The organism is Blastomonas sp. RAC04, assembly GCF_001713435.1.
Taxonomy (GTDB): Bacteria; Pseudomonadota; Alphaproteobacteria; order Sphingomonadales; family Sphingomonadaceae; genus Blastomonas; species Blastomonas fulva.
The window spans coordinates 839644-952096 of record NZ_CP016460.1 but is presented as its reverse complement, the minus strand read 5'-3'; the positions used below and the strand labels follow the sequence as shown (position 1 = coordinate 952096).

116 protein-coding genes, 2 tRNA genes and 2 other RNA genes (2 of these 120 running past the window's edge) are annotated in these 112453 nt (G+C 63.4%); 45 read left to right on the top strand and 75 right to left on the bottom strand.

Annotation, left to right across the window (positions count from 1 at the left end):
- The 7 genes from BSY18_RS05640 to BSY18_RS05610 form a co-directional block, all read right to left on the bottom strand.
- Positions 1-42, bottom strand: partial view of a YbaB/EbfC family nucleoid-associated protein gene (locus BSY18_RS05640; RefSeq protein WP_069049935.1) — the 5' portion only. Its footprint begins 294 nt before the window's first position; the window shows 42 of its 336 coding nt (coding positions 1-42); its start codon is at positions 40-42; its stop codon lies off the left edge, out of view.
- The gene (locus BSY18_RS05635) at positions 39-1880 is read right to left on the bottom strand and encodes a DNA polymerase III subunit gamma/tau (protein ID WP_069049934.1); all 1842 of its coding nucleotides are present in this window, start codon (positions 1878-1880) and stop codon (positions 39-41) included. The genes BSY18_RS05640 and BSY18_RS05635 overlap by 4 nt, the downstream gene beginning before the upstream one ends.
- A 94-nt stretch (positions 1881-1974) precedes the next feature.
- An RNA gene (ffs, locus tag BSY18_RS05630) (signal recognition particle sRNA small type) lies at positions 1975-2070 on the bottom strand.
- Between the two features lie 54 nt (positions 2071-2124).
- Entirely contained in the window at positions 2125-3003 is an 879-nt protein-coding gene (bla, locus tag BSY18_RS05625) for a class A beta-lactamase (RefSeq protein ID WP_069049933.1), read from the bottom strand.
- Positions 3003-3338: a 2Fe-2S iron-sulfur cluster-binding protein gene (locus tag BSY18_RS05620; protein ID WP_054132950.1), complete on the bottom strand. Its 336-nt coding sequence runs from the start codon at positions 3336-3338 to the stop codon at positions 3003-3005. The genes bla and BSY18_RS05620 overlap by 1 nt, the downstream gene beginning before the upstream one ends.
- Before the next feature lie 3 nt (positions 3339-3341).
- Entirely contained in the window at positions 3342-4496 is a 1155-nt protein-coding gene (locus BSY18_RS05615; RefSeq protein ID WP_069051726.1) for a cysteine desulfurase family protein, read from the bottom strand.
- Positions 4496-5581, bottom strand: coding sequence for a cysteine desulfurase family protein (locus BSY18_RS05610; protein ID WP_069051727.1), 1086 nt, complete (start codon positions 5579-5581; stop codon positions 4496-4498). The genes BSY18_RS05615 and BSY18_RS05610 overlap by 1 nt, the downstream gene beginning before the upstream one ends.
- A gap of 191 nt (positions 5582-5772) precedes the next feature.
- Between BSY18_RS05610 and BSY18_RS05605 the strand changes: the two genes are divergently transcribed.
- On the top strand, positions 5773-6429 hold the full coding sequence (locus BSY18_RS05605; RefSeq protein ID WP_054132952.1) for an alpha/beta hydrolase: 657 nt from the start codon (positions 5773-5775) through the stop codon (positions 6427-6429).
- 37 nt (positions 6430-6466) lie between these two features.
- On the opposite strand, the gene BSY18_RS05600 is transcribed toward BSY18_RS05605, so the two are convergent.
- From BSY18_RS05600 to maiA, 4 genes are all read right to left on the bottom strand, one after another.
- Positions 6467-7474, bottom strand: coding sequence for a fumarylacetoacetate hydrolase family protein (locus tag BSY18_RS05600; protein WP_069049932.1), 1008 nt, complete (start codon positions 7472-7474; stop codon positions 6467-6469).
- A 106-nt stretch (positions 7475-7580) separates the two neighbouring features.
- On the bottom strand, positions 7581-8033 hold the full coding sequence (locus BSY18_RS05595; RefSeq protein ID WP_069049931.1) for a MarR family winged helix-turn-helix transcriptional regulator: 453 nt from the start codon (positions 8031-8033) through the stop codon (positions 7581-7583).
- A gap of 13 nt (positions 8034-8046) precedes the next feature.
- Positions 8047-10155 carry a TonB-dependent receptor gene (locus BSY18_RS05590; protein WP_171900180.1) on the bottom strand — a complete coding sequence of 703 codons (2109 nt, stop codon included), beginning with the start codon at positions 10153-10155 and terminating at the stop codon, positions 8047-8049.
- Positions 10152-10784, bottom strand: coding sequence for a maleylacetoacetate isomerase (gene maiA / locus BSY18_RS05585; protein ID WP_069049930.1), 633 nt, complete (start codon positions 10782-10784; stop codon positions 10152-10154). The genes BSY18_RS05590 and maiA overlap by 4 nt, the downstream gene beginning before the upstream one ends.
- Before the next feature lie 94 nt (positions 10785-10878).
- On the opposite strand from maiA, the gene BSY18_RS05580 reads away from it, so the two are divergent.
- The 14 genes from BSY18_RS05580 (at position 10879) to BSY18_RS05515 (ending at position 24918) form a co-directional block, all read left to right on the top strand.
- A complete protein-coding gene (locus BSY18_RS05580; RefSeq protein ID WP_054132956.1) occupies positions 10879-11472 on the top strand; it encodes a TIGR04282 family arsenosugar biosynthesis glycosyltransferase in 594 nt (197 codons plus the stop codon).
- Entirely contained in the window at positions 11469-12191 is a 723-nt protein-coding gene (locus tag BSY18_RS05575; RefSeq protein WP_054132957.1) for a glycosyltransferase, read from the top strand. The genes BSY18_RS05580 and BSY18_RS05575 overlap by 4 nt, the downstream gene beginning before the upstream one ends.
- A gap of 156 nt (positions 12192-12347) precedes the next feature.
- Positions 12348-12575, top strand: coding sequence for a hypothetical protein (locus BSY18_RS05570; RefSeq protein ID WP_054132958.1), 228 nt, complete (start codon positions 12348-12350; stop codon positions 12573-12575).
- 264 nt (positions 12576-12839) lie between these two features.
- Positions 12840-14141, top strand: a complete 1302-nt coding sequence (gene wecC, locus BSY18_RS05565; protein WP_069049929.1) for a UDP-N-acetyl-D-mannosamine dehydrogenase — start codon at positions 12840-12842, stop codon at positions 14139-14141.
- An 18-nt stretch (positions 14142-14159) separates the two neighbouring features.
- Complete coding sequence (locus tag BSY18_RS05560; protein ID WP_069049928.1) at positions 14160-15158, top strand: NAD-dependent epimerase/dehydratase family protein; 999 nt, start codon at positions 14160-14162, stop codon at positions 15156-15158.
- Between the two features lie 72 nt (positions 15159-15230).
- A complete protein-coding gene (locus BSY18_RS05555; protein WP_054132961.1) occupies positions 15231-15533 on the top strand; it encodes a putative quinol monooxygenase in 303 nt (100 codons plus the stop codon).
- Positions 15534-15593: 60 nt separating this feature from the next.
- Positions 15594-16136 carry an ATP-dependent protease subunit HslV gene (gene hslV / locus BSY18_RS05550; RefSeq protein WP_054133223.1) on the top strand — a complete coding sequence of 181 codons (543 nt, stop codon included), beginning with the start codon at positions 15594-15596 and terminating at the stop codon, positions 16134-16136.
- Positions 16137-16154: 18 nt separating this feature from the next.
- Positions 16155-17264, top strand: coding sequence for an FAD-dependent oxidoreductase (locus BSY18_RS05545; protein ID WP_069051724.1), 1110 nt, complete (start codon positions 16155-16157; stop codon positions 17262-17264).
- A gap of 60 nt (positions 17265-17324) precedes the next feature.
- Positions 17325-18626, top strand: a complete 1302-nt coding sequence (hslU, locus tag BSY18_RS05540) for an ATP-dependent protease ATPase subunit HslU (RefSeq protein WP_054132962.1) — start codon at positions 17325-17327, stop codon at positions 18624-18626.
- A 161-nt stretch (positions 18627-18787) separates the two neighbouring features.
- Entirely contained in the window at positions 18788-20404 is a 1617-nt protein-coding gene (locus tag BSY18_RS05535; RefSeq protein ID WP_162892608.1) for a methyl-accepting chemotaxis protein, read from the top strand.
- 168 nt (positions 20405-20572) lie between these two features.
- On the top strand, positions 20573-21958 hold the full coding sequence (locus BSY18_RS05530) for a M48 family metalloprotease (protein ID WP_069051723.1): 1386 nt from the start codon (positions 20573-20575) through the stop codon (positions 21956-21958).
- Between the two features lie 98 nt (positions 21959-22056).
- Entirely contained in the window at positions 22057-22839 is a 783-nt protein-coding gene (locus BSY18_RS05525) for a DsbA family protein (protein ID WP_082382018.1), read from the top strand.
- A 6-nt stretch (positions 22840-22845) separates the two neighbouring features.
- Positions 22846-23874 (top strand): M48 family metallopeptidase, encoded by a 1029-nt coding sequence (locus tag BSY18_RS05520; RefSeq protein ID WP_083231324.1) that lies wholly within the window; start codon positions 22846-22848, stop codon positions 23872-23874.
- A gap of 147 nt (positions 23875-24021) precedes the next feature.
- Positions 24022-24918 carry an OmpA family protein gene (locus tag BSY18_RS05515; RefSeq protein WP_069049926.1) on the top strand — a complete coding sequence of 299 codons (897 nt, stop codon included), beginning with the start codon at positions 24022-24024 and terminating at the stop codon, positions 24916-24918.
- Between the two features lie 106 nt (positions 24919-25024).
- Here BSY18_RS05515 and BSY18_RS05510 read toward each other — a convergent pair whose 3' ends face one another.
- The gene (locus BSY18_RS05510) at positions 25025-25633 is read right to left on the bottom strand and encodes an HD domain-containing protein (protein ID WP_069049925.1); all 609 of its coding nucleotides are present in this window, start codon (positions 25631-25633) and stop codon (positions 25025-25027) included.
- 104 nt (positions 25634-25737) lie between these two features.
- On the opposite strand from BSY18_RS05510, the gene BSY18_RS05505 reads away from it, so the two are divergent.
- Genes BSY18_RS05505 through BSY18_RS05495 form a run of 3 tightly spaced genes read left to right on the top strand, consistent with a single transcriptional unit; the run spans position 25738 to position 28009 of the window.
- On the top strand, positions 25738-26835 hold the full coding sequence (locus tag BSY18_RS05505) for a sensor histidine kinase (protein WP_054132968.1): 1098 nt from the start codon (positions 25738-25740) through the stop codon (positions 26833-26835).
- Positions 26832-27638, top strand: a complete 807-nt coding sequence (locus BSY18_RS05500; protein WP_054132969.1) for a LytR/AlgR family response regulator transcription factor — start codon at positions 26832-26834, stop codon at positions 27636-27638. Before BSY18_RS05505 ends, BSY18_RS05500 begins: the two co-directional genes overlap by 4 nt.
- A 2-nt stretch (positions 27639-27640) precedes the next feature.
- Entirely contained in the window at positions 27641-28009 is a 369-nt protein-coding gene (locus tag BSY18_RS05495; RefSeq protein ID WP_069049924.1) for a bleomycin resistance protein, read from the top strand.
- A gap of 33 nt (positions 28010-28042) precedes the next feature.
- Here BSY18_RS05495 and BSY18_RS05490 read toward each other — a convergent pair whose 3' ends face one another.
- Positions 28043-28498 (bottom strand): nucleoside deaminase, encoded by a 456-nt coding sequence (locus BSY18_RS05490; RefSeq protein ID WP_069051721.1) that lies wholly within the window; start codon positions 28496-28498, stop codon positions 28043-28045.
- A gap of 150 nt (positions 28499-28648) precedes the next feature.
- On the opposite strand from BSY18_RS05490, the gene rpmB reads away from it, so the two are divergent.
- Together rpmB and BSY18_RS05480 are read left to right on the top strand one after the other, a co-directional pair.
- Positions 28649-28930 carry a 50S ribosomal protein L28 gene (gene rpmB, locus BSY18_RS05485; protein WP_054132971.1) on the top strand — a complete coding sequence of 94 codons (282 nt, stop codon included), beginning with the start codon at positions 28649-28651 and terminating at the stop codon, positions 28928-28930.
- Between the two features lie 53 nt (positions 28931-28983).
- Entirely contained in the window at positions 28984-29400 is a 417-nt protein-coding gene (locus BSY18_RS05480) for a Rid family hydrolase (RefSeq protein ID WP_171900179.1), read from the top strand.
- Here BSY18_RS05480 and BSY18_RS05475 read toward each other — a convergent pair.
- Entirely contained in the window at positions 29369-30370 is a 1002-nt protein-coding gene (locus tag BSY18_RS05475; RefSeq protein ID WP_069049922.1) for an esterase-like activity of phytase family protein, read from the bottom strand. The two genes, BSY18_RS05480 and BSY18_RS05475, sit on opposite strands and share 32 nt — an antisense overlap.
- 58 nt (positions 30371-30428) lie before the next feature.
- Positions 30429-32303 (bottom strand): ABC transporter transmembrane domain-containing protein, encoded by a 1875-nt coding sequence (locus BSY18_RS05470; protein ID WP_257785061.1) that lies wholly within the window; start codon positions 32301-32303, stop codon positions 30429-30431.
- Between the two features lie 273 nt (positions 32304-32576).
- On the opposite strand from BSY18_RS05470, the gene BSY18_RS05465 reads away from it, so the two are divergent.
- Positions 32577-33797, top strand: a complete 1221-nt coding sequence (locus tag BSY18_RS05465) for a polyhydroxyalkanoate depolymerase (protein ID WP_069049921.1) — start codon at positions 32577-32579, stop codon at positions 33795-33797.
- Positions 33798-33866: 69 nt separating this feature from the next.
- Positions 33867-34838, top strand: coding sequence for a dipeptide epimerase (locus BSY18_RS05460; protein ID WP_069049920.1), 972 nt, complete (start codon positions 33867-33869; stop codon positions 34836-34838).
- A gap of 63 nt (positions 34839-34901) precedes the next feature.
- On the opposite strand, the gene BSY18_RS05455 is transcribed toward BSY18_RS05460, so the two are convergent.
- The 6 genes from BSY18_RS05455 to BSY18_RS21235 all read right to left on the bottom strand — a co-directional run bounded on the left by BSY18_RS05455 (position 34902) and on the right by BSY18_RS21235 (position 40153).
- A complete protein-coding gene (locus tag BSY18_RS05455) occupies positions 34902-35402 on the bottom strand; it encodes a pyridoxamine 5'-phosphate oxidase family protein (protein ID WP_054132976.1) in 501 nt (166 codons plus the stop codon).
- A gap of 143 nt (positions 35403-35545) precedes the next feature.
- Positions 35546-36721 carry an acetyl-CoA C-acyltransferase gene (locus BSY18_RS05450; protein ID WP_054132977.1) on the bottom strand — a complete coding sequence of 392 codons (1176 nt, stop codon included), beginning with the start codon at positions 36719-36721 and terminating at the stop codon, positions 35546-35548.
- Between the two features lie 51 nt (positions 36722-36772).
- Positions 36773-37231: a MaoC family dehydratase gene (locus tag BSY18_RS05445; RefSeq protein WP_054132978.1), complete on the bottom strand. Its 459-nt coding sequence runs from the start codon at positions 37229-37231 to the stop codon at positions 36773-36775.
- Between the two features lie 191 nt (positions 37232-37422).
- A complete protein-coding gene (locus tag BSY18_RS05440) occupies positions 37423-38598 on the bottom strand; it encodes a mechanosensitive ion channel family protein (RefSeq protein ID WP_069049919.1) in 1176 nt (391 codons plus the stop codon).
- 27 nt (positions 38599-38625) lie between these two features.
- Positions 38626-39987 (bottom strand): putative O-glycosylation ligase, exosortase A system-associated, encoded by a 1362-nt coding sequence (locus BSY18_RS05435; RefSeq protein ID WP_054132980.1) that lies wholly within the window; start codon positions 39985-39987, stop codon positions 38626-38628.
- Positions 39980-40153, bottom strand: a complete 174-nt coding sequence (locus BSY18_RS21235) for a hypothetical protein (protein WP_156317878.1) — start codon at positions 40151-40153, stop codon at positions 39980-39982. Before BSY18_RS21235 ends, BSY18_RS05435 begins: the two co-directional genes overlap by 8 nt.
- A 122-nt stretch (positions 40154-40275) precedes the next feature.
- Between BSY18_RS21235 and BSY18_RS05430 the strand changes: the two genes are divergently transcribed.
- Together BSY18_RS05430 and BSY18_RS05425 are read left to right on the top strand one after the other, a co-directional pair.
- On the top strand, positions 40276-41523 hold the full coding sequence (locus BSY18_RS05430) for a TIGR04063 family PEP-CTERM/XrtA system glycosyltransferase (protein ID WP_069049918.1): 1248 nt from the start codon (positions 40276-40278) through the stop codon (positions 41521-41523).
- A gap of 28 nt (positions 41524-41551) precedes the next feature.
- Complete coding sequence (locus tag BSY18_RS05425; protein WP_069049917.1) at positions 41552-42874, top strand: hypothetical protein; 1323 nt, start codon at positions 41552-41554, stop codon at positions 42872-42874.
- Between the two features lie 82 nt (positions 42875-42956).
- Here the strand turns inward: BSY18_RS05425 and BSY18_RS05420 are convergent, their stop codons facing one another.
- The 4 genes from BSY18_RS05420 to BSY18_RS05405 all read right to left on the bottom strand — a co-directional run bounded on the left by BSY18_RS05420 (position 42957) and on the right by BSY18_RS05405 (position 45703).
- Complete coding sequence (locus BSY18_RS05420) at positions 42957-43397, bottom strand: ExbD/TolR family protein (RefSeq protein WP_054132983.1); 441 nt, start codon at positions 43395-43397, stop codon at positions 42957-42959.
- 55 nt (positions 43398-43452) lie between these two features.
- Positions 43453-43983, bottom strand: a complete 531-nt coding sequence (locus BSY18_RS05415) for an ExbD/TolR family protein (RefSeq protein WP_054132984.1) — start codon at positions 43981-43983, stop codon at positions 43453-43455.
- Positions 43984-44172: 189 nt separating this feature from the next.
- Entirely contained in the window at positions 44173-44943 is a 771-nt protein-coding gene (locus BSY18_RS05410) for a MotA/TolQ/ExbB proton channel family protein (protein ID WP_069049916.1), read from the bottom strand.
- Between the two features lie 97 nt (positions 44944-45040).
- On the bottom strand, positions 45041-45703 hold the full coding sequence (locus tag BSY18_RS05405; RefSeq protein ID WP_054132986.1) for an energy transducer TonB: 663 nt from the start codon (positions 45701-45703) through the stop codon (positions 45041-45043).
- Positions 45704-46011: 308 nt separating this feature from the next.
- Here BSY18_RS05405 and BSY18_RS05400 point away from each other — a divergent pair, with 308 nt between their 5' ends.
- Positions 46012-46842, top strand: a complete 831-nt coding sequence (locus BSY18_RS05400; protein WP_236823455.1) for a hypothetical protein — start codon at positions 46012-46014, stop codon at positions 46840-46842.
- A 33-nt stretch (positions 46843-46875) separates the two neighbouring features.
- Here the strand turns inward: BSY18_RS05400 and BSY18_RS05395 are convergent, their stop codons facing one another.
- Positions 46876-48942: a S9 family peptidase gene (locus BSY18_RS05395; protein ID WP_069049915.1), complete on the bottom strand. Its 2067-nt coding sequence runs from the start codon at positions 48940-48942 to the stop codon at positions 46876-46878.
- A 64-nt stretch (positions 48943-49006) separates the two neighbouring features.
- On the opposite strand from BSY18_RS05395, the gene BSY18_RS21230 reads away from it, so the two are divergent.
- The 4 genes from BSY18_RS21230 (at position 49007) to BSY18_RS05380 (ending at position 54422) form a co-directional block, all read left to right on the top strand.
- Positions 49007-49180, top strand: a complete 174-nt coding sequence (locus BSY18_RS21230; RefSeq protein ID WP_171900178.1) for a hypothetical protein — start codon at positions 49007-49009, stop codon at positions 49178-49180.
- On the top strand, positions 49167-50951 hold the full coding sequence (locus BSY18_RS05390) for an aminopeptidase P family protein (RefSeq protein WP_069051718.1): 1785 nt from the start codon (positions 49167-49169) through the stop codon (positions 50949-50951). The genes BSY18_RS21230 and BSY18_RS05390 overlap by 14 nt, the downstream gene beginning before the upstream one ends.
- Positions 50952-51200: 249 nt before the next feature.
- On the top strand, positions 51201-53807 hold the full coding sequence (locus tag BSY18_RS05385) for a TonB-dependent receptor (RefSeq protein ID WP_069049914.1): 2607 nt from the start codon (positions 51201-51203) through the stop codon (positions 53805-53807).
- 147 nt (positions 53808-53954) lie between these two features.
- Positions 53955-54422 carry an acyl-CoA thioesterase gene (locus tag BSY18_RS05380; RefSeq protein ID WP_069049913.1) on the top strand — a complete coding sequence of 156 codons (468 nt, stop codon included), beginning with the start codon at positions 53955-53957 and terminating at the stop codon, positions 54420-54422.
- Between the two features lie 73 nt (positions 54423-54495).
- On the opposite strand, the gene BSY18_RS05375 is transcribed toward BSY18_RS05380, so the two are convergent.
- From BSY18_RS05375 to BSY18_RS05365, 3 genes are all read right to left on the bottom strand, one after another.
- Complete coding sequence (locus BSY18_RS05375) at positions 54496-55119, bottom strand: FKBP-type peptidyl-prolyl cis-trans isomerase (RefSeq protein WP_054132990.1); 624 nt, start codon at positions 55117-55119, stop codon at positions 54496-54498.
- A gap of 133 nt (positions 55120-55252) precedes the next feature.
- Complete coding sequence (rpsU, locus tag BSY18_RS05370) at positions 55253-55459, bottom strand: 30S ribosomal protein S21 (protein WP_007688176.1); 207 nt, start codon at positions 55457-55459, stop codon at positions 55253-55255.
- Between the two features lie 187 nt (positions 55460-55646).
- Complete coding sequence (locus BSY18_RS05365; protein WP_069049912.1) at positions 55647-56297, bottom strand: SOS response-associated peptidase; 651 nt, start codon at positions 56295-56297, stop codon at positions 55647-55649.
- 30 nt (positions 56298-56327) lie between these two features.
- On the opposite strand from BSY18_RS05365, the gene BSY18_RS05360 reads away from it, so the two are divergent.
- Together BSY18_RS05360 and BSY18_RS05355 are read left to right on the top strand one after the other, a co-directional pair.
- On the top strand, positions 56328-57089 hold the full coding sequence (locus BSY18_RS05360) for a class II aldolase/adducin family protein (RefSeq protein WP_069049911.1): 762 nt from the start codon (positions 56328-56330) through the stop codon (positions 57087-57089).
- 59 nt (positions 57090-57148) lie between these two features.
- A complete protein-coding gene (locus BSY18_RS05355) occupies positions 57149-57688 on the top strand; it encodes a (2Fe-2S)-binding protein (RefSeq protein WP_069049910.1) in 540 nt (179 codons plus the stop codon).
- Between the two features lie 16 nt (positions 57689-57704).
- On the opposite strand, the gene dnaJ is transcribed toward BSY18_RS05355, so the two are convergent.
- Both dnaJ and dnaK read right to left on the bottom strand, forming a co-directional pair.
- On the bottom strand, positions 57705-58838 hold the full coding sequence (dnaJ, locus tag BSY18_RS05350; protein WP_069049909.1) for a molecular chaperone DnaJ: 1134 nt from the start codon (positions 58836-58838) through the stop codon (positions 57705-57707).
- A gap of 114 nt (positions 58839-58952) precedes the next feature.
- Positions 58953-60854, bottom strand: a complete 1902-nt coding sequence (gene dnaK, locus BSY18_RS05345; RefSeq protein ID WP_069049908.1) for a molecular chaperone DnaK — start codon at positions 60852-60854, stop codon at positions 58953-58955.
- Positions 60855-60956: 102 nt separating this feature from the next.
- Here dnaK and BSY18_RS05340 point away from each other — a divergent pair, with 102 nt between their 5' ends.
- On the top strand, positions 60957-61517 hold the full coding sequence (locus BSY18_RS05340) for a copper chaperone PCu(A)C (protein WP_083231321.1): 561 nt from the start codon (positions 60957-60959) through the stop codon (positions 61515-61517).
- Positions 61517-61984, top strand: coding sequence for a vgr related protein (locus tag BSY18_RS05335; protein ID WP_069049907.1), 468 nt, complete (start codon positions 61517-61519; stop codon positions 61982-61984). The genes BSY18_RS05340 and BSY18_RS05335 overlap by 1 nt, the downstream gene beginning before the upstream one ends.
- 105 nt (positions 61985-62089) lie before the next feature.
- On the opposite strand, the gene grpE is transcribed toward BSY18_RS05335, so the two are convergent.
- The 4 genes from grpE to BSY18_RS05315 all read right to left on the bottom strand — a co-directional run bounded on the left by grpE (position 62090) and on the right by BSY18_RS05315 (position 66040).
- The gene (gene grpE / locus BSY18_RS05330; protein WP_082382026.1) at positions 62090-62716 is read right to left on the bottom strand and encodes a nucleotide exchange factor GrpE; all 627 of its coding nucleotides are present in this window, start codon (positions 62714-62716) and stop codon (positions 62090-62092) included.
- The gene (hrcA, locus tag BSY18_RS05325; protein WP_054132998.1) at positions 62713-63753 is read right to left on the bottom strand and encodes a heat-inducible transcriptional repressor HrcA; all 1041 of its coding nucleotides are present in this window, start codon (positions 63751-63753) and stop codon (positions 62713-62715) included. Before hrcA ends, grpE begins: the two co-directional genes overlap by 4 nt.
- A 66-nt stretch (positions 63754-63819) precedes the next feature.
- Positions 63820-64725 (bottom strand): winged helix DNA-binding protein, encoded by a 906-nt coding sequence (locus BSY18_RS05320; protein ID WP_069049906.1) that lies wholly within the window; start codon positions 64723-64725, stop codon positions 63820-63822.
- A 25-nt stretch (positions 64726-64750) separates the two neighbouring features.
- Entirely contained in the window at positions 64751-66040 is a 1290-nt protein-coding gene (locus tag BSY18_RS05315) for an adenylosuccinate synthase (RefSeq protein ID WP_069049905.1), read from the bottom strand.
- Positions 66041-66234: 194 nt separating this feature from the next.
- Between BSY18_RS05315 and BSY18_RS05310 the strand changes: the two genes are divergently transcribed.
- Positions 66235-67269, top strand: a complete 1035-nt coding sequence (locus BSY18_RS05310) for an alpha/beta hydrolase (RefSeq protein ID WP_171900177.1) — start codon at positions 66235-66237, stop codon at positions 67267-67269.
- 12 nt (positions 67270-67281) lie between these two features.
- Here BSY18_RS05310 and BSY18_RS05305 read toward each other — a convergent pair whose 3' ends face one another.
- The 23 genes from BSY18_RS05305 to ndhC all read right to left on the bottom strand — a co-directional run bounded on the left by BSY18_RS05305 (position 67282) and on the right by ndhC (position 88240).
- Entirely contained in the window at positions 67282-68406 is a 1125-nt protein-coding gene (locus BSY18_RS05305; protein WP_054133002.1) for an ATP phosphoribosyltransferase regulatory subunit, read from the bottom strand.
- 77 nt (positions 68407-68483) lie between these two features.
- Positions 68484-68990, bottom strand: a complete 507-nt coding sequence (locus tag BSY18_RS05300) for a hemerythrin domain-containing protein (protein ID WP_150126214.1) — start codon at positions 68988-68990, stop codon at positions 68484-68486.
- A gap of 146 nt (positions 68991-69136) precedes the next feature.
- Positions 69137-69346 (bottom strand): cold-shock protein, encoded by a 210-nt coding sequence (locus BSY18_RS05295; RefSeq protein WP_017671033.1) that lies wholly within the window; start codon positions 69344-69346, stop codon positions 69137-69139.
- 178 nt (positions 69347-69524) lie between these two features.
- Positions 69525-69692, bottom strand: a complete 168-nt coding sequence (locus BSY18_RS21225; protein ID WP_156317882.1) for a hypothetical protein — start codon at positions 69690-69692, stop codon at positions 69525-69527.
- Between the two features lie 169 nt (positions 69693-69861).
- Positions 69862-70140, bottom strand: a complete 279-nt coding sequence (locus BSY18_RS05290; protein WP_069049903.1) for a DUF1467 family protein — start codon at positions 70138-70140, stop codon at positions 69862-69864.
- 37 nt (positions 70141-70177) lie between these two features.
- Positions 70178-71863, bottom strand: a complete 1686-nt coding sequence (locus BSY18_RS05285) for a ribonuclease J (RefSeq protein WP_054133005.1) — start codon at positions 71861-71863, stop codon at positions 70178-70180.
- Between the two features lie 4 nt (positions 71864-71867).
- Positions 71868-72644 (bottom strand): type III pantothenate kinase, encoded by a 777-nt coding sequence (locus tag BSY18_RS05280; RefSeq protein WP_054133006.1) that lies wholly within the window; start codon positions 72642-72644, stop codon positions 71868-71870.
- A gap of 31 nt (positions 72645-72675) precedes the next feature.
- Positions 72676-73368, bottom strand: a complete 693-nt coding sequence (locus BSY18_RS05275) for a biotin--[acetyl-CoA-carboxylase] ligase (RefSeq protein ID WP_257785066.1) — start codon at positions 73366-73368, stop codon at positions 72676-72678.
- 14 nt (positions 73369-73382) lie between these two features.
- Positions 73383-74846 (bottom strand): NADH-quinone oxidoreductase subunit NuoN, encoded by a 1464-nt coding sequence (gene nuoN, locus BSY18_RS05270; protein WP_069049901.1) that lies wholly within the window; start codon positions 74844-74846, stop codon positions 73383-73385.
- Complete coding sequence (locus BSY18_RS05265) at positions 74846-76387, bottom strand: NADH-quinone oxidoreductase subunit M (RefSeq protein WP_069049900.1); 1542 nt, start codon at positions 76385-76387, stop codon at positions 74846-74848. The genes nuoN and BSY18_RS05265 overlap by 1 nt, the downstream gene beginning before the upstream one ends.
- A 1-nt stretch (position 76388) precedes the next feature.
- A complete protein-coding gene (gene nuoL / locus BSY18_RS05260; protein ID WP_069049899.1) occupies positions 76389-78386 on the bottom strand; it encodes an NADH-quinone oxidoreductase subunit L in 1998 nt (665 codons plus the stop codon).
- A gap of 4 nt (positions 78387-78390) precedes the next feature.
- Entirely contained in the window at positions 78391-78696 is a 306-nt protein-coding gene (nuoK, locus tag BSY18_RS05255; protein ID WP_054133011.1) for an NADH-quinone oxidoreductase subunit NuoK, read from the bottom strand.
- Positions 78693-79307, bottom strand: coding sequence for an NADH-quinone oxidoreductase subunit J (locus tag BSY18_RS05250; protein WP_054133012.1), 615 nt, complete (start codon positions 79305-79307; stop codon positions 78693-78695). The genes nuoK and BSY18_RS05250 overlap by 4 nt, the downstream gene beginning before the upstream one ends.
- A gap of 107 nt (positions 79308-79414) precedes the next feature.
- A complete protein-coding gene (nuoI, locus tag BSY18_RS05245; RefSeq protein WP_054133013.1) occupies positions 79415-79894 on the bottom strand; it encodes an NADH-quinone oxidoreductase subunit NuoI in 480 nt (159 codons plus the stop codon).
- Positions 79895-79899: 5 nt separating this feature from the next.
- Complete coding sequence (gene nuoH, locus BSY18_RS05240; protein ID WP_054133014.1) at positions 79900-80943, bottom strand: NADH-quinone oxidoreductase subunit NuoH; 1044 nt, start codon at positions 80941-80943, stop codon at positions 79900-79902.
- Entirely contained in the window at positions 80940-82958 is a 2019-nt protein-coding gene (gene nuoG / locus BSY18_RS05235) for an NADH-quinone oxidoreductase subunit NuoG (protein ID WP_069049898.1), read from the bottom strand. Before nuoG ends, nuoH begins: the two co-directional genes overlap by 4 nt.
- Before the next feature lie 2 nt (positions 82959-82960).
- On the bottom strand, positions 82961-84268 hold the full coding sequence (nuoF, locus tag BSY18_RS05230; RefSeq protein ID WP_069051715.1) for an NADH-quinone oxidoreductase subunit NuoF: 1308 nt from the start codon (positions 84266-84268) through the stop codon (positions 82961-82963).
- Entirely contained in the window at positions 84268-84936 is a 669-nt protein-coding gene (gene nuoE / locus BSY18_RS05225; protein WP_069049897.1) for an NADH-quinone oxidoreductase subunit NuoE, read from the bottom strand. The genes nuoF and nuoE overlap by 1 nt, the downstream gene beginning before the upstream one ends.
- Positions 84936-85259 carry a nuclear transport factor 2 family protein gene (locus tag BSY18_RS05220; protein ID WP_069051714.1) on the bottom strand — a complete coding sequence of 108 codons (324 nt, stop codon included), beginning with the start codon at positions 85257-85259 and terminating at the stop codon, positions 84936-84938. The genes nuoE and BSY18_RS05220 overlap by 1 nt, the downstream gene beginning before the upstream one ends.
- Positions 85260-85267: 8 nt before the next feature.
- Positions 85268-86506, bottom strand: coding sequence for an NADH-quinone oxidoreductase subunit D (locus BSY18_RS05215; protein ID WP_236823453.1), 1239 nt, complete (start codon positions 86504-86506; stop codon positions 85268-85270).
- The gene (locus tag BSY18_RS05210) at positions 86503-87258 is read right to left on the bottom strand and encodes an NADH-quinone oxidoreductase subunit C (protein WP_069049896.1); all 756 of its coding nucleotides are present in this window, start codon (positions 87256-87258) and stop codon (positions 86503-86505) included. Before BSY18_RS05210 ends, BSY18_RS05215 begins: the two co-directional genes overlap by 4 nt.
- 50 nt (positions 87259-87308) lie before the next feature.
- Entirely contained in the window at positions 87309-87884 is a 576-nt protein-coding gene (locus BSY18_RS05205) for a NuoB/complex I 20 kDa subunit family protein (protein ID WP_369814809.1), read from the bottom strand.
- Positions 87875-88240: an NADH-quinone oxidoreductase subunit A gene (ndhC, locus tag BSY18_RS05200; protein ID WP_054133019.1), complete on the bottom strand. Its 366-nt coding sequence runs from the start codon at positions 88238-88240 to the stop codon at positions 87875-87877. The genes BSY18_RS05205 and ndhC overlap by 10 nt, the downstream gene beginning before the upstream one ends.
- A 214-nt stretch (positions 88241-88454) precedes the next feature.
- On the opposite strand from ndhC, the gene BSY18_RS05195 reads away from it, so the two are divergent.
- Positions 88455-88940 (top strand): YbjN domain-containing protein, encoded by a 486-nt coding sequence (locus BSY18_RS05195; protein WP_069049895.1) that lies wholly within the window; start codon positions 88455-88457, stop codon positions 88938-88940.
- Positions 88941-88964: 24 nt separating this feature from the next.
- Here BSY18_RS05195 and BSY18_RS05190 read toward each other — a convergent pair whose 3' ends face one another.
- The 7 genes from BSY18_RS05190 to tkt all read right to left on the bottom strand — a co-directional run bounded on the left by BSY18_RS05190 (position 88965) and on the right by tkt (position 96612).
- Positions 88965-89783, bottom strand: a complete 819-nt coding sequence (locus BSY18_RS05190; RefSeq protein ID WP_069049894.1) for an inositol monophosphatase family protein — start codon at positions 89781-89783, stop codon at positions 88965-88967.
- 15 nt (positions 89784-89798) lie between these two features.
- Positions 89799-90362 carry an elongation factor P gene (efp, locus tag BSY18_RS05185; RefSeq protein WP_054133022.1) on the bottom strand — a complete coding sequence of 188 codons (564 nt, stop codon included), beginning with the start codon at positions 90360-90362 and terminating at the stop codon, positions 89799-89801.
- A gap of 419 nt (positions 90363-90781) precedes the next feature.
- Positions 90782-91423, bottom strand: coding sequence for a thiamine phosphate synthase (gene thiE / locus BSY18_RS05180; RefSeq protein ID WP_069049893.1), 642 nt, complete (start codon positions 91421-91423; stop codon positions 90782-90784).
- Positions 91420-92319, bottom strand: coding sequence for a fructose bisphosphate aldolase (locus BSY18_RS05175; protein WP_069049892.1), 900 nt, complete (start codon positions 92317-92319; stop codon positions 91420-91422). Before BSY18_RS05175 ends, thiE begins: the two co-directional genes overlap by 4 nt.
- Before the next feature lie 54 nt (positions 92320-92373).
- On the bottom strand, positions 92374-93564 hold the full coding sequence (locus BSY18_RS05170; RefSeq protein ID WP_069049891.1) for a phosphoglycerate kinase: 1191 nt from the start codon (positions 93562-93564) through the stop codon (positions 92374-92376).
- Positions 93565-93593: 29 nt separating this feature from the next.
- Positions 93594-94601: a type I glyceraldehyde-3-phosphate dehydrogenase gene (gap, locus tag BSY18_RS05165; protein WP_069049890.1), complete on the bottom strand. Its 1008-nt coding sequence runs from the start codon at positions 94599-94601 to the stop codon at positions 93594-93596.
- Between the two features lie 37 nt (positions 94602-94638).
- Complete coding sequence (tkt, locus tag BSY18_RS05160) at positions 94639-96612, bottom strand: transketolase (RefSeq protein ID WP_069049889.1); 1974 nt, start codon at positions 96610-96612, stop codon at positions 94639-94641.
- A 196-nt stretch (positions 96613-96808) separates the two neighbouring features.
- Between tkt and BSY18_RS05155 the strand changes: the two genes are divergently transcribed.
- From BSY18_RS05155 to BSY18_RS05135, 5 genes are all read left to right on the top strand, one after another.
- On the top strand, positions 96809-97015 hold the full coding sequence (locus tag BSY18_RS05155; RefSeq protein ID WP_054133028.1) for a hypothetical protein: 207 nt from the start codon (positions 96809-96811) through the stop codon (positions 97013-97015).
- A 5-nt stretch (positions 97016-97020) separates the two neighbouring features.
- Positions 97021-97395, top strand: coding sequence for a cell division protein ZapA (zapA, locus tag BSY18_RS05150; RefSeq protein WP_069049888.1), 375 nt, complete (start codon positions 97021-97023; stop codon positions 97393-97395).
- 7 nt (positions 97396-97402) lie between these two features.
- Positions 97403-97559: non-coding RNA, 6S RNA (ssrS, locus tag BSY18_RS05145), on the top strand.
- Positions 97560-97645: 86 nt separating this feature from the next.
- On the top strand, positions 97646-98239 hold the full coding sequence (locus BSY18_RS05140; RefSeq protein WP_150126212.1) for a 5-formyltetrahydrofolate cyclo-ligase: 594 nt from the start codon (positions 97646-97648) through the stop codon (positions 98237-98239).
- Positions 98236-98445, top strand: coding sequence for a DUF2842 domain-containing protein (locus tag BSY18_RS05135; RefSeq protein ID WP_054133031.1), 210 nt, complete (start codon positions 98236-98238; stop codon positions 98443-98445). The genes BSY18_RS05140 and BSY18_RS05135 overlap by 4 nt, the downstream gene beginning before the upstream one ends.
- A 71-nt stretch (positions 98446-98516) precedes the next feature.
- Here the strand turns inward: BSY18_RS05135 and BSY18_RS05130 are convergent.
- Positions 98517-98593, bottom strand: a tRNA-Asp gene (locus BSY18_RS05130).
- A 54-nt stretch (positions 98594-98647) separates the two neighbouring features.
- A complete protein-coding gene (locus tag BSY18_RS05125; protein WP_069049887.1) occupies positions 98648-99817 on the bottom strand; it encodes an AI-2E family transporter in 1170 nt (389 codons plus the stop codon).
- A gap of 191 nt (positions 99818-100008) precedes the next feature.
- On the opposite strand from BSY18_RS05125, the gene BSY18_RS05120 reads away from it, so the two are divergent.
- Complete coding sequence (locus BSY18_RS05120) at positions 100009-100473, top strand: hypothetical protein (protein ID WP_054133033.1); 465 nt, start codon at positions 100009-100011, stop codon at positions 100471-100473.
- A 143-nt stretch (positions 100474-100616) separates the two neighbouring features.
- On the opposite strand, the gene BSY18_RS05115 is transcribed toward BSY18_RS05120, so the two are convergent.
- The 4 genes from BSY18_RS05115 to thyA all read right to left on the bottom strand — a co-directional run bounded on the left by BSY18_RS05115 (position 100617) and on the right by thyA (position 105332).
- Entirely contained in the window at positions 100617-101906 is a 1290-nt protein-coding gene (locus tag BSY18_RS05115; protein ID WP_069049886.1) for a dihydrolipoamide acetyltransferase family protein, read from the bottom strand.
- A gap of 6 nt (positions 101907-101912) precedes the next feature.
- Positions 101913-102917: an alpha-ketoacid dehydrogenase subunit beta gene (locus tag BSY18_RS05110; protein ID WP_069051712.1), complete on the bottom strand. Its 1005-nt coding sequence runs from the start codon at positions 102915-102917 to the stop codon at positions 101913-101915.
- Between the two features lie 38 nt (positions 102918-102955).
- Positions 102956-104230 carry a 3-methyl-2-oxobutanoate dehydrogenase (2-methylpropanoyl-transferring) subunit alpha gene (locus BSY18_RS05105; RefSeq protein ID WP_069049885.1) on the bottom strand — a complete coding sequence of 425 codons (1275 nt, stop codon included), beginning with the start codon at positions 104228-104230 and terminating at the stop codon, positions 102956-102958.
- A gap of 130 nt (positions 104231-104360) precedes the next feature.
- A complete protein-coding gene (gene thyA / locus BSY18_RS05100) occupies positions 104361-105332 on the bottom strand; it encodes a thymidylate synthase (protein ID WP_069049884.1) in 972 nt (323 codons plus the stop codon).
- Between the two features lie 143 nt (positions 105333-105475).
- Here thyA and BSY18_RS05095 point away from each other — a divergent pair.
- A tRNA-Pro gene (locus tag BSY18_RS05095) sits at positions 105476-105552 on the top strand.
- Positions 105553-106061: 509 nt separating this feature from the next.
- Positions 106062-107270 carry an alkyl sulfatase dimerization domain-containing protein gene (locus BSY18_RS05090; RefSeq protein WP_171900176.1) on the top strand — a complete coding sequence of 403 codons (1209 nt, stop codon included), beginning with the start codon at positions 106062-106064 and terminating at the stop codon, positions 107268-107270.
- Between the two features lie 5 nt (positions 107271-107275).
- On the opposite strand, the gene BSY18_RS05085 is transcribed toward BSY18_RS05090, so the two are convergent.
- The 4 genes from BSY18_RS05085 to BSY18_RS05075 all read right to left on the bottom strand — a co-directional run bounded on the left by BSY18_RS05085 (position 107276) and on the right by BSY18_RS05075 (position 110788).
- Positions 107276-108214, bottom strand: a complete 939-nt coding sequence (locus tag BSY18_RS05085; protein WP_083231317.1) for a helix-turn-helix domain-containing protein — start codon at positions 108212-108214, stop codon at positions 107276-107278.
- A 420-nt stretch (positions 108215-108634) separates the two neighbouring features.
- Positions 108635-109462: an NAD(P)-dependent oxidoreductase gene (locus tag BSY18_RS05080; protein WP_069051709.1), complete on the bottom strand. Its 828-nt coding sequence runs from the start codon at positions 109460-109462 to the stop codon at positions 108635-108637.
- A gap of 29 nt (positions 109463-109491) precedes the next feature.
- The gene (locus tag BSY18_RS21555) at positions 109492-109623 is read right to left on the bottom strand and encodes a hypothetical protein (RefSeq protein ID WP_257785060.1); all 132 of its coding nucleotides are present in this window, start codon (positions 109621-109623) and stop codon (positions 109492-109494) included.
- Between the two features lies 1 nt (position 109624).
- Positions 109625-110788, bottom strand: coding sequence for a sulfotransferase family protein (locus BSY18_RS05075; RefSeq protein ID WP_069049883.1), 1164 nt, complete (start codon positions 110786-110788; stop codon positions 109625-109627).
- A gap of 423 nt (positions 110789-111211) precedes the next feature.
- Between BSY18_RS05075 and BSY18_RS05070 the strand changes: the two genes are divergently transcribed.
- Together BSY18_RS05070 and BSY18_RS05065 are read left to right on the top strand one after the other, a co-directional pair.
- Positions 111212-112216 carry a zinc-dependent alcohol dehydrogenase gene (locus BSY18_RS05070; protein ID WP_171900175.1) on the top strand — a complete coding sequence of 335 codons (1005 nt, stop codon included), beginning with the start codon at positions 111212-111214 and terminating at the stop codon, positions 112214-112216.
- A 115-nt stretch (positions 112217-112331) separates the two neighbouring features.
- A protein-coding gene (locus BSY18_RS05065) for an SDR family NAD(P)-dependent oxidoreductase (protein ID WP_069049882.1) crosses the window boundary here: on the top strand, positions 112332-112453 show its start. The gene runs 670 nt beyond the window's last position; the window shows 122 of its 792 coding nt (coding positions 1-122); its start codon is at positions 112332-112334; its stop codon lies beyond the right edge, outside the window.

Genomic DNA, 112453 nt, shown 5'->3' with positions numbered 1-112453 from the left:
GGCTTCCTGCGCGGCAGCCATCATTTCTTCCATGCTTTTCATGCCTTGGCACTCCGTGTTGGCAGGTTATCGTCCTCATGTGGGGAGATTTCCGCCGCAGTCCAGTCAATTTCCGCATCGGGAAAGGCGGATTGTGTCGCCTTTACCAGCGGATGATTGAGAATTTCATCGCGCATCGCGTCCTGGCTATGCTTTTCCTGCTCGGCGAGACTGGGTAGCGCATCGCCAGCGCCGCGCTCGACCTGCCAGCGCCGCCCGGTGATCTCGGCCAACGCCTCGCGCAGCAGCGGGACATAGTCGTCACGCCCTGTCGCGGACTGATAGGTCAGCGTGTCGGAACCGATCTCGACCGGGCGCATATCGGTCCGCACCTGCCCCGCGAGCAGCAAGCGCCCGGCATTGTCGAGCAGATCGACGATGTCACCAATGGTGCGGATTTCGCCGGGAGTTCTGATCGGCTGGGGCTCGGGCCGAGCAACCGGCTCGCCATAGTCGGCCATGTCCCAGGGCGGCGCGCCATCGGGAGCCGGTGGTGCTTCGGCCTGCGGACGCGAAGGTTCGGGCGAAGGGGCCGTCGGCGCATCGGCCTGCGGCGCCTCTACCATCCTGCGCGCAAGCGTGCCCGGATCGGGCAGCGTCGCGGCATAGAGCGCGCGCAGCAATGCCATTTCGCATGCCTCGCGCGGCACTGGCGCCTGCTCGATCTCGTCGTGCCCCTTGAGCAGCAGTTGCCACAGCCGGTGCAGGCTCGCATGGCCAAGCTTGCCCGCCCAGTCGGCAAGTGCCGCGCGGTCTTCCTCGCCGTGCACGGTGCGCACCCTGCCGGCAGATTTCTGCAGCGTGATCGCGTGCACCATCGCCAGCAACCCGCGCATTACCGCGACAGGATCGACACCCAACCCGTGCTGCGCGTCCAGATCAGCGAGCATCGCATCGGCATCGCCCGCGATCAGATGCGCAAACAGCCGCCGCATCGACCCACGATCCGACAGGCCGAGCATCGAGCGCACCTGCTCCGCGCGCACCATCGCGGCGCCTGCAACATCGCTGTGCCCGCCAAGATCGGCATGCGCGATCGCCTGGTCGAGGATCGAGAGACCATCGCGCACCGACCCCTCGGCGGCATCGGCGATCATCGCCAGCGCATCGGGCTCGGCGACCACGGCTTCCTTGACGCAGATTTCGGCGAAATGGCTGGCGAGCAGCTCGGACGGAATGCGTTTGAGGTCGAATCGCTGGCAGCGTGACAGCACCGTAATCGGCACCTTGTTGACCTCGGTGGTCGCAAACAGGAACTTCACGTGCGGCGGTGGCTCCTCCAGCGTCTTGAGCAAGCCGTTCCACGCCTGTTTCGACAGCATGTGTGCTTCGTCGATGATGTACATCTTGTAGCGCGCCGACACGGCGGCATAACGCACCGCCTCGGTGATCTCGCGGACGTCGTCGATGCCGGTGTGGCTCGCAGCATCCATCTCGATGATGTCGATATGGCGCCCTTCGGCGATGGCGACGCACGGTTCGCACACGCCGCACGGCGCGATCGTCGGGCCGCCCTGCCCGTCCGGTCCGATGCAATTGAGCGCCTTGGCGATCAGTCGCGCAGTCGAGGTCTTGCCCACCCCGCGCACCCCGGTCATCAGGAAAGCATGCGCCAGCCGCTCGCGGCGGATGGCGTTGCCCAGTGTCTGGACCATGGCGTCCTGGCCGATCAATTCGGCAAAGGTCTGGGGGCGGTATTTGCGCGCCAGCACGCGATAGGCCTGGCCAGTGGCGGGCGCTGGAGCAGGCGCCGGAACGGGCGGCATGTCCAGCCCAAGGCCGGGCATCAGGGCTTCGTCGTCGGTGTCGCTGTCCGTATCTGGCTGCGGGGAATCATGCATGGCACGTGATTAGCCGCTGCTGCGCAGGGATGGAAACGAATCCACGCGGCTGTTCAAAAACCGCAAGGCCGCTTGGCGCGCTAAGGATGAAAGAATGGTAGGAGCCGGACGACCCGCGGCGAAAATCGTTGTGGCTGCTTCCTTCCGGACCTGACCAGATTGGCGACGGCTACGTCCGCCCGACTCCCAGGCCGCATATGGCGACAAGTTGCGGGGAAAGCAAGAACCGCTGAACAGTCCGCGTTCAACGCAGCGCAGGCAGCACCGCACGGGTAGCATCGGCGATGATTGCGCTGGCAGCATCGCCTTTGACCGCGGGCCGGTCGAGATAGACCGCGAGCGTATAGCGCATGCCGGTCTCGGCAGTGAAGACCGCAACGTCGTTGAACGCATTGCCGCAGCTGCCGGTCTTGTCGCCCGCGCTCCAGCCCTGGGGCAATCCGCCGCGAATGCGCTTGAGCCCGGTTGTTGTGTTCTCCGTCCAGCGATACAGCAGCCGCTGCTGGCCGACCGGCATGGCGTTGCCGACCACCAGCGAGCGGGTGGTTTCGGCCATCGCGGCGGGCGTGGTCGTGTCGCGCGGATCACCGAGCGCGTTTTCGTTGAGCTCGGGCTCGCGCCGATCCAGCCGGGTGACGCTGTCGCGCTTGCCGCGAAGCCATGCGGTAAAGCTCTGCGGCCCACCAAGCCGGTCGAGAAGCAGGTTGGCGGCGGTGTTGTCGCTGAGCGAGACGGCAGCCGAGGCAGCCCCTTCAACAGTCACCGCTTCGGGCGGGGTTTTGGCACGCTGCGCTTCGACATAGGGGGAATAGACCACCATGTCGGAGTCGGTCACCGGCAGCGGGTCCGCCATCGACAATCTGCCTTTGTGCGCGTTTTCCAGCACCATCGCGGCGAGCGGCAGCTTGAAGGTCGAGCACATCGCAAAGCGTTCGTCGGCGCGGTGCCCCGCGAGCTGATGACCGTCCGGGCCCACCAGCGCGACACCCAGCCTGCCGCCGCTGCGCGCCTCTATCGCGGCGAGTTCGCGCGCGATCGCGGGATCGGTTGTAGGCTCGGGCGCAGTGGTGGCGCAGCCACTCAGCAGCGCTGCAGTCCCAAGGATAAGCGCACGGCCGATCATCACATGCCCTGCATGTCATAGCTTTCCGCCGGAACGCGGCAGGTCAGGCTCTGCCACTCGTCGCGCAGGAAAATCTGGCACGACAGCCGCGAGGTGCGGGTGACGGCGACAGCAAGATCCAGCATGTCCTCTTCCATCTCGACCGGCTCGGGCAGCTTGGCGAAATCGGCGGCATCGATGATCAGATGGCAGGTCGAACAGGCCATCTGGCCTTCGCAGGTGCCTTCCAGCGGCAGGCCATGCGCCTGCGCGACATCGAGCAACCGGTCGCCATCCTGGGCCTGCACCGTCTGACGGCTCTTGCCGTCGGCGCTGATGAACGTCACCTCGATCATGGATTACCCTGTATGGCTGCCAAGCTGGCTGGTGGTCGCAGAATTGATCAGATGCGCGGCGCGCTCGATTTCGTCAACCGTGGTATAGCGGCCAAAGCCAAGTCGGATCGACGAACGGACCTTTTCCGTCGGCAGGCCCAATGCGGTAAGCACATGGCTGGGCCGACCCGAGCCGCTGGCACAGGCCGAGCCTGCCGAAAAGGCTACGTCGCGCACGTCGGACAGCAACCGCGACACATCCAGCCCGTCGCGCCGCAGGTTGAGATTGCCGGCATAACGCTGGTCGAGCGAACCATTGACCTGCCAGCCGGCAAAATGGCGCAACGCCGCCTGCTGCAGGGCAGCGAGATGCTCTGCATCGTCCTGCTGGCGGGTCGCGGCGACCTTGGCGGCGGCGCCGAACCCGGCGCACAGTGCCGGCGACAGCGTGCCTGAACGCAGCCCCTGCTCCTGCCCGCCGCCATGGATCAGCGGCTCGATTGCGACGCCGTCGCGCAGCCACAGCGCCCCGATGCCCTTGGGGCCATGGATCTTGTGGGCGCTGATCGCGATCATGTCCGCAGATTGCGGCAACGCGACGCGGCCATAGCCCTGCACCGCATCGCACAGGAACAGCGCGCCTGCTGCGTGCGCGAGGTCAGCCAGCGCCGCGACCGGCTGGATCACCCCGATCTCGTTGTTCACCAGCATCGTTGCTACGATCGCGGTGTCGCCATCGATGGCCGCACGCGCCTGGTCGAGATCGACCAGCCCATCCGTGCCCACTGGGAGGATGTGCAGACGAAAGCCCTGCGTCTCCAGCCAAAGGCAGGTGTCGATCACCGCAGCGTGCTCGGTGGCGATGGTGACGATCTTGCGACGCGGCGCCTGACCCGCCAGCACGCCACGCAAGCCCATGTTGAGCGCTTCGGTCGCGCCGCCTGTAAACACCACCCGCCCGCCGGTCGGCATCAGCGCGGCGATATCCCCGCGCGCCACTTCGACCGCGGCTGCGGCCTTGCGTCCGACGGCGTGCGAACTGTGCGGATTGGCCCAGCCGGTGGGCCCGGTGAGGTCACCCAGCCAGGGCTGCATCGCCGCGAGAGCTTCGGGCGCTAGCGGCGTGGTCGCCTGATAATCGAGATAGATCGGCGCGTTTCCTGCCACGGCGCCCGCCATCACGATCGCACTCGCTCCGCCATCGCGCGCCACAGTTCGATGAAGCGATAGACGTGTGCGCGGGTGGTCGAAGGGCCAAAGCTCACCCGCACCACCTCCCCTGCTGCCTTTTCATCCCAGCCCATCGCGGTCAGCACCGCGCTGGTCTTGAGCGTGCCCGAGGAACACGCGCTGCCTGCCGAGACCGCAACCCCGGCGAGATCGAACTGGATCAGCTGCGCATTGGCCTGCACGCCGGGCATGCGATAGCTGCCGATCGTGGGAAGCCGCTGCGCGCCCTCGGCAACCACCTCGCCGCCCGCACCGCGGATGGCGCTTTCGAGCTGGTGGCGCAGATCGGCCGCGCGGTCGATCCAGTTGCGCGACACCGAGAGCGCCGCTGCGAAGCCCAGCGCTGCTGGAACGTTTTCGGTGCCGCTGCGATAGCCCTTTTCCTGCCCGCCTGACGGGTTGAGCACGCCAGGATCACGCAGCAGCAGCGCGCCAATCCCCGGTGGTCCGCCCAGCTTGTGCGCGGAAATGACGATCATGTCGGCATCGGCCAGCGGTATCTTGCCAGCGCTTTGCGAGCAATCGCACAGCACCGGTGCCCTGGCCTCGCGGGCCATGGCGGTCACCGCCTCGACGTCCTGCATCACCCCGGTTTCGCTGTTAACCGACTGCACGATCACCAGCGGTCGTTTCGCGCCGGCATCCAGCGCGCGTTGCAGGCTGGCCAGCACCAGCCGCCCATCCAGATCGACCGCCAACCGCAGCACCGTGCGCGTGTCCGGCGCACGATCGGCGATACGCTGGACGGCGTCGTGCTCGGTCGGCGAGATGACCCAGCCATCGGTCTTGCTGGCCTGCATCGCGAGCGCGATGGCCTCGCTGGCGCCGCTGGTCAGGATGACCTCGCCATCCCAGCCCAGGGCCTCGGCGATGCGCGCGCGCGCGGCCTCCAGCGCAGCGCGGGCGGCGCGTCCATCGGCATGCGGCGACGACGGATTGGCCCAGCTTTCCAGCCCTGCCGCCATCGCGGCGCGCGCCTCAGCCAGCACCGGCGTGGTTGCCGCATGATCAAGATAGATGCGCGGGTCGGCCATGATGCGGGTCAGACTGAGCTTGGGTTGCGACGGTTCATCGCGTTCATCTAGCCGCACCCTGCCGCATTGCCACGCATTTTGTTGCTTTTTGGGGGCCCGATTGCGTATAGCCCCTGTTCCTTGGCGCGCCGCCAGCCACATCAGGCGGCACCCCGCCTGTCATCTGCAGAACTCCGAAAGTCCCACAAAATATGCCCGCTGTCATCTTTCCCGGTCCCGAAGGCCGCCTTGAGGGCCGCTTCAGCCCCGCTCCCCGCCCCCGTGCCCCGGTCGCGATGATTTTACATCCGCACCCGCAGGGTGGCGGCACGATGAACGACCGGATCACCCAGGCGCTCTACAAGACCTTCGTTCGGCGCGGCTTTGCGACCTTGCGCTTCAACTTCCGCGGCGTCGGCCGCAGCCAGGGCACGTTCGACAACGGCATCGGCGAACTGTCCGATGCAGCTGCCGCGCTCGACTGGGTGCAGAGCTTCCATCCCGAAGCGCAGACAACCTGGGTTGCAGGCTTCAGCTTCGGCGCGCTGATCGGCATGCAATTGCTGATGCGCCGTCCGGAGATCCGCGGCTTCATCTCGGTCGCGCCGCCCGCCAACATGTATGACTTCAGCTTCCTCGCCCCCTGCCCCGCCTCGGGCATCATCGTGCAGGGCGCCGCCGATACGGTGGTCACCCCCGGCGCGGTGCAGAAGCTGGTCGACAAATTGCGCACCCAGAAGCACATCACCATTCATCACGACGAGATCGGCCGCGCCAACCACTTCTTCGAGCATGAGCTCGACGATCTGATGCACTCGGTCGACAATTATCTTGACATGCGGCTGGCCCCGGATTCGCCGATCCGCTGATCGCGAACCGGCGGCAATCTTAAGCTTTTTGGCGCGATCAGCCGACCTTCACAGTCTGCTCGATCGCGCCGAAGATGGTGTGCTCGCGGTCGTCGTGCACATCGATTCGCACGACATCGCCATGCTTGAGGAACGGCGTGGTCATTTCACCCGTGCTGATCTTCTCGACCATGCGCACTTCGGCAAGGCAGCTGTAACCCAGGCCGCCATCGGCTACTGGGCGTCCCGGTCCGCCATCGGCATCGCGGTTTGAGACCGTGCCAGATCCGATGATCGATCCTGCGCGCACCCGCCGGGTCTTGGCGAGATGCGCGATCAGCACGCCGAAATCGAAGGTGCAGTCGTCCGAGGCGACAGCGCGGCCAAAGGGCTTGCCGTTGAGATCGACCATAAGCGTGCGGTGCAGCTTGCCGTCCTGCCAGTAATCGCCCAGCGCATCGGGGGTCACGAAAACCGGCGAGAACGCGCTGGCGGGCTTGGACTGGACGAACCCGAAGCCCTTGGCGAGCTCATCGGGGATCAGATTGCGCAGCGACACATCGTTGACCAGCCCGATCAGCCGGATGTGGCCGCGCGCTTCTTCAGGCGTGACGCCCTGCGGCACATCGCCGGTGACGACTACGATCTCGGCCTCGAGATCGCATCCCCAGGCTTCGTCCTTGAGCTGGATGTCGTCGCGCGCACCCAAGAAATCGTCCGATCCGCCCTGGTACATCAGCGGGTCGGTCCAGAAGCTTTCGGGCAGCTCCGCACCGCGCGCTTTGCGGACCAGTTCGACATGGTTCACATAGGCCGAGCCATCCGCCCATTGATAGGCGCGCGGCAGCGGCGCTGCGGCATCATGCTCGTGGAAGCGCTCGCGCGGGATCGCGGCATGCTCAAGATCACGCGCCAGAACCTCGAGATAAGGCGCCATGCGGTCCCAGTCGTCGAGCGCCGCCTGCAAGGTCGGGACCAGGTGGCTGGCATCGGCGTACCAGGCGAGATCGTTCGAGACCACGACCAGACGGCCGTCGCGGCCGCTCTTGAGGGATGCGAGCTTCATGGGTTCGGCTTCCTTTCAGGAAAGTGGTTCCTTGCGGTCTGACGCGCCGGAATATTGCGCAGCATAGTATCATTTGAAACCGGAGTGCAAGATCATTCCGGGTCGGTCAATCATGCGCCAGCGAGTCCGCCTGGGTCAGCAGCTTTCCCAGCATTCTGGAAAACTGCGTCTGTTCCTGCGGGTCGAGCACCTGGATGACCTGAGTCTCCATTTGCAGCGCCAGCGGCATGATTTCGGCATACAGCGCCCTGCCGGTATCGGTCAGCGCGAGATGATGCGACCGGCCGTCGCTCATGTTGGGGGCACGCTGGATCAGCGCGCGCTCGCCCAGAGCCTTGGTCGCGCGGTTGACCGCCACCTTGTCCATGCGGGTGGCTGCCACCAGCTCGCGCTGGGTGGCCTCGCCGACATCGCCGAGCACCGCCATCACGCGCCATTCTGCGATCTTCAGCCCGAAGCGGCTGCGATACTCGCGCGCGATCAGATCGCTGATCGCATTCGAGGTGATCGAGATGCGATAGGGCATGAATTCGGCAAGGCGGGTCATGGTTTCGGTCATCGGGTCACCGACGCTATTCAATGTCCAGTTTCACGCCAAGCCAAATCGTGCGGGGCATGCCGCGTTCGATGATCCCGGGCCCGCTGATCGCCGCCTGGACCGTTGCATCGAACAGGTTTTCGCCGCGCAGTTCGACCAGCAGGTTGCGGCTGATCCGCAACGCCGCGCGCGCATCCAGTGTCAGCGCATCATCGAGCGCCAGCAGGCCGAGGTCATCCTCGAACTGCGAACCGACATAGCGCGCGGTCAGGTTGACGCCGCTGTCGTTGCCTTGCGGGAACCATCCGACCGAGCCGGTGGCGAAATGCCGGGGTACCTGTGCGGGACGCAGGCCGTCGATCGCCGCCTGGCCGGGCCCGGCGCGGACCTCGGCGTCGACATAGCTGTAGGCGGCGGCGAAGTTGAAATCGCCGACATCGGCGCGCGCCTCGATCTCGATGCCCCTCGCCTCGACCGCATCAAGATTCTGCCGCTGGTTGAAGCTGCCCGCCGCCGAGACGAAGCCGACGCCGGGAAAGGTGCCAGGCCCGCGCGCCAGCGTCACATTGGCGATGGCATTGTCCAGCCGGTTCCAGAAAACGGTAGCGCCCAGTTGAAGCGTAAAAATCTCCCAGTCGAGCCCGAGTTCCACCCCCTGCAGCCGTTCCGGCGCCAGCGCGGCATTGGCCGCAGTGGCGTCAGCCCCGACACGGAAGGGCCGGTAAAGCTCGTTCAGCGTCGGCAGCCGCCAGCCGAGATAGCCAGCGCCGCGCAGCGTCAGCAGCGAGGCCGCATCCCAGGCAAATCCCAGCCGCCCGGTGCCTTCCCAGCCGCTGCGGTTGGCAAAATCGGTGGTGGTGAGCGGCGCGCCGGTGGCGAGCACGGTCTCGCGCAGCCGCCCGTCGGTGAGCGTCCAGCGGTCGACCCTGCCGCCACCGGTGAGCAGCAGATCGGGCGATGACTGCCAGCTCGCCTCGGCGAACGCGCCGAAGGTGTCGCTCGCGCCGCCTGCGCGCCGGAGCCGGGTAGGGTTGCCTGCGACATAGGTGAACAGCTCGCGGGTCTCCCCGGTCGTGCGCCGCCATTCTCCGCCCAGCCGAAGCTCGGCGCCCTCGCCGATCGATGGACGGATTTCGATCCGTGCGCCCAGCCCGGTGGAGGGTACGTTGAACTGGTCAAGCGTCTGGGTCGCGGCAGCCCGGTCCGCGCTGATCGCCGCGAAGCTGCTCGCAAAGCTCCGCATCTGAACATAGGCCAGCGCCGACCACGGCAGCGTACCCCGCCCGACAAGACGTACGCTGGCATCGGCGCCGTCATTGCTGTTGTCGCTGAAGGCGAAGCCGCGTTCGCGCTGATCGGTGAAGGCGCGCGCACTCGCCTGGAGCTCGGTATCGGCATCGATCGGCGCGACGAAGCGCAGGTTGATCCCGGCCTGTTCATAGGGCGCTGCCCTGTCCACCAGGCCGCGTTGCCGCGCGATCGTCGGGACGAATCCATCGCCGCGGGCATATTGCGCCGAGATCGAAAGGCCGCCTGCGCCGAGCGATTGCGACGTTCCGACGCTGGCCTCGATCGAGTTGCGGCTGCCATAGGCAAGGTCACCATAAACGTTCGACTGGTCGGGCCTGATCCCGGCGCTGTCGAGCTCGATCGTTCCGGCCAGAGCGCCTGGGCCATCGCTTCCGGTCCCGCCACCGCGCCGCACCCGCACCGCTGCCAGATTGATCGCGTCATAGCCGGGAAAGCTGATCCAGCCGCCGAACGGATCACTCTGCGGCACCCCGTCGAGCATCAGCAGTGCCCGGCTGGACGCGTTGCCGCCCAGGCCGCGCAGGGTGACGCCCTGGCTGGTCGGGTTGGCGCTGCGCGCATCGGACCGGCGAAATTGCTGCAGCCCCGGCACCAGCCGCAACGCGTTTTCCAGCCTCTGGCTGGGTTCGTTGGCGAGCATGTCTGGCGTGATGCTGGTCACGCTGTAGGCGCGGTCGCCCAACGGCACATCGAGCGGCTTGCCGACCACCGTGATCAGCGCATCGGCCCAGGTGATTTCGCTCGCCGGTTGGTCCTGGGCAAGCGCCGGTGTCGCGGCAAGCGAGGCGGCGAGCCCCAGCGAAACGGTACAGCGCGTCCTTGAAATCCTCACGCCGGCTTCACCGCATCAGGATGCGCCGCGGCAAAGGCGGGGATCGCCTGCAATTCGGCATCGATCCGCACCAGCTGGGGAAAGGGAGCAAGATCAAGGTCGAAACGACGTGCGTTCGCCATCTGCGGGACAAGGCACACATCGGTGAGGTCCGGCTTGGCGCCGCCGAACAGGCCATCGTCCGGCGCCAGCGCCTCCAACGCGGCGAAGCCTTCTGCGACCCAGTGGCGATACCAGTTATCGATCGCGGCCTGATCCTGCCCCATCTCGGCCTTGAGATATTTGAGCATCCGCAGGTTGTTGACCGGGTGGATGTCGGCGATGATGATCATCGCGCGCGCCAGCGTCACCGCGCGCGCCGCAGGATCTTCGGGAAGAAGCCGGGCAGCCGGCCGCGTCGCATCGAGATAGTCGATGATCGCCAGCGACTGGGTGAGATCGAGCCCGTCGATGTGCAGCATCGGGACGAAACCCTGAGGGTTGCGCGCAACGTAATCGGGCGCTTTCTGCTGGCTGGTCAGCAGGTCGGTCGGCACCGCGCGATAGGCAATCCCCTTGAGGTTGAGCGCAATGCGCACCCGATAGCTGGCGGACGAACGCCAATAATCGAACAGGACGGTTTCAGACATTGCACACTCCAAGGGCCGGGGCCGCGCACCATATGAAGCGAACGCAGCGATGCAAGGCTTGTTTCCGCCAACCCTCTCGTTAAGGCTTTGCGCGATGCCTGTGCCGCCCACCCTCGTGCTGTTCGCCAAGTTCCCGGTTCCGGGCTACGCCAAGACCCGGTTGATCCCCGCGCTGGGGGCCGAGGGGGCTGCCCGCGTCCATCGCCATCTGACCGAGCGGACGGTGGCCACGCTTCTGGCAGCAGGCGCGCCGGTGGAGATCCGCTTTGCAGGCGCCGGTGAGGGGGAGTTTAGGGCGTGGCTGGGCGATGGACCCGTGCTGGTCGAGCAGGTCGAAGGTGGCCTCACCGAGCGGCTCTGCGATGCATCCCGCCCGGCACCGCACATCTTCCTCGGCGCAGACACTCCCGATCTCACCGTGACGATCGTTCATTCGGCGATCGCTGCGCTGCAACGCCATGACGTGGTGATCGGCCCCGCGGATGACGGCGGCTATTATCTGATCGGGATGCAGCGCGCGCGGCCCGAACTGCTGTCGGACATGGCGTGGAGCACCGATGCGGTGTTTCCCGAAACGATGCGGCGGTGCGCGCAGCAGGGTCTGTCGGTGGCAACGCTTCCGGTGCTGGCAGATTGCGACCGACCTTCAGACCTTGCCCGCTGGCCCGATCTGGAAGCGCTCCCATGACGAGCGTCACGCTGATGATCCCTGCGCTCAACGAAGCCAGGGCCCTGCCCGCGACCATCGCCAATGTCGCCGCAATGACGCCGCAACCCGACGAAATCCTGCTGATCGACGGAGGCAGCGAGGACGAGACCATTGCGCTTGCAATGGCCGCCGGATGGCGGGTGCTGGCCTCGCCCACGCGCGGGCGCGGACCGCAGATCAATTTCGGGGTCGAGCAGGCGCAAGGCGATCTGGTGTGCATCCTGCACGCCGACAGCCTGCTGCCCCCCGACGCCATCGCCCATGTGCGCACGGTGCTTGCCGATAAAAGATTGTCGCTGGCGACGTTCCTGCCGATCATCCGCGGCAAGAAGACCCGCTGGTTCACCACCGCGCACAATTGGTGGAAGACATATTACCCGCTGTTCACCCATCCGCATCTGTTCGTGCGCGGGGTGCGGCTGCTGTTCGGTGACCATGCCATGTTCTTCCGCCGCGCCGATTATCTGCGCATCGGCGGCATCCCGGCAGACGCCACGATCATGGAAGAGGCCGACCTGTGCATCGGCTTTGCGCGAATCGGAAAGCTCAAGATGACTCGCAAGCCCGTGATCACTTCGGACCGCCGCATTGCAGCATGGGGACCGCTCAAAGCCAATTACATCTATCTGAAAGTCGGCCTCGCCTGGACCTTCGGAATGCGGCATCGGTTGAAGGATATGTACCCGGACGTCCGATGACGCGGGGCTTTCGGAAAAATTTCCAAGTCTTTCAATGCGAATGGCGAATTGCAAAAATCGCACGCGAAATAACGGAATAAGTCATTTCGCACTTGCAATATATTCAGACGCGTGGCATGTAGGCATCGAGAGTCAACCTCCTCATGGAGTTCCACTATGAAACTGTTCAAAGCTTCGATGGCCGCGATCGCCCTGACCACCATGGTCGGCGCTCCGGTTCTGGCACAGGCCGTCGCGCCTGCCGCCGCCCGTACTTCGGCTGTCTCGAGCGAATCGAGCGAAGCTGAAGGCAGCACCGGCATCATCATCGGTGTGGTCGCTGCAGCAGCCGTGATCGGCGGCATCATCATCATCGCTGATGATGATGAGCCCAACAGCCCCTGATTTCATCAGGCTGTAGAGATACAATCAGGGCGGCCTTCGGGTCGCCCTTTTTGTTTGTGCGCTCCAGACGGGGGCTGCAGCCTCTGAAAGGCCCCATCCGCAGTGTGGGCCATCACCATGCCCCCGGCCCCGCCCGCCGCGAGAGCCCCACCGGCTGGCCAATGTGGCTTGCTTACGGCTTTTTTAACTCCATAGGACTTAGGAAAGGGGCTGACTGGCCCCGGGCTCTGGCCGTGCGGGGTCGCCTATATCCGGGGATTGACCATGTTGTCCGACAAGAAGCCTGAAGTTTGTGTTGTGGGGCTGGGCTATATCGGCCTGCCTACCGCTGCCATCATCGCACGGTCGGGCTGCCGGGTGCTCGGCGTCGATGTCTCGGAACATGTCGTCAACACGATCGCCGAGGGCCGCATCCATATCGAGGAGGTCGATCTCGACGGGCTGGTGCAGGGCGTGGTTTCGCGTGGCATGCTGCGCACGTCGCTCACCGTCGAGCCCTCCGATGTATTCGTCATCGCGGTCCCCACCCCTTTCGACGACAACCATGCGCCTGATATCAGCTATGTGCTGCAGGCCGCGAGCAGCATTGCCGCGGTGATCAAGCCGGGCGATTGCATCATCCTGGAATCCACCTCGCCGGTCGGCACCACCGAGGAAATGCGCGACCTGATCGCCAAGCTGCGGCCTGACCTCAAGGTTCCCGGAATCAGCGCCGACATCCCCGACATCGCGATCGCCTATTGCCCCGAGCGCGTGCTCCCCGGGCGCATCCTCGAAGAGCTGACCAACAATGACCGATCGATCGGCGGCATAACTCCGCGCTGCGCGCGCAAGGCGCTGACGTTCTACCGCCGCTTCGTGCGCGGCGAGTGCATCACCACCGATGCGCGCTCGGCCGAAATGACCAAGCTGGTCGAGAACGCCTATCGCGACGTCAACATCGCCTTTGCCAACGAGCTGTCGATCGTCGCCGACCGCATGGGACTCGACGTGTGGGAGGTAATCCGCCTCGCCAACCGCCATCCGCGCGTCAACATCCTCCAGCCCGGCCCGGGCGTTGGCGGCCACTGCATCGCGGTCGATCCGTGGTTCATCATCCACGGCGCGCCCGACGACACCCCGCTGATCCGCACCGCACGCTGGGTCAACGATGGCAAGATCGGCCATGTGCTGGGTAAGGCCGGCGACATGATCGAAGCCAACCCCACCGCGCGCGTCGCCTGTCTGGGTTTGGCGTTCAAGGCCAATATCGACGATTTTCGCGAGAGCCCGGCCAACAAGGTAGCGCTGGCGCTGGCACAGAAATATGGCGAGCGCATCGCGATCGTCGAGCCCTATGCGCAGGCCCTTCCGCCCGCTTATGACGGCCTTGGAGCGAGCCTGATCGATGTCGACGATGCGATCGAGAGCTGCGACATGTTCATCGTGCTTGTCGATCACGACGTGTTCAAGTCGATCCCGCTTGCCGAACGCGTGAGCAAGATCGTGTACGACACACGCGGCATCTGGTCCGACCAGCCCGCCCACCCCGAACGCCCGGCTGGCCATTTGCGCCTGGCCGGCTGATCGGGCAGGTACGACAGCATGAAAGTCCTTGTCACCGGAGCAGCCGGCTTCATCGGCCACGCCCTCACGCGCGCGCTGATGACGCGCGGTGACGAGGTCATCGGCATCGACAATCTGAACCCCTATTACGATCCCGCGCTCAAGCACGCCCGCCTGGCCGATCTTGCCGGCATCACTACAGGCGCGTTCGACTTCCTACCGCTCGACTTTGCCGATTATCCTGCGCTCGTTGCCGCGCTGGAAGGCCGCGCGTTCGATGCGATCGTCCACCTGGGCGCGCAGGCCGGGGTGCGCTACAGCATCGACAACCCGCACGCCTATGTGCAGTCCAACCTGGTCGGCCATCTCAACATTCTCGAACTCGCGCGCGCACGCCGCACCGGGCACTGCGTCTATGCCTCGTCATCGTCGGTCTATGGCAACTCGACCAAGAGCCCGTTCAGCGTCGACACCCGCGTCGATCATCCCGTCTCGCTCTACGCCGCCACCAAGAAGGCGGACGAGCTGATGAGCGAGACCTATGCGCATCTCTATCGGCTGCCGATGACGGGGCTCAGGTTCTTCACTGTCTATGGCCCCTGGGGCCGCCCGGACATGGCGCTGTGGAAATTCACCAGGGCAATCCTGCAGGACCAGCCGATCGACGTGTACAACCATGGTGATATGCGCCGCGATTTCACCTATATCGACGACATCATCGCCGGCGTGATCGCGGTGCTCGACCATCCGCCTGTCGACGATGGCGCCGCCAAGCCTGGCGGGAGCATTTCACCTCATGCAGTTTACAATATCGGCAACAACAAGCCCGAGCCGCTGGGCCGGATGATCGACGTTGTCGAGGCCGCGTGCGGCAAGCCCGCCATCCGCAACCTGCTGCCGATGCAGCCGGGCGATGTGCATGAAACCTATGCCGACATCAGCGCGATCCAGACCGATCTGGGCTATGCGCCCACCACCTCGATCGATACCGGCATCCCGCGCTTCGTCGACTGGTATCGCACCTACCACCAGCTCTGACTTGCGTGCCGGATAGCGGCATCGTACCTGTGCCGCTCAGCGGACCGATCGCTCCGCACGGAGAAACACGACATGCTCATCATCGAAGGCTGGCTCCACTTTGCGCCGGGCGAAATCGACAAGTTCGCCGAAGCCGCGCGCATCATGGTCGAGGCGACGCACCAGGAAGAGGGCTGTCTGCATTACAGCTTCGCGCGCGACATGGCCAATCCCGACATCCTGCGCATTGCCGAACGCTGGACCGACGACGCAGCGCTCGATGCGCATCTGACATCGCCGCACATGGCAGCCTTTGGCGCCGGCCTCGCCCAGGTCGAGCGCATCGGCGCCGATATCCGGTTGTACAACGGTGATGAAGTCCGGCGGATCATGTAGGGCTTGCAGCGCTTTGCTGTTCCCACCATATCCCGCGCCATGAGCAGACAAGACAGCAGCATGCCGACATGGCATGGCACAACCATCGTCGGCATTCGCAGGAACGGCAAGGCGGTGATCGCGGGCGACGGCCAGGTTTCCATGGGCCAGACCATCATGAAACCCAATGCACGCAAGGTTCGCCGTCTCGGTGACGGTTCGGTGATCGGCGGGTTTGCCGGCGCAACCGCCGATGCCTTCACCCTGTTCGAGCGGCTCGAGGGCAAGCTCGAGCGGCACTCGGGCCAGCTGATGCGCGCGGCGGTTGAGCTCGCCAAGGACTGGCGCACCGACAAGTATCTGCGCAACCTTGAAGCGATGATGATCGTCGCCGACAAGGACGTGACCCTGATCCTCACCGGAAATGGCGACGTGCTCGAACCGGTCGATGGCGTCGCCGCAATCGGATCGGGCGGAAACTATGCGCTCGCCGCAGCGCGCGCGCTGCTCGAATATGAAGCCGATGCCGAAACCGTCGCGCGCAAGGCGATGAAGATCGCCGCCGATGTCTGCGTCTATACCAACGACCAGCTGACGATCGAAGTTCTCGACACCGAGAGCTGAGACCTTATGGTCGGCTCCATGGCATGGCAGGTGGATCGACGCGGACTGGTGTCCTCTGCCGGGGCTGCACTGGCGCTGAGCGGCTGCACGACGGTGCAATCGCGCCCGGTGGCGCGGCTCGGGGCAACGGCCCCGCGCTGCCTGACACGCGTCAATGTTGATCCTTCGCGCATTATCCGCACCGTGGCTGGACTGCGCCCCTATCGCCCGTCCGGCTTCGTGGTCCGCGCCGAAAGGTTGGGCGAGTCGCGGCTGGTCCACAATTACGGCCATGGCGGCGGCGGGATTTCGCTGAGCTGGGGAAGCTCGCGGCTGGCCACCGCGCTGGGCCTGCCTGGCCATTCGGGACCTGTCGCGGTGATCGGATCGGGGATCATGGGGCTGACCACCGCGCGGCTGGTGCAGGAGGCGGGCTATCCCGTCACGATCTACACCGAAACGCTGCCGCCGGGCACCACATCCAACATCGCAGGCGGACAGATCTATCCCGCGGGCCATTTCGACAATGACATGGTCACCCCGCAATGGCGCGAACAGGCTGCTGCTGCTGCCGATTACAGCAGGCGCCGGTTCCAGATCATGGCAGGGGACGATTACGGCATCCGCTGGCTGCCGACCTATGACCAGACACGTTCGTCAGGCCCGCTTGCGCCCGATCCGATGTTTCCGGGACGCGTAAGGCTGTCGGCAGACCATCACCCGTTCCCGGCCGAAAACGTGGTGCGCTACGACACCATGTATGTCGAGACAGGGCGGTTCATGGAACGGTTGCTGCGCGACATCCGCATTGCCGGCGGAGCGGTGCAGGTGCGCCGGTTCAACTCGGCCGCCGAGGTTGCCGCGCTGCCCGAACGGCTGGTGTTCAACTGCACCGGATTGGGCGCAGCCGCGCTGTTCGGCGATACCGAATTGGTCCCGGTGCGCGGCCAGCTTGCGGTGCTGATCCCGCAGCCGGAAATCGATTATGCCTATGCACTGCGTGCCCGATACATGTTTCCGCGCGGCGATGGCATCCTGCTGGGCGGCACCTATGAGCGCGGCGAATATGTCGCCGAGCCCCAGCCGCAGGACATTGCCGATATCGTCGAATCGCATCGCAGCCTGATGGCCGGGTGGCGCTGTGCTTGAAGCAGCAAGCGGCACTCCCCAATTTGTGTTCCGACACGTTCCTCACATAGAAGATCCCGAATGACAGATACGCTTACCCCCAAGTCCATCGTCGCTGCGCTGGATGCACACATCATCGGTCAGCAGGACGCCAAGCGCGCGGTCGCCGTGGCGCTGCGCAACCGGTGGCGCCGCCAGCGCCTGCCCGCCGAACTGCGCGACGAGGTGACGCCCAAGAACATCCTGATGATCGGGCCCACGGGCTGCGGCAAGACCGAGATCTCGCGCCGTTTGGCGAAGCTCGCCGATGCGCCGTTCATCAAGATCGAGGCGACCAAGTTTACCGAAGTCGGCTATGTCGGCCGTGATGTTGACCAGATCGCGCGCGATCTGGTGGAGGACGCCGTGCGGCTCGAAAAGGAACGCCGCCGTGAAAAGGTGCGTGAGGCTGCGTCCGACGCAGCGATGGAACGGCTGCTCAACGCGCTCGTCGGCGACAACGCCAGCGAGGCAACCCGCCAGAGCTTCCGCCAGCGGATCACCGACAACCACATGAACGACACCGAAGTCGAGATCGAGGTCGAAGACGCGCCCAACATGCCGATGGAAATTCCCGGGATGGCCGGTCAGGTCGGGATGATCAACCTGTCCGACATGATGGGCAAGGCTTTCGGGCAGAAGCGTACCAAGCCGCGCAAGATGCGGCTCGCCGATGCGTGGGACAAATTGATCGAGGAAGAAGCCGAGAAGCGGATGGACCAGGACGATGTCGCGCGCGTTGCGCTCGCCGATGCCGAAGCCAATGGCATCGTCTTCCTCGACGAGATCGACAAGATCGCAGTGTCCGATGTGCGCGGCGGTTCGGTGAGCCGTGAAGGCGTGCAGCGCGATCTGCTGCCGCTGATCGAGGGCACCACCGTGGCCACCAAGTACGGCCCGATGAAGACTGACCATGTGCTGTTCATCGCCTCGGGCGCGTTCCACATCGCCAAGCCCAGCGACATGCTGCCCGAACTGCAGGGTCGCCTGCCGATCCGGGTGGAGCTCAAGGCACTGACCGAGGAGGACTTCTTCCATATCCTCACCCAGACAAAGGCCAATCTGGCGCAGCAGTACACCGCGCTGCTGGGCACCGAAGAACTGACTCTCGAATTCACCGAGGATGCGCTTCGCGAGGTCGCGCGGATCGCCGCATCGGTCAACGAAACGGTCGAGAACATCGGCGCGCGGCGCCTGCAGACGGTGATGGAAAAGCTCCTCGAGGAGATCAGCTTCGGCGCGGAGGAGCATCGCGGCGAGACCATCAGGGTGGATGCAGCCTATGTGCAGAAGCAGCTCACCGGGATCGCGAAGAATACCGACCTCAGCAAATACGTGCTGTAGTCGCGGCCATGCCGGTCACGCCGCTTCGGCCGTCTGACCGGCATCTGGGCGAACAGAATCGCCCAACAGGTCCGATTAGGCACAAATTAACCATGAGGCCCTAGCTTGGGTGCATGGTGAGGACCGGCAGAAGCAGTTTTGCGCATATCGCACGCCGATGCGTGGGCTCTGTACGCCGGTCGCTTGCGAACATTGCCTATGGCGGAGAGATCCGCTCGGCCGACGCCGCCGGAATGGCGGCGCAACACATGCAGCGGGTATGTGCCGGGGTCACCGCGATGATCCCGAGCGTCAGCGTGGTCGCGGTGGTGCTGGGGCTTGCGACCTGGAACACCCCGGGACTGATGCTCACGATGCTCGGCTTCCTGCTCACCCTTGGCACCATGGCCGCGATGATTCCCGTCAACATTCGGCTGAAAAAGCTGCTCGAGGCGGACAGCGGCGAGATACAGAACGATCTGAAGGCGCTCACCCATCATTTCACCGCCAACGCCGTGCTTTCGGGCATTGCATGGTCGATGATCATCGCCGGAATGCTGACGTCCGAGGTGCCACACCTCAGCGACCTCGGGATCACCATCGGCATCGCGGCCACCGCGATCGGATCGATGAACTATCTTTCGCTTCCGGGGACGAACCTGATCTGGCTGGTGTCGATCACCAGTGGAACCTGTATCGCGATCAATGCCACCGGGTTCACCGTGGACCCTTATTTTTATCCGCTGGTGATCTGCTTTGCGGTGATCGTGTGGCGCAGCACCATGGTCTTCTGCAGGCATTTTGCCGGGTACATCCGCCAGTCGCAGGAGCTGGTCGTGGTGCGCGAACGCGAGTTCGCTGCCGAACAGCGCAAGGTGCAGGAGCGCGCCGAGCAGGACCGGTCGGCGCAGGCCATGCTCGCCCAGCAGCGCGACCGTCACTTGCAAGAGCGCAGCCGCGCGATGGCCGATCTGGCAGAAGCGTTCGATCGATCGGTCATGCACACCATCGACAGCCTCGGCACCGCCCTTACCCAGCTGGGCGTGTGCGCATCGGCGCTGCACGAGATCGGCGAGGAAACGGGCCAGAGCGCTGCGCAGGTGACCGCGCGCGCGGCCAATGTGGGCATGTCGGTGCAGAATGTCGCGGGAGCCGCAGCACAGCTCAGCCAATCGGCGCATTCCATCGCCCAGCGAGTCGAGGACCAGCACCTCGCCGCCACCGCCGCGCGAAGTTCGTCGCTCGAGGGCAGCGAAGCGGTCGGCGCGCTCGCGCAACAGGCGGCCAAGGTATCGCAGATCGCAACGCTGATCGAGGAAATCGCCTCGCAGACCAATCTGCTGGCGCTCAACGCCACGATCGAGGCTGCGCGCGCGGGCGAAGCCGGTCGCGGGTTCGCTGTCGTCGCGCACGAGGTCAAGCAGCTTGCGGGCCAGACCCGGGGCGCGATCAATTCGGTCGGGCAGACGGTGAACGGCATCCGCACCCGGATGAGCCTTGCCGAGACCACCATCGATTCGATCGCAGGCCAGATCGATCTGGTGAGCGAAGGTGCGGCGCATATCGCCAGGGTCATTACCGAACAGAGCGAGGCGACGCTGGGGATCAACAGCCACGCGCAACAGGTCGCCAGCGACGCGCGATCGATGGAAGATACCGCGCGTACGGTCAGCCATAATGCTCACCGCGTCAAATCCATGTCCGATGACATGCGCGAGGTGACCGCCCGGCTGGAAGACCAGGCCAGCGCGCTGCGGATCGCCAGCGCAGCGTTTCTCGCCGAGCTCAAGGCCGCCTGACACGCGGCTCGCCGCATTCATCGCACGCAGGCTGGTGATATGCTGTGCAAGCGGCAAAGCCCGCGCTACTATCATCCTATCATGTGCAGTTTCATGCCGTGTTCATCCTTGGCTGGCCACCACGCGGCCATGACAGGCATGCCCTTTTCCCCCGTGACGCAGGCGGCAATGCACCAGACGACCAGACGTTGCAGCTCGTTGATCTCCACCCTTGCGGCGCGGTTGCTCGCGATCTGCGCGGTGTGCGTGCTGGCAGTGCAGCCGGTGTCGGCGCAGTCGATCCTGCGCGATGCCGAGACGGAGGCGCTGCTGGCGGACATGTCGCACGATCTCATTCTCGCAGCCGGGCTGCTTCCCTCCAACGTCAATGTCGTGGTCATCAACGACCGCAGCATCAACGCCTTTGTCGCGGGGACGCAGGATGTCTACATCCATAGCGGGCTGATCGAGGCGGCAGGCAACGTCAACGAGGTGCAGGGCGTCATCGCCCACGAGCTCGGGCATATCGCGCTGGGCCATTCGATCACCCGGTCGGAAAGCGCATCCAAGGCGAGCAAGATCACCATATTGTCGCTGCTGCTGGGCATCGCCGCGGTCGCCGCGGGTGCCGGAGAGGCGGGCCTGGGCATCATGGGCGCGGGCCAGCAGGCAGCGCTGGGCAAGTTCCTGGCGCATACCCGCGGCGAGGAAGCAGGCGCAGACGTCGCCGGTGCCAAATATCTCTCCAAGGCCGGGCTCACAGGAAAGGGTTCGCTCAACTTCTTCAAGCGCCTGCAAAATCTGGAGTTCCGGCTCGCCATCCCGCAGGAGGACAGCTACAACCGCTCGCACCCGCTATCGGGCGAGCGCATCACGCTGCTGCAGGAAATCTACGAGAACGACCCGGCTTTCAATGCCCGGATTGACCCTGCGCTCGAGGCGCGGTTCCAGCGCGTGAAGGCCAAGCTGGTCGGCTATGTCGCCGATCCGCCCGAAACATTGCGCGACTATCCCGAGACCGACCAGAGCGTGCCCGCGCGCTATGCCCGCGCTTATGCCTGGCACAAGAGCGCCTATCCCGAAAAGGCGCTGGCAGAAGCCCGCTCGCTGCTCGCCGAGGCGCCGGACGACCCGTATTTCCTGGAAATCTACGGGCAGATCCTGCTCGAATCGGGCAGACCGCAGGAAGCGCTCGCGCCGTTACAGAAGGCGGTCGCCAGCACCAACGCGCAATCTCTGATCGCAGGCGTCTATGGCCATGCGCTGATCGCCAGCGAGGACCCCGCCAACCTGCCCGAGGCCGAGCGGGTGCTGAAGGCTGCGGTGGCGCGCGATGCGGAAAATCCGTTCGCCTGGTATCAGCTGGGCGTGGTCTATGCCAATCGCGGCGATACACCGCGTGCAGCGCTTGCCAGTGCAGAGCGCTATGTGCTGCAGGGCAACGCCCCGCTGGCGCTGCGCAGCGCCGAAGAGGCGATGCTGGGCCTGCCGCAGGGCAGCGCCGATTTCATTCGTGCGCAGGATATTGCGATATTGGCGCGCGACGCGGTTGAACGCCAGTCGCGCCGCCGTTAAGCCTCGACCCCGTTACCGATACTCTCATCAACCAAAGGCCCGCCATGACAACACCCACCCCCTCCTCTGGCGAGGCCTCATCAAGGAACTGGCTGTTCATGGCTGTTGCCGCATTTCTGACCATCGCCGCCGGGATCGGCACATTCATGTGGCAAAGCGGCGGGCTGGTCGCTCCAGGCGGTGGCGAAGCGGCCAAGGATGCCGACAGCGCAGCAGCCGCAGCCGGGTTCGACACCAAGGACAAGGCTGCGATCGAGGCGATCGTGCGCGCCTATATCCTCGAAAACCCCGAGATCATTCCCGAGGCCGTGCAGAAGCTGCAGGGCAAGCAGGCCGCCAAGCGCATCGCATCGGTGCGCGGCGCCGTCGAGACGCCGTTTGCCGCGTCCTATGCCGGCAACCCCGATGGCGATGTCGTGCTGGTCGAATATTCCGATTTCGCCTGCGGTTTCTGCCGCCAGAGCGTCAGCGATGTTGCCCGGTTGGTGAGCGAGGACAAGAACCTCAAGGTCGTGTTCCACGAGCTTCCGATCCTCTCCGACGAAAGCCGGGTTGCAGCAGCCTGGGGCATGGCCGCCGCGCAGCAGGGCAAATATTACGCGTTCTACAAGGCGATGTTCGGCGCAGGCCGCCCCGCCCAGGCGACCATCGAGCAGGCCGCGAAGACCGCCGGGCTGGATATGGCCGCCGCGCGCACCTTCGTGGCCAGCAAACAGGCCGAAGAGGTGATCGACGCCAATATCCGCATCGCCCAGCAGCTGGAATTCAGCGGAACGCCCAGCTGGGTGATCGGCAACAAGGTGCTCAACGGCGCGGTCGGCTATGACGAATTGAAGGCTGCGATCGACGAGGCACGCGCCGCGAAGAAATCCGTGAGCTGATCCGGCATGCGTGCCATCCGGCACATTGTCTGCTGTCTGGCGCTGGGAGGCGCGCTGCCGAGCGGCGCTGCACCAGCGTTCGCCGAGGCCCCTGACAGCGCAATCGCGGCGTTCGACGCGCTCAGGGCATCGGACACCCGCGTCCTGAGCGTTGGCACACGGCTCGCCCGCGCCAATGCGCCGTTCTGCCGTACGCGCGAAAATGCGATCGGCATGACGCTGCACCATATCGGGCAATATCCAGATGCTGCAGCGGCAAGAGCCTCATTCGGCTTTGCCCGCAATTATGCCGTGCTCGCACTGGTCGCAGATGGCCCGGCAGCGCAGGCGGGAATCCGGCCCGACGACGCAATCGTCGCGCTCAACGGGGTGGCCTTTGCCCCTGCCCCGGCCGCGCTTGCCACCATCGATCAGCCCGAAGCCTATCGTCCGATCGCCTGGGCAGATGCGCAAATTCGCTCAGCGCTGGACACCGGCCCGATCACGCTGACCCTGATCCGCGATGGCCGGACCTTCGATGTCGCGGTCACCGGAACGCCTGCCTGCCGCAGCCGGTTCGAGCTCCGCCCTAGCGGCGAGTATGGCGCGTCGGCCGATGGCGATATCGTCGGTATCACCGTTCCAATGCTGGACTTTATGATCGACGATGACGAACTCGCCGCGATCCTTGCGCACGAGATGGCGCACAATCTGCTCGAGCACCGCCGCAGGCTCAACGCGGCGGGCGTCCAGCGCGGACTGTTGCAGCAGCTCGGCCGCAACGCCCGGCTGACGCTGGCGACCGAGATCGAAGCCGACCGCCTGTCGATCTGGCTGATGGCCAATGCGGGCTACGACCCAGCCGGCGCGGTCCGCTTCTGGACGCGCTATGGCCGGCAACGCGGCAAGGGCATCTTTTCCGCGCCGACGCACTATCGCTGGAAGAAGCGTGTCGGGCTGTTCGAGGAAGAGATGGCCAAGCTGACCGGGGCCGCCAGAGACCCGCGAGGCTGGCTTCCGCCGCTACTGGCCGAGCCGCTCGCTCCGCTCGACTGATACCCGCCGGCAACGCGCGCTTTCTCATCTCGCCGCGCCTGCCCTTTCGGCTCGCCGCACAATGGCGGCGAGGCGGGAACACTTCATCCGCTCAGCAGTCTCCGGGACACACGGACGAAATCCCCCCCATGTTGAAGGAGTAATTCCATGCGTTTCCTTGCCACCACTCCCGGCATAACGATGGCGCTGGCCCTGCTGGCCGCCACCGCCTCTACCACGAGCTTCGCGCAGCAGTCCGGACCCTTGCAGGCTGATGTCGCAGGCGAAGGCGAACAGCTGCCGGATCCCGCCACCATGACCGAGGGGCCCGACATCAAGGGCGTGCTCACCGCGCGCCAGGGTGACCGGATCCAGGTCGAGGCGGCAGACGGCACCCGCACCGTGCTGGTGGTCAACGAGACGACCCAGGTTCGCGCCTCTGGCGGCCTGTTCGGTGCGAGCCGCACCAAGCTCGACACTGGCGCATTGCTCAACGGCCTGCCGTTGACGATCAAGACGCTGCAATCGGGTGAAACGCTGCTCGCCAGCCAGATCACCTTCAAGAACACCGACTTCAAGACCGCATCGATGATCCGTACCGGCACGTCGCAGCAATTTGCCGAGCAGAGCGCAGCGACCGAAGCGCTGCGCGGACGCATGGGCGATATCGACCAGTACAACGTCAAGGCGACGACCAATGTCTATTTCGACACCGCGCAGGCCAAGCTGAGCGAACAGGCCAAGGCCGAGCTTTGCTCGGCTGCGGGTTCGGCAGAGCAGATGGACAACGCGCTGATGCTGGTGGTCGGCTATACCGATGCGGATGGTGATGAGGACTTCAACCAGCAGCTCAGCGAAAAGCGCGCGGCCAGCGTCATCAACTATCTCCAGCAGGTCTGCAAGTGGAAGCCCTATCGCATGCTCACGCCCGCGGGCATGGCCGAGGCCGATCCGGTTGCGGACAACATGACCGATGAAGGCAAGGCGCAGAACCGCCGCGTCGCCGTGAACATCCTGGTCAGCAAGGCCGTGGACGGCCTTTATGCGGAAAACTCGCGTCGCTGAGACTGGCTTCGCGTTGAAAAACGATTCGGGGGTATCGCTTGGCCGTTAGGCGGCGATGCTCCCGCATCTTGTCTTAGCCCCTTCGGTGGAGCGGGCGTTCTCTTGGTCAGGCTTGTTCGACAACCTTGGCGTACATCGAGTTGATCGGCCTGGCCATCACGCGGCGCAGCATCGGCTCGAAGAATTCGAGCGGCTCGCTGTCATAATCCGGATCGAATGCGGCCTGGTCGTATTTCTCGCAGAAATGCGCGCAGGCATCGAAATACGGGGAAGACCGGAACATGTCGCGCGTGTTGCGGTCGCCGCCGATGTAATGGAAGTAATAATAGCCCTGGAAGGCGCCGTGATTGGCGCAGATCCAGTGGACTTCCTCCGACACGAATGGCTTGATGATAGCGGCGGCAACATCTGGGTGGTTATAGCTTCCCAACGTATCGCCGATGTCGTGCAGCAGCGCCATCACCACATAGGCCTCGTCGTGCCCATCACGATGCGCGCGGGTCGCGGTCTGCAGGCTGTGCTGGAGCCGGTCGATGGGAAATCCGCCGAAATCGCCGTCGAGCAACCGAAGATGCGCCAGCACGCGATCGGGCAGGCCATGCGCGAACTCGCGATACTGCCCTGCGATGATCGCCCAGTCATCCTGCGTACCATTGGTCATGGCGGTGAACTTGGCGCGGTGCTCAGGCGCCAGGGTGTCGATGGTGTCGCTCATGCGCGCGGATCCTCTCGTTATCGTTGACACAAAGCGTATCGCAGCGGGGCCGATGATGCAAAAAATTCTGTGGCAACGGCACAAATCGGGCTAAGCCTCGTTGCATGGCGATGCTGCCCTTCAAGCCGACACCGTTCTTTGCCAACAAGAACCGGGCCTTCTGGAACCTGCAGACCTTGGGTTGGGCAGGCGCATTGGCGCTGCGTGGCATATCGGGGCTCGCCAACGGCCAGCCTATCTCGTTCCTGGTGCCGATCATCATCGCCACCATCACCGGCTATTCGATATCGTTGGTGATGGGGGTGATCTACCAGACGCTGATCGACCGCAAGCCATTGGTCACCTGGGGCGTCACGCTGATCGTCCTGCTGGCCGGATCGGCGCTCTATGCCTTTGTCGATGCGTGGGTGGCGACGCTGTATCGCCCCGGTAGCGACAGCAATTTCACCGCGATCCTGCTGGGCGCGTTCTATCTAGACCTCACGCTGCTGGGGGCTTGGTCGGCGTTGTATTACGCGATCAACTTCTTCCTGCGGATCGAGGAGCAGCAGGACCAGATGCTGCGGCTGGAAAACCAGGCAACCAGCGCGCAGCTGGCGATGCTGCGCTATCAGCTCAACCCGCACTTCCTGTTCAATACGCTCAACAGCATTTCCACGCTGGTGCTGCTCAAGCAGACCGAGCCTGCCAATGCAATGCTATCGCGGCTCTCGTCGTTCCTGCGTTACACGCTGGCGAACGAGCCCACTGCGCGGGTGACGCTGGCGCAGGAGGTCGAGACGCTCAAGCTGTATCTCGACATCGAGAAGATGCGCTTTGAAGAGCGCCTCCGCGCGCATTTCGAGATCGAGCCCAACGCCGCGAATGCGCTGCTGCCGTCGCTGCTCTTGCAACCTCTGGTCGAGAACGCCATAAAATATGCGGTGACGCCAAAGGAAGACGGCGCCGATATCACAATCTCGGCGCAACTCATCGGACCCCTGCTGCGTATCACCGTAACCGACACAGGGCCCGGATTGAAGAAGCAAGGCACGACGGCCAATGCATCAACCGGGGTCGGGCTGGCGAATATCAGGGACAGACTGTCCCAGGCATATGAAGACAATCACCGGTTTGAGACACGATCATCACCCGGGGGCGGCTATAGCGTGATTATCGAAATTCCGTTTGAAACACGCGAACAAAGGCAATTACAGGCATGACCATCCGCACCATCCTGATCGATGACGAGAAACTCGCCATTCAGGGAATGCAGCTCCGGCTGGAAAAGTTTGAAGACATCGAAATCATCGACACCTGCCTCAACGGGCGCGAGGCGATCCGCAAGATCAAGACGTTGAAGCCCGATCTGGTGTTTCTGGACATCCAGATGCCCGGCTTTGACGGCTTCTCGGTGGTCAAGGGCATCATGGACATCGAGCCGCCTTTGGTGGTGTTCTGCACCGCCTATTCCGAACATGCGGTCAAGGCGTTCGAAGCTCAGGCTGTCGACTATCTGCTCAAGCCCGTCGACGATGTGCGGCTGGCCGATGCCATAGACCGCATCCGCGAGCGCATCCGCGACAAGAAGGGCCGTGAAGAAGCCGACAAGCTGATGAACGTGCTCAACGAGGTCGCGCCCGACGCTGTCGAAGCGCTCGACCTAGGCGAAGACGACGAGGCAGCTGCCTCGAACCGCTATGAGAAGCTGATCAACATCAAGGACCGCGGCCAGATCTTCCGCGTCGATGTCGACACCATCGAGCGGATCGATGCCGCAGGCGATTACATGTGCATCTACACCGGCGACAATTCGCTGATCTTGCGCGAGACGATGAAGGATCTGGAAAAGCGGCTTGACCCACGCAACTTCCAGCGCGTCCACCGTTCGACCATCGTCAATCTGGGGCTGGTCCGCCAGGTCAAGCCGCACACCAATGGCGAATGCTTCCTGGTGCTCGAATCGGGCGCTCAGGTGAAGGTGTCGCGCAGCTATCGTGATGTTGTCGCGCGGTTCGTGCACTGACAATGAATCAAGCCACCCCGAACCTGCCTTCCCGCAGCTTCGACCAGACCGAGCGGTTCTACGCCGCGCTGGGATTTGAACGGGAGTGGCGGGATGAGGGGTGGCTTATCCTGGCGCGTGGCGGGCTGACGCTGGAATTCTTTCCTCATCCCGAAATCGACCCCGCCAATAACTGGTTCAGTTGCTGCCTGCGGATGGACGATATCGATGCGCTGTGCGATGCGGCGATCGCTGCGGGCATCGGCGAGCAATCCGAAGGCTGGCCGCGCATCCACCGTCCGAAGTTGGAGACATCGAGCGAGCGGATCGGCTATCTGGTTGATCTGGACGGCACGCTGCTGCGGCTGGTCGCCAATCCCCCCGCAATCTGATCGCTGCCTTGATCGGCAGCGTGCGGGTTCCAGTCAGCGCCGCTCGGCAAAAAATGCCTTGAGCAGCGCTGCCGCATCTTCTGCGCCAACCCCAGCATAGACCTCGGGCTTGTGCAGCACGGTAGGCTGCTGGAACAGCCGCGGGCCATGCTCCACTGCGCCGCCCTTGGGATCGCTCGCAGCATAATGCAGCCTTGCGATTCGGGCGTGGGCAATGGCCCCCGCGCACATCGCGCAGGGCTCAAGCGTCACCCACAGATCGCATCCCGTAAGCCGGTCGGTTCCGAGCGCAGCGCACGCGGCACGGATGGCCATGATCTCGGCATGCGCGGTGGGATCGTTGAGCGCGCGGGGCTGGTTGTGCCCGTGGCCGATCACCCTGCCCTGATGAACGACGATGGCGCCGACGGGCACTTCGCCCAATGCCGACGCCTGACGGGCCAGTTCCAGCGCCTGCTCGGCAAATTTTCGGGCATTGTCCAGCGTCATATCGCGCCAACTACCGCCAACGCTGTTGCCCTGCCAGCGGTTTTCGCGCATAGCGATGGCTTCGACGGCTGGCAAAGGTTGACTTGGACTTCGTCTGACGCTAACCGCCCGTCCTTCATAAACACAACGTTTCATCAGGATTCTTACACCATGTCGCGGATTTGCGAACTGACCGGCAAGGGCCGGATGGTGGGTCACAATGTGTCCCACGCCAACAACAAGACCAAGCGCGTTTTTCTGCCCAATCTGCAGAACGTCACGCTGATGAGCGAAAAGCTGGATCGCAGCTTCAAGCTTCGCGTATCGACTGCAGGTCTGCGTTCGGTGGAGCATGTCGGCGGCCTCGACAACTGGCTGCTGAAGACCAGCGAAGAAAAGCTCTCGGCTCGCGCTGCCAAGATCAAGCGCGAACTGCACAAGGCAGCGGCCTGACCATGGCCCGCCAGCGCGCCTTGCTGATTGCAAGCGCGCTGGCCCTTTCGGTTGTGTCGCAACCCGCCCTCGCGGGGTCGCGCACGACCGCAGAAGTGCTTTATTCCGAAAATGCAGAAGAACGCGCCTTCCAGGAGAGCGCGGGTTTCAGCGATGCGGTCATCCTACGGGATGGCACCATCTATCTGTCCGGCATCGTGGTTGGCCCCGATGCCGATGAGGCAGCCTTCAACGCTGCCTATCGCCGGATCAGCGGCATCCTGATCCGCGCAGGCTCAAGCTGGGAGGACGTCATCGACGTCACCAGCTATCACACCGATATCGAAAAGCAGATCGGGCCGATGTCCGCGGTGCAGAAGCAGTATCTGGCACCGCCCTTCCCGGCTTGGACCGCCATCCAGGTGAGCCGCCTCTATCTTCCCGAAGGCAAGACCGAGATCAAGATCGTGGCGAAACGCTCGCCTCGCTGAACTCGAATTTCAGCAGCAGGCTGCGCTGCACGCTCAGATAATTGTCATCCGCCACCAGCCAGACGATGGTCCGGCCGCGCTCGCGATCCACCGCGATCCCTTCCATGTTGTCGACCGGAAACGGCGGCTGCAGGGTCGCGATGACCTTGGGCGTCACCAGCACTCCCGGCGCAATCGCGTTCGCCGCGATGATGCCGATCTTGGCGCTGACTCCGCTGATATAATTGAAGCGGCGATGCAGCGCGAGCAGCCGTCCATCGGGCAACGCTGCGATATCGGTGATCCGGTATCCTTCCGGAGCGCGATAAGCGAACGCCCTCGCCTGTGCGCCGGGCTCTGCGGGATCGGTCGCGTAGATCAGCCCAACCGTCACCCCGGGGCGCACCGAGCGCGACTCGGAGAACACCAGGAAGCTGCCATCCGCGCGCCGCAGCAGCGCCTCCGCCCCGCCGTTCTTGGGCCAACCGATCATGGCCTTGGGCCTGCCGGTCGCCTCTGCCCGCGCGAACGCCGGCGAATAGCGGCGGACGCGGTGGCGCTGTTCGAAGCCGATCCAGAACCGCCCGGACACCGGATCATGCGCCATGCTTTCGGAATCCTGGTCGACCTTGGTGCTTCGCTCGCCCTTGCGCACCGGCAACGGCGCGATGAAGCTGTCGTGGGTCACCGCGCTGTCACGAATGGTGAAGCCTGCGAGGATGGCGGCATCGCTCAGCGCCAGCAGCCGGCCATCGCCCATCGCGTGCAGCGCCGAGAACCCGCCGAATTCGCTGTTCTCGCTTTCGAGCTCCCACCCGTCCACCAGGATCAGCGGACCGCTGCCCACCCTGTAGGGCAGCGTAGGCAGGTCCAGCGGCCGCTTCAGGGTGATCTGCTGGCTGGTGTTGGGCGGAACCGGGGAATCGGCGACGAACGCGCCAGTGCCCAGAAAGAACAGCAGCGACAGCACCGCAAGCGCGCGGCGCATCATGGCGCGTGCATCCGGAGCGAGCGACTGGACAAGGGGACTGGAAGGTCGATCACGGCGATCACTCCGCCGCCAGTGGCCCTTCGGTGAACTGCAGGCTGGAAAGACGCGCGTACAGCCCGCTGCGCGCCGACAGTTCGTCATGCGTGCCCTGCTCGACAATCGCCCCGTCGCTCATCACGATAATTCGGTCAGCCGAGCGGATCGTCGCCAGCCGGTGCGCGATCACCAATGTGGTACGGCCCTGCATCAGCCGTTCGAGCGCATTCTGGACCAATTTTTCGCTCTCGGCATCGAGCGCGGATGTCGCCTCGTCGAGTAGCAGGATCGGCGCGTTGCGCAGCAGCGCACGCGCGATCGAGATGCGCTGGCGCTGGCCGCCCGAAAGCCTCGCGCCGCCCTCGCCCAGATAGCTGTCGAGGCCCTCGGGCAGCTTGCGCAGGAATTCCTCGGCATTGGCGGCGCGGGCCGCGTCCCAAATCTGCTCGTCGGTCGCGGTCCAGTTGCCATAGCGCAGATTGTCGCGCGCGCTGGCCGCGAAGAGCACGCTGTCCTGCGGGACGAACGCCATGCGCTGGCGGATCGCTTCGGGATCGGCCGACGGCAAGGCAACGCCGTCTATCCGGACGGACCCTGCCTGCGGATCGTAAAAGCGCTGCGCGAGCTGGAACAAGGTGGACTTGCCCGCGCCCGAAGGCCCGACGATCGCCACGGTCTCGCCCGGCGACACCTGAAGCGAAAAATCCCTGAGCGCGAGCGTCTCGGGCCGGGTGGGGTAAGCAAAGCTGACGTTCTGGAAGCTGATCTGGCCGCGCGGCGGCACGGGCAGCACGATGGGGCTTGCAGGCGCGCGGATTTCGGGCTGTTCGTTGAGCAGCTCGTTCAATCGTCCGGCAGCCCCCCCTGCGCGCAGGAGATCGCCATAGACCTCGGTCAGCGCCCCGAAAGCGCCGGCGACCAGCCCGCCGGTCAGCACGAACGCTGCGATATCGCCGCCCGACAGGCGTCCCTCGATGACATCGACCGCGCCCTGCCACATGATCATGGTGATCGCACCGAAGATCAGCGTGATCACGACCGCGGTCAGGCTGGCGCGCAGCGTGATACGGCGGCGGGCGGTGGCAAAGGTGGTTTCCACCGCGTCGCCGAAGCGCGCGGCCTCGCGGTCTTCCTGCCCGAAGGCCTGGACGATCTTCATCGCCGCGAGCACCTCGGTGATCGTCGCGCCGACATTGGCCACGCGGTCCTGGCTCGAGCGGGCGACCTTCTCAAGCTTGCGGCCGATAAACACGATTGGCAGCACGATGACCGGAATGCCGAGCAGCAGCATGCCCGTGAGCTTGGGGGCCAGCGAAAACAGATAGGCGATCCCGCCGATTCCGACGACCAGGTTGCGCAGCGCCACCGAGACGGTCGTGCCGACGACCTGTTCGACGATCGCGGTGTCCGAGGTCATGCGCGAGGCGATTTCGGACGGGCGGTTGGTTTCGAAGAAGCTGGGCGCCAGTTTCAGCAGGTTGCGCTGCACCGCCAGCCGGATGTCGGCGACCACGCGTTCACCCAGCCATGACACGAAATAGAAGCGCAGTGCCGTCGACATGCCCAGCACAACGGTGATCATGAACAGATAGCGGAACCAGCGGCCGATATCCTCGGTGCTGCCGCCAGCATCGAATCCGCGGTCGATGACCATCTTGAACCCGGCCGGGATGGCGAGAGTCGCACCCGCTGCCACCGCCAGCGCCAGCATGGCACACGCGATCTGCCGGGGATAAGCCGATGCAAAGCGCATGATCATCGCCAGATTGCCCAGCTGGCGCGGATTTCCCCGCTTGCCCTTGGCGGGAGCGGCATCATCGGCAACAGCCGGAACAGATGCGCTTGCTTGATCGGGTACAGCCACTTGCGAGGCCGGTGAAATATGTGTTTCCGCCATGACAGAGCGCCTAGCAGGCCTGCCTTCCCCACTCAACGATTTTGGGTGACGCCTGGCATCGCCGCAGCCCTGGCTGAGGCCCCGAATTTACACGCGGCCAAGTCGCTGTAACCGATGCGTTAACCGGTCTGTGCAAGACTTCACCCAGGCAACCCGAAGGCCGGGTCACGCGTAAATGGCTTGTATTTTTATTGGTGCAGCGCAACATTGCTAGGCGAGAGGCCTCCGGACAGAGCCGCACCAAGCGGACACGGGGGTTTGCAGGGGAATTACATGCTTTACCACGCTTATGAACTTCAACGCTCGTTCCTATCGAGCGCGAGCGCAATCGCGACCATGGGCGCGAACATGCTCAACAGCCCGCTCAATCCGATGACCTTTTTCGGCGGACAGCCGATCATGGCCTCAGCGCTCGAAGTGTTCGCGCATGCGTCCGCTCCTTATGGCAAGCCGGGTTTCGGTATCACCAGCATCGATATCGACGGCACGCCCAGCGCGGTGCAGGAAGATGTCGTGCTCGAACGCCCGTTCGGCGATCTGCTGCGCTTCCGCCATGAAAAGCTGCCCAAGGATGCACCGCGGCTTCTGATCGTCGCGCCGATGTCGGGCCATTATGCCACGCTGCTGCGCGGCACCGTGGCGCGGATGATCCCCAAGCACGAGGTCTACATCACCGACTGGGCAGATGCGCGTGACGTACCGCTCAAGGAAGGCCGGTTCGATCTCGACGACTATATCGACTATCTGGTCGGCTTCCTCGAGCATATCGGCCCCGGCGCGCATATGCTCGCTGTGTGCCAGCCTTCGGTGCCCAGCTTTGCCGCTGCCGCGCTGATGTCGGCCGACAAGCACCCGTGTCGCCCCAGGACGCTGACGATGATGGGCGGACCGATCGACACGCGCGAAGCGCCAACCGCGGTCAACACCATGGCGACCCAGCGCCCGCTGGCCTGGTTCGAGCACAATGTCATCGCCAAGGTGCCGTTCCAGTACAAAGGCGCAGGGCGCAAGGTCTATCCCGGCTTCATGCAGCTCACCGGCTTCATGTCGATGAACTTGGGCAACCACATGATGAGCCACTGGGAGATGTACAAGCATCTGGTGGCGGGCGATGGCGAGAGCGCCGATGCCGCCAAGGACTTCTATGACGAGTACCGTTCGGTCTGCGACATGACCGCCGAATTCTATCTGCAGACGGTGGAGAACGTGTTCCAGACGCACAGCCTGCCCAAGGGCGAGTTCATGCATCGCGGCAAGCGCATCGATCCCGGCGCGATCACCGACGTAGCCATGCTGGCAATCGAAGGCGAGCGCGACGACATCAGCGGGCTGGGTCAGACCCGTGCCGCGCTGACGCTCGCACCCAAGCTGCCCAAGGCCAAGAAGAAGTACCTGATGGCCGAAAGCGTCGGCCATTATGGCATCTTCAATGGCAGCAAATGGCGCGAGCGGATCGCGCCGGTGGTCGAGGACTGGATCGCCGCGCACAACTGATCGCAAGTCGGGGGCGGTGACAGGCGTTTGTGCCTTGCCGCCCCTGCCCTTGCCGCCTATCGGGCGCGCATGATCACTCTCAAGACCGTTCGCGTGGAGCATTTCGCCGTTGCCGGCAGCTTCATCATCAGCCGGGGCGCCAAGACCGCGGTCGATGTCGTCTATTGCGAGGTGACCGACGGCACCCATGTCGGCCGCGGCGAAGGTACCCCGATCTATTACGAGGGCGAGACCGCCGATCTGTGTGCCGAAGCGATCGAGACGCGCGGCCGCCAGAACCGCCCGCTCACCCGCGAAGACCTGCTCAAGACCATGATGGAAGGCGCGGCGCGCAACGCGCTGGATGCTGCGTTGTGGGATCTGGAGGCGCGCGCGACGGGAACGCCGCTGTGGCAGCTGGCGGGCCTCCCCGAACCAAAGCCGCTGGTCACTGCCTACACCATTTCACTCAACGACCCCGAAACGATGAAGATTGATGCCGCCAAGGCCGCGGCGCAGGGCTATCCGCTGCTCAAGCTCAAGCTCAACGGCGAGGATGATTTGTTGCGGGTTGCCGCGGTCCGCATCGGCGCGCCGGACGCGCGCCTGATCATCGATGCCAACGAGGCATGGGGCGATGTCAATCTCGAGGAAATGACCGCTGCGCTGAAGAAGCTCGGCGTGGAACTGATCGAGCAACCGGTCGAGGCCGGGCTGGAAGAGGCGCTTGATGGCAGGGTTTCGTCGCTGCCCTTCTGCGCCGACGAAAGCTGTCACGTCGCAGAAGACATCGAACGGGTTGCCGGCCTGTTTCAGGCGGTCAACATCAAGCTGGACAAGGCGGGCGGGCTCACCGAGGCGCTGCGGCTCAGCGAGACTGCCAAGGCCAGAGGGCTCAAGACGATGGTGGGCTGCATGCTGTCCACCAGCCTGGGGATCCATCCGGCGTTCCACCTCGCGCAGACCGCAGACTGGGTCGATCTCGACGGACCGGCGCTGCTGGCGCAAGACCGTGACGGCGGCTTCACCTTTGCCGGCGGCACGATCGGCCTGCCCGGCTGAACTCACAGCCGCCCGCCCGGTCATCCCGGACGAGCGGCTGCGAATGGGATCAGAACAAAACCGTCAGAGCGCGGTTTCGACATGCTTGCCCTGGACATCCTGCGACTTCATCGTCCCGCCGAACATCATCTTGAGCTTGCCCATCAGCGACAGATCGGCCTGCCAGATTTCGATATTGGCTGGGTCGAAACGCAGCATCACCAGATCGGGATCGGACTTGCCCTGCGCGTACCAGGCTTCGACGGTGTTCGACCAGAACTTGTCGATAATGGCCGGGTTGTTGTCGATCGTCAGCATGCCCGAGATGCACGCAAACAGCTTGTGGCCTTCGCCGACATACTGCGCCATCGCGTCGTTGGTCGAGGTCAGGCCTTCGACCAGGCGGCTGGAGCGCGAGCCGTAGAACCAGATCGGGCCGTGGCGGCCATCGAACTGCGCGGTCATCGGCATCGAGTGTGCCACCTGCGCGGGCAGGCCAAGCATCAGGAACGGGCTGCTTTCAAGCGCGCTCCAAAAGGCGTCGAGCGCTTCTGACGTATCGGACTGGGTTGCGGGATCGGACATGGGAAAGCTCCTCTAGGTTGTACAGGGGGTTACGACTGGAGCTGAATCCCGTTCCAGCCTGCGCGCCCAACCGACCCAACAAAAACCCCGCCCCGGCGTTGAGGCCGAGGCGGGGTCGAATTATTGCGAACATCGCGTTGAGGTCAGAAGACCTCGAACAGACCGGCAGCGCCCATGCCGCCGCCCACGCACATCGTCACCACGACATACTTCGCACCGCGACGCTTGCCTTCGATCAGCGCGTGGCCGGTGCAGCGGGCGCCGGTCATGCCATACGGGTGGCCGATCGAGATCGAGCCGCCGTTGACGTTGAGCAACTCGTCGGGGATGCCCAGCACGTCCTGGCAGTACAGCACCTGCACCGCGAACGCCTCGTTCAGCTCCCAAAGGCCGATATCGTCCATCTTGAGGCCAAAGCGCTTGAGCAGCTGCGGCACCGCGAACACGGGGCCAATGCCCATCTCATCGGGCTCCGTACCGGCAGCAGCCATGCCGACATAGCGGCCCAAGGGCTGCAGGCCCTTCTGCTCGGCGATCTTGGATTCCATGATCACGCACGACGATGCGCCGTCCGACAGCTGGCTGGCATTGCCCGCGGTGATGTTCATGCCCGGACCCATGACCGGCTGCAGACCCTTCAGGCCCTCGAGCGTGGTGTCGGCGCGGTTGCCTTCGTCCTTGGTCACTTCGACATCGGTCATCGTGACCTCGCCGGTTTCCTTGTTCTTGAACGCCATCTTCGCCTTTACGGGGATGATTTCGTCATCGAACTTGCCGGCAGCCTGCGCGGCAGCAGTGCGCATCTGCGAACGATAGGCATATTCGTCCTGGCGATCGCGGCTGATGTTGTAGCGCTTGGCGACGGTCTCTGCGGTCTGCAGCATCGGCATGTACACGTCGTTGTGCATCGCCAGCAATTCCGGATCGGGCGCGACGCGCATTTCGGGGGTCTGCACCATCGAGATGGATTCGACGCCGCCAGCAACAACGATGTCCATGCGATCAACGATGATCTGCTTGGCCGCGGTAGCAATCGACATCACGCCCGACGAGCACTGACGGTCGATCGACATGCCGGCAACGGTGACGGGCAGGCCCGCACGCAGCGCGGCAGTGCGGCCGATGGTGTGCTGCACGCCCTGCTGAAGCGCAGCGCCATAAACGACATCGTCGACTTCGCCGCCTTCGATGCCGGCGCGCTCGACGGCGGCGCGGATCGAATGCGCGGCCAGCGTCGGCGACGGGGTGGCGTTGAACCCGCCGCGATAGGCCTTGCCGATCGGCGTACGGGCGGTGGAAACGATAACTGCATCACGCATGGATATTCTCCCTTGTCTGGCGGTGGGCGATGGATGCCTGCCGCCGATCAATCACACAAAAAACTGGCTGATCCACTCGGCCATCACGGCGGGCTTGTCCTCGCCTTCGATCTCGACGGTGAATTCGAGCGTCTGCTGCCACTGGCCGGGGCGCTTTTCCTCCAGCTCGAGCAGCTTGAAATGGCCGCGGACCTTCTTGCCCGAGCGCACCGGTGCCAGGAAGCGAACCTTGTTGCCGCCATAGTTGACGCCCATCTTAACGCCCTCGACGCGGGGGCAATCGGACTTGGCCATCAGCACCGGGAACAGCGACAGGGTGAGAAAACCGTGCGCGATCGTGCCGCCGAACGGCGTCATCTTGGCCATCTCCTCGTTCACGTGAATGAACTGGTGGTCGCCGGTGGCATCGGCAAACTTGTTGATCATCTCTTGGTCAACCAGCAGCCATTCGGATGTACCCAGGGTCTCTCCGACCTTGCCCTGCATTTCCTGCGCAGAAATTGCGTTCATATTTGCTCTCCTGTCGATGGTCCGGCGATTGCCCTGACGGCAAGCTGCCAGATGGAACTGGCGTCTTTTGGCGCTTTTCCGGGGCCGACACAAGGGCTGTGCGCACGCCGCTACGGCATCGGCATTGCGCACCGTGCTTTACGCGAACGGAAACGTCACAACAGCCAGCGACTCGGTCGCCGGCAAGCGCCCTAGCGGTGGTCTTCCGCCGCGAGCGAATAACCGCCTTCGGGATAGGGCAGCACGAATCGGCCATCGGGCGCGGCAGTGAAGCTGGTCTGAGTCGGATAGGCGAATTCGAGTCCTTCGGCGTTGAATCGCTCAAGAATCGAAAGCCCGACGCGATGGCGCGCTTCGAACACCACTTCGAAATCGCTGCTCATCACGTCGAAATCGAGCTCGAAATCGATCGAGCTCGCGCCGAAGCCGACAAAGCCGCAGCGGACAAATACGCCGCTGCCCTGCTCCACGATCTCGCGCAGCATGGCCGGGACCAGCCGGGCGCGGTCGGGCGGAGTCTGGTACACCAGCCCGATCATGTAGCGCGTGCGGCGGCGGTTGAGCCGGGTGTAGTTGATGATCTGCTTGGACAGCAGATTGGTGTTCGAGATGATGATCTCTTCCCCCGTCACCGAGCGCAGCCGCGCGCTCTTGAGGCCGATTTTCTCTACCGTAGCGGTGGTGGTGTCGAACCCGATCGTCTCCCCGCGCTTGAACGGCTTGTCGAAGATGATCGACAGCGCGGCGAACAGATCCGAAAAGATTCCCTGCGCGGCCAGACCGATGGCGATACCACCGATACCCAGACCGGCGATCAGGCCGGTGACGTTGACGCCCAGATTGTCGAGCACCATGATCGAGGCGATCGCAAACAGCACCACCGTCACCAGCAGGCGGATCAGCGACATGGCGTTAGCGAGCGTTTCGCTGCCGGCATCGTCGCTGACCGTCGCGCGGCGTTCGATCATTCCCAGGATGATCTCACGCGCCCAGATGGCGACCTGGAATACCGAGGCCACCGTGAACAGGAAGCTGACCACCTGGACGATACCGGCAGGCGCTTCGGAAAAGCCGACGACCAGCCGCGCCGAGACCATGATCAGGAAATACTGCTTGGTCTTCGACAATGTCCGCGCGACGATGGCTGCGACCGATAATCTGTCGTCCTGACGCTCGGCATAGATCCGCGCGTGTCGCTGCAGAAAGGCCAGTGCCAGATAGATGGCGGTGCCGACACCTGCGGCGATCGCGATCTCGACGGAATGGGCGCTGATCCAGGCCCAAAGTCCATTGAGTTTCTGCTCGACTTCAGCAGCGGAAAGCGGTTCAGGCAGGACGGGCCCTGGCTCGGCGGTCGGTTTGGTCATCCGCGCCAGTTAGGCAGCCAAAGCTCTTCATGCAACCCATGCAGCGGCTTTGCTGTCGGCCAGGGGACGAAAGGCGGCTTCCTTGCGACGGCGCGCGGTATAGGTGTCCAGCCCGATCTGCAGCGCGATCAGCATGTAGATGAACGGCTGGAAAGCGATCCCCACGAACAGCGAGCCCACCATGTAGATGATCTGCCCGTTCTGTAGCGCCAGCGCGAGCGGGGCCACCCACGCCTCGTCGGGCCGGTTGCGCTTGCGGTGCAGGCGCTGCACCACTTCCATCCGCCAGATGCCCCCCAGATGGATGATCAGCCACATCGCAAGCCCGGGAAAGCCCTGCTCGCCCAGCATCTCGAAATAGCTCGAATGATAGGCGCGGCCGGAATCGGTGACCTCGTTCTTCTCGATCTGGGTGTTGGGACCATCTCCCTTGGCAGCGATGGTGTCGAACTTCACCTTGTTCTGCAGATACGCCTCGAAACCGCCGCCCATGGGGTTGGATTTCACGTAGTTCCACGTCCACGCCCACACCGCCACGCGCGTCGATGCGGACTGATCGGCCTGATATTCGCCGATCGTCGCCATGCGGTTGCTGTAGCTTTGCGGCAGGAACGGAATGGCCATCACCGCCGCTGCCGCCAGCAGGCCCGCATAGAGGAAGCGATGCCGCACGAAGCGCAGCAGCAGGACTGCCAGCACGCCGATGCACACCAGGCCGGTGCGCGCCTGTGTCCCCACCGGGATCAGCAGGCAGGCGAAGATCAGCGCATAGGAAAACCCCTTGACCCGCCAGTCGGGCGGAAACACCGTTCCGTACCTGGCCAGCCACAGGATCAGCGGAATGATGCAGATCGCCACGGTCGAGATGATAGAGCCTTCATACAGCCCGCTGTTGTCGTCGATCAGCAGCCGCATCACGCCATAGCCGCCGCCCCCGGATGCCAGTGTCTTGATCCCGCCCGTGATGATGATCGAGCTGGCGCACACCACCATCATCAGCGCCAGCGATTCGATCCGCAGCTTGGTGCGCAGCGTGAGCGGCAGGAACATCGCAAACACCAGAGCCTTCCACACCCAGCCCCATTTGCCTTCCGCCTCGATCGGGAAATCGGCGACGCTGGTGGTATAGGCGCAATAGGCGAACAGCAGCGCCATCACGCCTTGGCGGAACGAGACGCGCATGTCCTTCTTGTCGTCGGCGATCATCCAGCCAAGAAACGCGAGCCCGAACACGATCAGCGACACCGGCACCGCGTTGAGCATCCAGTAGCTCAGCCGCTGCGGCGCGACGATATCGACATAGGCATAGGCGAGCACGAAGATGAACGGGCGTTTGAACCCGAGTGCCAGAAACGCCACGAGAAATCCGACAAAGGCAAGATCACGCATCGGCATCGCCCTTGCGCGCGGTGGGCTGGCTGCGGCTGAAGAAGCCGCTGGACGATTCGTCCTTTGCCGGGGGGTCTTCCTTGTCGAGGTCCGCGCGCCACACAAGGCGCCACGCCGCGAGAGCGACAAGCAGGTGAGAGACCGCAATGGCAAAATTATCGACCATTCAAATCGGTCCCGTCGCCGCTGTTGCGCAGGCGACTATGCACCGGGCGCATCCAAGTCTAAAGCCATAACCGCAATGGGTTGACGCGGCGTTAAACCTTTTGCGCCATAGGTTTGGCGGCCATGACCCGGATACTCCACATCCTCGACCACAGCCTGCCGCTGCACAGCGGCTATGCTTTCCGTACCCGTGCCATCCTCAAGGCGCAGCAACGCCTGGGGCTGGAGGTGCGCGGCGTCACCAGTGTGCGCCACCAGGCTTCGCTGCCCAAGGATGCCGTGGTCGACGCGGTCGAGGTGCATGACGGGCTGACCTTCCACCGCACGATGGAGAGCATATCGGGACCGCCGGGGTTGCGCGAATGGCGCGATATCGCCGCGCTTGCCCGCGCGACCGAGGCGACCTGCGCGATCTGGAAGCCCGACATCCTGCACGCGCATTCGCCTGCACTCGACGGGCTCGCCGCTTTGCGGGTCGGGCGCAAGCTCGGTCTTCCTGTGCTGTACGAGATCCGCGCCTTCTGGGAGGATGCCGCCGTGGGCAACGGCACCGGCAGTCCGGGATCTGCGAAATACTGGCTGACGCGGCAGATGGAGAACCGGGCGGTGGCCGGCGCGGATGCGGTGGCGGTGATCTGCGAGGGCTTGCGCACCGACCTGATCGGCCGCGGCTTTCCCGCATCCAAGATCATGGTATCGCCCAACGGCGTCGACATGGAGATGTTCGGCAACCCTGTCCCTGCCGATCCGGAGCGCGCAAAGGCGCTGGGGCTGGCGGGCAAGACCGTGATCGGCTTTATCGGCAGCTACTATCCGTACGAGGGGCTGGATGACCTGATCGCGGCGATGCCGCTGCTGCTGGAACGCAATCCCGATATCCGGCTGCTGCTTGTGGGCGGCGGCCCGGCAGAAGCGGCGCTGCAGGCACAGGCAGCCGCCTCGCCCGCGGCGCATGCGATCTGCTTTGCCGGGCGCGTGCCGCATCACGATGTCGAGCAGTATTACAGCCTTATCGATATTCTGGTCTATCCACGCAAGGGCATGCGCCTCACCGAAACGGTCACCCCGCTCAAGCCGCTCGAAGCGATGGCGCAGGGGCGGCTGGTGGCAGCGTCCAATGTCGGGGGTCATCGCGAGCTGATCACCGATGGCGTGACCGGAACGCTGTTCGCTGCCGACGATCCGGCAGCCATCGCGCGGTCGCTCGCCGATCTGGTCGCAGCGCGCGACGGCTGGGATGCCCGGCGCGAGGCCGCGCGGGCCTTTGTCGCCGAGGAGCGCAACTGGGCACGCAACGTTGAGCGTTATCAACCCGTTTACCAACGCATGCTAGACCGCCAGGCGGGCGGACGCGTGTACAACGCCGCCTGACCAGGGCGCAGTGACAGGTTTAACGACGATGGCCGAAACGCGAGGCGAAGAGACAGGAGAAGCGGAGGGAACGGCAGCTGCCGTGCCTGTGCGCTATCCTGCCGCGATCGCGGTCGGCGGCGGACTGGCAGCAGCCGTGGGCAGCAGCTTCATTCCGATGAATGCGATCGAGGGCTTTGTCAGCGCCTATGGCATTGCCGAACTTTTGCCCGCTGCTGCGCCGCCCCTGGGAAATACCGCCCGGCTGGCGCTGAGCACCGGAATAGGAACTTTGACCGCAGGAGCGCTGCTCGCGCTGCTGCCGCGCGGGGAGACCGACATTATGGGTTTTGAAACTGCCGTGAAGAGCGATCCGGCGCAGTCCGGGTCATCCGAAGATGCGGCTGCATCGGCCAGCCGCTCGGGCACATCCCGCCTCGCCGGATGGCTGCGGACCCTGCGCTTTGGCAAGAGCGAAGCGGCAGAGGACGAGGTTTCCGATTTCGCGGACTTGAAGCGCCTGCGGATCCGCAATGCCGACCAGCATCCCGATGCGCCAGTGCGCGCGCCGATCATGGCCAGCAGCGATCTCGACGCCGAGGTCGCGAGCGAACCCGACTTGGCGTCGCCAGCGGCCGCCAGCGCACAGTCGGCTGAGAGCAATCCCGAACCAATGCCGCTCGACCTCGACGCCAGCATGGCGTTTGCACCCCCGGCATCTGCCGAGCCCGCTCCGGCAGAACCAGCGCCTGCACCTTCTTTCCGTTTTGCGCCTGCTCTGGCAGAGCCGGAAGTGGAAGAAGACGGGCAGGACCCCTGGGAGGCTGTGGCCCCTGAGCCGGTGCAGCCAGAGGACCAGCAGGCCGAGATACACGCCGAACACGTTCACCAGCATGCCGCCGAACCGGCGACCGCTGACTATGAAAAACTCGGAATCGCCGAACTGCTCGACCGGCTCGAGCGGGGCCTGGGCAAGCGCCGCGACACCGCGATGGCATCGGTCGTGCCTGCAGGACGCGTCATTGCGCTCACCACGGCAGCGAACCCGATCAACGGCATCGAACCCGTAGTGGCGAGCGATGCAGACCCACGCTTCGGCATCCGCCGCGGTGCGGGGATCACCGAAGACGCTATCGAACCGCTAGCCAACGAAGCTTTTGCCGATGCCACAGCGGCTCCAAGCGACTGGAGCGCTACTGTTGCCGAGCCAGCCGCAGAGGCGCCTGGGGACATCGCATCCGAGATCGACGCCGACCATGGCGATCCGGAAACGGATGCTCAGGAAGCAGCGGTCGATGACGACATGGATGCAGCTTTGCGCGATGCGCTTGCAACGCTGCGCCAGCTTTCGGACCGGCAGCGCAACATCTGACAGCATCCCAGCGGGACACAAAAAGAGGGCGGCGTATCGCTACGCCGCCCTCTTTTTTGTAACCATCAAAGGCGTTGGCGAATTACTTGCCAGGTGCCTTCTGGAACGAACCGTACTGCTCGTTGCCGACGAAGCCGAGCTTCGTGACGCCGCTGCGCTTGATCACCACGAGAACCTCGTCGACGATCTGATAGCGTGCGCGTGCATCGGGCTGGAACTGCAGTTCAGGCTCAGGGTCCATGTTGCGGGTCTGAGCAAGAATGCCAGCAAGCTGCGCCTGCGATACCGGCGTACCATTCCACGAAATGGTGTCGTTGGTATCGACGATCAGCTTGTTCTTGACCGGCTCGACAACCACGTCCTGCGGCGGGCTGTCCTGCGGCAGGTCGATCTTTACCGCATGGGTCTGAACCGGGATGGTGATGATGAACATGATGAGGAGAACGAGCATGACGTCGATCAACGGCGTCGTGTTCATTTCCATCATCGGCTCGCCATCATCGCTGCCGCCACTCATTGCCATATCAAGCTACTCCCAAATTTCTGTAGTGGAGGCCGTCATCGCGTGACGGCCTCTATCAAACTGCCGTCAGGTCGATCGGCGAAGAGATGAAGCCGACCTTGGCAAACCCGGCACGCTGCATCGTGAAGATCGCGCCGCCAATGCACCTGTAGGGAGCATTGATGTCGCCGCGGATATGCACTTCGGGAAGATCTTCTTCCTCCAGGTTTTCGACGCCACCAGCAGCTTCGATGATCGATTCAAGCCGCTTGACCGCGATTTCCTGCAGTTCGACATTGTCGACCGGGGTGACGTTCACATAGACCCGGCATTCGCCGTTCGGGCTTGCACCTGCAAAGCCATCGTCGCCGGGGCTCAGGCCGCTGGCGTCGGTGGTCGTCACGGACAGAAGGATGTTTTCTGCCTTGGTTTCGGTCGGCTCGAATTCGATAACCGGAATGGTCAGGTCGTCCACGGTCTGGATAACCACCGGAATCGCGATCAGGAAGATGATGAGAAGCACCAGCATGACGTCCACAAGCGGCGTCGTGTTGATGTCAGACATCGGCTTTTCCTTGCCGCCGTCGCCTCCAACGCTCATTGCCATCGCAATAAATCCTATTCTCTACTTACCGAGCCATGTGGCCGCGGATTGGTTTTGCGCTATCGCGCAGCAGTCTTGAGCATGTCGGCATCGGAAAGCCCAGCGCAGCGCCTTTCAGACCTGCCATGGGTGCCGACACCACCAGCCGGCGGAAGCCCTGTTAAGGCCTGCCGCCGGCGTGATGAACGTCTCTTACTTCTTGATCGGTGCAGCAGCGACCGGAGCAGCAGGCTTGCCAGCAGGAACCGGCTTGCCAGGTGCTGCGGGGATCACTGCGCCATTCGATGCCATGTAACCGAGCACGTCGGTCGAAAAGGCGCTGAGCTGCGCTGCGATCTGCTTGTTGCGAGCCTGCAGCCAGTTGTAGGCAAGCACGGCGGGAACCGCAACGCCCAGACCCAGTGCGGTCATGATCAGTGCTTCACCAACCGGACCTGCCACCTGGTCGATCGATGCCGAACCCGAAATGCCGATCTTGATCAGTGCGCGGTAGATACCGATAACGGTACCGAACAGACCGATGAACGGCGAGGTCGCACCCACGGTTGCCAGGAACGGCAGGCCGCCTGCGAGCTTGGCGTTGATCGCTGCTTCCGAGCGACCCAGCGAGCCGTGCAGCCAGTCATGGGCTTCGACGGGATCGGTCAGCTTGGCATGCTCTTCCTGCGCCTTGATGCCGTCGTCGACGATCTGGCGGTACGCGGTGTTCTTCTCCAGCTTGGCGGCACCTTCCTTGATGCTGCCTGCACGCCAGAACGTGTCACGGACCTTCTGGCCCTGCGACAGGACCTTCTGCTGTTCGAACAGCTTGGTGAACAGGATGAAGAACGAACCGAACGACATGATACCAAGGATGCCGACGGTCGCATAAGCGATGACACCGCCCTGTTCGAGTGCTTCCATAAAACCGAAAGCGTTTTTCGGCGCCTCGGCTCCAGCCGCAGCAAGCATTTCAATCAACATCAAAACTTCCTCTCAGAAAATGTATAGAGCGCCGTTACAAAACCGGTGCGTCTAAAAACCAAAACCCAGTCCGCCACAGCGGCATCCAGTCCAAAGATTACTTCGGGATTTCCCAGCGAACCGCGTTCGAATAGGTGTCCGAAATCGCATTGCCTGCCGCGTCGAGAGCGGGCTTGAAGCGCGCCCTGCGAGTGACATTCTTGCAGGTCGCCTCGTCAAGATCGGCATGGCCGCTTGAACCGGTGATCTGGCAATCCGTGACACGTCCATCGGGGCCGATCGAAACGCGGAACCGGGTGGTCCCTGCACGCTCTTCACGCAGTGCCCGTGCCGGATAGTCGTTCGGCGTAGCCCAGCTGCCCGGATTACCACGAGGTGACGCACCCGAAGCCTTCGAAGGCGCCGGCGGCGGAGCCGGCGGTGCAGGCGGCGGAGCAACAATCGGCGTCGGATTGAAGATCGGCGGCGGTGTGTTGGTGGTGGTTATGGTCGGCGCCGAAGTCGGCGGAGTACGCACGATCGGCGGTGGGGTTACCACTGGCGGCGGCGTAATCGGCTGGTCCGGCGGCGGTGGTGGCGGCTCTTCAGGCTCGATCACCTCTTCTTCAACGTCGACGACGTTAAGCTTTTCCGCGACCGATTTGACCGCGCTATATGCAAGTCCCGTCACCAGGGCGTAGATCACAACGATGTGAATCAGCGCCACGACAACGAGGGAAACTATCTTGTTTCCGCTTGCCTGTTGATCAGCATAGGCCATTCAGAAACGACGCTCCTTACCCTTATTAAACCTGTCCCCCGGGTAGCGCCTATCATTCAATACGCGACGCCCGGACAAACCAGCCGATGACCGCGGCTGGTGCTTGAAACGCATGAATTGCGGATTGCAACCGATCTGGCCGCCCCGCTGTTCCACCGCTTTTCAGCCTCTGGTTTGTTTTTCTCTTGCCCGAAAGGGGATTTAACGCGCAACTTATCAGCAGGCAATCGCTTAAATGGATTCAGTTTGAATTAACCTTTGAGCCGCGAAAGCCGTCCCTTCCCCCATCCACGCCAGGAGATTGATCGATGCCCCGCGCCCTGACCTGCCTTGCGGTCGCAACAGCGCTTGCAACCGCGGTTTCCCCGGCAATTCCCTTGCATGCGCAAGGTTTTCAGGCGCCCCCCGAGCTGGACTATGTTGCGCTGGCTCGCCTCGCCGACACCGCGCCCGTCGTGCTGAAGGTGCAGGTCAAGAAGGCCACCTTGGTGGAAGCCGCAAGGGCGCCAGACGTTCCCGTCAGCATGGCGAGGCTGTTTGTGGAGGCGCAGGTAATGAATCTCATTCGCGGAAAAGCGGGCGTTTCCGAATCGATTCGCTACCTGGTGGATATTCCGCGTGACGCGCGCGGAAAGGTGCCCAAGCTCAAAAAGGCGCAGTTCCTGCTTTTCGCAAGGCCCGGCACGCGCCCGGGCGAGGTGCAGCTCGTCACAAAGGACGCGCAGGTCCCCTGGACTCCCGCTGCCGATCAGCAGGTGCGCACGATCGTCACCGAACTGGTCGCGCCCGGCGCGCCACCGGCCATTCGTGGCATCCGCGAGGCTTTGCACGTGCGCGGCAATCTGCAGGGAGAAGGCGAAACCCAGATTTTCCTGGCGACGTCGACCGGTGACCCGGTGTCGATCACGGTGCTGCGCCGTCCCGGCCTCGTCGCGCGTTGGGCGGTATCGCTGACCGAAATCGTCGATGAGGCCGCCGCGCCGCCGCGCAAGGGCACGCTGCTGTGGTACCGTCTCGCCTGCTCGCTGCCCGCGCAGGTCCCTTCCCGCGCGCTGGTGTCCGATACGCCTGCCGACAATGATCTGGCGCGGCGCGACTACAACTTCGTGCTCGAACAGCTGGGGCCGTGCAGGGGATGATCCCCTGCCCGGCCGGCCAGAGCGCTGCGCCGGTTACTTCCCCGCCATCCCCATCTGCCAGAGCAGGAAGGCGAATTCCTCGGCGGTTTCCTTGAGCGAATCGAACCGCCCGGACTTGCCGCCATGGCCAGCGCCCATGTTGGTCTTGAGCAGCAGCACATTATCGTCAGTCTTGGTGACACGCAGCTTGGCGACCCATTTGGCCGGCTCCCAATAGGTCACGCGCGGATCGTTGAGACCTGCGGTCACCAGCATCGGCGGATAGGCATGCGCGCCGACATTGTCATAGGGGCTGTACGAGCGCAGCAGATCGAACGCGGCCTTGTCGGTGATCGGGTTGCCCCATTCCGGCCATTCGCCCGGGGTCAGCGGCAAGGTCTCGTCGAGCATGGTGTTGAGCACGTCGACAAACGGCACATGCGCCACCACCGCGCCCCAGAGTTCTGGGTCCGAATTGACGATCGCCCCCATCAGTTCGCCCCCGGCGGAGCCACCGCTGGCGGTGACCTTGCCCTTGGCGGTATAGTCGCGCTCGATCAGGCCCTTGGCGACATCGACAAAGTCGTTGAACGTGTTGGTACGCTTGGTGAGCTTGCCGTCCAGATACCACTGGCGTCCCAGATCGTCGCCGCCACGGATGTGCGCGATGGCATAGGCAAAGCCGCGATCCACCATGCTCAGCCGCGTCACCGAGAAACTCGGCGGGATCGCGTAGCCATAAGCGCCATAGGCATAGAGGTGCAGCGGCGCGGTGCCGTCCTGCTTGAAGTCCTTGCGGGTGATGATCGACACCGGGACCTGAGTGCCGTCGCGCGCGGCGATCATGACCCGTTCGGTCTTGTAGTCAGCGGCGTTATAGCCCGAAGGCACTTCTTGCACCTTGAGCACCGTCAGCTTCCCGGTGGCGACATCATAGTCATACACCGTGTCGGGCGTGACCATCGATTCATAGGCGAGCCGCAGCACCTTCATGTCCCATTCGGGATTGTCGCCGAGCGAGGCGGCATAGCTCGCCTCGGGGAATGTGATCGGCGCGGTCTTCGAAGGATCGGCATAATCGCGGATCTCGATCTGATCGAGCCCGTTGCGCCGCCCTTCGATGACATAGAAGTCCTTGAAGGCGGTCATGTCGGTCATGTAGAATTCGTCCGATCCTTCGATCAGCGTGGTCCACGCGCCGGGCGCCTCGATCCGCGCGGTGGCGAGGCGGAAATTGATGTGGCCGTCATTGGTGTGGATGAACAGCGTGCCGTCGCGCTCCTCCACCGCATATTCGACACCTTTCTGGCGCGGACGGATGAGGATCGGCTCTGCTTGCGGATCGGCCGCGGGCACCAGCCGCACCTCGCTGGTCTCGTTGTCGCCGGTGGCGATGACGATGTACTTCTCCGACGAGGTCATGCCGATATCGACGCGAAAGCCCTCGTCGGCTTCCTTGTAGAGCTCTACATCGCTCTCGGTTGGGGTCCCCAGCACGTGCAGCCGGGCATTGTCGGTCCGCCAGTTCTCGTTGGCGAGGCCATAGAGCAGCGCTCCCGAATCCGCCCGCCAGATCAGCGACGAAAGCGTGCCGGGGATGATGTCGGGAAGGTCCTTGCCGGTTGTCAGATCCTTGATCCGCGCCTCGAACCGTTCGGAGCCGTCATCGTCGATCGCATAGGCCAGCAGCCGACCATCAGGGCTGACCGAGAACGCGCCGAGGCGAAAATACTCGGCATCCTTTGCCAGTTCGGTTTCGTCGAGCAGCAGCACCTTGTCGCCGCCCGCCACCGGCTTGCGATACCATTTCTTGTACTGCGCGCCCTTGTCGTATTCGACCCAGTACAGCCAGTCGCCATCCTTCTGCGGGACCGAGGAGTCATCCTCCTTGATCCGGCCCTTCATCTCCTGGAACAACGTTTCGACCAAAGGCTCGAGCGGCTTCATCTGCGCTTCGAACCAGCCGTTCTCGGCGTTCAGATAGGCAATCACATCGGCATCGTCGACCTTGGGATAGCCCTCGTCCTTCAGCCAGTGCCACGGGTCCTGGATAGTCACGCCATGGCGTTCGAAGCTGTAGGGCCGCTGCTCGGCGATCGGCGGCTGGGTGGGTTGAGACATGGATGCCCTTTCATTGGCATGAGCGGCAGAAGACAAGGGGATTGCAAACCCCGCGACCGCGCCGATGGCAGCGCAGAGCAAGACAGGTGAAATTCGCAGGCGAAGCGACATGGCAGACCATCTTCCTGTTGTACCACGGTCCGGGACGGACTGGCGCTGGACGCAGTTCATCTCTATCTTGCTGGCCAACCGCTTTTGCAAGGAGTTGCTGCAAGCCTATGCTGATGTCCACCCATGAAGCCCGCCTGGCGGAGCTGCGCGAAGAACTGAAGCGTCAGGGATTGCACGGGTTTGTCGTGCCGATCTGCGACGAGCACATGAGCGAATATATCGGCGGCTATGCCCAGCGGCTGGAATGGCTGACCGGCTTCGGCGGATCGGCGGGGACAGCCGTGGTGCTGGCCGATCGCGCGGCGATCTTCGTCGACGGACGCTATACCATCCAGGTCCGCGATCAGGTCGACGGACGGTTGTACGACTATGTCGGCACCGCGCAGCAATCGGTCGCCGACTGGCTGGGTCAGAACGCCCCCGAAGGCGGCAGGATCGGCTATGATGCGTGGCTGCATACCCGCGACTGGGTGAAGCAGGTGCGCGCACAGATCGGCAAGCCCGGCGCCGAGCTCGTCGCGGTCGAGAACAATCCGGTGGACGCCGTCTGGCACGACCAGCCCGAACGCCCCACCGCAAGTATGAATCCGCACCCCATTGCCTATGCCGGCCGCGAATCCGCCGACAAGCGTGCGGACATTGCGCGCTGGCTGAGCGAACAGGGGCTGGATGCAGCGGTCATCACCGCGCTCGATTCGGTCGCCTGGGTGTTCAATGTGCGCGGCGGCGACATCAGCCACACGCCGGTCACATTGTCCTATGGCGTAGTCCATCAGGACGGCACTGCCGATCTGTATGTTGCACCGGAAAAGGTCAGCGACGCGCTGCGCGCGCATCTGGGCAACCAGGTGGCGCTGCACGCTTATGACGCGTTCGAGGCCGGGCTCGATGCGCTGGGCGGCAAGACCGTGGCGGTCGATCCCGAGCGAGCGGTTGCGGCGATCTTCTCGCGCCTCGAAAGCGCCGGCGCCAAAATCGCGGCACGGCGCGACCCCAGCGTGCTGCCGCGCGCGATGAAGAACGACACCGAGATTGCCGGGCAGCGTGCCGCGCAGGCGCGCGATGGAGCCGCCGTGAGCAACTTCCTGCACTGGCTGTCGATCGCGGGCCCCGCAGGCGGCGAGACCGAGCTTTCGGCCGCCGCAAAGCTGCTGTCGTTCCGCGAGCAGACCGGCAAGCTGGTCGACACCTCGTTCGACACGATCTCGGGGGCATCGTCCAACGGCGCGATCTGCCATTACCGGGTCAGCGAGGAAACCAACCTGCCGATCGTCATGGACAGCCTGTATCTCGTCGATTCGGGCGGCCAGTATCTCGACGGCACCACCGATATCACCCGCACCATCGCCATCGGCACCCCGACAGCAGAGATGAAGCGTCGCTTCACCCAGGTGCTCAAGGGCCATATCGCGCTTGCCACGATCCGCTTTCCGCACGGCACCAGCGGCGGCCAACTCGACGCCCTGGCGCGGCAGTATCTGTGGGCGGACGGGGTCGATTACGCGCATGGCACCGGCCATGGCGTGGGCAGCTTCCTTTCGGTGCACGAAGGACCGCAACGCATAGCGGCCTTTGGCGGCCAGGGCGAACCTTTGCGCCCCGGCATGATCTGCTCCAACGAGCCAGGCTATTACAAGGCGGGCGAATTCGGCATCCGCATCGAAAATCTGGTGCTGGTCGAGGAGGTGGATATCGACGGCGCAGAACAGCCCATGCTGGGCTTCGAGACGCTGACCTTCGCGCCGATCGACCGCAACGCGATCGAGCCTGGCCTGCTCAGCACCATCGAGCGCGCGTGGATCGACGATTACCATGCCCGCGTGCTGGAAATCGTCGGCCCGCAGCTTCAGGGCGACGCACTCGCCTGGCTCAAAACGGCCTGTGCCAGGCTGGACTGACTGGCCCCGAATTGACGCAATAAGCTTGACGTTAACGGAATGCTGCAGCGCACAATTGCCATAAGCGCAACTGCCGCTGCAGCATAGCCGCTTTTCGTTGCATTTTTATCACGCGACCGCTGGAATCGCGTTCATTTCCCCCGCTTTTCGATTGTGGCTCGTGCGCACCAGTCATAAGGACGATCCAAAGCCGAACGGAGCCCGGACCAATCGGGCCGTTTTGTCAGTCACCTTAGGGGAGAACCACCCATGAAAATCACCCACACCCGTATCAAGTCGATTCTGCTTTCGGGCGCCGCCATCGGGACCCTGGCCATGCCGGGCGCCGCGCTTGCACAGGACGTGGCGCAGGAAGATGCGGAAGTCGACAGCAGCGTCATCATCGTGACAGCATCCAAGCGCGAACAGACGCTGCAGGAAGTGCCGATCTCGGTATCGGTGACCAGCGGCGAGACGATCGAGCGCGCTCAGATCCGCGACGTGCTTGACCTGCAGACCGTGGTGCCTTCGCTGCGCGTCAGCCAGCTCCAGACATCGTCGGCCACCACCTTCATCATCCGCGGCTTCGGCAACGGCGATAACAATTTCGGTATCGAGCCTTCGGTCGGCGTGTTCATCGACGGCGTGTTCCGTTCGCGTTCGGCTTCGGCGATTTCCGACCTCAACCTCATCAGCCGCGTCGAAGTGCTGAGCGGCCCGCAATCGACGCTGTTCGGCAAGAACGCCAGCGCCGGCGTGATCTCGATCGTGACCAAGGAGCCGCAGTACGAATTCGGCGGACAGGTCGAAGCGAGCTACGGCAATTTCAACGCGATCAACCTTCGCGGTGAAGTGACCGGGCCTATTACCGAAAACATCGCTTTCTCGCTCGACGGCACATACCAGAAGCGCGACGGCTTCGGCCGGATCGTCAACCTCAACAACGCCGACATCAACAACCGCGACCGCTGGTCGGTCCGCGGCAACCTGCTGATCGAGCCCACCTCCGACATCAAGATTCGCCTGATTGCGGATTATTCGAAGATCGATGAAAGCTGCTGCCAGACCAGCAACGTCATCGTCGGCCCGATCACGGCCGGTGCGGTCGGCGGAATCGGCGGCCGGTTCCCCACCGACTTCTTCAGCTTCGACAATTTCGTCAATGCTGTGCCGTTCAACCGCAACGAGAACTACGGCTTCTCCGGTCAGGTCGACTGGTCGCTTGGCGCGTTCAGCCTGACCTCGATCACCGCCTATCGTGAGTTGACCAACGCCTTCACGCAGGATGTCGACTTTACCAGCGCTGACATCACCGCCGAGACCCGTGATCAGGCCGTGTCCACCTTCACGCAGGAACTGCGCATCGCGAGCGATTTCGACGGTCCGATCAACTTCCTGCTGGGCGGTTATTATTTCGACGAAAACATCACGCAGGACAGCAATCTGACGATTGGCCGCGACTTCCGCAACTTCGCCGCGTTCCAGGCCGCGCCCGCTGCGCTGGTTCCGCCCGGAGCGACCCCGGCCCAGCGCGTTGCTATCGGCAATGCTGTGCTGAACAACGTCGAGGCAGGTTTGGGTCTGCCGCGCAACAGCATCCTCGGTGGCAATTTCCTGACACAGGAACGTTTTGCGCTCGATAACAAGTCGTGGTCGATTTTCGGCACGGTCGATTTCGAGCCTGTCGATGGCCTCGTGTTCACCGCCGGTTTCAACTATACCGACGACAAGAAGAACTTCGGGATCAACTTTGATGCCCTGGATCCGCTGGCGAGCATCAACTTTGTCGATGCCTTCATCACCGGCGCGACCGGCGGGGCGGTGCGCACCCGTCAGCAGTTCCAGGCACTGCCGGCTGCCAACCAGCAGGCACTGCTCGCTGCGGCGACCAACCCTGCGATCAACACCCTGCTCCCGCTCGGTGTGCTGCAGTTCCAGACGCAGTCGCCCGATGTACCGAACGTGGTCGAAGATGGCCGTACCCGTGATGACAAATTCACGTACCTGTTGCGGGCCGCCTATCAGATCTCGGACGAGATCAACGTCTATGCCAGCTATGCGACCGGCTTCAAGGCGAGCTCGGTGAACCTGTCGCGCGATAGCCGTCCGCTGTCTACCGACTTCATTCCTGGCCCTGGCCCTGCAGGACGCGGGTCGTCCTTTGCTGCGCCATCGTCGCCGCTCACCAATGCCGGCCTGAACACGCCGAACCTCTCGACCGGAACCCGCTTTGCCGGGCCGGAAGAAGCCGAGGTCTATGAAATCGGCATGAAGGCGCAGTGGGACGGGTTTGGTGTCAACCTCGCGCTGTTCGATCAGACGATCCAGGGCTTCCAGAGCTTCCTGTTCACTGGGCTTGGCTTCGGTCTGGCGAATGCAGGCCAGCAGTCGGTCAAGGGCTTCGAGCTCGACACCACGGTCCAGCCGTCTGAAGGGCTGGTGTTCACGTTTGCTGCGACCTATCTCGACGCCAAGTATGACGATTTCAGCACTGGTCCGCTGGGAGATCTGTCCGGTCGGCGTCCTGGCGGTATTCCGGAATGGAGCCTCCGGACTTCGGTCACGCACACCCACGAGTTTGGCGACAGCGGCACCAGGCTGATCAGCCGCCTGGATTACAGCCACGAAAGCAACGTCAATATTCTCGACGGGATCGCAGGCTTCAACGCCAACCAGTTCCGCCGCGAAGTCAATCTGGTGAATGGCTCGATGACCTTGCAGCTCAACAACGGTATCGAAGTCGGTGCTTTTGCCCGCAACTTGCTGGACCAGCAGTTCATTCTGACGGTCTTCCCGAGCGTTGCACAGGCCGGCACCGTGTCGGGCTATCCCAACGCACCGCGCACTTTCGGCGGCCTTGTTCGCTTCAAGTTCTGATACATCTTACAGTTGACCGGGCTTGGTCACAGCCCTTGCGGCGATAGAAACGCAAGCGGTTGAAAACAGGGATATAGGGGGGCTTTACGCCCCCCTTTTTTTGCGCCAGTTCGCGGGGCGAAGCACAGATCACAGGGGATCGAATTTATGACTGACGCGCCCACCCGCGCCATGTTCCGCTCCATTGCGTCCAAGCGCGTGCACTATCATGAGGTCGATCTGCAAAACATCGTCTTCAACGCCAACTATCTGATGTTCGCCGATGTCGGGATCACCGAATATTTCCGCACGCTGCGCATCGCCAGTGGCATGGATGGCGGCGGCGGGTTCAACCTGTTCGGCCCCGACCATGACATGATGGTCCGCCATGCCGCGGTCGATTTCCGCGCCAGCGCAGTTGCCGACGACATGATCGATCTGGCAGTGCGCATGGTCCGCATTGGCAACAGCAGCCTGACCAGCCAGTGCGCAATCTTCCGCGGCGAGGAGCTGCTCACGGTCGTGACGATCAGCTACGTGCATCTGGAGTTCGCGACCCGGACGCCGGTGCTGGTGCCGCAATTCTTCCGCGATATGGTCGCGGCGTTCGAGGTCGTGAAGCCCGAAGGCTGCTAATCCACGGCTGCACTGCTGCAGGATGCGGGAAACAAAAAAGGCCGGTGAATTCACCGGCCTTTTTGTTTGCGTATCAGTTGCCCGGCATTCCCGGAACGCCCTGAGGCGGTCCGCCTGCCCCTGGCGGCGGGCCACCGGGTCCGGCCTGGCCCTGAAGCTGCTGCTGCATCGCGCGCAGCTGGACCTCGGGGATGAACTCTACCAGCTCGACGTCGAAGATCAGCAGGCTGTTGGCCGGAATGACGACCTCACCCGTTTGCGGGTTGGCCTTTTCTTCGGCGCCATAGCCGAGTTCGGGCGGGATCCACAGGCGGTACTTGCCGCCACGCTGCATCCGCTTCAGAGCTTCGGAGAAACCGGGAATCGATCCTGCCACCGGCATCGGAACGCGCTGGTTGGCATCAAAGGCCTTGCCGTCCATCAGCGTGCCTTCGTAGTTGATCAGGGTCACATCGGCGTCGGTCGGCGAAGGACCGGTACCCTTGGTGATTTCCTTGATCTGAAGACCGCTTTCGGTGGTCACCACGCCAGGTTCGTCAGCGTTGCTGGCGAGGAACCCGGACGCCGACTGCGGAATGCCCTGCAGGCCTGCCCAGGCGGTTCCACCGGCGATCAGCACGGCAACTGCAACACCCAACCACAATTTGGTGAGCGAGCCTTTTTCAAGCGGCGGGATAGGAACGCGCGTTACGGACATGGCAGCCTCCGGTTATCGAACCACGAACCCCTGGTAATTTTTCCAGTCCTTTCAAGGGCTTGGAAACACATCCAGGGGCTTATGCGGCGAATCGGTCCCCCCGCTCCGCCAATTTCGTGATGCTATAACCGTCTTACTTGGCGCCGTCACGTTCCATGCGCTTGCGCTCAAGCTTGCGGGCGCGACGCACAGCGGCAGCCTTTTCACGAGCGCGCTTTTCCGAGGGCTTCTCGTAATGACGACGCAGCTTCATTTCGCGATACACGCCTTCGCGCTGCAGCTTCTTCTTGAGCGCCCGCAGCGCCTGGTCAACATTGTTATCGCGTACGAGAATCTGCATAAACTTACGTCAGCTCCATATTCTTTTTCGGCCAGCAAATCCGCTCGCGCCACGCCTTGGGGCGCGGAAAACGGATGCTCAAGCCATACGGTAAAGGCCAATAGTCAAGGGCACGCCAGCCACCGGGCTGTCGGTCACGAGCAGGCCGTTACCAGTGCATGACGGGGTTTTCAAGGGATTTCGCCGATTATCCGCCGAACAGCCCGGGTTGTGGCATGGCTGCATCGGGTGAAGCTTCCGGCGCGAGCTCGTGCATCAGCGCCTCGTCAAAGGGCTGCACAAGCCCGCGCGCCTCTTCCCAATCGGCGCGCAGCCAGATTTGCAGCGCGTCCCCCGTCAGCATCACCGGCATGGCCTTGGGATGCACCGCGCCCACCATCGCATTGGGCTCGCAGGTCAGGAACGCATAGCGCGCGCCTTCCTCGGTCGGGCGCCAGATGCCGGCAAAGGCGAACGGATCGCCAGATCGCAGCGCGAACCAGTGCTGCCGCTTGCGTTTCGTCTCTGGGTCGGGCTGCGCGCCATATTCGCAAAAGGCGGTAACGGGGACAAGGCAGCGGCGCCGCGGATCGCCAAGCGCGCTGCGCCACATCGGCGACTGCAGATTGCGCACGTTGGTAATCGGACGCTTGACCTCGCCGAACGGCGGCCAACCCCAGCGCATCATCCCCAGCGCCGCGCCTGCCGGTCGGGCAATGATCACCGGCGCCTCGTAATCGGGATAGATGGCATCGAACGCCGGCAGGTTGGTCGCTGCGAGTTCGACCGAGCCGACATGAGCGCCGAACAACTGCCGGATTGCATCGGCGTTGCTTGTCATGCGATACAGGTTGCACATAGCCACCAAAGATAGTGACAGGAGAGCGCGATGGCCACCGCCTTGAAGACCAGCCCCCAGATGTCCACCGAAGAGCACGAAGCCCGCAAGCTGCTCGCGTCGTGCTACCGCGTGTTCGACATGATGGGCTGGTCCGAGATGATCTACAACCACATCACGCTCAAGGTGCCGGGCGAGGAAGACGCGTTCCTGATCAACCCTTATGGCCTGCACTTCAGCGAGGTGTGTGCCTCCAACCTCGTCAAGATCAATTCGGAAGGCGAAAAGCTCGACGGATCGCCCTACCCCGTCAACAAGGCCGGCTTCACCCAGCACAGCGTGTTCCACAAGCGCATTCCCGAGATGCACTGCATCATCCACACCCACACCACCGCGACGATGGCGGTGTGTTCGACCGAAGGCGGATTGCAGCCGACCAATTTCTATGCCTGCAACTTCATCGGCAACATCGCCTATCATGATTTCGAGGGCGTCACCGTCCGCGCCGAAGAAGGCGACCGGCTGGTCGAGGCGGTCACCGGCAAGCGCATCCTGATGCTCAGGAACCATGGCCCGGTCGTGATGGGCCGCACCCTGCCCGAAGCCTTCATCACCTATTGGGCGCTGCAGCGCGCCTGCGAGATCCAGCTGGCGACGATGTCGATGGGCAAGCCGATCCTGGTGTCGCAGGACGTGATCGATGTCCACCAGCGCGATCTCAGCCAGGTGCAATTGCCGATGGGCGCGGGCGTGCCCGATTTTGCCGCCATGGTGCGCAAGGTCGACAAGATCGATCCCAGCTGGCGCGATTGACACGCAGGCCGCGGCGGGACGGATGACACAGCCGTCCCGCCCGGTTATGCGCTCATGCCATGACCAAGTTCACCGTCAACGACCGTCCGGTGCAATACCGGCTCGATCCCGAAACGCCATTGCTATGGGCATTGCGCGATGCGTCCAACCTTACCGGGACGAAATACGGCTGCGGCAATGGCGATTGCGGTGCGTGCATGGTGGTGGTCGATGGCGAGGCGATCCGCTCGTGTCTGGTCAGCATCGCAGAGGTCGAGGGGCGCTATGTCACCACGATCGAGGCGCTGAGCCGCGACCGCAGCCATCCGGTGCAACAGGCGTTCGTCGCCGAACAGGCGGTGCAATGCGGGTTCTGTACGCCGGGGATGATCATTGCGGCCAGCGTGCTGCTCCGCAAGAACAGCGATCCGACCGACGCCGAGATCGATGGCGCCATCCGCAACCTGTGCCGCTGCGGCACCTATCCGCGCGTGCGCGCCGCGATCAAGCGCGCCGGCCGGGTGATGCGGCGGCAGGAGACGATCGCCGCCGCCCCGCCGCCGGGAATTTCACCTGAGGATGCGGCAAGGAACGTGCCCGCGCTGACCCCGCCAGAATGAGGCCACCGGCGAGCGCTTACTCGCCGATACCGTCCCACATTTCCTTCAGCCGCGCGAAGAAGCCGGTACTTTCCGGGCTTTCCTGGCCGGTTTCGGTTGCCTGGAATTCGCGCAGCAGTTCCTTCTGCCGCGCAGACAGCCGCGTAGGCGTCTCGACATCGATCTGGATGACCATGTCGCCGGTGCCACGTCCCTGCAGCACGGGCATGCCCGCGCCGCGCTGACGCAGCTGCTTGCCCGACTGGATTCCAGCCGGGATGGGGATGCGATGGCGCTTGCCGTCGAGCCCGGGGATCTCGATCTCGCCGCCCAAGGCTGCGGTGGTGATGCTGATCGGGGCGCGGGTGACCAACGTGGTCCCGTCGCGCTCGAAGATGCGGTGCCGTGCGACGTGGATGAAGATGTAGAGATCGCCCGGAGGCGAGCCCTTGGGTCCAGCCTCGCCCTTGCCGGTCAGCCGAATGCGGGTGCCGTTGTCGACACCGGGCGGGATATCCACCGAAAGCGTCTGGGTCTTGTCCACCCTGCCCTCGCCGCGGCATGTGCGGCACGGGTTCTCGATCACCTGGCCTGTGCCATGGCAATTGGGGCAGGTGCGCTCGACCACGAAGAAACCCTGCTGCGCGCGCATCTTGCCGCTGCCGCCGCACAGGTTGCAGGTGCGCACCTTGGTGCCGGGCTCGGCGCCCGACCCTTCGCAGGTATCGCAGGTCGCCGCGACATCGATCGAGATTTCGCTGGCCTTGCCGTGATAGGCCTCCTCCAGCGAGATCTCCATGTCGTAGCGCAGATCGGCGCCGCGTGCAGGGCCACGCCTGCCACCCGCTCCGCCGAAGCCGCCGCCAAAGATGGTGTCGAAGATATCGCCCAGGTCGGAAAAGCCCTCGGGCCCTCCGCGGCCGCCGCCGCCCGACATGCCGTTTTCATAGGCCTCGTGGCCGTAACGGTCATAGGCGGCGCGCTTCTGCGGGTCCTTCAGGCAGTCATAGGCCTGGCTGATCGCCTTGAAGTGCGCTTCCGCCTTGGCATCGCCGGGGTTGCGGTCCGGGTGCCATTGCATCGCCAGCTTGCGATAGGCGGATTTGAGCGTGCCATCGTCTGCGGTGCGCGTGACGCCGAGCAGCTCATAATAATCGGTGGTAGTGGCCATAGTCATCGGTCGCGATTCTTCATGCAGCGGCCGGGCGGGACAACCGTCACAGTGGCATCAGCCACCCTGCACGATCATCCCGCCCGGCCGGACTGTCGGTCATCAATCCGGCAATCAGTTTTTCGCGTCGCCGTCAACTTCCGAGAACTCGGCGTCGACGACATTGTCCTCAGCCGGGGCTGCTTCGCCTGCGGGTGAGGCAGCTGCGGCCTGTTCCTTCTCGTAGATCGCCTGGCCCAGCTTCATCGCTGCCTGGGCCAGCGCCTCGGTCTTGGTCTTCATGGCATCGGGCTCGTTGCCCTCGATCGCGGTCTTGAGCTCGGCGATCGCGGTTTCGATCTCGCCCTTGACCGTGGCATCGACCTTGTCGCCATGTTCCTCGAGCTGCTTTTCGGTGCTGTGCAGCAGGCTTTCGGCGTTGTTCTTCGCCTCGGCCGCCTCACGGCGCTTCTTGTCTTCCTCGGCGAAGCGTTCGGCATCTTTGACCATCTGGTCGATGTCCGCGTCGCTGAGGCCGCCCGATGCCTGGATGCGGATCACCTGCTCCTTGCCGGTGCCCTTGTCCTTGGCCGAGACGTTGACGATGCCGTTGGCGTCGATGTCGAAGGTGACCTCGATCTGCGGAACGCCGCGCGGTGCGGGCGGGATGCCAACCAGGTCGAACTGGCCCAGCAGCTTGTTGTCCGCCGCCATTTCACGCTCGCCCTGGAATACGCGGATCGTCACGGCCTGCTGGTTATCGTCAGCGGTCGAATAGGTCTGCGACTTCTTGGTCGGGATGGTGGTGTTGCGGTCGATCATCCGGGTGAAAACGCCGCCCAGCGTCTCAATGCCCAGCGACAGCGGGGTCACGTCGAGCAGCAGAACGTCCTTGACGTCGCCCTGCAAAACGCCGGCCTGAATGGCCGCGCCCATGGCAACGACTTCATCGGGATTGACGCCGGTGTGGGGCTCCTTGCCGAAGAATTCCTTCACCACTTCGCGGACGCGCGGCATGCGGGTCATCCCGCCGACGAGAACGACGTCATCGATGTCCGAAGCCTTGAGGCCGGCATCTTCGAGCGCCTTCTTGCACGGGTCGAGCGTCCGCTTGATCAGATCGGCGACCAGCTTTTCGAGATCCGAGCGGCTGATCATCTTGACCAGGTGCTTGGGGCCGTTCTGGTCGGCGGTGATGAAAGGCAGGTTGATCTCGGTGGTCTGCGCCGAGGAAAGCTCGATCTTCGCCTTTTCCGAAGCTTCCTTCAGACGCTGCAGAGCAAGCTTGTCCTTGGTGAGATCGATGCCTTCGGCCTTCTTGAAGTCTTCGGCCAGGAACTCGACGAGCTTGGAGTCGAAATCTTCACCGCCCAGGAAGGTGTCGCCGTTGGTGGCCTTCACCTCGAACACGCCGTCGCCGATTTCGAGCACCGAGATGTCGAAGGTGCCGCCGCCAAGGTCATAGACCGCGATGGTCTTGCCGTCGTTCTTGTCGAGACCATAAGCCAGCGCCGCCGCAGTCGGCTCGTTGATGATGCGCAGCACTTCAAGGCCAGCGATGCGGCCTGCATCCTTGGTCGCCTGACGCTGGGCGTCGTTGAAGTATGCAGGAACCGTGATCACGGCCTGAGTGACGGTCTCGCCCAGATAGCTCTCGGCGGTTTCCTTCATCTTCTGCAGCGTGAAGGCGCTGATTTCAGAAGGCGAATAGTCCTTGCCGCCCGCGCTCACCCAGGCGTCGCCATTGGCGCCCTTGGTGATCGAGTACGGCACCAGTTCCATGTCCTTCTTGGTCAGCGGATCGTCGAAACGACGCCCGATCAGACGCTTGACCGCGAACACGGTGTTTTCCGGGTTGGTCACCGCCTGGCGCTTGGCCGGCTGGCCGACCAGCCGCTCACCATCCTTGGTGAACGCGACGATCGACGGCGTGGTGCGCGCGCCTTCCGAATTTTCGATTACCTTGGGCTTGTCGCCGTCCATGACGGACACACAGCTGTTGGTGGTTCCAAGGTCGATACCAATTACTTTTGCCATAGTGCTTTTCCCACGTGACTTTCGATATGCAGATGAAAGATTACGTATCGGCGGCATGCCCCCAAGCAGCCTCCGATTCCGTCCCCGTCGGCGGATATAGGGTTGCTTTCGCTTGGCACAAGGCGTGGCAGTATCTACATCACGCTCAAGGCCGTGCTGGCCGAATTCGGCACAATTGCTCTGGAGGACCGCCGCGATATGATCCGCACCCTCAATCTGGTCGTTGCAGGCCTGACCCTGGCGCTGCTGGCAGGTTGTCAGCCGCCCGCCCAATTGCTGGTCGAGAAAGCCTATGTCCAGCTCTCGCCGGTCAAGGACAGCCCCTCGGTGCTGTACTTCACGGTCCGCGGAGGGCCCAAGGACACGGTTCTGCGCTCGATCTCCTCGCCTTCGATCCTTCGACTGGAGATGCACGAGACGGTCGAGGAGAACGGCATGTCGATGATGCGCCCCTTGGCATCGGCCCCGGTGCCAACCCGCGGCAAGGTGGAGTTCGAACCCGGCGGCAAGCACGTGATGGTGTGGGGCGTCGACCCCGGTGCGCAGAAGAAGGGCAGCGCCGAGTTTGTGTTTTCTTTTTCCACAGGTGAAAAGATCGTCGCCGATGCCGCGATCCGTGCGATCAAGCCGGGCGACGAAGCTGCAGGCGGCATGGCCCACTAATGAGGCGTGAGCCGATCGACCGGCCACTGGAAGCTGCGGAGGTCGCGCTGGCCCGATCGGTGTTCGGCGACACCATCGCCTATGGCAAGGTGCGCATCCGGCTGAAGAAATGGATTTTCTTCCAACCGCGCAGGACAATCATGGCGCCGATGGGGCATATCCATTTCCACCCTGGCGGCAGCGCCTATTGCGATGATTTCAGCTGCGCCAGCCTCTCGCGCCAAGGGCTGTTCATCCACGAGATGGTGCATGTGTGGCAATATCAGCAGGGTATCTTCCTGCCGCTCAAGCGCCATCCGTTCTGCCGCTACGACTATGCGATCAAGCCGGGACAGCCCTTTGCCAAATACGGCTTGGAGCAGCAGGCGGAACTCGTCCGCCACGCCTTCCTGATCCGGCAGGGCAGCGGGGTGCCGGGGGCACCGCCGCTGAACACCTATCGACAGATATTGCCGTTTCCGGTCTGAGAGTTAGCCAGCAGATACCGTCACCCCCTCAGACCCGGGGGCCCGCTTATGCTCCGATCCAGCGCAGGAGCGGGATTCCCGCATTCGCGGGAATGACGAAAGAACTCAGTCCGGCTTCTTGGCGACCGCGACCAGCGCCGGGCGCAGCAGGCGGTCCTTGATCATGTATCCGGCCTGCAGTTCCTGCACCACGGTGCCGGGCTCGGCATCCGCGTTCGGGATCTCGATCATCGCCTGATGCTGGTTGGGGTCAAGCGGCAGGCCGATAGCGGCGATGCGCGAAATGCTGTGCTTGGAGAACACGTTGTCGAGCTCGCGGCCGGTGGCTTCCAGACCCACGACCAGACCCTTCCACTTCTCGTCCTCGCGCAGATCCTCGGGGATCAGCTGCAGCGCGCGCGCTAGATTGTCTGAGACGGAGAGGATATCGCGGGCAAAGCCGGTCGCAGCATAAGCGCGGGCATCCTGTGCATCCTTTTCGAGGCGGCGACGGACATTCTGGGTGTCGGCGCGCGCATACAGCACGTCCTGCCTGGCTTCGGCCAGCTGCGCTTCGAGCGCGGCGATGCGTTCTTCCAACGCGGCGTGATCGTCGCCCTGTTCCTTCAGGCTGTCGGGCACGCCTTCAAGCTCGGCAGCCGCTTCCTGATCGAGCGACCGGCTGGTGTCGGCGTTGTTGCTGGGGTCTTCCTGCGTCACTGTTTCGTCCTGAATCACGTCTGTCCCGTTCATTTCATCAATCTGGTTAGGCTCTGCGCGGTAAAGTCCACCATCGGGACAATACGCGCATAATTGAGGCGGGTGGGGCCGATGACACCGACCACGCCGACTACGCGCCCCTCGCCATCGCGGTAGGGCGCCGCTATCACGGATGATCCGGAAAGCGAAAACAATTTGTTTTCAGCGCCGATGAAGATGCGGGCCGATGCCGCCTCCCGCGCGCTGTCGAGAAGATGGGCAATGTCCTGCATCGCTTCAAGTTCATCGAGCAGCCGCCTCACCCGCTCCAGATCCGCCACCGCATCGTTGTCGAGCAGATTGGCCTGGCCGCGCACGATCAGCACCGGGCGGTCGGCGCCGTCACGCGACCACAACGCAAGCCCTCGGCGGACAAGGTCGGAACTCGCCTGATCAAGCGCGTCCCGCTCGCTGTTGATCTCCGCTTCGAGCGCGAGCAGCGCCTGCGACAGGCTGCGACCGGAAAGCCGGGCGGTAATGAAATTGCCCGCTTGTACCAGCATGCTCTCGGTGACGCGCCGGCTCATCTCCAGCACGCGGTTTTCGATGCTGCCATCGTTGCCCACCAGCACGGCCAGCACCTGAGTATCCGACAGCCGCACGAAGCTCATCTGGCGCAGCACAGGCTCGCGCCGCGGCACCATCACGATGCCGGCGCAAGCCGACAGCCCCGAAAGCGCCTGCGTCGTCGCCGCCAGCGCGGCCTCTATGGGCCCTGCATTGTCGAGCTGCTTTTCGATGGCCGCGCGCTCCTCGAACGACGGCTCTGCTACCTGCATCATGCCATCGACGAACAATCGCAGCCCCTGCTCGGTCGGCATCCGCCCCGCGCTGGTGTGCGGCGCGGCGAGCAGGCCCAGTTCCTCAAGATCCTGCATCACGTTGCGGATCGAGGCGGGAGAGAGGTTGACGGTGGAGGACTTGGAAATCGTGCGCGAGCCGACGGGTATCCCGGTATCGAGATAGCTTTCCACAACGATGCGGAAAACATCGCGCGCGCGGTCGTTCAGTTCGGTGAACTGGCTGGTCATGCTGCCAAATTAGGCGCAAGCGGCCCTACTAACAAGCCATTGCGCCACCGCGCCCCCAGGCGGGGGTCAACCGTCCAGCCCGCCGCGCGCATCCACCAGCGCAAACCACCCGCACAATTGGTCGAATGCAGCATCGGACAAGTCCACGAACATCCGCCGGGCATCGTCGGGATCGGCGCGGCGCTCGAGCAATTGCTGATCGGTCATCAGCCGGATCCAGCGCAGCGCGGTGGTCGGCGGGACGGCCGCTGCGATGCACAGGCTCGATACTGACACGGAGCGGCGCTCAAGGCGCGATGCCGCCAGATCGAGCAGAATGTCCCAGGCGGGATCGGCAAACAGATCGGGGCTGAAGAACCGGTCGCGCAGGCGGCGGATGCTGATCAGGTGGCGAATCCGCTGCGGATCGGGCGGAATGGCGGGTGCGCGGTCGGTCGGTGCTTCGGCCTGATACGACAGGTTTCGCTCGGCGAGTCCGTCCGGCGCATCGTCATCGCCGGAGGTGATATGGCCGAGCTGTTCGGCCAGCCTCGCGAGCTCCATCGCCAGCGCCTGCAGCCGCGCGCGTTCGTCGCGGTCGGGATCAAACGCGCTGTTCGCGTTCAGTATTCCGGTCAGATCGGACACAGCGATGGCGATCAGCGAGGGTGCATCGCCGAAGACGCAGGCCGCGGTGCGACCCTGCAGCAGGACATCGACCGCATCGATGGTCTCGAGACTGACCAGACAAAGCAGCCCCGCATCCGATGCCACAAAAGCCAGGGCCTCAGTGCCGGGCACGGCCCGCCGCCAGTCGAAGGCATGAATCCGGGCGCTCGCCGCGAGGGCGCTGCCCGCAGGCGCGATCAGGGCAGCCGGGCGTCCTGCAGCCTGCAGCAGCCGGCCCGTCGCGGGACTGTCGACCGCGACAATCGGGTCTCCCGCAGCCGGAGCCGCGCCGTCACCAAAGGGCGAACGCCCGTCTTCGGACATGAAAACCCCCCCATCAAGCGACCCGTCAGTCCGCGAAGGGATCGCGCACCAGGATCGTGTCTTCGCGCTCGGGCGAGGTCGATACCAGCGCCACGGGGCACTGGATCAGCTCTTCGACGCGCTTGATATACTTGATGGCCTGCGCGGGCAGGTCAACCCAGCTGCGCGCGCCCGCGGTCGATTCGTGCCACCCGTCCATCTCCTCGTAAATCGGCTGGACCGCAGCCTGATCGCCGGCATGCGCGGGGAAATAATCGAGCACCTTGCCGTTCAGCCGGTAGCCAGTGCAGATCTTGAGCTTGGCAAAGCCGTCGAGCACGTCGAGCTTGGTCAGCGCGATGCCGGTGACGCCAGCGACCGCGCATGCCTGCCGCACCAAGGTCGCATCGAACCAGCCGCAGCGCCGCTGACGCCCGGTCACGGTGCCGAATTCATGCCCACGCTCGCCCAGCCGCTGGCCAACCTCGTCCTGCAGTTCGGTCGGGAACGGACCCGATCCGACGCGGGTGGTGTAGGCCTTTACGATGCCGAGCACGAAGCCGCTGGCCTGTGGGCCCAGACCGCTGCCGCCCGACGCAGTGCCGGTGATGGTGTTCGACGAAGTGACAAACGGATAGGTGCCATGGTCGACATCGAGCAGCACGCCCTGTGCGCCCTCGAACAGCATGCGGGCACCGGCACGGCGAATTTCACCGAGGCGTTTCCACACCGGCTGCGCGAATTCGAGCACGAACGGCGCGATTTCGGCGAGTTCGGCCAGCAAGGCTGCACGATCGATGGGCGGCTCGCCAAACCCGGCCCGCAGCGCATCATGGTGTGCGCACAGCCGGTCAAGCTGCGGATCGAGCGCATCGAGATGCGCCAGATCGCACACGCGAATGGCGCGCCTGCCGACCTTGTCCTCATAGGCCGGGCCGATGCCGCGGCGGGTGGTGCCGATCTTGCCCTGGCCGCTGGCATCCTCGCGCAGCGCGTCGAGATCGCGGTGGAAAGGCAGGATCAGCGGGCAATTGTCCGCCACAGCGAGGTTGTCCGGGGTGATTTCCACCCCCTGCCCGCGCAATTTGGCGACCTCGTCGCGAAGCGCCCAGGGATCGAGTACCACGCCGTTGCCGATAACGCTGAACGTCCCGCGCACGATGCCCGAAGGCAGCAGCGACAATTTGAACACCTTCTCGCCGATGACCAGGGTGTGTCCGGCATTGTGTCCGCCCTGAAAGCGGATCACCGCATCGGCGCGCTCCGCCAGCCAGTCGACAATCTTGCCCTTGCCCTCATCGCCCCATTGGGCGCCGATCACCGTAACATTGGCCACAAAACCATACCTTTTGCGAGATGGACGCGCCGTCAGCGACGCGCAAAGCGCGCTCGTCCTAGTGACGGCAGCCGCTTGCGTCCAGTGTGTTAGGGCAAAACATGATACAATTTAATGCACTTCGAGAATGGACGCAGGCAAGCAGCGTGCGGCAGACTTGCGCTCGCCCCATAGGATTGCTGCGGAGACTGGCGATGCGCTGGAAGACTTTTGCACTGATGGTGACCGCCGGACTGATCGCTCCCGCGCTGATCGTCCCGACCCTGGCCCAGCAGCGCGGCGGGCGCGAGCGGCTGCTTGATCGCGAATGCCGCCGAGAGATCGTGAAGCTGTGCGGGCTGAACCGATCAGAGATGCGCAGCTGCCTGCGCGAGCGCGGCGACGAGCTGTCGGAACGCTGCAAGGCGCAATTCGTGGAAGGGATCGCCAAGCGCAGGCCGACCGCGCGGCCCTCGCAGCCAAGCGATATCCCGTTGCGCGCGATTGCCTATGGTACCGCCGCCCAGCAGACGCTCGATCTGTATCTGCCTCAGGCGGAGCGGCCCGCAAGCGGATATCCGCTGGTGGTCTATCTGCATGGCGGCGGCTGGCGCAACGGCGACCGCTCCATGGTGCAGCAAAAGCCCGACTTTTTCGTCGGCAAGGGCTGGGCATTTGCGTCGGTCGGATACCGGCTGCTCCCCGAGGCTCCGGTGGAGCAGCAGGCCGAGGACGTCGCCTCGGCGCTGCGCAAGCTGCTCGCCCAATCGCAGGCGGTGGGTATCGATCCGGCCCGGGTCATCGTTATGGGGCACAGTGCGGGCGCACATCTGGCGGCCCTGGTGTCGACCGACCCGGCCTATCTCAAATCGGACATGGACAGGATTGCAGGCGTCATCCTGCTCGACGGTGCGGGCTATGACGTCGCGCGCCAGATGCGCGACACGCCGATGATCGCCAAGAGCCTCTATGTCCCAGCCTTTGGCACCGACCCTGCGCGCCAGGCACGGCTGTCGCCGATCACTCACGCAGCCGCGCCCAATGTCAGCCGCTGGCTGATCCTGCATGTCGCCAGCCGTCAGGACGCAACCGAGCAGTCCAACGCACTCGCCGCCGCGCTCAGGGCTGCGGGCTCGAAAGCCGTGGTCCAGTCGATCGCGGGAGAAAACCACATGACCATCAACCGCGAACTGGGCGCAGGAGACAATGCGCACACCCGCGCGGTGGCAGCGTTTCTCGAAGAATTCTGAACGCCGCAGCCTTTAAAGCGCGACAGTCTCGCTGCCCTGCAGGCGGTGCGAACAGCCCAGCGCGACCGCATCATCGGCATCGGTGATCGCTGCCAGCGTCCGCCAGCCGATCGCGCGCAGCCTTGCGGCGACCGCCTGATCGTGCCCCAGCGGCAGGAACAGCTTGCCCGCGGCGCCCTGTTCGCCGGTCAGGGTCATGTCGAGCAGCGCATCGGGATAGAGCGAAAAGCCGGTGGCGACCTCTTCCCCGCCCTTGCCATCGGGGATGGCATAGGTTCCGCCACGCCCCAGCACGCCTGCACAGCCATCGGCGTAGAGCGAAAAACCGAACCAGCTCTGATATTCGAAACCGTGCCGCTCGGTGGGGTCGAGCGTGACGGTCACGTCGTCCGGCAGTGCCGCCACGATCTGGCGCAGCGCGGTGATCCGGCTGGCGAGCACGCCGCCGGCATCGATCGCGGCCAGCGAGTCGATCGCGGCCTCGAACGGTCCCATGGCATAGAGCAGCGGCAGATAAGCGTCGGCGCCCAATGCAGTGAGCCCGCCTGCATCCTTCATGTCGAGCTCGCGCCGGACCGAGGAAATCTGCCCCTGCGGCAGCGGGAACGCGGTGCCGGCAAGAGTGTCCACGAGGTCGGGCAAGGTCAGATCGACCGTGATGCCGGTGACGCCTGCCTCGGCCAGCGCCTCGATCGCGATCCGCACCACTTCCTGCGCGGCGGCGATGTTGTCGTGGCCGATCAGTTCGGCGCCGATCTGCAGCCGCTCGCGTTCGGGATTGAGCTGGTCGGATGCGATGCGCAGCACCTGGCCTGCATAGCTCAGCCGCAACGGGCGCGGCGCCGACGCCATCAGGGTCGTGGCCACCCGGCCCACCTGGACAGTGATGTCCGAACGAATGGCAAGCGTACGCATCGATGAAGGATCGACCATGCGGAACAGATGCTGGCGCCCGGTGCCCTGCATGCGCGCTGCCAGCGAACGTTCATATTCCACAAGCGGCGGCGAGACCCGGTCATAGCCATGCCCGGCCAGCACATCCATCGCGCTGCGGGTGAGCCGCGCAGCCTGTTCGGCGCGCGGAGGAAGCAGATCGGCAAGACCTGCGGGCAGGATATCGGGATTCGTCTCTGACATGGCGCTGCGCTTAGACGATTAGCGCGGCAGAGAAAACCTTCTCGCGCACGGGGTTGCAGCAGCAGCCCGGTTGCGGCCTAGGCCGGCAGGGTGCACGCCCCCTTGGTGATCGCGTCCTTGATCGCAAACGCCTCACGCGTCCAGTTGGTGGTGGGAGCGACGTTGGTCTTCATGTCGATCGCCGCATTGGTAGCGAGCGGGTAGAGCTCGACCTCTTCCAGATCGATCCGCGCGAACATCGCCAGCGTCATCCGGCGCGATTCGACGCAAAACCGGCTCCACTCCGAAGCGATGCGATCCGGGGTCCAATATTGGGCGTGCTGGGCATATTCGGCGAACAAAGTGGCCAGTTCGGCCTGGAACTGCTGTCCCTTTTCGCGGACATGCGGGCGCTCGTCCTGCAGCAGCTTGGCGTAAAGGTGGCGATCCTCGAAGGCGAGATGCTGCATGATATGGCTGCCGACCCGCCAGCGGGTCTCGGCAAGCAATGCGCGCGAGGGCATGGTTTCGTGATCAAGCAGCTTCAAAAGCGCCTGCGCTTTTTCGCGGATCAGCCTGTGATCGCGAAGCAATCTGTCCAGCATATCGCGGCCCTTCACTTGTTGAGACCATGCTAGAACCGATACGTTAAACGCTCGTAAATCTTTGGGTCGTTCTGAGGGCAACGACCAGACCTGAATGAGGCTGCGGAGCGGCGCAAACCGCCACCCCGCACCCTAGCACCTGAAAATCAGGCAGCAGCCGAAAGACGGACAGCCGCCATCTTGCCGCGGCGATCCTGTTCCAGTTCAAAGTTCACGCGCTGGTCGCGATCGAGCGTGCGCATGCCCGATGCTTCAACGGCGCTGATGTGAACGAACGCGTCGTTGCCGCCATCGTCGGGCTGAATGAAACCATAGCCCTTGTCGGCATTGAAGAACTTTACGGTGCCAATAGGCATAGTCATTTCCTTAAGTGTCGATTGCATGGGGCCGCACACATTTGCGGACAGTTCCCCCTGCATAGTCCGGGACCGGAAGTTCGATTTCGACCTGTGCAACGCCCGGTCCCGGCCATTGCACGCGAAGATGCGGGCAACAGGTCATCGCCTTGCGGCAAGACCCTTCGCCCGGATGGCATCAGCCAGGCATGAAGCTGCCCGGCTGGGGATAGGCGATCGCATGCACCCGCAGGTCTTCGACGCGCGCCAGACTGGCCTGCGTGTCGCGCTCATCCGCGCAAGGCGAATGCAGCGCGCGCATGTGCGCAACGTGGAGATTGTCGAAAAGCTGATTGATATCTGGCATGCATTGGCTCGTGTTGCTGAGCAAGCAAGAGCGTGGAGCAAGGATGCCGCGAGTCTCTCAGTCGCGCGCTGGCTTGGATCATGGATCGCGCGATGGCCATCGTATAGCAGCAAATGGCGACAAAGTCTCACACTAAACGCAAGACGGACGGGTTAGCCCCCGGCAGCCTTCATTCGGCGCCTGGCGGCTTGCCGAAGATGTTGACATCCGATGGTCCAATCCAGCCGTTGACATAGTTGGCATAGAACAGCCCGAACACCACCGCGGACAGCGCGGTGGTGATCAGGACGACGCGAAGCGGCTTGAAATTGGCGGGCGCGCTGTCTGCCTGGCCGCGAACCTTCTCGATCCCCAGCTCTTCCGCGGTGCGCACGCCGAAGGGCATCACCACGAACGCGGTGATCACCCAGAACAGCAGATAGATTGCAGCAATGCTCGTCCAGCTCATGCGCTCATGTCCTGTTGCCTTGCGCCCAAGTGGGTCGTCAGCCCGCGATCATCAAGACCGTGACGACAGGCTTTTTGCCGGTCCAGCGCGTTGCGGCACGGCGCACGGCAAGGCGGATCGCCTCCTGCACGTCGTTGCCTCCGCCCGACGACCGGCCTTCCGACCTGCCGCCCCTGCCCTTCGGCTTGGCCTTGCCTGGCTTGTTGATCGCCTCGCGCACATCCTCGATCGTCTCGGCGATGAATGCATCGAGATCGTCCTCGACCGGAAGCCCCAGCGCGCGCACCACCGGATCGCCGATCAGTCCGCCGCGCCCGTCGAGCGCGACCGCGACGCTGACCTGGCCATTGACCGCGAGCTTGCGCCGCTCGGCCATGGTCATGCCATCGGCGGGCAGGATGACATCGCCATCTAGCACCAACCGGCCGGCGCGCTCCCGGCTGATCACTCCGGGCTTGCCGGGGGCAAGCCGCACCATATCGCCGTTCTTCTGCACCACCACCGAAGGGATGCCCTGCTCGGTCCCGAATCGGGCCTGCTCGGTCATGTGGCGCATTTCGCCATGCACCGGCACCAGTATCTGCGGCCTGATCCAGCGGTACATCTCGGCAAGCTCTGGGCGTCCCGGATGGCCCGACACATGAATATCGGCCTGGCGGTCGGTGATCATCTGGATGCCGTCTTCGGCCAGCTTGTTCTGGATGCGGCCAATCGCGATCTCGTTGCCGGGGATGACCTTGGACGAGAACAGCACGGTGTCGCCCGCCTCAAGCTTGATCTGGTGGTTGCCCTCGGCCACGCGCGCGAGCGCAGCGCGCGGTTCGCCCTGGCCGCCGGTGGCGACTACCAGCACCTGGCGGCGCGGCATACCCATGGCGGTGTCGAAGTCGACCAGTTCGGGAAGGTCCTTCAGATAGCCATTGGCCTTGGCGACCGCGATGATGCGATCGAGCGAGCGCCCGGCGACGCAGAAGGCTCGGTTGGTCGCCTTGGCAACCTCGCCCAGCGTGTGCAGGCGCGCGACATTGGAGGCGAAGGTGGTGATTAGCGCCCGACCCTTGAGCGGCTTTACCGCCTTGATCAGCGCATCACGCACCGCACCTTCGGAGCCCGAGCTTTCGGGATTGAAGACGTTGGTGGAATCGCAGACCATCGCGAGCACGCCCTCGTCGCCGAGCGCGGTGAGCGTCTCGGGCGTTGAAGGCACCCCGACGATCGGCTCGTCGTCGAGCTTCCAGTCGCCGGTGTGGAAAATGCGGCCATAGGGCGTGTCGATCAGCAGCGCGTTGCCTTCTGCGATCGAGTGCGCCAGCGGCAGATAGCGGAAGCCGAACGGGCCGAGCTGAAGGCTGCCCTCGTTCTCGATGACGTTGAGCTCGACATCCTTGACCAGCCCCTGTTCTTCGAGCTTGCGGCGGATCAGGTCGGCGGTGAACGGCGTTGCGAACAGTGGGACATTGAGGTCCGCCGCCAAATACGGCAGCGCGCCGATATGGTCTTCATGGCCGTGCGTCAGCACAATGCCGAGCAGGTCGTCGGCGCGTTCCTCGATGAACTCGAGATCGGGAAACACCAGCTCGACACCGGGATAGGCCGGATCGCTGAAGGTCATGCCCAGATCGACCATGACCCATTTGCCGTCGCAGCCGTAGAGGTTGGCATTCATGCCAATTTCGCCCGACCCGCCAAGGGCCAGGAACAACAATTCTTTTCCAGGTTTCATGTAATCAAAATGCCCTTTCGGCAATCATGGCGAGACCCTGCAGGGTCAGGTCGGGTTCGACCGCATCAAATATCGTCGTGTGCTCATCAAACAGCACCGCAAGTCCGCCGGTTGCGATAACCTTGGCCGGGCGGCCGATTTCGGCGCGCATCCGTGCGACCAGTCCTTCCATCATCGCGACATAGCCCCAGAACACGCCGATCTGCATCTGGTCCTCGGTGTTGCGGCCGATGACAGAGCGGTTGTTGCGCGGGGTTTCTATCGCGATGCGCGGCAGCTTTGCGGCGGCTTGAACCAGGGCATCGAGCGAGAGGTTGATCCCCGGCGCAATGATGCCCCCCTTGTAGGCACCCGTATAATCCACGACGTCATAGGTGGTTGCAGTGCCAAAGTCGATGATGATGATATCACCGGGATGCAGCGCGTGCGCCGCGATCGAATTGACCGCGCGGTCGGCGCCCAGCGACTTGGGCTCGTCGACATCGATCTGCATCTGCCAGTCCGCAGGTTCAACCCCGGCGATCAGTGGCTCGACACTGAAATACTTGCGCGAAAGCACCTGCAGATTGTGCAGCGCGCGCGGCACCACGGTGGAGATGATCACCTGGCTGATATCCTGCCGGATGAAGCCTTCCAGCGCGAGCAGCTGGTTCAGCCACACGGCATATTCGTCCGCAGTGCGGCGCGCATCGGTGGATATCCGCCAGCGCGCCTTGATCGTGCGTTCGTTGAACAGCGCAAACACGGCGTTGGTGTTGCCGACATCAATGGCAAGCAGCATGCGTCACGTCCTTCATTTCGACTAAACGGCTTCAAGCGAGGAGATGGACATCGCCTGCGCTGACGGATTCGATCCGCCCATCGGCACACCGCAGCAGCAGCGCGCCATCCGTGGACAGACCTTCGAACACACCCTCAATTCGATCCTCGGGGCCCCGCTGGACCGCCATCGCTTCCCCGGGCTTATGCGCGGCGGCGCACCAGACTTCAAGCAGCGTTGCAGGGTCGGTCGTTCGCCATTGCAACAGGCGCGACCGGAAGCGCGGTTCGAGCAGCTCGATCACCGCTGCTGCATCCACCTGCGCCATCGCGCCCTGATCGTGCAGCGACGTGACGCTGCGCCCTGTAACCTCGGGCGTAATCGCGACATTCATGCCTATGCCGACCACCACTGCATCGCGCCGGCGCTCAAGCAATATCCCGGCAAGCTTTGCGCCATCGACATGCACGTCGTTGGGCCATTTGAGCCGGGCATGACTGTCGGGGAGAATCGCGCGGACGGTATCGAGCACCGCAAGCCCCGCGACGAACGCCAGCAGATGCGCGGCGGGATCCTGGGAGCCGATCCGCACGAGGGTGCTGCAATACAGATTGCCCAAAGGGCTCAGCCATTGCCGACCAAGCCGTCCGCGGCCCCCGCTCTGCCGCTCGGCCCGGATCCACAATCCTTCGGGCGCGCCCGCCTCGGCACGCTCGAGCATGTCCGCATTGGTGGATGCGGTCAGCGCGACCGTTTCGATCAGGCCGACCAGAACAGTGCCTTGGCGGCCCCTGCCGTCACCGGGCTCAGCGCCAATGTCGCGAAATAGCCCAGCGGCGACACGAACAGCGCGGTGATCGCAACCAGCACCATGCGCGCGGGCGAATCGCTCGGTGCGATGACATCGGCGGGCTCATCGAAGTACATGACCTTGATGACCTTGAGGTAGTAGAACGCACCGATCACCGAGGCGGCGATGCCGATCGCGGCGAGCGGGATCAGGCCTGCCGCCACTGCGGCATCGAACACCACGAACTTGCCCCAGAAGCCGAACAGCGGCGGGATGCCGGCAAGGCTGAACATGAACACAGCGAGCGCTGCGGCCAGACCCGGACGCGTTCGCGAAAGCCCTGCAAGCTTGCCGATATCCTCGACAGGCGCGCCGGTGCGATCGTTGAGATCGAGCACGCACACAAAGCTGCCCAGCGTCATCGCGACATAGATCACCAGATAGGTCATCATTGCCGATGCGCCTTCTGGCGTTCCGCAGGCAAGTCCGATCAGCATGAAACCGACATTGTTGATCGACGAATAGGCCAGCAGCCGCTTGATGTTCGTCTGCCCGATGGCGCCAGCAGCGCCCAGGATGATCGAGGCCAGCGCCACGAAGATCACGATCTGCTGCCAGATGCTCTGCTGACCGCCGAACGCCTCGATCGCGACGCGCATGGTCAACGCGAGCGCAGCGACCTTGGGCGCGGTGGCGAAGAAGGTGGTCACCGGGGTCGGCGCCCCTTCGTACACGTCGGGGGTCCACATATGGAACGGAACCGCGCTGATCTTGAACGCCAGGCCCGAAAGCACGAAGACGATCCCGAACAGCGCGCCGGTCGAAACGCCATCGGCAAACGCGGTCTGGATACCGATGAAGCTGGTGGTGCCGGTGAAACCATAGAGCAAAGACATGCCGAACAGCAGGATGCCGCTCGCCAGCGCGCCGAGCACGAAATACTTGAGACCTGCCTCTGCCGAACGATCATCGCTTCGCAGGAAGCTCGCGAGCACGTACGCGGCAAGGCTGTTGAGCTCGAGACCGATGTACAGCGTCAGCAGATCGACCGCCGAGACCATCAACCCCATGCCGATCGAGGCGAACAGGATAAGGATCGGGTATTCCGCGCGCATCATGTCACCGCGCGCGAAGAACTTGGGCGCGACAATGACGCAGCCGATCGCCGACAGGAAGATCAGCACCTTTGACAGCGAGGCAAAGCGGTCCATGCGATACTGGCCGTAGAACGCATCCGCGCCATCAGCAAAAGCCGGGTTGAACAGGAAGTTGAGCGACAGCGCCAGCGCGCCGAACAGCGCGACGACCGCGAGCACGCTGACCATGCGCGACGCCTTGTTGCCACCCCATGCGGCGATCAGCAGCAGCACGAGGCCGGAAATGCTGAGGACGATTTCCGGCGAGGCCAGCTGGAACCAGAGCGCGTAATTCATCAGTGATGGCCTTCTTCAGCATGGGCTGCGGGCGTGAGAGCGGGACCTGAGCCCAGCTTGACCAGAGCATCGCCCACTGGCTTGGCGGCAGCGAGCCGCGCCTCGAGCGCGCCGACATCCTTGCGCATCGGTGCCATGAAGCTTTCGGGGTAGACCCCCATCCACAGCACGACGAGTGCGATCGGCAGCAGCAGCGCGATCTCGCGTTTGTTGAGATCAGGCATGGCGGCGACGTCATCCGACTTGATCACGCCATAGGCCACGCGCCGGTAGAGATAGAGCATGTATGCCGCGCCCAGGATGATGCCCGTGGTCGAGACGATCGCAACCCAGCTCGACACCTCGTAGACGCCGACCAGCGAGAGGAACTCGCCGACAAAGCCGCTGGTGCCCGGCAGGCCGATCGAGGCCATCGTGAACAGCAGGAACAGCAGTGCATAACGCGGCATGTTGATCGAGAGACCGCCGTAACGATCGATCTCGCGGGTGTGCAGCCGGTCGTAGATCACGCCGACGCACAGGAACAATGCGCCCGAGACCAGACCGTGGCTGAGCATGACGATCAGCGCGCCTTCCAGGCCCTGACGGTTGAACGCGAAGAGCCCGACCGTAACGATCGCCATATGCGCGACCGACGAATAAGCGATCAGCTTCTTCATGTCGCTCTGCACCAGCGCGATCAGCGAGGTGTAGACCACCGCGACCATGGACAGCGCGAACACCAGCCAGATGTAGTCCACCGACGCATCGGGGAACATCGGCAGCGAGAAGCGGATGAAGCCATAACCGCCCATCTTGAGCAGCACGCCTGCGAGGATCACCGAGCCAGCGGTGGGTGCCTGCACGTGCGCATCGGGCAGCCAGGTGTGCACAGGCCACATCGGCATCTTGACCGCGAAGCTCGCGAAGAACGCCAGCCACAGCCAGGATTGCGCCTCGAGCGGGAAGTCATAGGCCATCAGCGTCGGGATGTCCGACGTGCCCGCCTCGTTCACCATCCAGAACATCGCGATCAGCATCAGCACCGATCCGAGCAGGGTGTAGAGGAAGAACTTGTAGCTCGCGTAGATCCGGTTCGCACCGCCCCAGATGCCGATGATCAGGTACATCGGGATCAGGCCTGCCTCGAAGAAGATGTAGAACAGGAAGATGTCCTGCGCGGCGAACACGCCGATCATCAGCACTTCCATCAGCAGGAACGCGGCCATGTACTCGCCGACGCGGGTCTGGATCGCCTCCCAGCTTGCGCCGATGCAGATCGGCATAAGGAACACCGAGAGCATGATCAGCATCAGTGCGATGCCATCGATGCCCAGCGCCCAGCTGAACCGGTCGAACAGCGCCGCTTTCTCGACGAACTGCCACTGCGCTCCGCCGATGTCGAAGTTCATCCACAGCACGATGCCGAGCGCCAGATCGATCAGCGTGGCGGTGAGTGCCAGCCAGCGCGCGGTGTTGGCGCTGACGAACAGACACGCGATCGCCGCCGCCATTGGCACGGCGAGCATCATCGACAGCACAGGAAATCCCAGATCGTTCATGTCAGCGCACCATCAGCCAGGTGAGCGCCGCCACAAGGCCGAGCAGCATCACCAGAGCGTAACTGTAAAGGAAACCGGATTGGAGCTTCACCGCCATGCGGCTGCCCGAGGCGACCAGGACTGCGGCGCCATCCGGGCCGAAGCGGTTGATCGTCCCCTCGTCGCCCACCTTCCAGAAGAAGCGGCCCAGCGCCATGGATGGCTTGACGAAGATGTGGTTGTACAGCTCGTCGAAATACCACTTGTTGAGCAGGAACTGGTAGACCGGCGCCAGCGCCCCGGCGAGCTTGGCAGGCAAGCTCCTGTTGACCACATACATCAGGATCGCGGTGGCAAGACCCACCAGCATCGCGACGGTAGAGGCCAGCTTCACCCACAACGGAACCTCGTGCATCTCGTGCATCAGATGCTCGTTGAAGAACAGGCTGCCGTTCCAGAACGCCTTGCCATGCTCCGCATCGATGAACGCGTGGTGGAAGACGAACCCTGCGGCCACCGCGCCGATGGTCAGCACGATCAGCGGGATCAGCATCGGCAACGGGCTTTCGTGCGGGTGATAGCCGCCCGTGGTGTCCGCGCCTGCCTGCACCGGCGTCTTGTGGACGCTGTGCTGGATGTGCTCGGATTCGATCCAGCGCGGCTTGCCGAAGAAGGTCAGGAACATCAGGCGCCAGCTGTAGAAGCTGGTCAGCAGAGCCGCGATCACGCCGATGCTGAAAGCGAACTGGCCGACCTGCGTTCCGGAAGCGAAGGCCGCCTCGATGATGCCGTCCTTGGAATAGAAACCGGCAAAGCCTGCGACGCCTACGATACCCACGCCGGTAATCGCGAGCGTACCCGCCATCATCGCCCAGAAGGTGATCGGGATCGATTTACGCAAGCCGCCATAATAGCGCATGTCCTGTTCGTGGTGCATCGCGTGGATCACCGAGCCTGCGCCAAGGAACAGCAGCGCCTTGAAGAACGCATGCGTGAACAGGTGGAACATTGCCGCGCCATAGGCGCCGACGCCTGCTGCAAAGAACATGTAGCCCAGCTGCGAGCAGGTCGAATAGGCGATCACGCGCTTGATATCTGTCTGCACCAAACCGACGGTCGCGGCGAACAGCGCCGTGCACGCGCCGACGATGGTCACCACGGTGAGCGCGGTCGGGCTGGCCTCGAACATCGGCGACAGGCGGCAGACCATGAACACGCCGGCGGTAACCATGGTCGCGGCATGGATCAGCGCCGACACAGGCGTCGGGCCTTCCATCGCATCCGGCAGCCAGGTGTGCAGCCCGAGCTGCGCCGACTTGCCCATCGCGCCGATGAACAGCAGCAGGCACAGGACGGTCATGAGGTCGAAGCGTCCGCCAAGGAAACCGATGGTCGCGCCTTCCATGCCGGGCGCCGCTGCCAGGATCGCGGGGATCGAGACGGTGCCGAACACCAGGAAGGTGCCGAAGATTCCCATCATGAAGCCAAGATCGCCGACGCGGTTGACCACGAACGCCTTGATCGCAGCCGCATTGGCGCTGGGCTTGCGGAACCAGAAACCGATCAGCAGATACGAGGCAAGGCCCACACCTTCCCAGCCGAAGAACATCTGGACGAGGTTGTCGGCGGTCACCAGCATCAGCATGGCGAAGGTGAACAGCGAGAGATACGCGAAGAAACGCGGCTGGTCCGGGTCCTCGTCCATATAGCCCCAGCTATACAGGTGGACGAGTGCGGACACCGAGGTCACCACGACCAGCATGACAGCGGTCAGCGTATCGACGCGCAGCGCCCAGTCGAACTGCAGGTCGCCCGAGCGCAGCCAGGACAATACCGGCACGACATATTCGGTCGAGGTGCCGCCGAGGAAACCAAGAAAGATCGGCCAGCTGAGCGCGCACGCGGCGAACAGGGCGGCGGTCGTCACCACCTTGGCGGGGACATTGCCGATGATCCGGTTGCCCAGCCCAGCGATGATGGCTGCCAGCAGCGGCAGGAAGACGATCAGGGTGATGGCCATGTGCTTAACCCTTCATCTGGTTGACATCGTCAACCGCAATGGTGCCGCGGCCACGGAAGTAGATGACCAGGATCGCAAGACCGATCGCCGCTTCGCCTGCCGCAACGGTCAGCACGAACATGGCGAACACCTGGCCCACCATGTCGCCCAGGAACACGCTGAACGCGACGAGGTTGATATTCACCGCGAGCAGGATGAGCTCGATCGCCATCAGGATGATGATGACGTTCTTGCGGTTGAGGAAGATGCCCAGCACGCCCATCACGAACAGGATGGAGCTGACCACGAGATAATGCTCGATACCAATCATAGCTCGACACCTTCACCGACGACGGGCTGCGTGTTGCGCGTGGCCTCTTCGGGACGACGGCGCACCTGCGATGCGATGTTCTGCGGGCGGACCCCGGCGCGCTTGCGGTGGGTCAGCACGATCGCACCGACCATCGCCACCAGCAGCACAAGGCCTGCGCTTTCGAACAGGAAGATATAGCGGGTGTAGAGCAGCTCACCCACAGCCTGGATGTTGCTCGCGCCCATGCGTGCGGGGTTGAGCGCATGCTCGCCCAGCGCGATGTTCCCCGCGCGATACGCACCGATGCCGAACACCAGCTCGGCCAGAAACACCGCCGCCAGCGCGAGGCCCAAAGGCAGGTTCTTCATGAAGCCGCCGCGCAGTTCGGCAAAATCGATGTCGAGCATCATCACGACGAACAGGAACAGCACCGCGACCGCGCCGACATAGACGATCACCAGCAGCATCGCGATGAACTCGGCACCGATCAGGATCATCAATCCCGCCGCGTTGAAGAACGCGAGGATAAGCCAGAGCACCGAATGCACCGGGTTGCGGGCGAGGATGGTGAACGCACCGCTGGCGATCACCACCGACGCGAACATGTAAAAGGCAAATATCTGGATCAAAGCTTTACAGCCCCCGATGCGCCCAATCGAGCAGGTCTGGTATCCGGCCCCTGCCCCGCGTCTCCCAGCGGGTCAAAAGCCTTCGGTGAATCGAATTCGTGTGCGCCTTAACGATAAGGGGCATCCGCTTCAAGGTTGGCGGCAATGGCACGTTCCCATTTGTCGCCATTCTCAAGCAGCTTGCCCTTGTCGTAGATGAGCTCCTCGCGCGTCTCGGTGGCATATTCAAAGTTCGGCCCTTCGACGATCGCATCGACCGGGCACGCTTCCTGGCAAAAGCCGCAGAAGATGCACTTGGTCATGTCGATGTCGTAGCGCGTGGTGCGGCGGCTGCCGTCCTCGCGAGGTTCGGCCTCGATGGTGATCGCCTGGGCGGGGCACACGGCCTCGCACAATTTGCACGCGATGCAGCGCTCTTCTCCGTTGGGATAGCGGCGCAGCGCATGCTCGCCGCGGAAACGCGGGGACAGCGGGTTCTTCTCGAACGGATAGTTGATCGTCGCCTTGGGCTTGAAGAAATACTTCAAGGTCAGCGCGTGCGCCTTCACGAACTCGTACAGCGTAAAGGCTTTGAGAGTTTGCAACATGTCTATCAGACCCCGTAGCGTGTGAGCATCAGATAGCCCGACACCAGGAAAATCCACAGCAGCGAGATCGGCAGGAAGACCTTCCAGCCCAGCCGCATCAATTGGTCATAACGGTAGCGAGGCACCGTCGCCTTGACCCAGCTGAAGATGAAGAAGAACGCGGAAATCTTGAGGATCAGCCAGAAGATGCCGGGGACGGCATAGAGCGGCGCCCATTCGAACGGCGGCAGCCAGCCACCCCAGAACAGCACCGCGTTGAGCGTGCACATCAGCAGCACGTTGGCATATTCGCCCAGCCAGAACAGAGCGAACGCCATCGAGGAATATTCGGTCTGATAGCCTGCAACCAGTTCGCTCTCTGCTTCGGTGAGATCGAACGGCGCGCGCGCGGTTTCAGCGAGCGACGAGATCAGGAACATCACCGCCATCGGGTAGAGCAGCAGGTTGAACCCGTACCAGTTGATGAAGCCAAGCCCGTGCCCGCGCTGTGCCTCGACGATGTCATTGAGGTTGAAGCTGCCGGTCCACAGCACGACGGTCACGATGATGAAGCCGATAGAGACTTCGTACGAGATCATCTGCGCCGCGGCACGAAGCGCCGAGAAGAACGGGTATTTCGAGTTCGACGCCCAGCCTGCGATCACCACGCCATAAACGCCCAGCGAACTTACCGCGAGGATGTAGAGCAGGCCGACGTTGATATCGGCGAGCACCATGTCCTGATCGAACGGGATCACCGCCCAGGACAGCAACGCCACGGTGAAGGTGATGATCGGCGCGATCAGGAACAGGCCCTTGTTCGCGCCCGAAGGAATGATGGTTTCCTGCAGGAACACCTTCAGCGCGTCGGCGAAGCTCTGCAGGATGCCGAACGGGCCAACGACGTTAGGGCCACGACGCAGCGCCATCGATGCCCAGATCTTGCGGTCGAAATAGATGACGATCGCCACCGACAGCATCACCGGCAGCGCGATCAGCAGGATGAGGATGAGGTTGGCGACGAACCAGCCCCAGCCCATGCCCAGCGACGATTGGAAAAACTCGGTCATTCCGCGGCCTCCAGCATCGCTTCGCCGTGCAGCAGTTCAGCCGAGCAGCGCTGCATCGTCGTGCTGGCGCGCGCGATGGCATTGGTCAGGTAGAAATCCTTGATCGGATAGCCGACCGGACCCTGCGGGCTGGACGCCAGCCTGGGGGGTGCCCAGTCGTAAGAGGCAAGCCCCTCGATGCCCAGCGCCGGGACCGCAGCGATCATCGCCGCGCGGCATTCGACAAAGCTGTCGAACGGAAGCGTCTGGCCCAGAACCTCGGACAAAGCGCGCAGGATCGACCAGTCCTCGCGGGCATCTCCAGGCGCGAACACGGCCTTGTCGCTCATCTGCACCCGGCCTTCGACATTGACATAGGTGCCGTTCTTTTCAGGATACGCCGCCGACGGCAGGATGACATCGGCAGCGGCCGCACCCTTGTCGCCATGATGGCCGATGAACACCTTGAAGCTGCCATCGAACTGGCTGAAGTCGACCTCGTCCGCACCCAGCGCGAGCAGCAGCTTGGGCTTGGCGGCGACCAGATCGGCAATGCCACCGGGCTGGGCCCAGCCGAGCATCAGCCCGCCCATGCGCGATGCGGCCATGTGCAGGACGTTGAAGCCGTTCCATGGACCGTCTTCGGTATCGCGAACCATGCCGAAGCTGTCGGCAAGCGCGAGCGCTGCGCCATGCGCGCCTTCGACGCCCAGCGCACCGCCGCCCATGATCAGCGCGGGACGCTTGGCGCCCTTGAACACGTCAGACACCGCGTCGGGCAGAGTGCTAAGCAGGCCCATGTCGTTGCCCAGCCATTCGACCTTGTAGGTAAGGTCGATCTCGTCGCCGATCGCATAGACCTTGGCGCCGTGCTTGATCGCCTTGCGGATGCGGGTGTTGACCAAAGGCGCTTCCCAGCGCGGATTGGTGCCCACCAGCAGGATCGCATCGGCGGTCTCGATGCCGTTGAGCGTCGAGTTGAAGTTGACCGCAGCGAGGCTGGAGGTGTCGTATTTGAGGCCGGTCTGGCGGCCTTCGATCAGGCTCGAACCCATCTTGGCCAGCAGTTCGCGCGCGGCAAACATCGTTTCGCAGTCGAGCAGATCGCCCGCGACGGCCGCCACGCTCGATCCGGCGTTGACCGCAGCGATTGCTGCAAACGCCTGCGCCCAGGTCGCCTCGACCAGCTTGCCGTTGGTGCGCACATAAGGCCGGTCGAGCCGGCGGCGCATCAGGCCATCGACCGCGTACCGGGTCTTGTCGTGCGCCCACTCCTCGTTGACGTCGTCATTGACGCGCGGCAGCACACGCAGCACTTCCCTGCCCCGGCTGTCGAAGCGGATGTTGGTGCCGACCGCGTCCATCACGTCGATGCCCAAGGTCTTCTTGAGCTCCCACGGCCGCGCCTCATAAGCATAGGGACGCGAGGTCAGCGCGCCGACCGGGCACAGATCGATGACATTGCCCGAAAGCTCGGACGAGACCGCCTTTTCCAGATAGCTGGTGATCTGCATGTTCTCGCCGCGACCGATCGCACCGATCTGCTCGGTGCCGGCGACTTCCTCGGCAAAACGCACGCAGCGGGTGCAGTGGATGCAGCGGGTCATCACCGTCTTGATGATCGGACCCATGTACTTTTCGGTGACCGCGCGCTTGTTTTCGTCATAGCGCGAACCGCCGCGGCCATAGGCCACCGACTGGTCCTGCAGGTCGCACTCGCCGCCCTGATCGCAGATCGGGCAATCGAGCGGGTGATTGATCAGCAGGAACTCCATCACGCCTTCGCGTGCCTTCTTCACCATGTCGGAGTTGGTGCGGACTTCCTGATTGTCCATCGCGGGCAACGCGCAGCTCGCCTGCGGCTTGGGCGGTCCGGGCCTCACCTCGACCAGGCACATCCGGCAATTGCCAGCGATGCTCAGCCGTTCGTGATAGCAGAAACGCGGGATTTCCTTGCCGGCAGCCTCGCAGGCCTGCAGCACGGTCGCGCCCTGAGGGACTTCAACTTCGATCCCGTCTACGGTCAGTTTAGGCATAATTACTCCGCCGCCTCCATCAGGCCGCCGCCCTGCTTTTCAACAATGCGGCGCTCCATCTCCGGACGAAAATGCTTGATGAGGCCTTGGATCGGCCAGGCTGCGGCATCGCCGAGCGCGCAGATGGTGTGGCCTTCGACCTGCTTGGTGACTTCGTACAGCGTGTCGATTTCGCTGATGTCGGCATCGCCCGTGCGCATCCGCTCCATCACGCGCCACATCCAGCCGGTGCCTTCGCGGCACGGGGTGCACTGGCCACAGCTTTCGTGCTTGTAGAAATAGCTCAGTCGGCTGATCGCCTGAACGATGTCTGTCGACTTGTCCATGACGATGACAGCTGCGGTGCCAAGACCCGATCCGACCTCTTTCAGGCCGTCGAAATCCATCGGCGCGTCCATGATCTGCGCGGCAGGCACCAGAGGCACCGACGAACCGCCGGGGATCACCGCGAGCAGATTGTCCCAGCCCCCGCGAATGCCGCCGCAATGCTTCTCGATCAGATCGCGGAACGGGATGCTCATCGCTTCCTCGACCACGCAGGGCTTGTCGACATGCCCGCTGATCTGAAACAGCTTGGTGCCCTTGTTGTTCTCGCGCCCGAAGCTGGCAAACCAGCTCGCGCCGCGCCGCAGGATCGTCGGCACCACCGCGATCGATTCGACGTTGTTGACCGTGGTCGGGCAACCGTAAAGCCCCGCACCCGCCGGGAACGGCGGCTTGAGCCGCGGCTGGCCCTTCTTGCCTTCGAGGCTCTCGATCATCGCGGTTTCTTCGCCGCAGATATAGGCGCCCGCGCCGCGATGGACGAAGACGTCGAAATCATAGCCCGACTTGGCGGCGTTCTTGCCGATCAACCCGGCTTCATAGGCCTCATCGACCGCAGCCTGCAGCACCTGCGCTTCGCGGATGTATTCGCCGCGCACGTAGATATACGCAGCGCGCGCGCGCATCGCGAAGCCCGCGATCAGCGCGCCTTCGATCAATTTGTGCGGATCGTGGCGCAGGATTTCGCGATCCTTGCAGCTGCCAGGCTCGGATTCATCGGCGTTGATCACCAGGAAGCTGGGACGACCGTCCTTCGATTCCTTGGGCATGAAGCTCCACTTCATGCCGGTGGGGAAACCCGCACCGCCACGACCGCGCAGACCAGACGCCTTCATCTCGTCGATGATCTTGTCCTGGCCCCAGGCGATCAGGTCCTTGGTCTTGTCCCAGTCACCGCGCGCCTCGGCCGCCTTCAGGTTCCACGGCTGAAAGCCATAGACGTTGGTGAAGATGCGATCCTTGTCGGTGAGAAAATCAAAGCTCATCACCATTCCCCGCGATAATCATGATTGGCATCGACCATGGCCTTCAGCGATGTCGGTCCGCCCTCGGGCTCGCTGGTGTGGCGCCCGGCGATCTGGGTGCCGGCCTTGGGGCTTTCGCCCGCAGCCAGCGCTTCCAGGATGCGCGTGGTGCTGTCGTAATCCAGATCCTCGAAGTTATCGTCGTTGATCTGGACCATCGGTGCATTGGCGCAGTTGCCCATGCACTCGACCTCGGTCAGCGTGAACAGGCCGTCGGGCGTGGTCTTGCCCTTGACGAGTCCCTTGTTGGCGCAGGCCGCCATGACATCGTCCGATCCGCGCAGCAGGCACGGCGTGGTGCCACAAACCTGCACGTGGAAACGCCCGACCGGCGCGAGATTGTACATGGTGTAGAAGCTCGCGACTTCGTAGGCGCGGATGTACGGCATATCGAGCATGGCAGCGACATATTCGATCACCGGAACCGGCAGCCAGCCCTGCGTCTGCGTGTCGGCACCCACCTGGCGCTGCGCCAGATCGAGCAGCGGCATGACCGCCGAGCGCTGGCGCCCTTCGGGATAGCGCGCGATGACGGTCTTCGCGATCGCGAGATTCTCTTGCGTGAACGCGAAACCACCCCAGCGGGCGCGGGTTTCGGCTTCATCGGGGATATGGGCTGCGTCAGCCATCAGCGGACAAACTCCACGCGCGACACCTTGTCGCCATTGAAACTGTAGATCGACATGACCTCGAACGGTTCGCTCTGCGAGGAGCGCGAGACGCGTTCGTGCAGGACGACATATTCGCCCAGCATGTGGCCCGAGAGCACTTCGGCGCGGTTCTCCGGATATTCGGCGAACATCGCCTTGAGCCCGGAGCGCACGCCTTCCTTGCCCGCGCGAAGCACTTCGCCACGATAGCCCGCTTCACAGGCATCGTCAGTCATCAGCGCGACATAGGCGTCGGCATCCTGAGCGTTGTAATGCGCGATCATCGCCTCTGCGACGGCCATCTGCACGGTCACCGGTCGCACTCCCCGAACACCACGTCGATCGCGCCCAGGATCGCCGTCGCATCCGACAGCATGTGGCCGCGCGACATGAAGTCCATCGCCTGGAGGTGCGAGAACGCGGTCGGGCGGATCTTGCAGCGATAGGGCTTGTTGGTCCCGTCGCTCACCAGATAGACGCCGAACTCGCCCTTGGGGCTTTCGGTCGCGACATAGACCTCGCCCGCAGGGACGTGGAAGCCTTCGGTGTACAGCTTGAAGTGATGGATCAGCGCTTCCATCGACTGCTTCATCTCGCCGCGCTTGGGCGGCACGATCTTGCGGTCGAGCGAGGCGATCGGGCCTTCGGGCATGTCGTTGAGGCACTGGCGCATGATGCGCGCGGACTGGCGGACTTCCTCGACGCGGACCATGAAGCGGTCATAGCAGTCGCCGCGGGTGCCGACGGGAACGTCGAACTCCATCCGGTCATAGACATCATAAGGCTGCGACTTGCGCAGATCCCAGGCGATGCCGCTGCCGCGGATCATCGGGCCCGAAAAGCCCCAGCGCACCGCATCGTCCTTTGATACGATCGCGATATCGACGTTGCGCTGCTTGAAGATGCGGTTGTCGACGACGAGGCTCATCGCGTCCTCGAACAGCTTGGGGAAGGTGTCGAGCCAGTCGGCAAGGTCAGTGAGCAGCTTGAGCGGCACGTCCTGGTGGACGCCGCCGGGGCGGAACCAGGCACTGTGCATGCGCGCACCGGAGGCCCGCTCGAAGAAGTTGAGGCAATCCTCGCGGATTTCGAACAGCCACAGGTTGGGCGTCATCGCGCCGACGTCCATCACATGCGCACCCAGGTTGAGCATGTGGTTGCAGATGCGGGTCAGCTCGGCAAACAGCACGCGCAGATACTGCGCGCGCAGCGGAACCTCGAGGTTCAGCAGTTTCTCAATCGCCAGCACATAGCTGTATTCCATCGCCAGCGGCGAGCAGTAATCGAGCCGGTCGAAATAAGGCAAAGCCTGCAGATAGGTCTTGTACTCGATCAGCTTTTCGGTGCCGCGATGCAGCAGGCCGACATGGCAGTCGATCCGCTCGACGATTTCGCCGTCAAGCTCCATCACCATGCGCAACACACCGTGCGCGGCCGGGTGCTGGGGCCCGAAGTTGATCGTGTAGTTCTGGATCTCGAGATCGCCCGCGGTCGAATCCTGCTCGACCAGAGGCTCGTCCAGATCGTCGTGAAGTGCTTCGGCGGTCATGCCTTGCTATCCTTCTTGTCGGCAGGCTTGTCGGCAGGTGCCTCGGGGCTGGCCTTGGCGGCCTCCTTGTTGGCAGCCTTGCCCGCGCCAGTGTCGGACTGCTTCTCGGTCGTCTTGGGCGTATCGACATGCGGCGGCCCTCCCAGCGACTTCTCGTCACCCGGCAGAACGCAATCCGCGCCTTCCCAGGGCGAGGTGAAGTCGAAGCTGCGGAAGTCCTGCGCCAGCTTGACCGGCTCGTAGATCACGCGACCCTGCTCCTCGGAATAGCGCATCTCGCTATAGCCGGTGAGCGGGAAGTCCTTGCGGAAGGGATGGCCGCGGAACCCGTAATCGGTGAGGATGCGGCGCAGATCGGGGTTTCCGGCGAAGATCACGCCGTACATGTCGTACACTTCGCGCTCGAGCCAGCCGGCCACGGGCCAGATATTCGTGACGGTGGGCACCGGGGTGTCCTCGTCGGTCGTGCACACGACGCGAATGCGGTGGTTCCTGGTCAGGCTGAGCAGGCAATAGACGACCTCGAAGCGCTCGGCGCGCTCGGGATAGTCGACGCCAGCGATCTCGACAAGCTGCTGGTAGTCATGGAAGTCGCGCAACAGGTCCAGCGCCTCGGCCACTGCGGCGCGGCGGACGGTGAAGCAATATTCGCCCTGCGCAAAACGCGTCGCGAGCAGCCGGTCACCCAGCGTCGCGGCGACAGCATCGCCCAGGCCTTCCAGAACGGCATAACGTGGTGCCGAATGTCCCATGTGCGTCCCTTATCCGGCCAGCCTCCGCAGCAGGCCTTCTCAACTTCGTGTCAGCGTTCGATCGTGCCCACCCGGCGGATCTTGCGCTGCAACTGCATCACGCCATAAAGCAGCGCTTCGGCGGTCGGCGGGCACCCGGGGACATAGATGTCCACCGGAACGATGCGGTCGCAGCCGCGCACCACCGAGTAACTGTAATGGTAATAGCCGCCGCCATTGGCGCAGCTGCCCATCGAAATCACGTATTTCGGCTCGGACATCTGGTCATAGACGCGGCGCAGGGCCGGAGCCATCTTGTTGCACAGCGTGCCCGCCACGATCATGACGTCCGACTGGCGCGGCGAAGCGCGCGGTGCGACGCCGAAACGCTCCATGTCATAACGCGGCATACTGACGTGGATCATCTCCACCGCGCAGCAGGCCAGACCAAAGGTCATCCACCACAACGAACCGGTGCGCGCCCACTGGAAAAGCTCTTCGGTCGAGGTGACCAGAAAGCCCTTGTCGGCGACTTCGGCGTTGATGTCGTTGAGGAAACCGACGTCGGGCAGAACGTTGGTGCCGGGCACGATGGCTCCGGCGGACGCGCCTGCAGAGGTTGCGGCCATGTTAGCTTCTACTCCCAATCCAGGGCTCCCACTTTCCATGCGTAGATCAGGCCGATGATGAGTTCGAACAGGAAGACCATCATCGTGGCCCAACCGGCCCAGCCGATTTGTTCCAGCGATACTGCCCAGGGGAACAGGAACGCGGCTTCGAGATCGAAAATGATGAACAGGATCGCGACCAGATAGAAGCGAACGTCGAACTGGCTGCGCGAATCCTCGAAAGCGGGGAAACCGCATTCATATTCGCTCAGCTTGGCGACGGTGGGTTTGTGCGCTCCGGTAAGCCGCGACACCCCGATCGGAAGGAAGACAAATGCCACCGACAAGAGCAGAGCGACCGCCAGGAACAGCAGAATTGGCAGATATTCGGCCATGTGCGTATCCCGCTTGTGCGTGTTGCTTGGAGGTCCTTTAGGCCAGCGACGCTGCTATCGCAAGCCGGATGCCCCCCTTTTTTGCGGCAATGCACACATCGCCAAAAACGCCAAAATATTGCGCATTTCTGTGCTTTTCGGCACAATCCGGCAAGCGGCGAAATGCGACAGGCGGACATGGCCGTGGTGCCGCAAGCGTAAAGGGGGATTCGCGATGAAGCTGAACTGGAAATATGCGTCGATTGCCGGGGCGATCGTGATGGCAGCAGCTACCCCCCTGCCCGCATCCGCGCAGACCGTGTCGGCGGCAAGCCCCGACACCATCGCCGCCGTGCTGACAGCTCGCGGCCTGCCGTCCGAACTCAAGCAGCAGCCGGACGGAAACCCCTATATTCGCAGCGCCTTCGACGACATGCCCTTCCTGATCGCGCTGATGAACTGCGACGCGCAAAAGGCGCAGTGCAAGACGGTGCAGTTCTATTTCGGGTTTAACGACCGCAAGGGCTTTGCGCTGGAAAAGCTCAACGAGTGGAATCGCACCAAGCGCTTTGCCCGCGCCTATCTCGATACCGAGAACGATCCCGTGTTGGTGATGGATGTCGACACCGACATGGGCGGCGTGCCGAAGGCGGTGTTCAACGAGAATCTGGATGTCTGGCTGGGCCAGATGCAGCAGTACCGGCGCTTCGTAAGCGAGTGACCGCGCCGCAGCGCCGCCAGGCGATCAGCGCAGCGCGCCGACCAGCAGCTTGTGCAGGCGCGAATGCAGGGAATCGTTGCCCGCAATCACCTGCTGGCGCTCCATCGGCTGGGCACCACCGCGATAGTCGGTGACGAACCCGCCGGCTTCGCGGACCAGCAGAATTCCGGCGGCCACGTCCCAGGGCTTGAGGCCGCTTTCCCAGAATCCATCGAACTTGCCCGCGGCCACCCATGCGAGGTCAAGCGATGCTGCGCCGAACCGGCGGATACCGGCGACCTCGGGTGCGATCGCACCGAAGATGCGGGTCCATTCGCCGATATCGCCATGACCCAGGAACGGAATGCCCGTCGCAATCAGCGCCTCGTTGAGGCTGCGGCGACCCGACACGCGCAGGCGCCGGTCATGCAGCCAGGCGCCGCGCGACTTTTCCGCCCAATAGCTCTCGTCGGTGACCGGCTGGTAGATCAGCGCAGCGCTGATCTCGCCCCAGCCTTTGCCGTCCAGAGTGGGCTCCTGAACCGCGATCGAGATCGCGAAATGCGGGATGCCATGGAGGAAGTTGCTGGTGCCATCGAGCGGATCGATGATGAAGCGCGGCTTGCCGGGTTCAGCAGGAATATCGCCGCCTTCTTCGAGCATAAAGCCCCAGCCGGGACGCGCCTTGCTCAGCTCGTCATACAGAATGCGTTCGGCGCGCTGATCGGCCTTGGAGACGAAGTCCGCCGGGCCCTTCTGCGAGACCTGCAGATGTTCCACCTCGCCAAAGTCACGACGCAGGCGGCCGCCCGCCTTGCGCGCGGCGCTTTCCATGACACGGATGATGGCTGAGATGGCAGGCATTGCAATAAGATCCGATCAATCCGCCTTGCGGACATATTCCTTGGCATAGACATCGACGACGATGCGCGTGCCACTGCTGATGTGCGGCGGCACCATGACGCGCACGCCGTTGTCGAGAATGGCGGGCTTGTAGCTCGACGAGGCGGTCTGCCCCTTCACCACGGCATCCGCCTCGACGATCGTCGCTTCGATCTGATCGGGCAGCTGCACCGAGATCGGGCGCTCGTCGTACATTTCGAGCGTCACCTGCATGCCGTCCTGCAGGAAGGCAGCTTCATCACCCAGCAGCTTGGCCGCGATGGTGATCTGCTCGTAATTTTCCTGGTCCATGAAGACATAGGCTTCGCCGTCGGCGAACAGGAACTGGAAGTCCTTGGTATCCAGACGCACCTTCTCGACCGTATCCTGGCTACGATAGCGGATATTGGTCTTGCGGCCGTCTTCGAGGTTCTTCATCTCGACCTGCATGAACGCGCCACCCTTGCCGGGCTGGGTATGCTGGATCTTGGCGACCTTCCAGATGCCGCCTTCGTGTTCCAGAATGTTGCCGGGGCGAATATCGACACCGCTGATCTTCATGCGAGGCTCGTTTCCATCAGGTTTCAGGGAATGGACAGGCCCTCTAGGCGCTCGCCGCTGGCATGGCAAGGCTTTTGGGAAGCCACGCAGACCCGTGTTCTCCAAACCGCCACGATCGACAAAGGGCTTCGGTCGAAGCCGGTGCGATGCCTGTCGAGATGCCCCCTCAATGGCTGTTTCTTCCTATATAGCGAAGCTGGCAGATAGTAGGTGGAGAACATCGCTCAAAGCTGCTAAACATCCGCAGCGGATTGGACCAACAGATCATGCCATTGTTCAGCATCAAGACGCCCGCTGCCGGTATTTTCGGCAAGGCCACCAATCAGATAGCCTCCGCCCATACGGTGCGTGGAGAGGCCCTGCCCGGTGTCGAGGAGTTCGAAGCCGACTTCGTGAGCTACTTGAGCCGGCTGGAGGCTTCAGCCCGCGTCTGCACCGCTGTCCTTGCCCATCAGGGCAAGGAGCTTTCGCACGGCTGAGGCCGGACCCTCGGGGTAATTCCATACCCCGCCCGATACCGCGATAAAATCCGTCCCCGTGGCAATGATCGAAGCGGCATTGTCCACCGTGATCCCGCCAATGGCGACGCAGGGCGGCTCCATCATCGAAGACCACCATTCCAGGATTTCCGGCTCGGCCTTGATCTTCGCATCCTTGGTGCTGCTCGGGAAGAAGGCGCCGAACGCGACATAATCCGCGCCCATTTCGCCTGCTTCCAGCGCCATATGGCGGCTGTTGTGGCAGGTCACACCGATCTGCGCATCCTTGCCCAGCTCCTCGCGCGCGTCGCGCGGGTCACCATCGCCCTGCCCCAGATGCACGCCATCGGCGCCCAGCCTTTTGGCGAGCGCGACGTCGTCGTTGACGATGAACGCACAGTCATGCTCGCGGCAGATCTCGAGCAGCGGCGCGGCGAGCCTTGCCGCCTCGTGCTGGTCGATATCCTTGACGCGAAACTGGAAAGCGGCGACCGGGCCTGCTTCCAGCGCCGCGCGCAGCCGTTCGGGAAAATCCCCGCCCACATCGAGCGGGGAAATCAGATAGAGTTCGCAGCCGGTCAAGCGATCGAGGCCTGATGGATCTCGTCGATCGCGCCGCCGAGCGAGGCGTCGAACTCGTCGTCGCTCATCTGGTGCTTGAGATCGTTGAGCAGCGCGCGCGAGAAGCTGGCGATGATGCCGTTGTTCTTGGCGAGCTCGGTGCACGCCTCAGTACGGCTGAAGCCGCCCGACAGCGCGACCACGCGGATGACGGCGGGGTGGCTGACCAGATCGGCGAACAGGCCGGCCTTGGCGGGAAGCGACAGCTTCAACATGACGCGGCGCCCTTCGGGCAGCGCATCGAGCGCCTTCCTGGTCTCGGCGAGCAGGATTTCGTCGCACTGGGCGCGCGTCTCGCTCTTGATGTTCACTTCAGGCTCGATGATCGGGATCAGGCCGTGATCGAGGATCTCGCCTGCGACCTCGAACTGCTGCTTCACGATCGCGGCAATTCCGGTTTCGGACGCCGAGTTGATCACCGAGCGCATCTTGGTACCGAACACGCCCTTGGCCTTGGCGCGCGTGAGCAATTCACCCAGGCCGCCGATCGGCTTCATCATCTGCACGCCGTCGGCTTCGTCTTCCAGGCCCTTGTCGACCTTGAGAAACGGAACAACGCCGCGCTCCCAGAGCAATGCGGGCACGCTCTTGCCGCCCGCTTCGCCATCCATGGTCCGTTCGAACAGAATCGCGCCGATCACCTTCTCGCCGTTGAAGCAGGGCGAGGTCACGATCCGGCTGCGCATGCCGTGGATCAGCGCGAACATTTCCTCGTCGCTGCCCCACGCACCGTCGTCGATGCCATAGCCCTTGAGCGCCTTGGGGGTCGAACCGCCGCTCTGGTCCAGCGCGGCGATAAAGCCTGCGCCGGTCTCGATCTTGGCGAGCATCTGGTCGAAGTTTGCGGTGTCGGTCATCTCGGTTCCCCTTGGGTCTTTGCCAGGTTTTTTAGTTGAACTCAGGTTGCAGCCTCAGGCCTCGAGAGCCTTGACGCCGGGCAGGACCTTGCCTTCCATCCATTCGAGGAAGGCGCCGCCAGCGGTTGAAACAAAAGAGAAATCGTCCGCGACACCAGCATGGTTGAGCGCCGCGACGGTATCGCCGCCGCCTGCCACCGAAACCAGAGTGCCTTCGCGGGTGAGCGCTGCCGCGGTGCGCGCGAGTGCGACGGTCGCGGTATCGAACGGCGGATATTCGAACGCGCCCAGCGGACCGTTCCACACCAGGGTGCGGCAGGTCTTGAGCACGTCGGACAGCGCCTCGACCGCAGCTGCACCGACATCGAGGATCATTTCGTCGGCGGCGACTTCATGCACATTGGCGGTGCGGCACTCGACATTGGCGCCGAACTCCTTCGCCACCACCACGTCATACGGCAGGTGGACGGTGCAGTTGGCCTTGTCCGCGGCATCAAGGATGGCGTTGGCGGTATCGGCGAGGTCATGCTCGCACAACGACTTGCCGACATCGACACCGCGCGCGGCGAGGAAGGTGTTGGCCATGCCGCCACCGATGATCAGATGATCGACCTTGCCCACCAGATGGGTGAGCACATCGAGCTTGGTCGAGACCTTTGCGCCGCCCACGACAGCCGCAACCGGATGCTCTGGATTGCCCAGCGCGGCTTCCAATGCTTTCAATTCGGCCTCCATCGCGCGACCGGCAAAGGCGGGCAGCAGATGCGCGAGGCCCTCGGTGGTGACGTGCGCGCGGTGCGCAGCGGAAAAGGCATCGTTGACGTAGAAGTCACCCAGTGCGGCCATCTGCTTGGCCAGCACGGGATCATTCTTTTCCTCGCCAGGATAGAACCGGCTGTTTTCCAGCACGGTAATGCTGCCAGGCTCGAGCACGTCGATCGCATGCCTGTCGGGCGATGCCAGAAAGCCGACATGCCGCCCCATTACCTCGCCCAGCGCCTCGGCGATCGGGCGCAGCGTGAATTCGGGATCGGCCTTGCCCTTGGGGCGACCGAAATGCGCCAGCACCAGCACCTTGGCGCCATGATCGGCGAGTTCGGCGAGCGTCGGCATCGCCGAACGCAGCCGGGTGTCATCGGACACCCGGCCTTCGTGGATCGGTACGTTCAGATCTTCGCGAACCAGAACAGGCTTGCCCGCCACGCCGTGACGGTCGGCAAGCAGATCATCGATGGTCTTGAACATACCGGACTTTCTATCGTTGCTTGGGGCGATCAGAGCAGACCGGCCATCACGCCTGCGGTGTCGACCATGCGGTTGGAGAAGCCCCATTCATTGTCGTACCAGCTGATCACGCGGACCAGCTTGCCGTCGATCACCGAGGTTTCCAGGCTGTCGATGGTCGAACTGGCAGGATCGTGGTTGAAGTCGATCGAAACCAGCGGCTCGTCGGTATAGGCGAGCACGCCCTTGAGCGCGCCTTCCGACGCCGCCTTGAGCGCGCCGTTGATTTCTTCAACGGTCGTGTCGCGGCCCGGGGTGAAGGTCAGGTCGACCAGGCTGACATTGGCGGTCGGCACGCGGATCGCCGACCCGTCCAGCTTGCCCTTGAGTTCGGGCAGCACGAGGCCGACCGCACGCGCAGCGCCGGTGGTGGTGGGGATCATCGACATGGCAGCAGCGCGCGCGCGGCGCATGTCGCTGTGGATCTGATCGAGGATCTTCTGGTCGTTGGTGTAGCTGTGCACGGTGGTCATCAGGCCGCGCTCGATTCCGACGGTTTCATGCAGAACCTTGGCCATCGGCGCGAGGCAGTTGGTGGTGCAACTGGCGTTCGAGACGACCAGATCATCCGAAGTCAGAACGCCATGGTTCACGCCGAACACGATGGTCTTGTCAGCGCCGCCGGCGGGAGCCGAGATCAGCACGCGCTTGGCGCCTGCAGTCAGGTGCGCGCTCGCCTTTTCCTTGTCGGCGAAGAAGCCGGTGCATTCGAGCGCGATATCGACGCCCATTTCGCCATGCGGCAGCTTGGATGGATCGCGCTCGGCAGTGACGCGGATCGCCTTGCCGTTGACGACAATGGTGTCGCCCACGGCTTCGACGGTGCCGGGGAACGGGCCATGCACGCTGTCGCGCTTGAACAGCAGCGCATTCGACTTGGCGTCGGCCAGATCGTTGATCGCGACGAGTTCAAGGTCGTGATCGGTCCGCTCGAGCAGCGCGCGCGCCACCAGACGGCCGATACGGCCAAAACCATTGATTGCAACCTTGACTGCCATCGGAAATTCTCCTGCGATTAATGTCGTGTAAGGTGTCTCAGCCCTGCCCCAGAGCGGCACGGACGGCGGGTGTGATCTTGTCTGCGGTCAGCCCGAAATGGTCGAACAGTGCCTCGATCGGCGCCGAAGCACCGAAGCTGTCGATACCGAAGCTCAGGCCGTCGGGGCCGGCATAGCGTTCCCAGCCAAAGGTGACGCCCGCTTCCATCGACACCTTGAGTACGTCGGCGGGGAGCAGATCGTTGCGATAGCTTGCGCTCTGCGCGTCGAACAGCGACCAGCACGGCATCGAGACGACGTCCGCACCGATTCCTGCGGATTCAAGCGCGTCGGCGACCGAAAGCGCCAGCGACACTTCGGAGCCCGTACCGATCAGCACCACCTGGCGCTTGTTGCCCGACGTCTTGATGCGATAGGCACCGCGCGCGCACTGGTTGCCATCGGATTCGACGCGGCGGAACTGCGGCAGGTTCTGGCGGGTCAGCGCCAGCACCGTCGGCGTCGCCGATGCCTGCAGCGCCAGTTCCCAGCATTCGGCGGTTTCCACTGCATCGCCGGGACGGAAGGTCAGCAGGTTGGGCATCATCCGCAGGCTCATGACATGCTCGACCGGCTGATGGGTCGGGCCGTCTTCACCCAGGCCGATGCTGTCATGCGTCATCACATAGATGACCCGCTGCCGCTGCAATGCCGAAAGCCGGATCGCGGCGCGGCAATAATCGGAGAACACCAGGAAGGTGCCGCCATAAGGGATCACGCCGCCGTGCAGCGCCATGCCGTTCATCGCGGCGGCCATGCCGAATTCGCGGATGCCATAGTTGACGTAGCGACCGCCGTAGTTTTCGGCGCTCATCACGCCCAGACCTGCGGTCTTGGTGTTGTTCGAGCCGGTGAGATCGGCCGAACCGCCCACCGTTTCGGGCAGGCGCGGGTTGATCGCTTCCAGCGCGAGTTCGGACGCCTTGCGGGTCGCGACCTTTTGCGGATCGGCGAGCAGGCCTGCGACATGCTGCGACAGGCCGAAGCCCTGCGGCAGATCGCCCGCCATGCGGCGCGTGAATTCGGCTGCCTTGTCCGATGCCGACAGACGCTCGGCCCATGCGGCATGGGTGTCCGCGCTGCGGCGGCCAAAGGCAAGCCAGGCGTCGCGGATATCCTGTGGCACATCGAACGGTGCGTGCTTCCAGCCCAGAGCCGCGCGCGCGGCATCGACTTCGGCGGTGCCCAGCGGCGAGCCATGCGTGGCCGACGTGCCCTGCTTGTTGGGCGATCCCTTGCCGATGATGGTGGCGCAGGCGATCAGCGACGGACGCGGATCGGCGATCGCGGCGTCCATCGCAGCGCGGATCGAGACGGGATCATGACCGTCGCAATCGACGACATGCCAGCCCGATGCCGTGTGCCGCGCGCGGATGTCCTCGCTGGTCGACAGATCGGTCGCGCCATCGATGGTGATGCGGTTGTCATCCCACAGCACGTTGAGATGGCCAAGCTTCAGATGCCCGGCAAGGCCGACGGCTTCGTGGTTGATGCCTTCCATCAGGCAGCCGTCGCCCGCGACCACCCAGGTGCGGTGATTGACCAGATCGTCACCGAATTCAGCATTGAGGTGCCGCTCAGCCATCGCCATGCCGACCGCCATCGCCAGGCCCTGGCCCAGCGGACCAGTGGTGCATTCGACGCCCGCCAGTTCGAAGTTCTCGGGGTGGCCCGCGCACGGGCTGTGCAACTGGCGGAAGTTGCGGATGTCCTCGATGGTCGGACGCGCATAGCCGGTGAGGTGCAGCGCCGAATAGATCAGCATCGAGCCGTGGCCCGCAGACAGCACGAACCGGTCACGGTCGGCCCAGTGGGGGGCGGAGGCATCGTATTTCAGATACTCGCCGAACAGCACCGTTGCGACATCGGCCATGCCCATGGGCATTCCGGGGTGACCGCTGTTCGCAGCCTGAACCGCATCCATCGACAGTGCCCGGACGGCATTGGCGAGATCTTCAAAAACCACGGACATCGCCTGTAAATTCTCCACACTGATCTCCGATCCGCACCGTAATCGCGTCGTACCGGAGGTTCCGATGTCGCAGAAACGCGCGCCGAGTCGGCTTTGGCGTCACCCTTTGGTATCCATGGTGCACCGCGTCAAGTTCCGCAAAGCGCGGCCTGGTGCAAATTATTGCATTTGTCATGATCGGTGCTAAAACCAATCCATGGCAAATGAACGCCTTATCCTCGCTATCGGACAATTGGAGCGAGCTTTAACGCGGCTGGAAACAGCGCAGGCCCAATTGAGCGAAGCCGCCGCCGCGCCGTCGGGCGCAGGAGATAGCGACATCGCCGAGCGCCATGCCCGCCTGAAAAGTGCCGCGGCAGAGGCTCTGGCTGGCATGGATGCCATTCTGGCCGGAAAGCGATAAATCCCATGCCCGACATGCGCCTCACTATCGCCGGACGCATCTACAGCGTCACCTGCAACCCCGGCGAAGAACAGCATCTCGCCCGGCTGGGGTCAATGCTGGACGGTGCCGCGCGCAAGGCGGGCGCATCGGGTGGCCTGAACGAAACCCGCGCGCTGCTGTTTGCCGGTCTGCTGTTGGCAGACGAGCTCGCCGAAGCCCAGGATCGCGAGGCCGAGGCCCTGACCGCACAGGCCGCCGCCGCCCAGCCTGCCAAGGGCCAGGGCGACCTGCTGGCGCATGACGAAGACATCGATCTGGCTGCCCGCGCAATCGAGCGATTGGCACTGCGGATCGAGAATCTGGCAGAAGGCCTTGAGAAGACGGCCGATCGGTCCTAAATCAGATATGGGACTGCCTGGTACGAGCTGCAGAGAACATCCCTGAGGCGATACATCTTCCAAGGGAGCTGTCCCTGCCCTGGCTCCGGCCAACGGTACACGGCGCCCACCTGACGTTACTGGCGTCAGAGGATATTCCAGCAAACGGCCAAGGCGGTTCCACCCATGGCCCCGATCCAGTCCAGCGCGAGCCTGGCCCCGGTGCGGGTGCCGGCTTTTTTCCATCCGCGCGGGCCAACAGGATGAACCAGTGACCACCCTGATCAGCAAGAAGCGTGAACTGCGCCGTGCCATGCGCGCCGCGCGGCTCGCCCATTGGCAGACACTACCCGATTCCCACCGTGCGCTGATCTTCGGACGGCCGCCGCGGATCATACTCCCACTGATCGAGCACGCCGAAACGGTAGGCCTGTACCACGCCATGCCCGGCGAGGTCCCGACCGCGCGCTATGCCGATCACATGCTCGACATGGGCAAGATGATCGCCCTGCCCTGGACCCGGTCAGCCGAGGGACCGATGATTTTCCGGTTGTGGACAGGATCCGAAGAAACGCTGGAGCAAGGTCCCTGGGGCCCGCAGCCGCATGCCGCGATGCCCCAGGTGGTACCCGGCGCACTGTTCATGCCGCTGGTCGCTTTCGATTCGGCTATGGGGCGGCTTGGCCAGGGCGGCGGGCATTATGATGCCTGGTGCGCGGCCAATCCCGATACACGCAGGATCGGGCTCGCCTGGACGGTGCAGCAGGCAGAGCGCGTCCCTGCCGAACCCCATGACATGCCGCTGGATGCGGTCATCACCGAGCAGCAGGTGCTGCTGCCGCACAACGAGAGAGAGTTTTCATGAAGCCGACCATGCGCAAGCCCGTGGGCATTTTTGCCATATTGGCGATCATCACCATCTGGGCGGTGATCGTGGCAAGCTTCTCGCAGATCATCGGCACGTGGCACATCGCCGTGCAGTCGGTGATCTATTGCATCGCTGGGATCATCTGGATCGCACCGATGCGTCCGCTGATGATCTGGATGGAAACCGGGCGCTGGCGCGCCTGATCGGCTGGCGATTTCAGGGAAGTTCCAACACCTGCGAGTGGCCATTTTTCCGGAGCAAACCTCCAGAGAAATGGCGCGAGTGACGGGGCTCGAACCCGCGACCTCCGGCGTGACAGGCCGGCGCTCTAACCAACTGAGCTACACCCGCATCGTGTTGGAGCGCGGCTGTTAGAATTGTCCTGCCCGGCTGTCAACACGTGTTTCAATTTTTCCCACGAACCGGTGAAAGTGGCTCAGTCGCAGGCGATTCCTTGTCGCCCGGCGCGCGGGTCAGCGTCCCCGATTCGAAAAGGAAACCGGCAATATCCGGCTTTCCAGCTGCGGCCACGACCGTCTGGATGATGATCAGCAGCGGCACCGCCAGCAACGCGCCGGTGGTGCCCCACACCCATGCCCAATAGCTCAGCGAGACGAGAATCAGCAGCGGGTTCATCGTCAGCCTGCGCCCCAGCACGGCAGGCGTGATCAGATTGGCCTCCACCAGATGGAACACGATCTGGACGCTGGCGGGAATCAGCGCGGTCCACAGGTCACCAAAGCTCATCAGCCCGCCCAGCGCCAGCAGCACCGCCGCCAGCACCGGTCCTATATACGGGATGAAGTTGAGCAGGGCGACGATGCCGCCCCACATCGCAGGCGATTCCATCCCCAGCATCCACACCACCACGCCCACCGAGACACCCAGCAGCAGGTTGATGATGGTGATGGTGGTAAGATAGGCCGATGTGGCCGATACGACGTTCTGGATGACCCGGGCGGTCGCCATGGCACCGGTGAAGCTGCCACGGCTGCTGATCGCGTTTTCGCGCAGCTTGGTCCATCCGGCGAGGAAGAAGAAGATCAGCAGCACGACGAATGCCATCTGCAGCGCCACCCCGGGCGCGGCGCTGGCGAACAGGTCGAGCAGCGATTCGGGCGATGCGGTTGCCGCCTTCTGCGCCTTGACCATCGATCCGGAAACCAGCCGGGTGGTATCGTCGACGAACTTCTGCAGATCGGAATAGAGATCGATCAGCGGCGCCAGATTCTCCATGATCTTGGGGATGCGATCGGGAAGCAGCAGGAACCAGTCCGCCGCTGGAACCACGATCACCGCCAGCGCGCCGTTGGCGATCGCCAGGAAAAGCACCAGGCACAGGAACGCCGCCGCCATGCTCGGCAGGCCGCGCCGCTCCATCCATTCCAGCGCCGGCACCAGCGCGATCGAAAGCACGATCGCCACCGCCAGCGGGAGGAAGAATTCGGCCCCTGCCCGCATCGCGAATGGAAAGGCGAGGAACAGGGCCACGCCTGCAATCAGCGCGAGCGCAGCCAGCAGGCGGTCGCGCCGCAATTCATCGGAAACAGCGCGATCTGTAGGAAGTAGCGACATGTGTGCAGATGCCCTTTGCCCGCAAATCGGGCTATCGCGGCTATATCTGCACCGAATTGGGTCCACAATCCAGCAGCATTGATGGGCCGTGGGCGGTGAAAAACTGCTGGCGCATTAACCATATGTTCGCCGCTGGTGCCTAGACAGCTGCTCAGCCGGACAGGGCCGGCGGGGGTAAATCGGGGTAAGGAATGCTGCGCACCACCATCGCGCTGCTCGCCTTGGCGGCGCCGGTCATGGCGCTGGCATCGAGCGATGTTCGGACAAAATCATCGATCTTCGTCGAACGGATCGACCCGGAGGGCAGCGGCGCGCGCCGCGTGCGGCTGGAACCTGCGCGTCAGGTCAGCCCCGGCGAGCGGCTGATCTATGTGGTGGAATACCGCAACATGGGCAACCGCCCGGTCCAGGGCTTTACCGTCACCAATCCCCTGCCCCGCACCGTGAGGCTCGACAAGACCGTAGACGGCAACGAGATGGTGTCGATCGACGGCGGCCGCAATTGGGGACCGCTGGGCACGCTGCGCGTGTCCCTGGGCGACGGAAGCTGGCGCCCGGCCAACCCCGATGACGTGACCCATCTGCGCTGGCAGGTCGGCGACCGGCTGATGCAGGGCGAGACCCGCCGGGTGACCTTCCGGGCGATTGTGAGGTAAACACAACGCCTCTCCCCTCCCGCCTGCGGGAGGGGTGGCTGAGGCGAAGCCGATGCCGGGGTGGGCCTGAAAGGGCTTAACCTTTGGCCCACCCCGGCCCGGAAAGCCGGGCCTGCCCCTCCCGCAAGCGGGAGGGGAGAAACTCAATCCGCGAAAATATAGATCGGCGTCTCGATCCGGCGCTTGAGCGCCTGGACGAAGCTGGCCGCGTCATAGCCGTCGACCACGCGGTGATCGCACGAGATCGACAGGTTCATCATCTTGCGGATGACGACCGCGCCATCGACCACCATCGGGCGCTCGACGATCTTGTTGGGGCCGATGATCGCGACCTCGGGCCGGTTGATCACCGGGGTGGTCGCAATGCCGCCCAGCGGGCCCAGCGAGGTCAGCGTCAGCGTCGAGCCTGACAGCTCCTCGCTCTTCGCCTTGCCGCTGCGCGCGGCGTCCGCCAGCCGCGCGATCTCGCTCGCCATATCCCAGACGCTCAGGGACTCCGCACCGCGCAGCACCGGCACCATCAGGCCCGCATCGGTCTGCGTCGCGATTCCGAGGTGCACCGCGCCAAATCGGGTGACAACATTGGCCTCGTCATCATAGCGCGCGTTGAGCATCGGGTATTCGCGCAGCGTCTTGCAGATCGCCGCGATCAGGATCGGCAACGCGGTCAGCTTGGGCCGATCGCCCCGGCTCGCGTTCATTTCCCCGCGCATATCCTCCATCTTCGTCACGTCGATTTCCTCGACATAGGTGAAGTGCGGGATGTTGCGCTTCGATTCGGCCATGTTCTGCGCGATACGCTTGCGCATGCCGATCACGCGGATCTCTTCGTCCGCCGCGCGGCCCGGCCCAGCGCGGGTGCCGCCATAGTTCAGATAGGCGTCGAGATCGGCATGGCGGATGCGGGTGCCTTCCGAAGGCCGCACCTTGGCGAGATCTATCCCGAGGTCGCGCGCGCGCTGGCGGACCACTGGCGATGCCAGCACCTTGGCGGAAGCTTCGGCATCGACCACCGTGAGTGCTGCAGCAGCCTTGGGAGCGGCCGGAGCGGGAGCGGGAGCAGGCGCTGCGACAGGTGCCGATGCAACTTCCTCGACCGGCGGCAGCTTGGGCGTCTCCGCCTCGATCACTTCAGGCTCGGGTGCGGTCTCGGTAACCGGCGCGCCGCCGACATCGCTGCCGTCGCCTTCGCCTTCGATCTCGATCTCGACCAGCATCGAACCGATCGCGATGACGTCGCCCTCGGCGCCGGCGACCTTGATCACGGTCCCCGAAACCGGCGATTCCATCTCGACGGTCGCCTTGTCGGTCATCATGTCGGCGATGCGGCCGTCTTCCTCGATGCGATCACCGATCTTGACGTGCCACGCCACGATTTCCGCCTCGGCAATGCCCTCGCCGATGTCGGGCAGGTTGAAGGTGTAGGTTGCCATGGCGGGTCAGTCCTTCATGATCTTGGCAATGGCGCGACCGATGCGGATCGGGCCAGGGAAATACGCCCATTCAAGGCTGTGCGGATAGGGTGTGTCGAAGCCGGTAACGCGCTCGACCGGCGCCTCGAGGTGATAGAAGCAGCGCTCCTGCACCAGTGCGGAAAGCTCCGCACCGAAACCGCTGGTCCGCGTCGCCTCGTGCACGATCAGGCAGCGTCCGGTCTTCTTCACCGAAGCCTCGATCGTCTCGATGTCGAGCGGCAGCAGCGTGCGAAGGTCGATCACCTCGGCATCGACGCCATTGGCCTCGACCACGGCCTTGGCGACATGCACCATCGTGCCATAGGCCAGGATGGTCAGGGCCTCCCCTGCCCGCACGATGTTCGCCTTGCCCAGCGGGATGCGGTAATGGCCGGTGGGCACATCTGCCGCCGCATGCTTGGACCAGGGCTCGACCGGGCGATCATAATAGCCGGTGAACGGGCCGTTGTAGATGCGCTTGGGCTCGAAGAAAATGACCGGGTCGTTGTCCTCGATCGCCGAGATCAGCAGGCCCTTGGCGTCGTACGGCGTCGATGGGATCACCGTCTTGAGGCCAGCGACATGGGTGAACAGGCTCTCGGGGCTCTGGCTGTGGGTCTGGCCGCCGAAGATGCCGCCGCCAAAGGGCGAGCGCACCGTGATCGGCGCGATGAACTCACCCGCCGAGCGATAGCGCAGCCGCGCAGCCTCGGAAATCAGCTGGTCGATGCCAGGATAGATATAGTCCGCAAACTGGATCTCGGGCACAGGACGCAGGCCGTATGCCCCCATGCCGACGGCAACGCCCACGATCCCGCATTCGCTGATCGGGGTGTCGAACACCCGGGTCTTGCCGAACTTGGCCTGCAGCCCCGCGGTGCAGCGGAAAACGCCGCCGAAATAGCCGACATCCTCGCCCATCACCACGACATCGGGGTCGCGTTCCATCATGACATGCATGGCGCTGTTGATCGCCTCGATCATGTTCATCTTCTTGATGTCCGCTTCTGCAGCGGCAACCTGGCTCATCACTTCGGCCATTTCGCAGCCCTTTCCTCGAGCGCCTGCGCCATCTGTTCCTGCAGATGCCAGGGAAGTTCCTCGAACACGTCCTCGAACATCGTCTCGAACGGCTGGTGCATGCCGTGGCCCAGCACGCCATTCTTCTCCGCTTCCTTGGTCGCGGCCTTGACCATCTCGGCGAGTTCCAGGTCCATCGCGGCATGCCGCTCGTCGTCCCAGATCCCCAGCCCGATGCAATGCTGCTTGAGCCGGTGGATCGGATCGCCCAGCGGCCATTCGGCGCTTTCCTGGGCGCTGCGATAGGCGGACGGATCGTCCGAGGTGCTGTGCCCCTCGGCGCGGTAGGTAAAGTGCTCGATCAGCGTCGGGCCCTTGTTCGAGCGCGCGCGTTCGGCCGCCCATTGCGTTGCGGCATAGACCGCCAGCGCATCGTTGCCATCGACGCGAAGCCCCGCGATGCCATAGCCGATCGCGCGCGCGGCAAAGGTGGTGCGCTCGGCCCCGGCGAAGCCCGAAAAGCTCGAGATCGCCCACTGGTTGTTGACGACATTGAGGATGGTCGGCGCGTTGTACACCGAGGCGAAAGTCATGGCGCTGTGGAAGTCGCCTTCCGCGGTCGATCCTTCCCCGCACCAGCAGCTGGCGATGCGGGTATCGCCCTTGATCGCGCTTGCCATCGCCCAGCCCACGGCCTGCGGATACTGCGTTGCGAGGTTGCCCGAGATGGTGAAGAAGCTGAGCTCGGGCACCGAATACATGATCGGCAGCTGGCGACCCTTCAGTTTGTCGCCGCGGTTCGAATAGATCTGGTTGATCATCTCGGTGAGCGCATAGCCGCGCCACATCAGGATGCCCTGCTGGCGATAGCTCGGGAACACCATGTCGTCGCCCTGCATCGCGGCAGCTGCGGCGACAGAGGTCGCCTCCTCGCCGGTGCACTTCATGTAGAAGCTGGTCTTGCCCTGGCGCTGCGCGCGATAGAGCCGCTCGTCGAACGCGCGGGTCAGCGCCATCGTGCGCAGCATCTTGAGCAAGGTCTCGGCAGGCAGGCGGGGGTCCCAGGCACCGACCGCCTTGTGGTCGTCATCGAGCACGCGCACCAGCCCGAAGCTGAGATCGCGCATGTCATGGGGGGAAACCGCCTCGTCGGGCCGAGCCATGCTGCCGGCAGCAGGCACGATCACATCGCTGAAATCGACAGGGTCGCCAGGGCGCGAGCGCGGTTCGGGAACGTGCAGCTCAAGCGGCGGCAGGTTCGATCTCAAAGGACCATCGGCCATCAAAAATCCTCTCGGGTCTGTGCACCGTCAGCCGGAAGAAGCTCTTGATGGCCTTTCGACTAATTGCACCGTCGAGACATATTATTTCAAGATTCGCGATAGGTCAATAGTGCTGCCCTTCACTCCTCAATCACACAGCGACCGGCGCGGCGATATGGGATTGCGGAGTATAATCGCGCACTTCGAAGTCCTCGATCCGGTAGTCGAAAATGCTGTCGGGCTGGCGGACGATGTCCAGCCGGGGCGCGCCGTGCGGCTCGCGCGACAGCTGCGTCTCCACCAGTTCGCGATGGTTGAGATACAGATGGACGTCGCCGCCATTCCAGATCAGCTCACCCGGCTCGAGATCGCATTGCTGCGCGAGCATGCGGATGATCAGCGCGGCCGAAAAGATGTTGAACGGCACGCCCAGCGCCAGATCGCACGAGCGCTGATAGAGCAGGCCAGTGAGCTTCCCATCGGCGACGAAGAACTGATAGGTCTTGTGGCACGGCGGCAGCGCCATCCGGTCGAGTTCGGCGACGTTCCAGCCCTCGAAGATGTGGCGGCGCGATCCGGGATTGGTGCGCAGGCTTTCGACCAGTTCGGCGATCTGGTTGATGCCTTTGGGGCGCTTGCGGAACAGGCCGGGCTCTGCGTCGACCGGCTCGTACACCGGCCAGTCGGTCCATTGCTTGCCATAGACCGGGCCAAGATCTCCCCAGCGTTCAGCGAAGTCCGCATCGGCGATGATCCGCGCCTCGAAGGCGTCGCGATCGATCTCCTCGCCGGTGGCCTTGCGATAGCTGTCGAGCGGCCAGTCGGTCCAGATGTGCACCCCTTGCGCGACGAGCGGGCGAATGTTGGTGTCGCCGGTGAGAAACCACAGCATCTCGCGCGCTGCGGCCTTCCAGTACACCCGCTTGGTGGTGAGCAGCGGAATCGCATTGTCGGACAGGTCGAAGCGCATCGTCGCGCCGAACAGCGAGCGCGTGCCCACTCCGGTGCGGTCGGACCGTTCATTGCCGTGCGTCCAGATCTGCTTCATCAGATCAAGATACTGCCACTCGAAATGACGCGACTGCGCCTGGTGCGGGGCGCGACTCTGCAATGCGATGTCCATGTCCGCTGGTCTAGCATGCGGCATTTGCCCATGCCATCGCATCGCCGGAGAAAAGGCAAAATGGTCGCTTGCAAGCCAGCCGCACCGTGGCTATAGGCACGCCCCTGCCTCCCAGGCGCCGCAAGGCATCGTGAAGTCTGGGTCGGGGAGTAGCTCAGCCTGGTAGAGCACTGTCTTCGGGAGGCAGGGGCCGGAGGTTCGAATCCTCTCTCCCCGACCATTTAACTTTCTGCAATTGTGAGATTTTTCGGAAAAACGAGACAGGGCCCGGAAACCCTGCCTAAACCTCGTTCCCACAATGGCGTCTTTCGGACCGCATCTCCTGCCTTGCCGAGACAATCCGGCAAAACACTCAAAAACCCTGCGACTTTATGGCGGCGTCACCGCGGCAAGCGAACCGCGTCACCTCAGCGGCGGTATCGCTCTGACTGGCGACCGCGATTGGCGGTCAGGTCGTTTAATGGTTCGAAGCGGCCGCACTGCCAGGGGACGCTGCCATGGTGATGCTGCCCGGCGCTATCGTGACGCCGGCAGTTTTCAGGACAGTGGCGCCTGTACCGCTCGGAGGCCAATTTGTCGGTTTCCGGCCCTCGATTGCTGCATGAGGAACCCGCCTGAGGGGATGGCTGTTGCCGCCGACCGCCGCGTATCAGATAGTGGCAGCGATGTTGGGAGAAAATGATGGCTGGCGGGACGGACACTCCGGGCTTTGGGCTTCGGGTTGCGGACATGGTTCGGTCCGGCAGCGACCAGACCGCACCGATCGCGCGCGCGCCGGGCGTTTGGGAAAGCCGCGGAGTCGGCAACGCGTATCTGCTCACCACCGCTGAAGGCAATGTTCTGGTGAACGCGGGCACGCTGGCCGACGCGCGCAAGGGGCGCGAGCGATTTGCGCAGGTCTCGGCTGCACCGGTCCAGTTCATCGTCCTCACTCAGAGCCATGCAAATCAATATGGCGGGCTCGAGGTATACAAGACGCCTGACAATGTAGTCATCGCTCATCATCTGTATCCTCAGGACCGCACCTATTGCGAGGCACTGTCAGAGCATTACCGTCGAGGTTCGCGGCGCATCTTCGGCGGCATCACCGGCCGCACCGAAGACATGATCCCGACCTGCGAGGTCGCACCGGACCTGCTCATCGGCGACGAAGGCCATAGATTCGAACTTGGCGGGCGGCGGTTCGAGATAATCTGGACGCCGGGTGGCGAGACGCGATCGGCGGTGATCGTTTGGCTTCCCGACGAAAAGATCGCCATAGTTGGCAACCTATTCGGTCCGCTGTTTGGCAACCAGCCCAACCTCAACACCTTGCGCGGCGACAAGCCTCGCTCCGCACTTGAATTCATTGCGTCGATAAAGCGGGTGCGGGCGCTGCGGCCTGAACTGCTGCTCACCGGTCATGAGGCCATCGAGGGTGTGAACCATATCGAAAATGAAGTCACCCGGATTATCGACGCAGTACAATGGATGCACGATCGGACGCTCGAGGGCATGAATGAGGGCCGCGACCTGTGCAGCCTCATGCGCGACGTCAGGCTTCCCGACAAACTTTCGCTGACCGAGGAATATGGCAAGGTCGCATGGAACGTTCGGGCAATCTGGCATGAGTATAGCGGCTGGTTCGATCCTGCCCGCGGCACGACCGAGCTCTATGGCGTACCACCCTCCAGCATTGCACCGGCGATCGCTGAACTGGCAGGCGGTGCCGAGTGTCTGGCCGAACGGGCGCAAGCCTTCGTCAATCAGGGCAGACCGCTGGAGGCACTGCATATGCTGGATATCGCGCTGACCGCAGCGCCCGGCCTCGCCGCCGCGCGCGCTGTGAAGCGGGCTGCGCTGATGTTGCTTGACGAGCAGACAGGTGGCACCAACCTTTGGGAGCGGCGATGGATCGCCGCAGCGCTCCACGAATTGGAAGAAACTGCGCCCGGGTGATCCAGTCAGGCGGCAGGCGCGTTCTGCTTAATGCCTCGCAACATCCTCTGACGAAAGACGAGTGGCGTGACGCCTGTCGCGCGCCTGAATGCATAAGTGAAGGTGGATTGCGAAGAGAAGCCGGTGGCGTTGGCGATCGACTTCAGGCTCTCGTCCGTCGCCAGTCGCCGCTTCGCCACCTCAATCCTGTGCTGCGCAATATAGTCGCCGATTGAGCAGCCGCGGCTTGTGCGAAAGCCGCGCGTCAGCTGCCGCACCGACAGGTCACAGCGGGCGGCGAGCTCGGCCAGCGTCGGGATATCTCCGGGCTCGGCTAGGCGCTTTTCAATAACGCGCATACGCCAAGCTGCAAGTCCCCCCAGTCGAGCGGGCTCCTCCATCGCAGTCAGCGTACGCGCGATCTCGACCGAAAGGATAAGGACCAGGGCATCGCAGATTTCCTTGCCCGCGACGCCGGGATGCAGAACCTCCTGTGAAAGCCGGACAAGCAGTGTGCGGATCTCAGAGCTTGCGATATTGAGGCAAGCCTCCAGGCGGCGGTCCGTCCAGTCAAATCCGTCCGGAAGCCAGCGGTCAACTGCGTCGGCAGCCAAGGCACAGATCAGCGAGATGTGCTGGCCTCCCTCGTTTTTCAGATGCAGCTTGAAGCCGGGGGGGAAGGCGATAATTGCGCCCATGCTGCCGAAGCGGTGCGGCCCCCAGTGATCGAGGTAACGCGCGCGCGAGTCAGGGCGTCGCGGCGTGAGGCAAAGATCCACCCAATAGAACTTCCGGCGGCAGAACAGATACTCATTCGGACCTTGGTGATTAAAACGCGCAACCCAAAGCTGTGCATTAGGCAATTTCAGTTCAGCCTCGATCATGACCTTGGCAGGGCCAGCAGTGTCGCTCGGCTGCCCGCGTTTGCCAATTTCTCCCAGGCGTTTGAGCAATTCACTTGCCATGTGATTCACAGGTTCCGTTTGCCCAGACTTTAGGAAAGCAAAACCATGCCAGGGCTACGCGAATGACATATGTGCTTCAGTGCGATCACTCTGGGAACGTGCTCAGGTCTGACGCGGACACCAAAGGTCTGCCATGCGCGATCCTGTGTCAAGCTCGCCCATCTGTCGGGGCATCGGCGAATTCCGGATAGTGTGGCAGGCTTTTCATCAACGCGCCACCCAAGAGGCAACCTGCCGCACCCAAACCCAGTAAAGGGCTGTAATCGGCGGAGCTGCCGTCGATTGCTTCCGCCAACAGGGGTCCAACCCCCGCAGCCAATGCCATAACTGCAGCCATGCTTGTGAACGAGCCCCTCCAGCAAAACCGAAATGAATCCAAATGATGGAAGTGCGCCACCCATTCGCGGAACCTGCATGACGTCAGTTATCGTCATCAGCTGTGGTCGCCGGCCCCACGGCGCGCTCAAGAAAGTCCGCGCCGGCATTGCGCAATGCGGTGAAACTGGGATCTCCTGCCCCCAGAACTTCGCCCAGAAGCCGCATGTCCTTTTTGAGCAGCGCCGCGCCATGGGCAAAGCTGGTCGGAATCGGCATCCGTCCGCGCACGCCGAGGCCAAAGCTTTGTCCGCTGCTTGCGAGCATCAGTTCAAGCAGCGCGCCCTGGTCGATCCCGAGGTTCAGGCCCGCCTGAAGCGCAGCATCGGCCAAGCCGATGTTCGCAGCGAGCAGCGAATTGTTGATCAGCTTGGCATGCTGCCCCGCCCCCACCTCCCCCAGTCGCACGATCAGTCGCGCAAAGGTTTCAAACACACGCTGCGCTGCCGCGATGACGTCGGCATCGCCGCCGAGCATCAAGGTCAGCGTTCCCGCCTCAGCAGCCGGCGAACCACCGCTGACCGGCGCATCGATCAGCCCGATGCCGCGCGCGGCGGCTTCGCGTGCGATCGTTCGGCACGTCTCGGGATGGATCGTCGAGTGGATCGCAATACGGGCTCCACTCCGCATTGCGGGGATGAGTTCAGCGCAAACCTCCCGCACATCGTTGTCGTCGACGACACAGATTCCGACATGCTCGGCACTGCGTCCCAGTTCGGCGATTGTTGAAGCGAAGCGCGCAGACGTGCCGCGATACGGAACGAGGCTGGCATCCCGGCGCGCCCACAGCATTGTTGGAAAGCCCGCATCGATGATCCGCCGCGCAATCGGCGCACCCTGGCTGCCCAAGCCGATGAAGCCGCAGGCCGTCATTTGGCCTGGCCCTGCCTGGCTGGTCCCGCTCATAGCGACGCAGCCGGGTATCTGCCGCCGGTCAGTTGCAAGCCGCCGAGGTCGTCCGGCTGCGCTTGCGTGAAGCGGGGGTTGGCGAACACCGAAGTGAACCGGGCGAAGAAATCGATCGAACAAGCCATGTCAGCCATCCTTCCGCGCGACGGGGTGAACCCGCAAATAGTCTGAGAAATAGGGCTCCAGGTCCTTTCTGGTCAGCCCCCATTCCTCCAGCGAATAGCTATGCTTACCGCGTTTGTTCTGCGGATTGCTGTCGAGCCAACCCTGCATCCCGGCTTCTGCGGTTTCGGTCCAGTCATTTCCAAGCCAGCGGTAGATCTGTTTTAACTGGGCCAGCGGATCGGCGACCAGCTCGTCGTAATAGCAATGGTAGATGTCGTCTGGCCGCTCGGCGCTGACCTCTAGCGGCCGCGATGCATGCAGCGCGAGCTGGAGCGGGAAGTATTGGCGCATGTATTCCGCGCCCTCGTCGACTTCGAACATGGGCCGGGAGTTGCCGCGCATGCCGAGTGACGATCCGACCACCGCATAGGGATCGCGATGCGTCCAGATCACGCGCGCATCGGGAAAGGTCTTGAACAGCTGCCGTATGAAGAGCGAATCCGAAGGCATTTTCAGCACCCAACGGCCGGGATTGGTGGACTGAAGGATTTGCAGCACGCGCTTGCGATGTTCGAAGGCGGTCGTCATGTCGGTGAACATCAGCCAATCGTGGTAGGTCGGCACCGTTGTCGTCACCGCGAGCATCAGCGAACGGAAGTCCTGCGCAATCAGATGGACGCATTCCGTGGGCCCGTCGCCCGGCTCGAAGTGCGCAGCGGCGACCTTCGGTGCCATCTTCAGCATATTTTCGTCGCGTGCCACTTCGGCTAGACAACGCGGATCGGTCTTCAACGCGCCAGGTGCGGCGGGCGGCGCGGCATTATAAGCTTCCCAACGCAGCATCGAGCGATTGGCTGGATCGGCATCCAGCATATAGCTGAGCATGGTCGTGCCGGTGCGTGGCATGCCAAGGATGAATACGGGCCGATCAATCGGCTGGTCGAGCACAGCCGGGTTGCGGCGGATGTATTCGTCCACCTGCATCCGGGCGGCGAGCGTTTCGACATAGCGGTTGCGGACGATCATCTCCCCGCGCTCGGTCAGCCGATCCTGCCGGGTATGGTCATGCAGGAGTATCTCGAGACCCTCTTTCCAGCTATCGCTGTCGGGATCCGGCACCGCCACCTTCTCGCGCGCTGCGTTGACGATCTCGCTGAACCCCAAAGCCATTTCGGTCTCTCCCATCGCATTGCGGCAAAGACCGATCCCTCGAAACGTGATCTAGAGCCTGCCGATTGTGTCGATCCGTTAGACATCTCCAAAGGCCGCCTGGCAAAGTGCGTCCTTGTGGATCGAAGGTCATTTTATCGATCACGAGCCGTGAAGCAGGCACTGCGAATGGCGAATGAACATGCTTCAATCATTCATCTTTCCAGATCGGAGAGGGCGCGCAATCAACTGGACCGCTCGGAATTTTTGCTGCGACGCTTCGCGGTGATGTCTGGTGGATCGTAACCGTCCGCGGCGGAAAATCGGAGCAATGGCAACACGCCAATCTTGGTCCACTCTATGGCCCTTGTACGATAAAATGTCCGGATCAAGCGCTTGTTAGGCGTCCTTTGCCGACGCTAATCGACTTGATACGATATGAGTGAAATCGGGAGAGCTATGATGAAGGTAGGCGTGCTTCACGCGGCGGGCGATCTCAAGCTCGACGAGGCTGAACGACCGAGCACCGGACCGGACGATATCGTCATAAAGGTGGTCGCAGCCGGCATATGCGGGACCGACTTGCACTTTCGCAACCGAGGGACTCGGTTCGGCACACCCATGCCGCTCGGTCACGAATTTGCGGGCGAAGTGATCGATGTCGGCGCTGACGTCAAAAGCTACAAGCTCGGCGACCGAGTCGCGTACAACTCGAACAACAGCCCTGCAGATATGGGCCGTGGCGGCGAGTGCGGGGGGTTCAGTGACTATGTCATCCTGCGCGGCGTCGATGCCCACCCCCAATCGCTGTGCATGATCCCCGACAGCGTGAGCTATGATCATGCCGCGCTGGTTGAACCCTTGTCGGTGTCCGAGCATGCGATCAACCGCGGCGAGGTAGAGCCGGGCGAAAGCGTCGCGGTGTTCGGTGTCGGGCCCATCGGGCTGGGTATTGTTGCCGGTCTCAAAGCCCGCGGGATCGAAGACATCATCGCGTTCGATCTTTCGCCGCTGCGTCGTGAACGCGCGCTGGCCATGGGCGCGCGCCTCGCGCTTGATCCGCGCCACTATCCCGTGGCCGAGACACTTAGCCGAGAGCGCGGCATGGGCAAGGTGTGGGGCGTGGATCTGCCGAAGACAGACGTCTATTTCGAGGTGAGCGGCGGTCGCGGGGTGCTGGCAGACATTATGGCCATGGCCAACAAACGCAGCCGGGTGATCGTCGTGGCAATGCAGCCCGAGCCGCTGACATTCGACGTCAGCCGCCTGATGAGCAAAGAGACCAGCCTGATCGGCGCGTCGGGCTATCCGTCGGAATTCCCCGAAGTGATGGCCAAGCTGGCCGATGGATCCCTCGATGCCGAGGCGATGATCACCCACCGCCTGCCATTCAGCGATTTCCTGAACGCCTTCGAGGTGGCCAACGATGCCAATTGCGCTGCCAAGGTCGTCATCACCTTCTGAATTTTTGCGTCGCTGATCAAAGTGATGACGCTGAATTTCGCAGACATTCCCGAGTGCGTGTTTGCCGATGCATTTGCGGCACCTCTCGTCACTCGCACAGCCTTGGAGGCCTGACATGAGCAAAGGACTATTCGATCTCACCGGCAAGGTCGTGCTGGCGACCGGGGCCAACAGCGGAATTGGTCTCGGCTTTTTGCAGGGATGCGCCAAACAAGGCGCGGACGTGGTTGTGTGGAG

Coding starts and splice junctions, on each gene's coding strand:
- BSY18_RS05635 (WP_069049934.1), bottom strand. CDS start 1,880: ATGCATGATTCCCCGCAGCCAGATACGGACAGCGACACCGACGACGAA.
- bla (WP_069049933.1), bottom strand. CDS start 3,003: ATGATCGGCCGTGCGCTTATCCTTGGGACTGCAGCGCTGCTGAGTGGC.
- BSY18_RS05620 (WP_054132950.1), bottom strand. CDS start 3,338: ATGATCGAGGTGACGTTCATCAGCGCCGACGGCAAGAGCCGTCAGACG.
- BSY18_RS05615 (WP_069051726.1), bottom strand. CDS start 4,496: ATGGCGGGCGCCGTGGCAGGAAACGCGCCGATCTATCTCGATTATCAG.
- BSY18_RS05610 (WP_069051727.1), bottom strand. CDS start 5,581: ATGGCCGACCCGCGCATCTATCTTGATCATGCGGCAACCACGCCGGTG.
- BSY18_RS05605 (WP_054132952.1), top strand. CDS start 5,773: ATGCCCGCTGTCATCTTTCCCGGTCCCGAAGGCCGCCTTGAGGGCCGC.
- BSY18_RS05600 (WP_069049932.1), bottom strand. CDS start 7,474: ATGAAGCTCGCATCCCTCAAGAGCGGCCGCGACGGCCGTCTGGTCGTG.
- BSY18_RS05595 (WP_069049931.1), bottom strand. CDS start 8,033: ATGACCGAAACCATGACCCGCCTTGCCGAATTCATGCCCTATCGCATC.
- maiA (WP_069049930.1), bottom strand. CDS start 10,784: ATGTCTGAAACCGTCCTGTTCGATTATTGGCGTTCGTCCGCCAGCTAT.
- BSY18_RS05580 (WP_054132956.1), top strand. CDS start 10,879: ATGCCTGTGCCGCCCACCCTCGTGCTGTTCGCCAAGTTCCCGGTTCCG.
- BSY18_RS05575 (WP_054132957.1), top strand. CDS start 11,469: ATGACGAGCGTCACGCTGATGATCCCTGCGCTCAACGAAGCCAGGGCC.
- BSY18_RS05570 (WP_054132958.1), top strand. CDS start 12,348: ATGAAACTGTTCAAAGCTTCGATGGCCGCGATCGCCCTGACCACCATG.
- wecC (WP_069049929.1), top strand. CDS start 12,840: ATGTTGTCCGACAAGAAGCCTGAAGTTTGTGTTGTGGGGCTGGGCTAT.
- BSY18_RS05560 (WP_069049928.1), top strand. CDS start 14,160: ATGAAAGTCCTTGTCACCGGAGCAGCCGGCTTCATCGGCCACGCCCTC.
- BSY18_RS05555 (WP_054132961.1), top strand. CDS start 15,231: ATGCTCATCATCGAAGGCTGGCTCCACTTTGCGCCGGGCGAAATCGAC.
- hslV (WP_054133223.1), top strand. CDS start 15,594: ATGCCGACATGGCATGGCACAACCATCGTCGGCATTCGCAGGAACGGC.
- BSY18_RS05545 (WP_069051724.1), top strand. CDS start 16,155: ATGGCATGGCAGGTGGATCGACGCGGACTGGTGTCCTCTGCCGGGGCT.
- hslU (WP_054132962.1), top strand. CDS start 17,325: ATGACAGATACGCTTACCCCCAAGTCCATCGTCGCTGCGCTGGATGCA.
- BSY18_RS05530 (WP_069051723.1), top strand. CDS start 20,573: ATGCACCAGACGACCAGACGTTGCAGCTCGTTGATCTCCACCCTTGCG.
- BSY18_RS05525 (WP_082382018.1), top strand. CDS start 22,057: ATGGCTGTTGCCGCATTTCTGACCATCGCCGCCGGGATCGGCACATTC.
- BSY18_RS05520 (WP_083231324.1), top strand. CDS start 22,846: ATGCGTGCCATCCGGCACATTGTCTGCTGTCTGGCGCTGGGAGGCGCG.
- BSY18_RS05515 (WP_069049926.1), top strand. CDS start 24,022: ATGCGTTTCCTTGCCACCACTCCCGGCATAACGATGGCGCTGGCCCTG.
- BSY18_RS05510 (WP_069049925.1), bottom strand. CDS start 25,633: ATGAGCGACACCATCGACACCCTGGCGCCTGAGCACCGCGCCAAGTTC.
- BSY18_RS05505 (WP_054132968.1), top strand. CDS start 25,738: ATGGCGATGCTGCCCTTCAAGCCGACACCGTTCTTTGCCAACAAGAAC.
- BSY18_RS05500 (WP_054132969.1), top strand. CDS start 26,832: ATGACCATCCGCACCATCCTGATCGATGACGAGAAACTCGCCATTCAG.
- BSY18_RS05495 (WP_069049924.1), top strand. CDS start 27,641: ATGAATCAAGCCACCCCGAACCTGCCTTCCCGCAGCTTCGACCAGACC.
- BSY18_RS05490 (WP_069051721.1), bottom strand. CDS start 28,498: ATGACGCTGGACAATGCCCGAAAATTTGCCGAGCAGGCGCTGGAACTG.
- rpmB (WP_054132971.1), top strand. CDS start 28,649: ATGTCGCGGATTTGCGAACTGACCGGCAAGGGCCGGATGGTGGGTCAC.
- BSY18_RS05475 (WP_069049922.1), bottom strand. CDS start 30,370: ATGATGCGCCGCGCGCTTGCGGTGCTGTCGCTGCTGTTCTTTCTGGGC.
- BSY18_RS05470 (WP_257785061.1), bottom strand. CDS start 32,303: ATGGCGGAAACACATATTTCACCGGCCTCGCAAGTGGCTGTACCCGAT.
- BSY18_RS05465 (WP_069049921.1), top strand. CDS start 32,577: ATGCTTTACCACGCTTATGAACTTCAACGCTCGTTCCTATCGAGCGCG.
- BSY18_RS05460 (WP_069049920.1), top strand. CDS start 33,867: ATGATCACTCTCAAGACCGTTCGCGTGGAGCATTTCGCCGTTGCCGGC.
- BSY18_RS05455 (WP_054132976.1), bottom strand. CDS start 35,402: ATGTCCGATCCCGCAACCCAGTCCGATACGTCAGAAGCGCTCGACGCC.
- BSY18_RS05450 (WP_054132977.1), bottom strand. CDS start 36,721: ATGCGTGATGCAGTTATCGTTTCCACCGCCCGTACGCCGATCGGCAAG.
- BSY18_RS05445 (WP_054132978.1), bottom strand. CDS start 37,231: ATGAACGCAATTTCTGCGCAGGAAATGCAGGGCAAGGTCGGAGAGACC.
- BSY18_RS05440 (WP_069049919.1), bottom strand. CDS start 38,598: ATGACCAAACCGACCGCCGAGCCAGGGCCCGTCCTGCCTGAACCGCTT.
- BSY18_RS05435 (WP_054132980.1), bottom strand. CDS start 39,987: ATGCGTGATCTTGCCTTTGTCGGATTTCTCGTGGCGTTTCTGGCACTC.
- BSY18_RS21235 (WP_156317878.1), bottom strand. CDS start 40,153: ATGGTCGATAATTTTGCCATTGCGGTCTCTCACCTGCTTGTCGCTCTC.
- BSY18_RS05430 (WP_069049918.1), top strand. CDS start 40,276: ATGACCCGGATACTCCACATCCTCGACCACAGCCTGCCGCTGCACAGC.
- BSY18_RS05425 (WP_069049917.1), top strand. CDS start 41,552: ATGGCCGAAACGCGAGGCGAAGAGACAGGAGAAGCGGAGGGAACGGCA.
- BSY18_RS05420 (WP_054132983.1), bottom strand. CDS start 43,397: ATGGCAATGAGTGGCGGCAGCGATGATGGCGAGCCGATGATGGAAATG.
- BSY18_RS05415 (WP_054132984.1), bottom strand. CDS start 43,983: ATGGCAATGAGCGTTGGAGGCGACGGCGGCAAGGAAAAGCCGATGTCT.
- BSY18_RS05410 (WP_069049916.1), bottom strand. CDS start 44,943: ATGTTGATTGAAATGCTTGCTGCGGCTGGAGCCGAGGCGCCGAAAAAC.
- BSY18_RS05405 (WP_054132986.1), bottom strand. CDS start 45,703: ATGGCCTATGCTGATCAACAGGCAAGCGGAAACAAGATAGTTTCCCTC.
- BSY18_RS05400 (WP_236823455.1), top strand. CDS start 46,012: ATGCCCCGCGCCCTGACCTGCCTTGCGGTCGCAACAGCGCTTGCAACC.
- BSY18_RS05395 (WP_069049915.1), bottom strand. CDS start 48,942: ATGTCTCAACCCACCCAGCCGCCGATCGCCGAGCAGCGGCCCTACAGC.
- BSY18_RS21230 (WP_171900178.1), top strand. CDS start 49,007: ATGGCAGCGCAGAGCAAGACAGGTGAAATTCGCAGGCGAAGCGACATG.
- BSY18_RS05390 (WP_069051718.1), top strand. CDS start 49,167: ATGTCCACCCATGAAGCCCGCCTGGCGGAGCTGCGCGAAGAACTGAAG.
- BSY18_RS05385 (WP_069049914.1), top strand. CDS start 51,201: ATGAAAATCACCCACACCCGTATCAAGTCGATTCTGCTTTCGGGCGCC.
- BSY18_RS05380 (WP_069049913.1), top strand. CDS start 53,955: ATGACTGACGCGCCCACCCGCGCCATGTTCCGCTCCATTGCGTCCAAG.
- BSY18_RS05375 (WP_054132990.1), bottom strand. CDS start 55,119: ATGTCCGTAACGCGCGTTCCTATCCCGCCGCTTGAAAAAGGCTCGCTC.
- rpsU (WP_007688176.1), bottom strand. CDS start 55,459: ATGCAGATTCTCGTACGCGATAACAATGTTGACCAGGCGCTGCGGGCG.
- BSY18_RS05365 (WP_069049912.1), bottom strand. CDS start 56,297: ATGTGCAACCTGTATCGCATGACAAGCAACGCCGATGCAATCCGGCAG.
- BSY18_RS05360 (WP_069049911.1), top strand. CDS start 56,328: ATGGCCACCGCCTTGAAGACCAGCCCCCAGATGTCCACCGAAGAGCAC.
- BSY18_RS05355 (WP_069049910.1), top strand. CDS start 57,149: ATGACCAAGTTCACCGTCAACGACCGTCCGGTGCAATACCGGCTCGAT.
- dnaJ (WP_069049909.1), bottom strand. CDS start 58,838: ATGGCCACTACCACCGATTATTATGAGCTGCTCGGCGTCACGCGCACC.
- dnaK (WP_069049908.1), bottom strand. CDS start 60,854: ATGGCAAAAGTAATTGGTATCGACCTTGGAACCACCAACAGCTGTGTG.
- BSY18_RS05335 (WP_069049907.1), top strand. CDS start 61,517: ATGAGGCGTGAGCCGATCGACCGGCCACTGGAAGCTGCGGAGGTCGCG.
- grpE (WP_082382026.1), bottom strand. CDS start 62,716: ATGAACGGGACAGACGTGATTCAGGACGAAACAGTGACGCAGGAAGAC.
- hrcA (WP_054132998.1), bottom strand. CDS start 63,753: ATGACCAGCCAGTTCACCGAACTGAACGACCGCGCGCGCGATGTTTTC.
- BSY18_RS05320 (WP_069049906.1), bottom strand. CDS start 64,725: ATGTCCGAAGACGGGCGTTCGCCCTTTGGTGACGGCGCGGCTCCGGCT.
- BSY18_RS05310 (WP_171900177.1), top strand. CDS start 66,235: ATGCGCTGGAAGACTTTTGCACTGATGGTGACCGCCGGACTGATCGCT.
- BSY18_RS05305 (WP_054133002.1), bottom strand. CDS start 68,406: ATGTCAGAGACGAATCCCGATATCCTGCCCGCAGGTCTTGCCGATCTG.
- BSY18_RS05300 (WP_150126214.1), bottom strand. CDS start 68,990: ATGCTGGACAGATTGCTTCGCGATCACAGGCTGATCCGCGAAAAAGCG.
- BSY18_RS05295 (WP_017671033.1), bottom strand. CDS start 69,346: ATGCCTATTGGCACCGTAAAGTTCTTCAATGCCGACAAGGGCTATGGT.
- BSY18_RS21225 (WP_156317882.1), bottom strand. CDS start 69,692: ATGCCAGATATCAATCAGCTTTTCGACAATCTCCACGTTGCGCACATG.
- BSY18_RS05290 (WP_069049903.1), bottom strand. CDS start 70,140: ATGAGCTGGACGAGCATTGCTGCAATCTATCTGCTGTTCTGGGTGATC.
- BSY18_RS05285 (WP_054133005.1), bottom strand. CDS start 71,863: ATGAAACCTGGAAAAGAATTGTTGTTCCTGGCCCTTGGCGGGTCGGGC.
- BSY18_RS05280 (WP_054133006.1), bottom strand. CDS start 72,644: ATGCTGCTTGCCATTGATGTCGGCAACACCAACGCCGTGTTTGCGCTG.
- nuoN (WP_069049901.1), bottom strand. CDS start 74,846: ATGAATTACGCGCTCTGGTTCCAGCTGGCCTCGCCGGAAATCGTCCTC.
- BSY18_RS05265 (WP_069049900.1), bottom strand. CDS start 76,387: ATGAACGATCTGGGATTTCCTGTGCTGTCGATGATGCTCGCCGTGCCA.
- nuoL (WP_069049899.1), bottom strand. CDS start 78,386: ATGGCCATCACCCTGATCGTCTTCCTGCCGCTGCTGGCAGCCATCATC.
- nuoK (WP_054133011.1), bottom strand. CDS start 78,696: ATGATTGGTATCGAGCATTATCTCGTGGTCAGCTCCATCCTGTTCGTG.
- nuoI (WP_054133013.1), bottom strand. CDS start 79,894: ATGTTGCAAACTCTCAAAGCCTTTACGCTGTACGAGTTCGTGAAGGCG.
- nuoH (WP_054133014.1), bottom strand. CDS start 80,943: ATGACCGAGTTTTTCCAATCGTCGCTGGGCATGGGCTGGGGCTGGTTC.
- nuoG (WP_069049898.1), bottom strand. CDS start 82,958: ATGCCTAAACTGACCGTAGACGGGATCGAAGTTGAAGTCCCTCAGGGC.
- nuoF (WP_069051715.1), bottom strand. CDS start 84,268: ATGAGCTTTGATTTTCTCACCGACAAGGATCGCATCTTCACCAACGTC.
- nuoE (WP_069049897.1), bottom strand. CDS start 84,936: ATGGCTGACGCAGCCCATATCCCCGATGAAGCCGAAACCCGCGCCCGC.
- BSY18_RS05220 (WP_069051714.1), bottom strand. CDS start 85,259: ATGGCCGTCGCAGAGGCGATGATCGCGCATTACAACGCTCAGGATGCC.
- BSY18_RS05215 (WP_236823453.1), bottom strand. CDS start 86,506: ATGACCGCCGAAGCACTTCACGACGATCTGGACGAGCCTCTGGTCGAG.
- BSY18_RS05210 (WP_069049896.1), bottom strand. CDS start 87,258: ATGGGACATTCGGCACCACGTTATGCCGTTCTGGAAGGCCTGGGCGAT.
- ndhC (WP_054133019.1), bottom strand. CDS start 88,240: ATGGCCGAATATCTGCCAATTCTGCTGTTCCTGGCGGTCGCTCTGCTC.
- BSY18_RS05195 (WP_069049895.1), top strand. CDS start 88,455: ATGAAGCTGAACTGGAAATATGCGTCGATTGCCGGGGCGATCGTGATG.
- BSY18_RS05190 (WP_069049894.1), bottom strand. CDS start 89,783: ATGCCTGCCATCTCAGCCATCATCCGTGTCATGGAAAGCGCCGCGCGC.
- efp (WP_054133022.1), bottom strand. CDS start 90,362: ATGAAGATCAGCGGTGTCGATATTCGCCCCGGCAACATTCTGGAACAC.
- BSY18_RS05175 (WP_069049892.1), bottom strand. CDS start 92,319: ATGACCGACACCGCAAACTTCGACCAGATGCTCGCCAAGATCGAGACC.
- BSY18_RS05170 (WP_069049891.1), bottom strand. CDS start 93,564: ATGTTCAAGACCATCGATGATCTGCTTGCCGACCGTCACGGCGTGGCG.
- gap (WP_069049890.1), bottom strand. CDS start 94,601: ATGGCAGTCAAGGTTGCAATCAATGGTTTTGGCCGTATCGGCCGTCTG.
- tkt (WP_069049889.1), bottom strand. CDS start 96,612: ATGTCCGTGGTTTTTGAAGATCTCGCCAATGCCGTCCGGGCACTGTCG.
- BSY18_RS05155 (WP_054133028.1), top strand. CDS start 96,809: ATGGCAAATGAACGCCTTATCCTCGCTATCGGACAATTGGAGCGAGCT.
- zapA (WP_069049888.1), top strand. CDS start 97,021: ATGCCCGACATGCGCCTCACTATCGCCGGACGCATCTACAGCGTCACC.
- BSY18_RS05135 (WP_054133031.1), top strand. CDS start 98,236: ATGAAGCCGACCATGCGCAAGCCCGTGGGCATTTTTGCCATATTGGCG.
- BSY18_RS05125 (WP_069049887.1), bottom strand. CDS start 99,817: ATGTCGCTACTTCCTACAGATCGCGCTGTTTCCGATGAATTGCGGCGC.
- BSY18_RS05120 (WP_054133033.1), top strand. CDS start 100,009: ATGCTGCGCACCACCATCGCGCTGCTCGCCTTGGCGGCGCCGGTCATG.
- BSY18_RS05115 (WP_069049886.1), bottom strand. CDS start 101,906: ATGGCAACCTACACCTTCAACCTGCCCGACATCGGCGAGGGCATTGCC.
- BSY18_RS05110 (WP_069051712.1), bottom strand. CDS start 102,917: ATGAACATGATCGAGGCGATCAACAGCGCCATGCATGTCATGATGGAA.
- BSY18_RS05105 (WP_069049885.1), bottom strand. CDS start 104,230: ATGGCCGATGGTCCTTTGAGATCGAACCTGCCGCCGCTTGAGCTGCAC.
- thyA (WP_069049884.1), bottom strand. CDS start 105,332: ATGGACATCGCATTGCAGAGTCGCGCCCCGCACCAGGCGCAGTCGCGT.
- BSY18_RS05090 (WP_171900176.1), top strand. CDS start 106,062: ATGGTTCGGTCCGGCAGCGACCAGACCGCACCGATCGCGCGCGCGCCG.
- BSY18_RS05085 (WP_083231317.1), bottom strand. CDS start 108,214: ATGGCAAGTGAATTGCTCAAACGCCTGGGAGAAATTGGCAAACGCGGG.
- BSY18_RS05080 (WP_069051709.1), bottom strand. CDS start 109,462: ATGACGGCCTGCGGCTTCATCGGCTTGGGCAGCCAGGGTGCGCCGATT.
- BSY18_RS21555 (WP_257785060.1), bottom strand. CDS start 109,623: ATGGCTTGTTCGATCGATTTCTTCGCCCGGTTCACTTCGGTGTTCGCC.
- BSY18_RS05075 (WP_069049883.1), bottom strand. CDS start 110,788: ATGGGAGAGACCGAAATGGCTTTGGGGTTCAGCGAGATCGTCAACGCA.
- BSY18_RS05070 (WP_171900175.1), top strand. CDS start 111,212: ATGATGAAGGTAGGCGTGCTTCACGCGGCGGGCGATCTCAAGCTCGAC.